At 46.7% G+C, this 115,343-nt stretch carries 93 protein-coding genes, 2 tRNA genes and 1 riboswitch (1 of these 96 running past the window's edge); of the genes, 80 read left to right on the plus strand and 15 right to left on the minus strand.

The features are described from left to right. Positions 1-87 precede the first annotated feature (87 nt). From ACL9RM_RS20930 to yajC, 10 genes are all read left to right on the plus strand, one after another. Positions 88-167, plus strand: a tRNA-Leu gene (locus ACL9RM_RS20930). Positions 168-174: 7 nt separating this feature from the next. Continuing rightward, positions 175-248: transfer RNA gene (locus tag ACL9RM_RS20935), tRNA-Pro, on the plus strand. A gap of 113 nt (positions 249-361) precedes the next feature. Then, on the plus strand, positions 362-1,066 hold the full coding sequence (locus tag ACL9RM_RS20940; RefSeq protein ID WP_069290205.1) for a BofC C-terminal domain-containing protein: 705 nt from the start codon (positions 362-364) through the stop codon (positions 1,064-1,066). A 228-nt stretch (positions 1,067-1,294) separates the two neighbouring features. Continuing rightward, a complete protein-coding gene (ruvC, locus tag ACL9RM_RS20945) occupies positions 1,295-1,798 on the plus strand; it encodes a crossover junction endodeoxyribonuclease RuvC (RefSeq protein ID WP_013311580.1) in 504 nt (167 codons plus the stop codon). Continuing rightward, complete coding sequence (gene ruvA, locus ACL9RM_RS20950) at positions 1,795-2,409, plus strand: Holliday junction branch migration protein RuvA (protein WP_061829382.1); 615 nt, start codon at positions 1,795-1,797, stop codon at positions 2,407-2,409. The genes ruvC and ruvA overlap by 4 nt, the downstream gene beginning before the upstream one ends. Positions 2,410-2,459: 50 nt before the next feature. Next, positions 2,460-3,467, plus strand: a complete 1,008-nt coding sequence (gene ruvB / locus ACL9RM_RS20955; RefSeq protein WP_069290204.1) for a Holliday junction branch migration DNA helicase RuvB — start codon at positions 2,460-2,462, stop codon at positions 3,465-3,467. A 226-nt stretch (positions 3,468-3,693) separates the two neighbouring features. Further along, the gene (locus ACL9RM_RS20960; RefSeq protein WP_414126542.1) at positions 3,694-5,787 is read left to right on the plus strand and encodes a SpoIID/LytB domain-containing protein; all 2,094 of its coding nucleotides are present in this window, start codon (positions 3,694-3,696) and stop codon (positions 5,785-5,787) included. Positions 5,788-5,794: 7 nt separating this feature from the next. Further along, positions 5,795-6,823, plus strand: coding sequence for a tRNA preQ1(34) S-adenosylmethionine ribosyltransferase-isomerase QueA (queA, locus tag ACL9RM_RS20965; protein ID WP_250266500.1), 1,029 nt, complete (start codon positions 5,795-5,797; stop codon positions 6,821-6,823). A gap of 20 nt (positions 6,824-6,843) precedes the next feature. Next, positions 6,844-7,983: a tRNA guanosine(34) transglycosylase Tgt gene (tgt, locus tag ACL9RM_RS20970; protein WP_039275028.1), complete on the plus strand. Its 1,140-nt coding sequence runs from the start codon at positions 6,844-6,846 to the stop codon at positions 7,981-7,983. A gap of 34 nt (positions 7,984-8,017) precedes the next feature. Beyond that, positions 8,018-8,353, plus strand: a complete 336-nt coding sequence (gene yajC, locus ACL9RM_RS20975; protein ID WP_061829379.1) for a preprotein translocase subunit YajC — start codon at positions 8,018-8,020, stop codon at positions 8,351-8,353. Between the two features lie 88 nt (positions 8,354-8,441). Here yajC and ACL9RM_RS20980 read toward each other — a convergent pair whose 3' ends face one another. Further along, positions 8,442-8,831 (minus strand): TIGR04086 family membrane protein, encoded by a 390-nt coding sequence (locus ACL9RM_RS20980; RefSeq protein WP_061829378.1) that lies wholly within the window; start codon positions 8,829-8,831, stop codon positions 8,442-8,444. A 206-nt stretch (positions 8,832-9,037) separates the two neighbouring features. On the opposite strand from ACL9RM_RS20980, the gene ACL9RM_RS20985 reads away from it, so the two are divergent. Continuing rightward, positions 9,038-9,814 carry a DUF421 domain-containing protein gene (locus tag ACL9RM_RS20985; RefSeq protein WP_061829377.1) on the plus strand — a complete coding sequence of 259 codons (777 nt, stop codon included), beginning with the start codon at positions 9,038-9,040 and terminating at the stop codon, positions 9,812-9,814. Between the two features lie 5 nt (positions 9,815-9,819). Here the strand turns inward: ACL9RM_RS20985 and spoVB are convergent, their stop codons facing one another. Next, on the minus strand, positions 9,820-11,394 hold the full coding sequence (gene spoVB / locus ACL9RM_RS20990; RefSeq protein WP_061829376.1) for a stage V sporulation protein B: 1,575 nt from the start codon (positions 11,392-11,394) through the stop codon (positions 9,820-9,822). 307 nt (positions 11,395-11,701) lie between these two features. Here spoVB and ACL9RM_RS20995 point away from each other — a divergent pair, with 307 nt between their 5' ends. From ACL9RM_RS20995 to ACL9RM_RS21020, 6 genes are all read left to right on the plus strand, one after another. Then, a complete protein-coding gene (locus ACL9RM_RS20995) occupies positions 11,702-11,959 on the plus strand; it encodes a post-transcriptional regulator (RefSeq protein ID WP_013311570.1) in 258 nt (85 codons plus the stop codon). A 91-nt stretch (positions 11,960-12,050) separates the two neighbouring features. Next, positions 12,051-13,307: a protein translocase subunit SecD gene (secD, locus tag ACL9RM_RS21000; RefSeq protein WP_069290197.1), complete on the plus strand. Its 1,257-nt coding sequence runs from the start codon at positions 12,051-12,053 to the stop codon at positions 13,305-13,307. Further along, positions 13,297-14,214 carry a protein translocase subunit SecF gene (gene secF, locus ACL9RM_RS21005; protein ID WP_081330683.1) on the plus strand — a complete coding sequence of 306 codons (918 nt, stop codon included), beginning with the start codon at positions 13,297-13,299 and terminating at the stop codon, positions 14,212-14,214. The genes secD and secF overlap by 11 nt, the downstream gene beginning before the upstream one ends. A gap of 201 nt (positions 14,215-14,415) precedes the next feature. Further along, entirely contained in the window at positions 14,416-15,372 is a 957-nt protein-coding gene (locus ACL9RM_RS21010) for a cation diffusion facilitator family transporter (RefSeq protein ID WP_250266499.1), read from the plus strand. Positions 15,373-15,405: 33 nt separating this feature from the next. Next, positions 15,406-17,802, plus strand: a complete 2,397-nt coding sequence (recJ, locus tag ACL9RM_RS21015; protein WP_250266498.1) for a single-stranded-DNA-specific exonuclease RecJ — start codon at positions 15,406-15,408, stop codon at positions 17,800-17,802. A gap of 68 nt (positions 17,803-17,870) precedes the next feature. Next, positions 17,871-18,383: an adenine phosphoribosyltransferase gene (locus ACL9RM_RS21020; RefSeq protein WP_029514814.1), complete on the plus strand. Its 513-nt coding sequence runs from the start codon at positions 17,871-17,873 to the stop codon at positions 18,381-18,383. A gap of 528 nt (positions 18,384-18,911) precedes the next feature. On the opposite strand, the gene uraA is transcribed toward ACL9RM_RS21020, so the two are convergent. Further along, positions 18,912-20,222, minus strand: coding sequence for a uracil permease (gene uraA / locus ACL9RM_RS21025; RefSeq protein ID WP_061829372.1), 1,311 nt, complete (start codon positions 20,220-20,222; stop codon positions 18,912-18,914). A gap of 268 nt (positions 20,223-20,490) precedes the next feature. Here uraA and ACL9RM_RS21030 point away from each other — a divergent pair, with 268 nt between their 5' ends. The 14 genes from ACL9RM_RS21030 to crcB (ACL9RM_RS21095) all read left to right on the plus strand — a co-directional run bounded on the left by ACL9RM_RS21030 (position 20,491) and on the right by crcB (ACL9RM_RS21095) (position 37,846). Beyond that, the gene (locus ACL9RM_RS21030) at positions 20,491-22,668 is read left to right on the plus strand and encodes a RelA/SpoT family protein (RefSeq protein ID WP_025720225.1); all 2,178 of its coding nucleotides are present in this window, start codon (positions 20,491-20,493) and stop codon (positions 22,666-22,668) included. Between the two features lie 137 nt (positions 22,669-22,805). Next, positions 22,806-23,252: a D-aminoacyl-tRNA deacylase gene (gene dtd, locus ACL9RM_RS21035; protein ID WP_023989923.1), complete on the plus strand. Its 447-nt coding sequence runs from the start codon at positions 22,806-22,808 to the stop codon at positions 23,250-23,252. Between the two features lie 118 nt (positions 23,253-23,370). Next, a complete protein-coding gene (locus tag ACL9RM_RS21040) occupies positions 23,371-23,532 on the plus strand; it encodes a hypothetical protein (RefSeq protein WP_172828268.1) in 162 nt (53 codons plus the stop codon). A 233-nt stretch (positions 23,533-23,765) separates the two neighbouring features. Continuing rightward, on the plus strand, positions 23,766-24,272 hold the full coding sequence (locus ACL9RM_RS21045) for a type 1 glutamine amidotransferase domain-containing protein (RefSeq protein WP_250266497.1): 507 nt from the start codon (positions 23,766-23,768) through the stop codon (positions 24,270-24,272). 62 nt (positions 24,273-24,334) lie between these two features. Next, on the plus strand, positions 24,335-24,805 hold the full coding sequence (locus ACL9RM_RS21050; RefSeq protein WP_134903561.1) for a hypothetical protein: 471 nt from the start codon (positions 24,335-24,337) through the stop codon (positions 24,803-24,805). A gap of 688 nt (positions 24,806-25,493) precedes the next feature. Beyond that, the gene (gene hisS / locus ACL9RM_RS21055) at positions 25,494-26,738 is read left to right on the plus strand and encodes a histidine--tRNA ligase (protein WP_023989920.1); all 1,245 of its coding nucleotides are present in this window, start codon (positions 25,494-25,496) and stop codon (positions 26,736-26,738) included. A gap of 86 nt (positions 26,739-26,824) precedes the next feature. Beyond that, a complete protein-coding gene (gene aspS, locus ACL9RM_RS21060) occupies positions 26,825-28,603 on the plus strand; it encodes an aspartate--tRNA ligase (protein ID WP_061829369.1) in 1,779 nt (592 codons plus the stop codon). A gap of 152 nt (positions 28,604-28,755) precedes the next feature. Next, positions 28,756-29,505, plus strand: a complete 750-nt coding sequence (locus tag ACL9RM_RS21065; protein ID WP_013311554.1) for a tRNA threonylcarbamoyladenosine dehydratase — start codon at positions 28,756-28,758, stop codon at positions 29,503-29,505. A 174-nt stretch (positions 29,506-29,679) separates the two neighbouring features. Continuing rightward, positions 29,680-30,978: an NCS2 family permease gene (locus ACL9RM_RS21070; RefSeq protein WP_061829368.1), complete on the plus strand. Its 1,299-nt coding sequence runs from the start codon at positions 29,680-29,682 to the stop codon at positions 30,976-30,978. A gap of 97 nt (positions 30,979-31,075) precedes the next feature. After that, complete coding sequence (locus ACL9RM_RS21075; protein WP_250260598.1) at positions 31,076-32,893, plus strand: ABC transporter ATP-binding protein; 1,818 nt, start codon at positions 31,076-31,078, stop codon at positions 32,891-32,893. 303 nt (positions 32,894-33,196) lie between these two features. Continuing rightward, positions 33,197-35,338 carry a HelD family protein gene (locus ACL9RM_RS21080; RefSeq protein WP_250266495.1) on the plus strand — a complete coding sequence of 714 codons (2,142 nt, stop codon included), beginning with the start codon at positions 33,197-33,199 and terminating at the stop codon, positions 35,336-35,338. Between the two features lie 357 nt (positions 35,339-35,695). Then, on the plus strand, positions 35,696-37,006 hold the full coding sequence (locus ACL9RM_RS21085; RefSeq protein WP_023989915.1) for a replication-associated recombination protein A: 1,311 nt from the start codon (positions 35,696-35,698) through the stop codon (positions 37,004-37,006). A gap of 85 nt (positions 37,007-37,091) precedes the next feature. Continuing rightward, positions 37,092-37,493: a fluoride efflux transporter CrcB gene (gene crcB, locus ACL9RM_RS21090; protein ID WP_023989914.1), complete on the plus strand. Its 402-nt coding sequence runs from the start codon at positions 37,092-37,094 to the stop codon at positions 37,491-37,493. Further along, positions 37,490-37,846: a fluoride efflux transporter CrcB gene (crcB, locus tag ACL9RM_RS21095; protein ID WP_235308656.1), complete on the plus strand. Its 357-nt coding sequence runs from the start codon at positions 37,490-37,492 to the stop codon at positions 37,844-37,846. The genes crcB (ACL9RM_RS21090) and crcB (ACL9RM_RS21095) overlap by 4 nt, the downstream gene beginning before the upstream one ends. Before the next feature lie 114 nt (positions 37,847-37,960). On the opposite strand, the gene ACL9RM_RS21100 is transcribed toward crcB (ACL9RM_RS21095), so the two are convergent. Next, positions 37,961-38,791 carry a PPK2 family polyphosphate kinase gene (locus ACL9RM_RS21100; protein WP_250266494.1) on the minus strand — a complete coding sequence of 277 codons (831 nt, stop codon included), beginning with the start codon at positions 38,789-38,791 and terminating at the stop codon, positions 37,961-37,963. Positions 38,792-39,199: 408 nt separating this feature from the next. After that, positions 39,200-40,321: a tRNA 2-thiouridine(34) synthase MnmA gene (gene mnmA, locus ACL9RM_RS21105; protein ID WP_250268950.1), complete on the minus strand. Its 1,122-nt coding sequence runs from the start codon at positions 40,319-40,321 to the stop codon at positions 39,200-39,202. Between the two features lie 304 nt (positions 40,322-40,625). Between mnmA and cymR the strand changes: the two genes are divergently transcribed. From cymR to ACL9RM_RS21125, 4 genes are all read left to right on the plus strand, one after another. Further along, a complete protein-coding gene (cymR, locus tag ACL9RM_RS21110) occupies positions 40,626-41,045 on the plus strand; it encodes a cysteine metabolism transcriptional regulator CymR (RefSeq protein WP_013311532.1) in 420 nt (139 codons plus the stop codon). An 11-nt stretch (positions 41,046-41,056) separates the two neighbouring features. Next, entirely contained in the window at positions 41,057-42,208 is a 1,152-nt protein-coding gene (locus ACL9RM_RS21115; protein ID WP_250266493.1) for a cysteine desulfurase family protein, read from the plus strand. 136 nt (positions 42,209-42,344) lie between these two features. Further along, on the plus strand, positions 42,345-42,866 hold the full coding sequence (locus tag ACL9RM_RS21120; protein WP_013311530.1) for a PRC-barrel domain-containing protein: 522 nt from the start codon (positions 42,345-42,347) through the stop codon (positions 42,864-42,866). A 10-nt stretch (positions 42,867-42,876) separates the two neighbouring features. Continuing rightward, complete coding sequence (locus ACL9RM_RS21125; protein ID WP_013311529.1) at positions 42,877-43,089, plus strand: hypothetical protein; 213 nt, start codon at positions 42,877-42,879, stop codon at positions 43,087-43,089. A 166-nt stretch (positions 43,090-43,255) separates the two neighbouring features. Here ACL9RM_RS21125 and ACL9RM_RS21130 read toward each other — a convergent pair whose 3' ends face one another. Beyond that, positions 43,256-45,229 carry a methyl-accepting chemotaxis protein gene (locus ACL9RM_RS21130; RefSeq protein ID WP_250266492.1) on the minus strand — a complete coding sequence of 658 codons (1,974 nt, stop codon included), beginning with the start codon at positions 45,227-45,229 and terminating at the stop codon, positions 43,256-43,258. Positions 45,230-45,440: 211 nt separating this feature from the next. Here ACL9RM_RS21130 and ACL9RM_RS21135 point away from each other — a divergent pair, with 211 nt between their 5' ends. The 11 genes from ACL9RM_RS21135 to ACL9RM_RS21185 all read left to right on the plus strand — a co-directional run bounded on the left by ACL9RM_RS21135 (position 45,441) and on the right by ACL9RM_RS21185 (position 58,960). Beyond that, positions 45,441-46,508: an AI-2E family transporter gene (locus ACL9RM_RS21135; RefSeq protein ID WP_069290190.1), complete on the plus strand. Its 1,068-nt coding sequence runs from the start codon at positions 45,441-45,443 to the stop codon at positions 46,506-46,508. Positions 46,509-46,859: 351 nt separating this feature from the next. Continuing rightward, entirely contained in the window at positions 46,860-49,493 is a 2,634-nt protein-coding gene (gene alaS / locus ACL9RM_RS21140) for an alanine--tRNA ligase (protein ID WP_250266491.1), read from the plus strand. A 136-nt stretch (positions 49,494-49,629) separates the two neighbouring features. Next, the gene (locus tag ACL9RM_RS21145; RefSeq protein WP_007431624.1) at positions 49,630-49,890 is read left to right on the plus strand and encodes an IreB family regulatory phosphoprotein; all 261 of its coding nucleotides are present in this window, start codon (positions 49,630-49,632) and stop codon (positions 49,888-49,890) included. A gap of 9 nt (positions 49,891-49,899) precedes the next feature. After that, the gene (gene ruvX / locus ACL9RM_RS21150) at positions 49,900-50,316 is read left to right on the plus strand and encodes a Holliday junction resolvase RuvX (RefSeq protein WP_250266490.1); all 417 of its coding nucleotides are present in this window, start codon (positions 49,900-49,902) and stop codon (positions 50,314-50,316) included. A 13-nt stretch (positions 50,317-50,329) separates the two neighbouring features. Beyond that, complete coding sequence (locus tag ACL9RM_RS21155) at positions 50,330-50,632, plus strand: DUF1292 domain-containing protein (protein ID WP_013311523.1); 303 nt, start codon at positions 50,330-50,332, stop codon at positions 50,630-50,632. After that, positions 50,629-50,934 carry a DUF1292 domain-containing protein gene (locus tag ACL9RM_RS21160; protein WP_013311522.1) on the plus strand — a complete coding sequence of 102 codons (306 nt, stop codon included), beginning with the start codon at positions 50,629-50,631 and terminating at the stop codon, positions 50,932-50,934. The genes ACL9RM_RS21155 and ACL9RM_RS21160 overlap by 4 nt, the downstream gene beginning before the upstream one ends. A gap of 94 nt (positions 50,935-51,028) precedes the next feature. Continuing rightward, a complete protein-coding gene (gene mltG, locus ACL9RM_RS21165) occupies positions 51,029-52,057 on the plus strand; it encodes an endolytic transglycosylase MltG (RefSeq protein WP_250268949.1) in 1,029 nt (342 codons plus the stop codon). An 11-nt stretch (positions 52,058-52,068) separates the two neighbouring features. Then, positions 52,069-52,998, plus strand: coding sequence for a peptidase U32 family protein (locus ACL9RM_RS21170; RefSeq protein WP_250266489.1), 930 nt, complete (start codon positions 52,069-52,071; stop codon positions 52,996-52,998). A 37-nt stretch (positions 52,999-53,035) separates the two neighbouring features. After that, on the plus strand, positions 53,036-54,367 hold the full coding sequence (locus tag ACL9RM_RS21175; RefSeq protein WP_039272863.1) for a peptidase U32 family protein: 1,332 nt from the start codon (positions 53,036-53,038) through the stop codon (positions 54,365-54,367). A 224-nt stretch (positions 54,368-54,591) separates the two neighbouring features. Continuing rightward, positions 54,592-56,841 (plus strand): methyl-accepting chemotaxis protein, encoded by a 2,250-nt coding sequence (locus tag ACL9RM_RS21180; RefSeq protein WP_414126541.1) that lies wholly within the window; start codon positions 54,592-54,594, stop codon positions 56,839-56,841. A 310-nt stretch (positions 56,842-57,151) separates the two neighbouring features. After that, positions 57,152-58,960 carry a peptidoglycan D,D-transpeptidase FtsI family protein gene (locus ACL9RM_RS21185; RefSeq protein WP_250266487.1) on the plus strand — a complete coding sequence of 603 codons (1,809 nt, stop codon included), beginning with the start codon at positions 57,152-57,154 and terminating at the stop codon, positions 58,958-58,960. On the opposite strand, the gene ACL9RM_RS21190 is transcribed toward ACL9RM_RS21185, so the two are convergent. Then, positions 58,915-60,069, minus strand: a complete 1,155-nt coding sequence (locus ACL9RM_RS21190) for an AI-2E family transporter (RefSeq protein WP_250266486.1) — start codon at positions 60,067-60,069, stop codon at positions 58,915-58,917. The genes ACL9RM_RS21185 and ACL9RM_RS21190 overlap by 46 nt on opposite strands. 179 nt (positions 60,070-60,248) lie before the next feature. Between ACL9RM_RS21190 and ACL9RM_RS21195 the strand changes: the two genes are divergently transcribed. After that, a complete protein-coding gene (locus ACL9RM_RS21195; protein WP_250266485.1) occupies positions 60,249-61,634 on the plus strand; it encodes a polysaccharide deacetylase family protein in 1,386 nt (461 codons plus the stop codon). Between the two features lie 97 nt (positions 61,635-61,731). On the opposite strand, the gene ilvD is transcribed toward ACL9RM_RS21195, so the two are convergent. The 3 genes from ilvD to ACL9RM_RS21210 all read right to left on the minus strand — a co-directional run bounded on the left by ilvD (position 61,732) and on the right by ACL9RM_RS21210 (position 65,225). Continuing rightward, a complete protein-coding gene (gene ilvD / locus ACL9RM_RS21200; protein ID WP_023989895.1) occupies positions 61,732-63,420 on the minus strand; it encodes a dihydroxy-acid dehydratase in 1,689 nt (562 codons plus the stop codon). Between the two features lie 345 nt (positions 63,421-63,765). Next, positions 63,766-64,014, minus strand: coding sequence for a KGG domain-containing protein (locus ACL9RM_RS21205; protein WP_023989894.1), 249 nt, complete (start codon positions 64,012-64,014; stop codon positions 63,766-63,768). A 176-nt stretch (positions 64,015-64,190) separates the two neighbouring features. After that, positions 64,191-65,225, minus strand: coding sequence for an acyltransferase family protein (locus ACL9RM_RS21210; RefSeq protein WP_250266484.1), 1,035 nt, complete (start codon positions 65,223-65,225; stop codon positions 64,191-64,193). 314 nt (positions 65,226-65,539) lie between these two features. Between ACL9RM_RS21210 and ACL9RM_RS21215 the strand changes: the two genes are divergently transcribed. From ACL9RM_RS21215 to mgrA, 4 genes are all read left to right on the plus strand, one after another. Continuing rightward, the gene (locus ACL9RM_RS21215; protein ID WP_061829271.1) at positions 65,540-66,346 is read left to right on the plus strand and encodes an alpha/beta fold hydrolase; all 807 of its coding nucleotides are present in this window, start codon (positions 65,540-65,542) and stop codon (positions 66,344-66,346) included. A 14-nt stretch (positions 66,347-66,360) separates the two neighbouring features. Continuing rightward, positions 66,361-67,131, plus strand: a complete 771-nt coding sequence (locus ACL9RM_RS21220; RefSeq protein WP_250266483.1) for an HAD family hydrolase — start codon at positions 66,361-66,363, stop codon at positions 67,129-67,131. After that, positions 67,128-67,868 (plus strand): NAD-dependent protein deacylase, encoded by a 741-nt coding sequence (locus ACL9RM_RS21225; RefSeq protein WP_103049331.1) that lies wholly within the window; start codon positions 67,128-67,130, stop codon positions 67,866-67,868. Before ACL9RM_RS21220 ends, ACL9RM_RS21225 begins: the two co-directional genes overlap by 4 nt. A gap of 84 nt (positions 67,869-67,952) precedes the next feature. Beyond that, positions 67,953-68,951: an L-glyceraldehyde 3-phosphate reductase gene (gene mgrA / locus ACL9RM_RS21230; protein WP_061829268.1), complete on the plus strand. Its 999-nt coding sequence runs from the start codon at positions 67,953-67,955 to the stop codon at positions 68,949-68,951. A 124-nt stretch (positions 68,952-69,075) separates the two neighbouring features. On the opposite strand, the gene ACL9RM_RS21235 is transcribed toward mgrA, so the two are convergent. Continuing rightward, positions 69,076-69,942: an AraC family transcriptional regulator gene (locus ACL9RM_RS21235; RefSeq protein ID WP_061829267.1), complete on the minus strand. Its 867-nt coding sequence runs from the start codon at positions 69,940-69,942 to the stop codon at positions 69,076-69,078. Positions 69,943-70,162: 220 nt separating this feature from the next. Between ACL9RM_RS21235 and ACL9RM_RS21240 the strand changes: the two genes are divergently transcribed. The 10 genes from ACL9RM_RS21240 (at position 70,163) to ptsP (ending at position 83,057) form a co-directional block, all read left to right on the plus strand. Further along, complete coding sequence (locus ACL9RM_RS21240) at positions 70,163-71,341, plus strand: galactokinase (protein WP_069290182.1); 1,179 nt, start codon at positions 70,163-70,165, stop codon at positions 71,339-71,341. A gap of 1 nt (position 71,342) precedes the next feature. Then, positions 71,343-72,332, plus strand: coding sequence for a UDP-glucose 4-epimerase GalE (gene galE / locus ACL9RM_RS21245; RefSeq protein WP_023989887.1), 990 nt, complete (start codon positions 71,343-71,345; stop codon positions 72,330-72,332). A 17-nt stretch (positions 72,333-72,349) separates the two neighbouring features. Next, a complete protein-coding gene (locus ACL9RM_RS21250) occupies positions 72,350-73,993 on the plus strand; it encodes a UDP-glucose--hexose-1-phosphate uridylyltransferase (protein WP_250266482.1) in 1,644 nt (547 codons plus the stop codon). A 183-nt stretch (positions 73,994-74,176) separates the two neighbouring features. Beyond that, on the plus strand, positions 74,177-75,340 hold the full coding sequence (locus ACL9RM_RS21255) for an iron-containing alcohol dehydrogenase (protein WP_028542451.1): 1,164 nt from the start codon (positions 74,177-74,179) through the stop codon (positions 75,338-75,340). Between the two features lie 174 nt (positions 75,341-75,514). After that, the gene (locus ACL9RM_RS21260; protein WP_061829262.1) at positions 75,515-76,033 is read left to right on the plus strand and encodes a protease; all 519 of its coding nucleotides are present in this window, start codon (positions 75,515-75,517) and stop codon (positions 76,031-76,033) included. A gap of 48 nt (positions 76,034-76,081) precedes the next feature. After that, the gene (locus ACL9RM_RS21265) at positions 76,082-77,617 is read left to right on the plus strand and encodes a flotillin family protein (RefSeq protein ID WP_061829261.1); all 1,536 of its coding nucleotides are present in this window, start codon (positions 76,082-76,084) and stop codon (positions 77,615-77,617) included. Positions 77,618-77,807: 190 nt separating this feature from the next. Next, the gene (gene glcT, locus ACL9RM_RS21270; RefSeq protein ID WP_250266481.1) at positions 77,808-78,668 is read left to right on the plus strand and encodes a glucose PTS transporter transcription antiterminator GlcT; all 861 of its coding nucleotides are present in this window, start codon (positions 77,808-77,810) and stop codon (positions 78,666-78,668) included. A gap of 252 nt (positions 78,669-78,920) precedes the next feature. Continuing rightward, the gene (ptsG, locus tag ACL9RM_RS21275; RefSeq protein WP_061829260.1) at positions 78,921-80,966 is read left to right on the plus strand and encodes a glucose-specific PTS transporter subunit IIBC; all 2,046 of its coding nucleotides are present in this window, start codon (positions 78,921-78,923) and stop codon (positions 80,964-80,966) included. 110 nt (positions 80,967-81,076) lie between these two features. After that, positions 81,077-81,352 (plus strand): HPr family phosphocarrier protein, encoded by a 276-nt coding sequence (locus ACL9RM_RS21280; protein WP_013372579.1) that lies wholly within the window; start codon positions 81,077-81,079, stop codon positions 81,350-81,352. After that, on the plus strand, positions 81,345-83,057 hold the full coding sequence (gene ptsP, locus ACL9RM_RS21285) for a phosphoenolpyruvate--protein phosphotransferase (protein WP_103049341.1): 1,713 nt from the start codon (positions 81,345-81,347) through the stop codon (positions 83,055-83,057). Before ACL9RM_RS21280 ends, ptsP begins: the two co-directional genes overlap by 8 nt. Before the next feature lie 119 nt (positions 83,058-83,176). Here the strand turns inward: ptsP and gcvPB are convergent, their stop codons facing one another. The 3 genes from gcvPB to gcvT form a co-directional block, all read right to left on the minus strand. Beyond that, a complete protein-coding gene (gene gcvPB / locus ACL9RM_RS21290) occupies positions 83,177-84,673 on the minus strand; it encodes an aminomethyl-transferring glycine dehydrogenase subunit GcvPB (RefSeq protein WP_323873114.1) in 1,497 nt (498 codons plus the stop codon). Continuing rightward, positions 84,670-86,025, minus strand: a complete 1,356-nt coding sequence (gene gcvPA / locus ACL9RM_RS21295; protein WP_069290176.1) for an aminomethyl-transferring glycine dehydrogenase subunit GcvPA — start codon at positions 86,023-86,025, stop codon at positions 84,670-84,672. The genes gcvPB and gcvPA overlap by 4 nt, the downstream gene beginning before the upstream one ends. Positions 86,026-86,151: 126 nt before the next feature. Further along, the gene (gcvT, locus tag ACL9RM_RS21300; protein ID WP_250266480.1) at positions 86,152-87,252 is read right to left on the minus strand and encodes a glycine cleavage system aminomethyltransferase GcvT; all 1,101 of its coding nucleotides are present in this window, start codon (positions 87,250-87,252) and stop codon (positions 86,152-86,154) included. A gap of 176 nt (positions 87,253-87,428) precedes the next feature. Continuing rightward, positions 87,429-87,620, minus strand: a riboswitch (glycine riboswitch). Between the two features lie 301 nt (positions 87,621-87,921). Here gcvT and gcvH point away from each other — a divergent pair. The 15 genes from gcvH to ACL9RM_RS21375 all read left to right on the plus strand — a co-directional run bounded on the left by gcvH (position 87,922) and on the right by ACL9RM_RS21375 (position 108,815). Next, the gene (gcvH, locus tag ACL9RM_RS21305; RefSeq protein ID WP_250266479.1) at positions 87,922-88,320 is read left to right on the plus strand and encodes a glycine cleavage system protein GcvH; all 399 of its coding nucleotides are present in this window, start codon (positions 87,922-87,924) and stop codon (positions 88,318-88,320) included. A 378-nt stretch (positions 88,321-88,698) separates the two neighbouring features. Then, a complete protein-coding gene (locus tag ACL9RM_RS21310; RefSeq protein ID WP_250266478.1) occupies positions 88,699-90,177 on the plus strand; it encodes a PTS mannitol transporter subunit IICB in 1,479 nt (492 codons plus the stop codon). Between the two features lie 81 nt (positions 90,178-90,258). Next, positions 90,259-92,337 (plus strand): BglG family transcription antiterminator, encoded by a 2,079-nt coding sequence (locus tag ACL9RM_RS21315; protein ID WP_250266477.1) that lies wholly within the window; start codon positions 90,259-90,261, stop codon positions 92,335-92,337. After that, complete coding sequence (locus ACL9RM_RS21320) at positions 92,334-92,768, plus strand: PTS sugar transporter subunit IIA (RefSeq protein ID WP_235308869.1); 435 nt, start codon at positions 92,334-92,336, stop codon at positions 92,766-92,768. The genes ACL9RM_RS21315 and ACL9RM_RS21320 overlap by 4 nt, the downstream gene beginning before the upstream one ends. Then, the gene (locus tag ACL9RM_RS21325; RefSeq protein WP_250266476.1) at positions 92,765-93,910 is read left to right on the plus strand and encodes a mannitol-1-phosphate 5-dehydrogenase; all 1,146 of its coding nucleotides are present in this window, start codon (positions 92,765-92,767) and stop codon (positions 93,908-93,910) included. The genes ACL9RM_RS21320 and ACL9RM_RS21325 overlap by 4 nt, the downstream gene beginning before the upstream one ends. 214 nt (positions 93,911-94,124) lie before the next feature. Beyond that, positions 94,125-96,290: a DUF454 family protein gene (locus tag ACL9RM_RS21330; protein WP_250266475.1), complete on the plus strand. Its 2,166-nt coding sequence runs from the start codon at positions 94,125-94,127 to the stop codon at positions 96,288-96,290. Beyond that, positions 96,283-97,938, plus strand: a complete 1,656-nt coding sequence (locus ACL9RM_RS21335) for an amino acid ABC transporter ATP-binding/permease protein (RefSeq protein WP_250266474.1) — start codon at positions 96,283-96,285, stop codon at positions 97,936-97,938. Before ACL9RM_RS21330 ends, ACL9RM_RS21335 begins: the two co-directional genes overlap by 8 nt. 255 nt (positions 97,939-98,193) lie before the next feature. Next, positions 98,194-100,728, plus strand: a complete 2,535-nt coding sequence (gene pulA / locus ACL9RM_RS21340; protein WP_250266473.1) for a type I pullulanase — start codon at positions 98,194-98,196, stop codon at positions 100,726-100,728. A 231-nt stretch (positions 100,729-100,959) separates the two neighbouring features. Beyond that, positions 100,960-101,601 carry a 50S ribosomal protein L25 gene (locus ACL9RM_RS21345; RefSeq protein WP_061828704.1) on the plus strand — a complete coding sequence of 214 codons (642 nt, stop codon included), beginning with the start codon at positions 100,960-100,962 and terminating at the stop codon, positions 101,599-101,601. A gap of 284 nt (positions 101,602-101,885) precedes the next feature. Beyond that, entirely contained in the window at positions 101,886-103,382 is a 1,497-nt protein-coding gene (locus tag ACL9RM_RS21350; RefSeq protein WP_250266472.1) for a methyl-accepting chemotaxis protein, read from the plus strand. Between the two features lie 183 nt (positions 103,383-103,565). Beyond that, positions 103,566-103,814, plus strand: coding sequence for a hypothetical protein (locus ACL9RM_RS21355; RefSeq protein ID WP_039272912.1), 249 nt, complete (start codon positions 103,566-103,568; stop codon positions 103,812-103,814). A gap of 45 nt (positions 103,815-103,859) precedes the next feature. Further along, on the plus strand, positions 103,860-105,521 hold the full coding sequence (locus ACL9RM_RS21360; protein ID WP_172828267.1) for a sensor histidine kinase: 1,662 nt from the start codon (positions 103,860-103,862) through the stop codon (positions 105,519-105,521). Next, positions 105,518-106,282 (plus strand): LytR/AlgR family response regulator transcription factor, encoded by a 765-nt coding sequence (locus ACL9RM_RS21365; RefSeq protein WP_235308886.1) that lies wholly within the window; start codon positions 105,518-105,520, stop codon positions 106,280-106,282. Before ACL9RM_RS21360 ends, ACL9RM_RS21365 begins: the two co-directional genes overlap by 4 nt. Before the next feature lie 190 nt (positions 106,283-106,472). After that, a complete protein-coding gene (locus ACL9RM_RS21370; protein ID WP_250266471.1) occupies positions 106,473-107,726 on the plus strand; it encodes an L-lactate MFS transporter in 1,254 nt (417 codons plus the stop codon). A gap of 177 nt (positions 107,727-107,903) precedes the next feature. Beyond that, a complete protein-coding gene (locus ACL9RM_RS21375) occupies positions 107,904-108,815 on the plus strand; it encodes a serine/threonine protein kinase (protein ID WP_250266470.1) in 912 nt (303 codons plus the stop codon). 43 nt (positions 108,816-108,858) lie between these two features. Here ACL9RM_RS21375 and ACL9RM_RS21380 read toward each other — a convergent pair whose 3' ends face one another. Beyond that, a complete protein-coding gene (locus tag ACL9RM_RS21380) occupies positions 108,859-110,946 on the minus strand; it encodes a vWA domain-containing protein (RefSeq protein WP_250266469.1) in 2,088 nt (695 codons plus the stop codon). A gap of 638 nt (positions 110,947-111,584) precedes the next feature. Between ACL9RM_RS21380 and ACL9RM_RS21385 the strand changes: the two genes are divergently transcribed. The 4 genes from ACL9RM_RS21385 to ACL9RM_RS21400 all read left to right on the plus strand — a co-directional run. Then, positions 111,585-113,753 (plus strand): hypothetical protein, encoded by a 2,169-nt coding sequence (locus ACL9RM_RS21385; protein WP_023989860.1) that lies wholly within the window; start codon positions 111,585-111,587, stop codon positions 113,751-113,753. A 119-nt stretch (positions 113,754-113,872) separates the two neighbouring features. Next, positions 113,873-114,298 carry a hypothetical protein gene (locus ACL9RM_RS21390; RefSeq protein WP_025685506.1) on the plus strand — a complete coding sequence of 142 codons (426 nt, stop codon included), beginning with the start codon at positions 113,873-113,875 and terminating at the stop codon, positions 114,296-114,298. A 130-nt stretch (positions 114,299-114,428) separates the two neighbouring features. Further along, positions 114,429-114,878, plus strand: a complete 450-nt coding sequence (locus tag ACL9RM_RS21395) for a J domain-containing protein (RefSeq protein WP_250266468.1) — start codon at positions 114,429-114,431, stop codon at positions 114,876-114,878. A gap of 32 nt (positions 114,879-114,910) precedes the next feature. After that, positions 114,911-115,343, plus strand: the 5' portion of a protein-coding gene (locus ACL9RM_RS21400) for an FHA domain-containing protein (RefSeq protein WP_250266467.1). The gene runs 116 nt beyond the window's last position; the window shows 433 of its 549 coding nt (coding positions 1-433); its start codon is at positions 114,911-114,913; the stop codon falls past the right edge of the window.

The following is a 115,343-nucleotide window of genomic DNA, read 5'->3' on the forward strand; positions in this document are numbered from 1 at the left end:
GCCCTTAGCTCAGCTGGATAGAGCGTTTGACTACGAATCAAAAGGCCGGGAGTTCGAATCTCTCAGGGCGCGCCATTAACTTCATAAGCCGGTGTGGCGGAATTGGCAGACGCGCGCGACTCAAAATCGTGAGGGAAACCGTGGAGGTTCGAGTCCTCTCACCGGCATCTATTTCGGGATGTAGCTCAGCTTGGTAGAGCACCTGGTTTGGGACCAGGGGGTCGCATGTTCAAATCGTGTCATCCCGATTCAAAAGGAAAGTCGCTGGAAGCAGCGGCTTTTTTTTATATTCATATCTTTTTGTATAAATCAGTAATCCTCAGGTCACACTAACACAAAAAGTGGGACGGAAGGGATTACTGTGAAGCGATTAAGTTGGAAAAAACAGATGAAACGGCGCTGGAAACAGTGGAGAAGAACAGTGTGGGCATGCAGCATTTTTGGTGCGGCTTGTTTGCTGGCAGGGTTGGGTATTCTGTTTTCGAATTATTTGCAGGCTATGTTGTCACAGCCACTCGCTACTACCGTCATGGCAGAGGAGAGCATGGAGGAGGCTTTACATCTGAGTCCAACTGAAGATCACTCCTCACAGATGCAACTATTGCAAAGTATTCGTGCTTCCGGTATAAGCAGGAAGACCCGTCTGTTAACCACCTACGTGTGTGGTACGGAAACACTTTCCTTGGGAACGCTAAGTTCACAGCAGCTAGAGACCTTACTGAAGCAACATCCCGATTGGAAGGGACGACTTAATACCAAAGGAGAGGTGTGGCTGGAGCGCAGGGTGGAAGACTTGTCAGAGTCATGCAAAGAGCATGGATACATGGGGTTAAGCACTGACGGGCAGCTTACACTGTATGAAGGGCTACCTAAAAAGGAAAAAGTTATCCGCACTTTTTTTCAATTGGATGTGGGTTCCATGGAGACGGCCTTGCCAGAAGGGGTATATAAACAACTTCAGCAGGGAATACGTGTACAGGATATAAATGAGTATAACAGTGTAATCTCCACTTTTAGTGACTTTGCCCTGGAGCGAACACAAAGGGTATTAAAGCAGCACTATTGATTACAACTACGAGACGTTAGGCATTGCCCATGTGGTGAGGCTTGAAGCGTCTCTTTTTATGTTTTTACTCACGTTTAAATTTTTTCCTCTATTAGATACAAAGTTTTGTTATAATGAAAAGAACGACACATATGTTCGCTTTATATGGTATTTGGCCATGATTATATTCAGGATAACGCTGGCTTTTGGTTAGGTACGCCATGTTTGAGCGATAGGGGAGAGATTTTTTTGCGTTTTTTAGGAATTGATCCGGGTATTGCCATTGTGGGCTTCGGGTTTGTAGACAAGATTGGCAGTAAAGTAGTTCCTGTGCAGTATGGCTGTATCCAGACTGAGGCTCATACACCGGAAGAAGAAAGGCTGCTTCATGTGTATGAAGGCATGTTGCAATTAATAGATAAATATAAGCCTGATGCGGTAGCACTGGAAAAGCTCTTTTTTAATCGCAACGTTACAACCGCTATGTCTGTAAGTCAGGCACGTGGGGTGCTGGTACTAGCTGCAAAACAACGTAATTTGCCTATAGGTGAATACACACCGATGCAGGTAAAGCAGGCTATTGTAGGGTATGGTAAGGCTGAGAAGAAACAGGTACAAGAAATGGTTAGAATGTTCCTAAAGCTTCAAGTTGTGCCCAAACCGGACGATGTAGCGGATGCTTTGGCGGTGGCTATTTGTCATGCGCACTCCTATGGACTAAATTCAAAATTAAATGAGGTATTGCGAAAATGATAGATTTCTTGCGTGGTTCTGTGGCCCATTTGGAAAATGAATATGTTGTTTTAGATGTGCAGGGTGTAGGGTATAGGGTATTTTGTCCGAATCCTTACGCGTTCGCCAAAACTGAAGGTCCAGTGGTTATTTACATTCACCATCATGTAAGGGAAGATGCTATTTTACTGTTCGGTTTTGCGACCCGTGAGGAGCAGCAGCTTTTCCGTAAACTGATTGATGTATCTGGTATTGGACCGCGTGTTGCGCTTGGTATTTTAGGAGGCGGTACGCCTGCTCATGTGGTAACGGCGATTTATCAGGAGAATATCACATTTCTCACCAAGTTACCGGGGATCGGTAAAAAGACGGCACAACGTATGATTCTGGATTTGAAAGACAAGCTGGACGGTATTGGCTCGTTGGGGATGGCAACCGGATTGTTTGCTGAGCCTGTCGTAGAAGAAGGCGAAGGTTCATATTGGGGCGAGGCCCGTGAGGCGCTCAAGGCGCTCGGTTACACGGATGCTGAGTTGGATAAGGTATGGAGCAGAATGAAGAAAGATGCGAAACCTGATGAATCTGCCGATATTTTGATGAAGCGGGCTTTGCAACTGTTGTTTGCCGGATAGGACGATGATGTCCGCTAACAAATGTCTGGTGAAAAGAGGAGCGATGGAACATGGATGACCGGATTATTTCCGCCAATTTGATGATGGAAGACCAGACGGCGGAGCTAAGCCTTCGCCCCCGTTATCTAAATGAATATATCGGGCAAAATCAGGTTAAGGAAAATCTGAAAGTATATATCGAAGCGGCCAAAATGCGTAAAGAAGCGTTGGACCATGTACTGTTGTACGGACCGCCTGGGTTGGGTAAAACAACTCTTGCTAACATTATCGCCAATGAGTTGGGGGTTAATTTGCGTACGACTTCAGGTCCTGCAATTGAAAGACCGGGAGATTTGGCAGCATTGCTGACCAATCTTCAAGAGGGTGATGTTTTGTTCATTGATGAGATTCATCGCCTTCATCGTACGGTGGAAGAAGTCATGTATCCGGCGATGGAGGATTTTGCGCTGGACATTATGATTGGCAAAGGCCCGAGTGCACGTTCGGTCCGTCTGGATTTGCCACCCTTTACCCTTATAGGGGCCACTACGCGCGCTGGGCTGCTCTCTGCGCCATTGCGTGACCGGTTTGGTGTTATTAGTCGATTAGAGTTTTATACGACAGACGAGCTGGCTTACATCGTGTCTAGGAATGCGGATATTATGGAGATTGAGATTGTTGGGGATGCGGCGGAGGAAATCGCATTGCGTTCACGGGGGACCCCGCGTATTGCTAACCGACTGTTAAAAAGGGTGCGTGATTTTGCCCAGGTTGCTGGAGACGGTATTATTCATTCTGAGTTGGCTGCAGAGGCGCTAAAGAGACTTCAAATAGATCCACTCGGGCTGGATGAAATTGATCATAAAATGCTTAAGGCCATGATTCATTCATTCCGGGGCGGGCCTGTAGGATTGGACACCATTGCTGCAACTATTGGTGAGGAGAGTCAGACAATTGAGGATGTGTACGAGCCCTATTTGTTACAAATTGGCCTTTTACAAAGAACACCTCGGGGACGAACAGTGACTCCGGCGGCATATGGCCACCTTGGAATCCCACTGCCAACGGATCCACGGTGAGTAGGAAACATGATGCTTTTCAAAAAATCATTGCATGATTACACGCAATTATGGTGAATACGATATTGGCTGACGGATGATTGAGGGAAGTGAGAGTGTAAGTAAGATTCGAGCGGGTTCATATTTTGGTTTATTCCGCCGATGTATTTAAAGGGATAGACAAGGGTCGAGATCCCGATAAATTACGCAATATAAGTGCTAGACAGCTAGATTGGGGGAGCCAGAAATGAGTGGAGAAGCATTTAACCGAAAAAGTATTTTCGGTGCATGGATGGGCCGGGCCAAACGAGCAGCAGCGATTATGGTATTAGCTACAGTGTGCATACCTTGGTCTTCGGGCGTTCACGCTGCTGCCGCCCAAGAGGATATTCGTGTAGTGATTTTTGCGGATCTAGGTAGCAAATATAAAGCGACAGTCCCCGCTGTAACCTTGAAATCATCAGGAGGTCTGAGTGTTGGACAGAACAGTGGGGGCAGTTTTCAAACTTGGATGGGACTGCCAGACAGTACGGCTCGTTTTAGTGTAGACAGCTATCGGGTGAAGGTACTTGAAGGAAATGAAGCAGCGGCGATAAAAGCGGCCCAAGCCCTGCAAAAGACTAATGATAAACCTACGGTTTTTATCGGTTCAAAAAATGGTAGCTCAGTGTATCAAGTGTACGCGGGAATATATGCTAGTGAGCAGTCTGCGCAGGCTGCTGTACAGCGGATTTCCTCCGCAACCGGAGCGCAGGCCGAGGTTAAGGGAAACAAGCATTGGTCCACAGGAAGCTACGGAAGCGAGCAGGAAGCTAATCTCGTTCGAACGACAATTGCTGCGGCAGGCTTTGATGCTTTTACTGTAATTCAATCAAGAGGCCAGTATGCTGTATGGGTTGGAGAAGAAAGTAATGACAGCAAGCTGTCGGCTTTGAAAACAGAGCTGGAGAGCAAGCAGCCGAGACTCACGCTGTCTAAAGTTAATGCTACTCAAACCGGCCTCATTATAAGACAGGAAGCAGGAGTCACGACTGGCTCGCAGGTGATGTCTCATTACATGCTAAGTGGTTCTGATCATAGCAAGGTAATTGTCAACGGCGGTAATGATGGAATACAAGTGATGGAGAGATCACAGCGTACATATCGCGGCGAGATGGAGATTGCCATGACGTCAGGCCAGCTGGCGCTTGTGAATGAAGTTCCTCTGGAGCAGTATTTGTATTCCGTGGTAGGAGCAGAGGTCTATTCCTCATGGCCAGATGAAGCGCTCAAGGCTCAAGCGGTAGCGGCTCGTAGCTACGCGCTTGCCCAAGGCAATCGGTTTCAGATCGGCAATGTAGTAGATGGCACGTTAAGCCAGGCTTACAACGGTAAGAGCTCGGAACATGCCAATGTCAATGAGGCTGTAGATGCAACAGCTGGTGAAGTCATTAAAAGTGGCGGCAAAGTGGTCGAAGCTGTATTTTCATCTAATGCGGGCGGTGTGACAGCAGATGCCTCAGAGGTGTGGAACAGTGGTGGCGAAGCCTTTGCCAGCGTAGACAGCTCGGGAGATACTTCAGCGCAAAAAGGAGCACAGGAGTGGTATCATGTACTTCTCTCCAGTGGCAAGACAGGGTATATTAGTGAGGATAATGCTAAGGAACTGGAGGGTGTCACAGAAGCGGGGTTAGACAAAATCACCGTCACTGCGGAAAATACAAATGTGCGTCCTATTCCCCAAATTCAATCGACGGTTACCCCAATAGCCAAGGCGCAGCCGGGCGAAGAGATCATTGTATTAGAAAAGGTGCCTCAGTCCGGAGACTATGCATGGGTGCGGGGGCCCTTTACGTCAGCTCAGCTTGCTAAATCCCTGCAAGGGAAAGTAACGGGCACAGTGCCTTCCTCTATTAATCACCTCGATGTCACCAAACGTGGTCCATCAGGGCGAGTGTTGGAGGTTGAAGCGAACGGAACCCCTTTGAAAGTGAAATATCCGGATATGTTTCGCTCAGCAATGGGCGGACTCCCGAGCACACTGTTTGATATTGCGAGTACCGGAAGTTATACTGTATTAGGCGCTGATGGGGCTACTTCTCATGTAAGTGGTACACAAGGCACTCAAATCCTGTCCGCATCTGGCAGCAGTACTTCAAGTGGTAACGGGGTGATCGTCATGAATGAAGATCGTCATGCACGAGTCATTGACAAAACACAAAGCTTTATTTTTACAGGTAAAGGAAATGGTCATGGTTTGGGCTTATCCCAATGGGGTGCCAACGGTTTGGCCGAGCAGGGGTATGATTACAAGAAAATTTTGCAACACTATTACAAAAATGTGGATATAGTTAAGGACTGACCAATATATGAATGTAAACGACTACGATTTTGAACTGCCTGAAACATTAATTGCACAGACACCTTTGCTTGATCGGAGCGCTTCCAGATTACTGACGTTAAACAAAAATAACGGTGAAGTGGGTCATCATACGTTTTCGGATATTGTGCAGTATCTCCAGCCAGGGGATACGCTGGTATTAAACGATACGAGAGTGATTCCTGCACGCTTGTTTGGCATCAAGGAAGACACGGGAGCTAAGGCTGAGGTTTTGTTGCTTAAGCAACTGCAAGGGGACCGATGGGAAGCATTGGTGAAACCCGGTAAAAAGCTAAAAAAGGGTGCTGTTATTGTTTTCGGTGATGAGCTGAAAGCAGTAATTGAGGAAGAAGGAGATATGGGCGGAAGGGTGCTTTCATTTTCATATGACGGTATTTTTCAGGAGATCTTGGACCGTCTGGGGCAGATGCCGCTTCCGCCGTATATCAAGGAACAACTGGATGACCGCGAGCGTTATCAGACCGTTTATGCTCGACATGAAGGTTCGGCTGCGGCTCCAACGGCAGGGCTGCATTTTACAGAAGAATTGCTGGACCAGATTAAAAAGAAGGGCGTTACCGTTGCCTTTATCACACTTCATGTTGGCTTAGGGACGTTCAGACCGATGTCTGTGGATACGATTGAAGAGCATGTCATGCACGAAGAGTATTATTCATTATCACAGGAAACGGCAGATGTACTTAATGCAACCAAGGTGCGCGGTGGGAGAATCGTGGCAGTGGGAACAACCAGTTGTCGAACGCTGGAGACGGTGGGCAATACATTCGCAGATGGAGTGCTGCAGGCCAGCAGTGGCTGGACACAGATTTTTATTTATCCAGGCTACGAATTCCGTGTGGTGGATGCGATGATTACGAATTTCCATTTGCCTAAATCCACCTTGGTTATGCTGGTCAGCGCACTGGCAGGCAGGGAGAATATTATGCATGCTTACCAGGAGGCGATTGACCGACAATATCGGTTCTTCAGCTTCGGGGACGCAATGTTCATTTATTAATTAAGGATGGTAGAGAAAATATGGCACCAGCAATAAGATACGAACATATTAAAACCTGCAAGCAATCGGGAGCTCGTCTCGGGCGTGTACACACACCTCACGGAGTTATTGAGACACCAACCTTTATGCCGGTGGGAACTCAAGCGACTGTTAAAACGATGAGTCCTGAGGAACTGAAAGCGATGGATGCTCAAATTATTTTGAGTAACACGTACCATTTGTTTCTTCGTCCCGGACACGATATTATTCGTGAAGCGGGTGGACTGCACAAGTTTATGAATTGGGATCGCCCTATTTTAACAGACAGCGGCGGATTCCAGGTGTTTTCTTTAAGTGAAATGCGTAAAATTTCAGAGGAGGGTGTTCATTTTCGCTCTCATTTAAATGGAGATAAGAAGTTTCTTTCACCAGAAGTGGCGATGGAAATTCAAAACTCGCTTGGCTCAGATATTATGATGGCCTTCGATGAATGCCCGCCGTTTCCGGCTGAATATGAGTATGTGAAAAAGTCACTGGAACGCACCAGCCGTTGGGCTGAGCGTTGTCTAGAGGCACACGCGCGCCCTCATGATCAAGGTCTGTTTGCCATTGTTCAGGGAGGCATGCATGAAGATCTGCGCAAGCAAAGCGCTGCGGATTTGACTTCCATGGATTTCCCGGGGTATGCTATTGGTGGACTGAGCGTAGGTGAACCGAAACATTTGATGTATGAAGTGCTCGATTATACGGTTCCTCTGCTTCCCACCAACAAGCCACGTTATTTGATGGGCGTGGGTTCGCCTGATGCTTTGATTGAAGGCTCTATCCGTGGTGTGGATATGTTCGATTGTGTACTTCCAACCCGAATTGCTCGCAACGGGACAACGATGACCAGCCAAGGTCGTCTTGTCGTTCGCAATGCCCAATATGCAAGTGATTTTGGCCCGCTCGATCCCGCTTGTGATTGTTATACCTGTCGCAATTATTCACGTGCTTACTTGCGACATTTGATTAAAGCGGATGAAACCTTCGGGCTCCGACTGACAACGTATCATAACTTGCATTTCTTAATACAATTGATGCGTAATGTCAGACAAGCGATTATGGATGACAGGCTGCTTGATTTCCGAGATGAATTTTTTGAGCAGTACGGTCTTCATGATAATGATAAAGGCTTTTAAGTTTTAGGGAGAGTATACGAAAGGGGGATTTAACATGTTTCATTTTGCTACAGCCGCTGCTGCACCCGGTGGAACTGGCGGACTTTTCCAAATGATCTGGCCACTGGCTCTGATGTTTGTAATCTTCTATTTCTTGCTGATTCGCCCGAATCAGAAAAAACAAAAGCAGCGTCAAACGATGCTTCAAGCTTTGAAAAAGGGAGATAAAGTAATTACAATCGGAGGTCTTCACGGTACAATTATGGAGATTACGGATGATGTAGTAGTTTTGCGTGTGAATGATGTCACGAAGCTGACCTTTGACCGCAGTGCAATCAGCAACGCGATTGCAAAAGACACGGCATCTGAGGAAGTTGTTTCCAAATCGTAAAATGCTGGTGACCGTTATGCAAAAACCGAGCCTTTAAGGAGGCTCGGTTTTTTTGTGTTGTTTTATTACATGGATACAAACAATTTGATTACTTGTTGAGATTAATGCCAAACATCCCACCACCTGCGCCTATGACAAACGCGAAACCTAAGTGTAACAGGTCCTTGCCGTTCATGCCCGCATCCAATGCCAGAAAACCGACCAGAAGAACGATTAGCCCATACAGGATGCCTGTAATACCGCCTTGATACCAGCCTTTGTTTGTGGATCTTTTACCGGCGACGAAGCCGCCAGATAGCATGGCGAATGCATGGACGATGTACGTATACAATGATAAGTCCTGTTCCTGCATCTGTGTCAGCCACAAGAGTAATGAAAGAATCAATGCGCCAAGCAGCATCCATGCAAAAGCATAAAATAAACCGGATAAAATGGGATGGGCCAGACGAAACGAACACCAGCGGCGAATGAGCTCCATTGATAATTCCTCCTGTACCAAGGTTTGAACTATTATCATTCTATGGCCAAGCCTCCCGGCTTAGTACCAAGTCGCAAGCAGTCTTTCTCTTTATTTCAATAATTTAGCCTTTTGTTTTTTGTATGAGCCAAGTGAGGAACGGTCAGAATACGTGTACAATGAACGACTCATGTCTTATTGCAAGTACAGGGGAGGAGGCGAACATATTGAGTCACGATATTTTTGCTCATATTTTTCGGACGCTGCTCATGTATTTTATTGTATATCTGGTGATGCGCTTGATGGGTAAAAGGGAGATCGGCAAATTGTCTGTTTTCGATCTCGTCATATCCATTATGATTGCAGAAATTGCTGTATTCAGCTTGGAGGATATAAAACGTCCACTTTATGAAGGGTTGATTCCTTTAGGAGTGCTGTTAATTTTGCAAATAGGTATTTCATTTTTCAGTCTGAAAAGTCGGCGACTGCGCTTACTATTTGATGGTAGGCCCAGTGTATTGTACTCTAATGGACAATTAAACAAGGATGAAATGGTAAAACAACGTTATAATTTAGATGACTTGCTGTTACAACTTCGCGAACAAAATATAGAAAGTCTGGACGAAGTTGAATATGTTATTTTGGAAACGACAGGTAAGCTAACGGTTATAGGTAAGGATGATAATGATGGAGTGGAACACGTAAAAATGAAGCAGGAATTAAACGGAACAGATTTGACAAACAAAGAGCAACAGGTGAATAAAGTCCATCCTTCTCCACAAATCGGTGGAAAGTTTAGATATGAGGGACTGCCTATTCCATTAATCATGGATGGCAAAGTGCTGGATAGAAATTTGGAACGGATGGATATGAACCGTTTTTGGCTTAAGAATCAAATTCAAGCGAAGGGACACAAAGATTTTAAGGATGTTTTTTTATGCTCAGTTAACCATAGAGGTGATGTGTACATTACACCACCGGCCTATGGAAAATCTTCAGATTAGGTTTCTTATGCTTTAAACCATCTTCTCAGGATTGGAATGCGTGTAAGGTTGTCCCAATCAATCATTTTGATCAAGGTCATTAGGAAAAGGTACAGTATAATTCCCGATCCTGCGGCAAAAATAAACTGAAGCCACATTTGGTTGAACATCGTTAGATGTCTGTAGGTATATAATACTGCTGCTGCCATGATGATCATGCCTATCCCGGTCTTCCAGAAATCGAGCAAACGTACGCGGAAGCGAAGCAGTCTGCTGACACTGAAGCCGTGAAGGAGAGTAACAATGGCACTATTAATACAAATGGCGATGACAGCTCCATAGATACCATACTGAGGTTGGGAAGCAAGCCAGACGATCAGTACAATTTTGATAACGGCTCCGATAAAGGTATTTAATAAGGCACTTCCAGGACGGTCTAATGCCTGAAGTGCTGCCTGAAGCGGGGCCTGAATGTACATAAAAAGAGCAAAAGGTGCCATGAGCTTAAGCATGCCTGCAATATCGCCATTATTGTAGAGTAGCAGACACAGAGGTTCTGCCAATACATACATGATAACGGCAAATGGGGCTCCTGCAACCAAAGCGAGCCGAAGCGATTGATGTAGACGTTTGTGAATGGCTGTAATATGCCCCTTAGCTGCTGCTTCGGATAACGAAGGAACGAGTGAAACTGCTAGCGAACTGGTTAGAACCCCAGGTAGTAATAACACAGGAATGACCATGCCCTGCATGGCTCCATACTGTGCGGTTGCCACGCCAGTTGCGATGCCTGCTACGGCAAGGCTGCGCATGCACAAGATAGATTCGAGCAAATAGGATAAGGAACCGACAAGCCTTCCAGCAGTAACGGGAACGGATATAGACATAAGACGTGACAAAACGGATGATTGCTCGGGATGAACTTCAGAAGAGGGGACAGGCGACTTTGGCTGAAGGATGCGATCTTTTCGCTGGTTACACACGTATTGCCATAGCAGTACAATCATGCCAATGAATTCGCCCGCCAGAGCACCGAGCATGGCACCTGCAGCAGCGTAGTCTACCCCATGGGGAAGTAACAAGTAAGCAAACCAAATGACGCAAAAAATGCGTATAACGGTCTCCGCAATGGAGGAGCTGGCGGAAGGGATCATATTTTGCTTTCCCTGAAAATAGCCCCTATAAGCTGAAGAAACAGCTACAATGACAATCATTGGGCTCATGCTCACAAATGTATAATACACGCGACTGTCGGTCAGGAGATGGCTTGTGATCCAAGGCGCGAACACAAGACAGAGCACCATGGCGATCAGACTGAGTGTAATGGTGAAGCGCAGGCTGGTGTGCAAAATACGCCGCGACATTTCGGGCTGTCCAGCCGTTTCAGCTTCGGCTACAAGCTTGGCTACCGCAAGAGGGATCCCTCCTGTAATAAGCGTCACCAGAACGATAAAAAAGGGATACCCCTGTTGGTACAAGCCAACTCCTTCGGGGCCGATGATACGCGGGAGTGCGATTCGGGGAATAAAACCAAGTATCCGGTTAATAATTCCCGCTGCCAATAAAATGATTGCTCCATGGATGAAAGTCTGCTTTTTCAATCGCAACTCCCTCTTCCCCAAAATGTAATTCTGCGTCTATGCATTACTTTAGAAGATATGCTGGACCTGTCCATGTTCATGACAAGCTTTTCCGTTCAGAAACAAAGTGATTTAGACAACAAGAGGGCGAGTGGTGAATTCTGCTATTGACGAGCGAAATGAATGCATATATTGTTGATTTAAGGCTATTTTCAACGAAAAGAAGGGTTTTCCAGGATCAGGACAGAAATGTTCTACAAAGCAGTCAATAACCCCGCTAATTGCTGATCTGCGGAACCGGTAGTCGCTGGGAGGAGGAACGGCCATCGTGGGTATGGAAGAGCTGGATGAGCAGGATTGGGATGACGCAATTGAGATGCTCTGTCAAAGTAAGGCGGACGAGTTGATTCTCGTAGGCTATGAGCATGTCACAAGTAAGGACGTGTGGAATTGCGTCAGCCATAAATATGAAAAGGAGGGTATTCCTCCGCTGCACAAGCTCGTTAATGATATACTTTCCCTTAAAGCGACGAGCTTTATGAACTATTTGACGATGTCCGCATTACGGGGCTCCACTTTCGAATAGAAGGGGGGTCTTTTTTTGCGTTCAAATTGACTGCTTTTTGAGGGGTAGCTATAATAGGAATATTGAGAATGAAAGGGGAACATGGGACGGAATGAAGAGAATTCTAAGTTTCATCGTGGTCGTGCTCATAACTACTGGTGTTATGATCGGGACAAGCCCGGGCCTACTGAACAGTTTAAAATTAGGCCTCGATTTAAAGGGAGGCTTTGAAATTTTATATGAAGCCCAGCCTTTGGAAGCCGGGCAGAGTGTAACCAGCCAGTCTCTTATACAAACAGCTCAAAGTCTGGAGAGACGGATAAACGCGCTTGGTACAACTGAGCCGGAAGTAACAACAGAGGGTACCAACCGTATTCGTGTGCGGCTTGCTGGTGTCTCTAATGAAGCAGAAGTGCGCTCTATGCTGAAAAAGCCTGCCGAGTTGACCTTCCGCAGTGCAACGGCAGCGGATGCTAAAAAGCCAGGCCAATACAGCAAAATTGAGCTCCGCGGTAATGATTTTGTGGAGAATGGCGCTGTTGTCGGCTATGATCAGCTGAACCAACCTGAGATTAGTATCAAAGTGAAGGACAAAGCTAAATTTGCAGAAATCACAAAGCGACTTCTGAATAAAGAATTGGCTATTTTCCTGGATCAGGAATTGCTGTCTGCACCTACAGTACGTGGGGAATTAACGGACGGTAGCGCGTCAATCACAGGTAGCTACACTCGTGATGAAGCGAATAAACTGGCGGATACAATTAATCTGGGTGCCCTTCCGCTCAAACTGACGGAAAAATATTCTCAGAGTGTAGGTGCTACGCTGGGCCAATTGTCACTAGATCAGACGATTCGTGCTGGGTTGATCGGCTCGATCATTATTCTGGTATTTATGATTGCGATGTTCCGTGTACCGGGATTAGTCGCTAGTTTCTGTCTCATCGTTCATACCTGGGTGGTGCTTGCCATCTTTTATTTGGGTGGATTCGTGCTTACGCTTCCGGGTATTGCAGCCTTCGTGCTCGGGATCGGGATGGCGGTAGATGCCAATATCATTACGTATGAACGGATTAAAGAAGAAATCAAGTCAGGCAAAACGATTCGTTCTTCTGTCATTGCAGGTAGTAAGGCTTCGTTCCGTACCGTTATGGATGCCAATGTTACGACAATTATAGCGGCAGCGGTTATGTTTGGTCTGGGAACAGGCTCCGTTCGAGGATTCGCTTTGGTGCTCATCGTTGATATTGTCACCAGTATTTTGACGAATATCTTCTTCTCCCGCTTCTTACTCAATCTGCTGGTTAAAGCGGATGTTGTGAAGAAGGCCAAGTATTTTGGTGTGAAGGAGAGTGATATCAGTGCGCTTTAATTGGAACTTGAAATATATTAAGATGAGCAAGTGGTTTTACACGTTCTCGATTATTATCACACTGCTTGGTATTCTGAGCTTATCGATATTTGGTCTGAATTACGGGGTGGATTTCCGTTCCGGTTCCAATGTGGATGTCAATCTGACTAAAGTAGTTACACAAGAACAGATCCAGACTTTGCTGAACAAGCAGGAGATCGGCAAAGAGGTCGATTATACGCAGGGTAAAGAACGCTTCGGTATTCGCTTCTCGCAGGTTTTGACGGATCAGCAAGTGAATAACTTTAAGACTTCTTTTAATAAAGAGCTGGATCCGAAGGCCTCCTTTGAGGTCAATACAGTGGATACGGAAATGGCGCAAGAACTAGAACGAAATGCGTTATGGGCGATTTTATTGGCTTCTGTGGCTATCGCTATTTATATCTCAATCCGTTTTGAATGGCGGTTTGCCGTTGCAGCAATTGTTTCGTTGTTGCATGATGCCTTCCTCGTCATCAGTATTTTCTCGATTTTCCGGCTTGAGGTGGATTTGACCTTTATTACGGCAATTCTGACGATTGTCGGTTTCTCCATTAATGACACTGTCGTTATTTTTGACCGTATACGGGAAAATCTACGATTTGCGAAGAAGAAGTCTAGGGACGACTTAGAGCAGGTAGTTGATCACAGTATTGCCCAGACAATGACTCGTTCACTTGCAACCGTGTTTACGGTATTTATTGCCTCCTTATGTTTGTTCATATTTGGCGGCGAATCGATCCGTATGTTCTCACTTGCGATGGTCATTGGTTTGTTGTTTGGTGCTTATTCCTCCATTTTCATTGCCAGTCCGCTGTGGGTAGCTTTGAAAGGAAAACAAAAATCTCCGACAGCCGGCGGGGGCGCGGCCAAAACTGCAAAGTCTTAAGTTACGTAAATACCAGTAGTATAAATTAAAGAGAAAGCCGCGTCTGCCTGGGCGCGGTTTTCTAAGGTTTTGAGATTTACCTTGAGTAAGGCACAATAGTGGACACTTAAATGAGAATGGTTTTTTGTTTTGAGAAATTCGGTTATTTTAGAATGGAGCTTTATTAGGAAAGGGTTAGTTCAGGATTGAGGGGGAAACGTTGTGAATAGCGAACGCAGCCGATCATTGGAAACTGCGGCGTTGAGCGGGATTGTAGGCAATTTCGCGCTGGCTGTTCTAAAGGGAACCGTCGGTTATGCGGCAAACAGCAAGGCGTTGTTGGGGGATGCACTGCACACGGCTGCGGATAGTGCTTCCCGTTTGCAGGAGCTTCTGTTTTCCAAGGGTGCTACAGGGCACGGAATGCTGGCACGGTTGCGGAACGGTGAAAAAGTTAGGACGATCATATCTGTAGTGCTGGCTATTTTAGTGCTGATGAGTGGTCTTCAGCTAGCTATCTCGGCGGTTCGTTCATTAAGCAGTTCGGAACCGCAGGCTCCTAGTCTGTATGCATTAACTACCGTATTTATTGCGTTGGTGTTGAGAGAGGCGTTATTTCAGTTTCAATATCGCTATTCGATTAAACATGGTCATAAAGCGGAAGCAGATCGGTACGCTAACCATGAACGTTACTCGCTGTATGCATCGTTGATTGCATTGATCGGCATGATCGGTGCAATGACTGGCGAAGCAATGGAATGGCCTGCATTATTATATCTTGATCCAACCGCAGCTTTGCTGGTAGCCTGTCTGGTGCTGCGCAAAGGATATTTGATGGTAATGAATACCGCTTACCAGGTTCCTGCACAGCCCTTGCAGGAGGAAGACTCCCGACGCTTTATGGAGACGATTCAACGGGTGTATGGTATTGTAACGGTTGAGCACTTACATGCCCAGGAAACAGGCCATTTCATAACAGTGGATGTAACGATAAGTGTGAACCCGCGGATTACGGTACAGGAAGCGCAGGAAATCGCCGATCGAGCCAAAAATCTACTGTTAGCCCGTTTTCCACAGGTGACCCATGTACAAATGCAGTTCATTTCTTATCAAGCCGGGTATCCTTACAAATCCAATCATGAACTGCCAGATAATGATGTGTCGTCGTTGCTTCAATAGAGTAGGACGACTATGAAAGAAAGGTGAACAGGATTGCTTCATTCGCAGTACAGATGGAAGACCCCAGAGGCTAACCTGGAAGCGGCTCAGCTGTTGACAGAAGAGTTGGGGATTTCACCATTGTTGTCCCGGCTTTTAGTGAACCGGGGCGTCACTACCGCCGGGGAAGCAAACCGCTTTTTGTACGGAAGTGTGGACGATGTACACGACCCTTTTTTGCTTCTTGGTATGAAAGAGGCCGTACCGAGAATTCGCCAGGCTCTGGAACGTGGTGAGCATATATTAATCTATGGCGATTATGATGCGGACGGCGTGTCCAGTACATCATTGATGATTCAGCTCATGCGTTTTCTCAAGGCTTCTTATGATATTTATATTCCCCATCGTTCTAATGAGGGATATGGTCTGCATAACCATGCCCTTGATTGGGCTCATCAGCAGGGAGTTACGCTGGTCATTACGGTAGATACGGGAATTAGTGCAGTCGAGCAAATTGCTTATGCAACTTCCTTGGGGATAGATGTTATTGTGACGGATCATCATGAGCCGCCTGCTGTACTTCCCGAGGCATATACTTTGATTAATCCAAAGCTACCCGGTTGCCCATACCCATTTAAAGGTCTTGCAGGTGTTGGTGTTGCCCTGAAGCTCGCTCAGGCGCTGTTGGGTGAGGTGCCAGAGGAATGGTTTGAAATCGCTGCTATCGGCACGGTAGCCGATCTGATGCCACTACATGGTGAAAATCGGACGTTGGTACGCAGAGGGATTCAATCCATGAGAAACTCTGCATTTCCGGGTATCCGTGCGTTGCTCCATGTAGCGGGCGTGGATATATCTACAGTGACTTCAGTCAACATCGCATTTGCATTGGCTCCGCGGATTAATGCCAGCGGGCGCCTGGATCATGCGGGACGAGCAGTTTCTCTGCTGACGACAGAAAAAGAGGAAGAAGCAGACCAACTTGCGCATGCGCTGGACCTGCTCAATCGTGAGCGTCAACAGGTGGTCGAACGTATTGTGGAGCAAGCCGAGCAACAATTAGCATCCAAACTGAATGGAGGCAAGCTACCGTCAGTTATTGTGTTGGCTGGTGAAGGCTGGAATGTCGGCGTTGTCGGAATTGTGGCATCCAAGCTATTGGATCGCTATTATCGACCGACCATTATTCTTGGTATAGATGCTGAGACAGGCACGTGCAAAGGTTCTGCCCGGTCTATTCCTGCATTGGATATTTACAGTGCTCTTACGGACGCCCATGAGCTTATGGAGCATTTTGGTGGTCATCCTTCGGCTGCGGGTATGACGCTTTCCCGTGACAATCTGAAGTTGTTTGAAGAGCAGCTGAACCGCTATGCGGGTTCCATTCTGACACCAGAAGATCTCATTCCTGTAGCTGAAGCTGATATGGTCTGTCGTTTGGACGAGGTATCTTTGCAAGTGGTTGAAGAACTGGAATTGCTTCAGCCTTTTGGTATGGGGAATCCTTCTCCACGATTCGTATTACAGGGTCTGCAATTGCGCGAGGCTCGTAAAATGGGACGTGAGAAAAATCATGTGAAGCTCCTGCTGGAGCAGAACGGTATATCGCTGGACGCGATTGCCTTCCGTCGTGGCGATTTGGCTGATTTTTTACAGCAACAAACGGAGATAGATCTGCTGGGTGAATTGTCAATTAACGAATGGAACGGTAGACGGTCTCTTCAGCTAATGATGCAGGACATTCGAGTGCAGGCGCCACAAATTTTTGATTATCGTGGAGCGTCGGACCCTTTTGCCGAATTAGAGCGGGGACTGAAGATTTTTCATCCACGTATTGAGGAAAGAAAGAAAGACGTTGCGGTGTTGATTCATCCGTCATCCAGGCTTCGTCCATCGAGCTCCGTGGACGCTGAATCCTTATGGTTATACGATAAAGATGGCAGCGTTATTCCCAGTGATGGTCAAAGAGATGCACAGCACTCTGTAAAGTCGCTGTTCGTACTGGAGCCGCCGGATACACCGGATCAGTTTCAGGCATTATGGTCTACCTTTGAGAATGTAGAGAACGTATTTCTCCTTCATTCGGTCAGTGAGCGTGGCGGTCGACTCGTAAGCCCCGACAGAGAGCTGTTCAAGCGCATTTACGTTGTGCTTTCCCGAATGGGAACACAGCCTATTGATGAAAAGGCAATGCTGCCTGCTCTTAGCCGACAGTGTTCCTGTTCAGTACGCATGTTATCCAAAGTATTGGACATCTTCGAAGAGCTTGAGTTTATGACGCGTACAGATGGTCAATTCCGTTTTGTATCCAATCCGCCTAAGCGGGATTTAACCGCTTCTCCACGCTATCAGGAATTGTATAATATGGCTGAAATGGAGAAGTATTTGCTGGATGCGGACACTACCCAGATGACGAGCTGGATTATGTCGCTTATGAAGGGTGCGTCTTGAGATACTATTTCGCAATTTATGTTGTAAAATGTATATACTAATTTGAAGTTACAGTAGGAGGAACTAAGTTGGACTACAAAGAATATATTCGGGTGATTTCCGATTTTCCACAACCAGGGATTAGTTTTAAGGACATTACGACCCTGATGAAAAATGGTGAACTGTACCGCAAGGCTATCAACGATATGAAGGAACTGGTATCGGATTTGAAAATTGATTTGATTGCAGGGCCAGAGGCACGTGGGTTCGTTATTGGTGCTCCTTTGGCTTATGCGCTTGGTGTTGGTTTTATTCCCATCCGTAAAAGTGGCAAGCTCCCTGGGGAAACCATTGAGGAAGCATACGGTTTGGAGTATGGTAAAGATACACTGGCGATGCATAAGGATGCTATAGAGCCAGGCCAAAATGTTCTGATTGCTGATGACCTGCTGGCTACAGGTGGAACCATCGCTACATCCGTGAACTTGGTACGCCAGCTTGGTGGCAATGTAGCAGGGGCTGCTTTTCTTATTGAGCTATCTGATCTAAACGGTCGGGCGAAACTGCCTGATGTAGATGTATTCACTCTGATTACGTATTAAGTATTTCGAAACCTGGGTTTCCCGGGAAATAATTATGAACGGATCGCCTAAATAGTCCGATGGAACATCTCTTTATCTAAAGAGTTGCTCCATCGGACTATTTTGTTTAGCAGTGTTTTAAGTTTGGGCTTTGTTTAATTGGTTCAAACTACCAGCCACTTTGTTGGAGATATTTAATAATTTTTTTAAAAATTGTCGATGAAGAAAAAGAGTAGAGGTGGCCATAAGGAGCATAGAGGTCATGCTGATTTCAATCAGTTTTTTGTCCTTATTTTTTTGCTAAGCAGAAGCTAGATAAGGAAATAAGTCAAAAATGCTGCTCGTTGCATATCGAGGGTTAAAAAGGATATTGCAACTAACGTGGAGGGGGCGCTCTGGAGAAGGATGAAGGATTATCTATTAAAAAAAGGCCGTGCATAAAAAAAACGCCGCTCCATGAGATATGGATCTTTACACGCTTGTCTATACAGCCTAAGCGTATTGATCCGTGACCTCATGGAGCGGCGTTCTAAAGTTTAAGAACAGATATCAATCTGGTGTTTTCTCGGTTAAAGGTTCCTGCGATTTATCGTTGGACCAGCCGAGCACGTCAATCAGCTTGAAGAATAAGCTGAGGATGATGCCGATGATTGTAGCCAATGCCATACCTTTCAAGGTTACAGCGCCCCAAGTGAGCGTAGTACCGCTGATTCCGACAACAAGCACGATGGTCGCAAGCAGCATGTTGGTTGGCTTGGCGAAATCAACCTTTTGCTCAACGAAGATTCTTAGACCGGAGGCAGCGATGACACCGAATAATAGTAAGGATACGCCACCCATAACTGGAGCTGGAATATTAGAAACAATCGCTGAGAACGTGCCTGAGAAGGACAATAGGATGGCAATGACAGCCGCTCCGCCAATGACCCACACAGAGTACACTTTTGTTAATGCCATGACACCAATATTTTCACCATAAGTCGTGTTAGGTGTAGAACCCACAAAACCGGAAATGACGGTGGAGATACCGTTACCTAGCAGAGAGCGATGGAGACCAGGATCTTTGGACAGCTCGCGCCCGACAATGTTGCTAGTCACAAGCAAGTGACCAATATGCTCTACGATGACGACCAGAGCAACAGGAAGAATCGTCAGCATAGCAGAGGTATTAAAAACGGGAGTGGTAATTGCAGGATGTCCGAAAAAAGGAGCGTCTGCTATGGCTTGTGTATTGACCATGCCCATAAAATAAGCAAGCACATAGCCCACTACGATACCAATCAGAATGTGAATGATTTTGGCAAAGCCGCGAAACAATACCGCACCCAGAACAGTGACCCCGAGTGTAACGAGCGAAAGAGTAATCGTTTTGGGATCTGGAGTCCAGGCCTTAGTAGGATCGGCATTGATAATGCCTGCCATACCTGCTGCAACCGGAACCAGTTCCAGACCGATTAAGGCTACGATGGAGCCCATAACAGCTGGAGGAAAAACGACGTCCAGCCAACGGGTTCCGGCATATTTGATCACCAGTGCGACGAGGCAGAAAATAATACCTGTAACGATGAAAGCACCGAGGGCCATAGCATAGCCGTTGCCGCCGGGATTGTTTTTAAGCACAAGACTGACGGGAGCGATAAAAGCGAAGCTGGAGCCGAGATAGGCGGGAATTTTGCCGCGGCAGATCCATATGTACAACAATGTGCCGATACCGTTCATTAGCAAAATCATGCCGGGATCGACGCCGAAAATATTCGGCACCAGCACAGTGCTACCAAACATGGCAAACAAATGCTGTACGCTGAGCAGGAACCCAGGTCCTGCCGGTAGCTTTTCATTAACTTGAATTTCGCGTTGCAACGCAGTTCACTCCTTAGTTCTTTCAATTATTCTTATATACATTAATTACTTTTCGTAATTTTTTCAATATAATTCGTTTCATTTCGTCAACAATCCTGATTTTACTTACCATGTGTGACAGAATAATGCGACAATGCCAAACCTGTAATAGTTGACGTGTGACGTGCTAACCGTCATAATTGTAGGAAATCACTTTTAAAAGGGAACCTTTGCGCGACATTGATCGGCGGGTTCCATTTTGCATAGAAAGGACACGGAATAGAGCAGAATGGGGATAGAGCAATTACTTAAAAAGGCCGGGGCCTATACCAGAGAAGCAGATCTTATCCGCATCAGGGACGCCTATGATTTTGCCGAGCAGGCCCATTCCGGCCAGACTCGTAAGTCCGGTGAACCTTATATTCTGCATCCGCTTGCGGTTGCTGATATCGTCGTTAATATGCAGATGGATACCATCTCCATTATCGCCGCTCTTTTACATGACGTTGTGGAGGATACAACGGTGTCTTTGGCGCAGATTCGCGAGCATTTTGGCGATACATGTGCGATGCTTGTCGATGGTCTGACGAAGCTGGAGCGTATTCAGTTCCGTTCCAAGGAAGAACAACAGAACGAAAATTATCGAAAAATGTTTATTGCTATGGCGCAGGACATTCGTGTCATCGTCATTAAGTTAGCAGATCGTCTGCATAACATGCGTACTTTGAAATATCAGTCAGAGGAAAGCCAGCGTCGGATTGCTTATGAAACGTTAGAGATTTTCTGTCCGGTTGCAAACCGACTGGGTATTTCAGCCATTAAATGGGAAATGGAAGATATTGCTTTACGCTATCTGAATCCTCAGCAGTATTATCGCATCGCTAATTTGATGCATAAAAAGCGGGCAGAGCGGGAGCAGTTTATTGATAATGTCATACAGCGTATCAGAGAAAAGCTGGAAGAGATGGGTATTCAGGCTGACCTGTCTGGACGCCCTAAACATATTTACAGTGTGTTTAAAAAAATGACGACGAAGAACAAGCAATTCAATGAAATATATGATTTGCTGGCGATTCGAATTATTGTGGATAACATTAAAGACTGTTACGCCACACTGGGGATTATCCATACGTTGTGGAAGCCGATGCCGGGGCGGTTTAAGGATTATATCGCTATGCCTAAGGCCAATATGTATCAGTCCCTTCATACGACAGTAGTAGGTCCCAACGGGGAGCCTACCGAGGTACAAATTCGCACAGTGGATATGCACCGTACCGCTGAATTCGGGATTGCGGCCCATTGGGCCTATAAAGAAGGCAACGGAGCAAATAACACTAACTTTGAGGATAAAATCACCTTTTTTCGAGAAATTCTGGAGCTGCAAAATGAAGCGAAGGATGCGTCGGAATTTGTGGAATCGCTCAAAATGGACTTTTTCTCAGACCTTGTGTTTGTGTTTACTCCTAAGGGAGAGGTCATTGAGTTGCCGGCCGGATCCGTTCCGCTGGACTTTGCTTTCCGTATTCATACCGAAGTTGGCAATCGAACGATTGGCTCTAAGGTAAATGGAAGAATCGTACCTTTGGATTATCGGCTTAAAACCGGTGATATTGTCGAAATTATGACGTCCAAGCATTCTTATGGACCTAGTCAGGACTGGCTCAAAATTGCTCAGTCCTCTCACGCGCGCAGTAAAATCAAACAATGGTTCAAGAAAGAAAAGCGTGAGGAGAATGTTGAAAAAGGCCGCGAAAATCTGGAACGTGAACTGAGAAAACGTGATATCGAGCCATCGGTGTGGATGAGCGACGACAAGCTTCAGGAAGTGGCACAGAAGTTCTCTTTTAACGATTCCGAAGATATGCTGTCTGCGATTGGCTTTGGTGGTATAACCGCAGCGCAGGTCTGTACACGTTTGACAGAGAAGCTGCGTAAGGAACAAGAAGAGGCACGGTTGATCGAACTGACGACCGAGGTCAAGGAGTACAAGCCGCAGGGCGAACGGAAAAAAACACCGACCAACGGTGTCAGCGTCAGAGGCGTCGATAATTTACTCGTTCGTTTTGCACGATGTTGTAATCCCGTACCGGGAGATGACATCATTGGCTATGTAACACGTGGACGCGGCGTATCCGTTCACCGGACGGATTGCCCCAATATTCCTTCGGGTACGGGCGAAGACCAGGCACGTGTGATTGAAGTAGAGTGGGAAGAAGCAGCGGAAGTCAACTACAGTGTCGATATTGAGATTACGGGGCATGATCGCAACGGTTTGCTGAATGAAGTGCTTCAGGCCATTTCTGAGAACAAAACTAGCTTCTCGGCCGTTACAGGTCGTACAGATAAAAATAAAATGGCGATGATTCACATCACGATTCTCATTCGCAACACGGATCATTTGCATTCTGTTGTCGAACGGATCAAACGGGTGAAGGATGTATACACTGTGCATCGGATTATGCAATAACCTTATTAAGCGTACAGATAGGTTTATAGCCTTCGTAACACATCTTGGGTAGAAAGACCCATGGGTTGCTAAAAGAGCCATAATACGGCTGTGAGCACCTTTTAAAAGGGAAGGTTAAAGGAGATATCGGATAGGCGATGAAGATCATTATTCAGCGCTGTAAAGACGCTCAGGTAACGGTGAATCAAAAGGTGGTCGGCAAGATTGGAACCGGATTAATGCTGCTGGTTGGTATTGGTCAGGGAGATACTGCAGCCGATGCCGTTTATTTGGCGGATAAAACAGCGGGATTACGTATATTTGAGGATGCTGAAGGTAAAATGAATGACAGCGTTCTGGATGTCGGTGGAGCCATTTTGTCTGTCTCTCAATTTACGTTGTATGGTGACTGCCGTAAAGGGAGAAGGCCTAACTTTATGGGGGCGGCCAAACCTGAGGAAGCGGAAAAGCTGTATGATTTCTTCAACAGTCAGCTTCGAGCCAAGGGCCTGGAGGTAGAAACGGGAATTTTTGGGGCTATGATGGATGTTTCATTGACGAACTGGGGCCCAGTGACACTGATTTTGGATACCGAACGTTCGTAACTATACATTCACGGCGTGGTCTGAGTAGAATAAAATAGCTGTTTAGAGGGACCATAATGTCATCCCGATTGGTGATTAGCTAGGCGGATAGCCTAAGGGTGACAGGAGAGACGAAGCTATGCGTCAAACCCCGAAAATGGACGGGCATCGAAGCACTATGCTGCTTTTTCCCGGTAGCATGCAGGAGGCAATCAGCCTTACTCGTAATGCTGATACGTTATTACAGCATGTTGCAGCAGCCATCGACAAGCCGGGACGCGGTGCTTTGCCACGCAGGTAACATCGGGTTAAATGTAGCGTTACGTTATGAGGTGCTACCCGGAAGTAGCATAAAGAGGTCAAAAATAAAATATGTAGCATTGAATTAGTGCAGGAGCCGAAAGGCTCCTTTTTCTTTTCCGCCGCTGCGATTGTTATAAAAACAGATCAAGCGGGTAATAACAAATCGTGGTAGACAAACAAACTTAATTTTAACTTGTTTCGAGGATAACCGGAAAGGAGATCTGAACATTAATGAGTAAAATTGCATTTTTATTAGCTGACCAATTTGAAGATTCTGAAATGAAGGTACCTTATGATGAATTAAAAAAGGCTGGACATGAGGCAGATATTGTTGGGCTGAAGCAAGGTGAGAAAGTGAGCGGTAAGCAAGGTAAAGTAAGCTACACTATTGAAAAAGCCATTGCAGATGTGAAATCAAGTGACTATGATGCAGTTGTTATTCCCGGCGGATCCTCCCCGGAAAATCTGCGATTGGATGCACATGTTCTGAAATTTGTGACTGAAATTAACGAGGCCAAAAAAACGATTGGCGCTATCTGTCACGGGCCACAAATTTTGGCGAGTGCCGATTTGTTACAAGGCCGGACGATTACTGCTTATCCTCCGTTGAAAGATGACTTGATTAATGCGGGTGCTCATTTTGAGGATCGCGAGGCGGTTGTGGACGGTAACTTTATTACGTCTCGGACCCCTAAGGATGAGCCTGCCTTTGTGCGTGAGTTATTAAAAGCGTTGTAATTTGGACGTGAATATTTCCTTAGATTAATGCCAGTACAATTCCCAAACGAGGAGGATTTGATATGGCAAAACAGATTCAGGCTTATTTTCGCACAGAAGATGAAGCTGAGGGTGCCAGAGCCTCGCTTCAAGCTTATAGAACTGAACATTTGGAAGTAGGTGCTTTGGATGATGCGCTCGGTCGGGAGACGAGAGTTTTAATTCCGCTGGTCCCCTATAACAATACAGGTTCTGTGAGCACAGGAGGCTCTGCAGGTGCGGCAATCCCTGCGGCGGGTGCTTATGGCGAGAATATTCTACCAGATGCGAAGGATGACCAGATTAACTCTGGCTCAGCCCAAAGGGATCTGAATGAAGATCGGGGTGGAACAACGAATCATGACGGAGGGTTGCTTCGTGCGACAGATGTGTATATTAACGGTGATCAAGATGAATTACGGTATGTATTATCAGCAAAGGTGAATGATGCCGATTATGATGAGGTCATTTATAAGCTACGTTCCAATCGTGGATATGTATCGCAGTTGGATTAAAGCTGAGAGCGCGACACAAGAGATTGTCGATACTGGAGAAATTCAGCTACAAAAGAGTGACTGTAATACAATTGTAATATTCGAAACATCATTCCTTAATATTCGTTGTTTATAATAACAGCATGACCCCCTTTTGATATATCTTTTTGAACCTGCGGACCGTTTCCGCAGGTTTTTTCTTTTTATAAGCCTTATTTGTCCGATTATAGGGAGAATGTCTTGACTTTGTCGAAGCGGTTCATTAAAATCATAAAATAATGAAAAATGATTTGATGACGGGACCAAGTACTCCGAACCCACAAGCGCAGAGAGGAATTTCCAGGCTGTAAAAATTCCCTTGATGAGCGGATGAATGACCTCCCCGAGAACAGGCGGCGAACAATTGAGGAAACCCTACTGAAAGTACATTGCAACTGTGCCGACAGTGGATGGTCCTGCATAATAGCCGTACTGCGCGTTACGGGCGTTATACGTATGAGCGGAGTCAGTATAATGCTGACGGGCAATGAGTGATTCTTATGCTGGTTGTCTGGGTAAACTCCGGAATGTGGGTGGTACCACGGGTGATTTGTAAACGACAATCCCTCGTCCCTGTTAATGTTAACAGGACGAGGGATTTTTTGTTTTATTTGAAAGTGGAGCAATAAGAAGTGCACAATACGAAATACAACGATGGGGGGATACGTTAATGGCCTTTCAAAAACCGACGGGAACACAGGATTTGCTGCCGGGCAGTGTAGAAAAATGGCAAGTTGTCGAGGAAAAAGCCCGTGAGATTAGCCGCCGCTTTAATTACCGAGAGATTCGTACACCCATGTTCGAACAAACGAATTTGTTCGTTCGAGGTGTGGGTGAAACGACGGATGTGGTGGAAAAAGAAATGTATACTTTTGAGGATAAAGGAAAGCGCAGCATGACTTTGCGTCCGGAAGGAACAGCAGGGGTTGTCCGCTCCTATGTGGAGAACAAACTATACGGGGAGCCGGATGTAACTAAGCTGTATTATATCGGCCCGATGTTCCGGTATGAGCGTCCACAGGCTGGGCGTCAGCGCCAGTTTCACCAATTTGGAATTGAAGCATTTGGTGCGGTCGATCCGGCGTTGGATGCAGAAGTTATTGCTTTCGGGTATCAATTCTGCCGTGAACTGGGCTTGAAAGGAGTACAGGTGGAGATTAACTCCGTCGGTAATGCAGCCAGCCGGGCAGCTTATCGTCAGCATCTGGTAGACTTCTTGATGCCAATTAAGGATACGTTGACCAAGGAGAGCCAAGCACGCATTGAGCGTAATCCGCTACGAGTGCTGGATAGCAAAGATGACCAGGACAAATTTGGAGGTGCACCTTCGATTTTGGATAGCTTGGACGAGGAATCCCGCACACACTTTGAGAAAGTGAAGCAAAATTTGGATGCCATGGGCGTGGAATATACAGTTAACCCTCGCTTGGTACGGGGGCTGGATTATTATACGTTGACAGCGTTCGAATTCAAAGCCGAAGGAATTGGTGCCATAGACACGATCGGTGGAGGCGGTCGCTACAACGGATTGGTTGGGGATCTGGGCGGACCGGATCAGCCGGGCATTGGTTTTGGCATTGGACTGGAGCGAATTCAGCTGATCTTGGAGCATCAAGGTGTCAAACTGAACGAAGCCAAGCCGTTAGATATCTATATGGTAGCGTTGGGAGAAGCAGCAGAAACGGAAGTAACTAAACAACTATTCAAGTTACGTCAAGCCGGATTTTCCGCAGAACGAGATTATCTGGGGCGTAAAATGAAGGCGCAGATGAAATCAGCCGATCGCTTTAAAGCAAGGTATACTGCGATTCTGGGTGAGGATGAGCTGGTTCAGGGTGAAATTGCACTGAAAAACATGGAAACCGGCGAGCAGCGTACCGTTAAGCTGGATCAGCTGGTGGAAGAATTAGGATAAACAAAATAATGTAACATCAGTCAGGGGAAGTTTCCCTCTGGCTGTCATATAGCATTAACTACTAAACATAAACAGGAGTGTGTATTATGAAAAGGAGTCATCAATGCGGCGCATTGACTCATGCGCATATCGGAGAAACAGTTACATTGAACGGTTGGGTACAAACTCGTCGTGATTTGGGGGGCGTACTTTTTATAGACCTACGTGACCGTAGCGGAATTGTACAAATCGTGTTTAATCCGGCATATTCCGGTGACGCACTGCAAATTGCGGATCGTGTCCGTAGTGAATACGTGCTTGAGGTTACCGGTACTATTGTTAAGCGTGATGCAGAAACGATTAACCCGAACCTGCCTACAGGTGAAATTGAGGTACGCGTCACTGAAATCGAAGTATTGAATGCATCTAAAACACCTCCGTTCTTCATTGAAAATGGTGTAGAAGTGGACGAGTCTCTGCGTTTAAAATACCGTTATTTGGACCTGCGTCGTCCGGAAATGTACCAGACCTTGAAACTGCGCTCTAAAGCAGCAAAAATATTCCGTGACTTCCTGGACGGAGAAGAGTTCGTCGAGGTGGAAACACCAATTTTGACGAAAAGCTCCCCAGAGGGCGCACGTGATTATCTGGTACCTAGCCGGGTGCATGAGGGTGAGTTTTTCGCCTTGCCGCAATCGCCACAACTGTACAAGCAATTGCTGATGGTGGGTGGCCTGGAGCGCTACTACCAAATTGCACGTTGTTTCCGTGATGAAGACTTGCGTGCTGACCGCCAGCCTGAATTTACGCAGGTCGATATTGAGACCTCCTTTATGCAACAGGATGACTTGCTGCCAATGATGGAGCGTCTTATGGTGAAATTGTTCAAAGAAACAGTTGGAGTAGAACTGGAAACACCGTTCCAACGGATTACACATGCAGAGGCAATGGACAAGTATGGTTCTGACAAGCCTGACCTGCGTTTTGGTCTTGAGCTGATAAATGTTAATGATATCGTGGCAACCAGTGGTGTGAAAGTATTTGCTTCCGTAATTGAAAAGGGTGGCGAAGTTAAAGTCCTTAATGCCAAAGGATGTGGCACGTGGAGCCGTAAGGACATTGATGACCTAGGTCCTTTTGCAGCGCGTTATGGAGCAAAGGGCTTGGCTTGGATTCAAGTGAAAGAAGGCGAATTCAAGGGGCCTATCGTTAAATTCTTCACACCGGAAGAAATCGAAGCCTTGAAAGAGCGTACGGGAGCCGAAGAAGGCGATCTGTTGCTGTTCTCTGCGGATAATAAAAAAGTAGTTGCTGATGTTTTGGGCGCGCTTCGTCTGAAAATTGGCCGTCATTTGGGGCTCATCGACGATAACAAATTCAAATTTGCCTGGGTTGTAGACTTCCCGCTTCTGGGCTATGACGAAGAACAAAAACGTTATGTAGCGGAGCACCATCCGTTCACTCGTCCGAAGGAAGAAGACCTGGCCCTCTTGGACACCGATCCAGGTCAAGTTCGTGCTCAGGCCTATGATATCGTGCTGAACGGCTACGAAGTGGGTGGTGGCTCGATGCGGATTTTCAAACGTGAAGTTCAGGAAAAAATGTTCAAAGCGCTCAACCTGCCGCCTGAAGAAGTGAAGGATAAATTCGGTTACCTGCTGGATGCATTTGAATATGGTACGCCTCCACATGGTGGTATTGCCTTCGGTTTTGACCGTCTTGTCATGCTGCTTGCAGGTCGTACAAATCTGCGTGAAACTATTGCATTCCCGAAAACAGCCAGCGCGACAGACCTGCTTATGGATGCACCAGCCGAAGTGGATCAAGCTCAATTGGATCAGCTTCATATTCGTCTTGCTCCGAAGCCTGTTGCGCCTAAAGCTTAAGACGAACATTTGGCTTAGCAAGTGCCATCCATTGGCATGAGATAGCTTATAGAATGCCATGAACCCGTTACCCTCATATGGATAATGGGTTCGTGGTTTGTATGCTGGAGTTCAGGCATAGAGTTTAAATCAGTGAGGGAGGATATACCATATTGTTGCATCAATTTTCACGCACGGAACTGGCCATCGGGACGGAAGGTCTGGAGGTTATGAAAAATAGCACGGTGGCCGTGCTGGGTATTGGCGGTGTCGGTTCGATTGCAGTGGAAGCACTGGCGCGTACGGGTGTTGGACGCATCATTTTGATTGATAAAGATGTTGTAGATATCACCAATATTAATCGCCAGATTCATGCGTTGACAACGACGGTAGGTCAAAAAAAGGCTGATCTGATGGTAGAGCGTGTGAAGCTGATTAATCCTGAATGTGAAGCGATTGCACTGAACATGTTTTATACAGAAGAAACATATGAGGAACTGTTCAAGTACGAATTGGATTATGTGCTGGATGCTTCGGATACGATTATATATAAAATTCATTTGATTAAGGAATGCCTGAAACGGGGGATTCCGATGATCTCCAGTATGGGCGCTGCGAATAAAATGGATCCAAGTCGTTTTCAAGTTGCGGATATTTCCCAGACGAGAATGGACCCGATTGCCCGTGTCATCCGTACCAAGTTGCGCAAGGAAGGCATTACCAAAGGCGTCAAAGTTGTGTTCTCCGATGAGGAACCGATGAAGCCACGTGAAGAAATTACAAAAAAAATTGTACCTGCAAACGCGCCTGAAATTCGGAAGGCGAAGCAGCCGCCTGCAAGCAATGCATTTGTACCTCCTGTAGCAGGACTGATCATGGTTAGTGTAGCCGTGAAGGATTTGTTAGAACACGCTGGTGTGTAAGTTGCAAAAATAGCATGGCAGTGCATTCGTAGATTTACATCAGTATGTATTCACTTTAAGACCTGTAGTTCTGTGCATCACATCCTTTGTGTCACAGTTGCTACAGCTCTTTTTTGTTTTGAAAAAGCGCAGCTTACTGCAATCAGATTGAACAACTTGCTGGAGGGTTTTGGTATGAAGGATGGACTATGGTCCAGAAGTCTCGGTTTCAAGCCCGAGCATCATTGGAAAAAGGAATTAGCCGCTGGGGCCATTTCTTATTTTTCCGTTGTATACATTGTTATGGTTAATGCAACTATTTTGGCAGATGCCGGGATTCCCCTCCAAGGAGCGATGCTCGGGACGCTGCTGACATCGATGATCGGCTGCCTGCTTATGGCTTTTGGTGGGAAATCTCCAATGGTCGTTGTACCCGGGATGGGAATTAATGCTTTTTTCACATATACGCTCGTACATTCTATGAAGCTGAGCTGGCAGGAAGCGCTGATGGTGGTTGCCGTCACAGGGATTTTATTCGCCATTGTGGCTTTTACATCATTGTACAAGCTGATTAGCCAAGCGATTCCCCATAATTTGCAGCACGGAATTACGGTGGGCATTGGGTTGTTTTTAACCTTTATCGGATTGCAAAAAAGCGGCATCGTGATTGCTCATCAGACGACTTTTGTGGCTATTGGCCATTTTAATGATCCCAAGGTAATTACGGCTTGTGTAACGTTGCTGCTCGCTATTGTATTGTTTGTGCGTAACGTTCAGGGAGGTTTACTAATTAGCATTTTGGCGGGAACTGGCCTTGCTTATATACTAGGAGCTGTAGAGCCTACAAGCACGGTACGAACCTCTGAAACGGTGCGACAGTATGGGCAATTGTTTGGAGAGCTTTCCTTTTCAGGCATTGTCTCGGTAGCTTTCTGGATTGCTGTCTTTTTGCTCCTACTCATTGTGCTATTCGAGAATATTGGTATGATTACTGCACAAACCAACATGATTGGAAGACCGGATTTATTTAAAAACAGCTTGCGTGTGTTGGCTGTAACCAATATCTTTGCCGGTATTTTGGGTAGCAGTCCGGCGGTAGCCGCTGCGGAATCGACGGCTGGCATTGCAGCAGGGGGACGCTCGGGAATGACACCGCTGGTAACTGCTATTTTATTCGGAGCGACGTTTTTCTTTATTCCTCTGTTGGCTTATATTCCTGACAGTGCCATTGCGCCCGTGTTGATCATCATTGGGGGGCTAATGGTGCAAAATGTGCGAGAGATGGATTTCAGTGATTTTACTGAAGCGTTTCCTGCATTTCTGATCATGGTGATGATGCCCTTTACTTACAGTATTGTAGACGGGATGGCCTTTGGTTTTATTGCATACCCCGTAGCCAAGCTGGCAGCAGGACGGGGCAAGGAAGTGCCTGTTGCATTATATATCATTTCTGTACTGTTTGTGGCTAACTTTGTGCTTCATTCTCTGGTGTAGTAAACTCGAAGATAGATTGTACTGTTCATACCCGCGCAGAGCGCGGGTGTTGTTGTTTGAACAAGAATGGTCAGACAGGAAGCGAGGTTGATGGCATATGGAAAAAGAACATCATACACACCAAGATGAGCAGGAGGACCAGATGAAGGAAAAACCGGGTAAAAGACCGGATAAGGCTGGCATGGGGCGGTTTATCAAATTGATTGCGAGTGCGCATCCGCCCAAGGCAATTCTGATCATCGCCCTGATTCTGACGCTGATTCAGACCATTGCTGGTTTAATCGTACCCATGATGACCAAAGGGTTGATTGATGGCTTGACCTTTTCTTCACTAAACCGTATGGTCATTGTTGGTCTGCTTGGCGCTTTTGTGCTTCAAGCGGTGGCTTCGGCGGTTTCTATCTATATGTTGAACTATGCCGGGCATAAGATTGTGGCTAATTTGCGCAAACGTTTATGGCATAAAATCTTATCTCTACCTATCCCTTACTTTGATCGGAATCGGTCAGGAGATACGATGAGTCGCGTCACCAATGACACAAGCCTGATTATGAACTTAATTACGGAGTATCTAGTCAATCTGATTTCTAATGTGATCGCAATTATTGGTGGTATTGCATTGTTATTTTATCTGGATTGGGTGATGACGCTCATTATTATGGCCATTGTTCCGCTAACAGCCCTGATTTTATTTCCGGTAGGCAGAAAAATGTACCGCATCTCCAAAAAACAGCAGGATGAGATGGCAGATCTGACCTCAGTGTTGAGTCAGGTTATCGGCGAAATCAGACTGGTGAAGGCCTACGGAACCGAAAGCAGAGAGGCTCAGGCCGGTGAGGATCGTATTTACCGGATGTTCCGCTTCGGTTTGCAAGAGTCACGTATCCTGGCCCTTGTAGGTCCCATTTCTACCTTCTTGCTGACTGCAGTGCTGGTCATTATATTGGGTGTTGGTGGTGTTCGTGTCGCATCGGGTGTGCTGACCGCTGGGGATTTGGTGGCTTTTATTTTGCTGCTGTTTCAGGTGATCACACCGATGGCACAATTCACGACCCTGTATTCACGTCTGCAAAAGGTGGTTGGGGCTACTGAACGGATTCAGACGATTTTAGATCATGAAGAGGAACCGCTCGAGTTAAAGCAGGAAGCGGCAAAAGAGAGCAGAGATATTATACTTCGTGATGTTGCCTTTTCTTATACCGAAGGGGAAGAGGTCCTTCATAATGCGAACTTGGTCATTCCGGCTAACCGGACGACAGCATTCGTGGGACCGAGTGGAAGTGGGAAGTCCACCTTGTTTTCATTGTTGGAACGCTTTTATGTGCCAGACACAGGTGAAATTCGTTATGGAGACGAACCGATATCGTCATATACACTTTCCTCCTGGCGCTCCAAAATTGGTTATGTATCGCAGGAAAGCTCAATGATGACCGGAACGGTCAGAGATAACATTACATATGGCTTGGGGCGCGAAGCTGACTTGGAAGAAGTGAGACGAGCAGCCACGATGGCGTATGCGGATACATTTATTATGGATCTACCTCAAGGCTACAATACTGAGGTGGGAGAACGGGGAATGAAACTGTCCGGAGGGCAGCGTCAACGGATCGCTATTGCGCGTGCGCTTCTTCGTAGCCCTGACATTCTCATGCTGGATGAGGCTACATCTAGTTTGGACAGCTCATCTGAGCATGAGGTACAGAAGGCCCTAGCGAACTTGATGGAAGGACGCACGACAATTGTCATTGCTCATCGTTTGTCTACAGTGGTTCACTCCGATCAGATTATCGTGTTGGACAAGGGGAAGGTGACCGGTGCAGGAACTCATACTGAGTTATTAGAGTCCCATCAGGTGTACCGTGAGCTGGCTCAAAAGCAGTTTGTGGAGATGGGGGAGAGGAGTATGGAGCATTAGAGGCCGCTGCGCGTGTGATTTGATCCTCCGATCGCTGTTGCCTCTGAATTCCTCTCATTGTAATGAGGACAGGGGGGAATTCAGAGGCAAAGGCGAACGCTCCGCTTCTTCGGATTCAAATCACCCGCTCCACTGGTGCCGCAAAGCTTCATACTTTTGTGAAAGAGTAGGGGAATAGGCGTATTAGGAAATAAGGTTGGATTTTTATGGTTAAATGTGTTACGCTTACTTTCCTTTTTTTGTGTCGGAGCAAGTGAATGCGATGCAGAAATCGAGACTTGATATTCTTAGGAGGTAACTGAAATGGAGAATGAGTTTCAAAGTGCCTATCAAGAAGAACAGCACAGGCTGTCGCTTGCTATGGAGGAAATTGATCGGAGATTGGAACGGCTTCGCAATACGCCGGTGTACACCGGGCATGATTTTACGGAGCAAGTGCTAGAATCGGCACGGGAGGAAAAACGTCAGGCTTTGGCCAAAAGCTCGCAGGAGCCTTATTTTGGTCGTATGGATTTTGACGAACGTGGCAGAGGGCAACGGAAGCCACTTTATATCGGTAAAATTGGAGTGGAGCGTGAAGAAACGTCAACGTATCCGCTGGTGATTGATTGGCGCGCACCGATTGCCAGCTTGTTTTATTCATTTACAGGTGGTGAAGAAACTGCGTCCTATGAGGCCCCCGAGGGAACCATTGAGGGCTTGGTCTATCTGAAGCGCAACGTTGTCATTCGGAAAAGAATCCTGGAACGGGTAGCGGATACATACAACCGTGAAAGTGACGAGCCTGCCGTTTCCGATGAGTTTCTCGTTTATCGTTTGGGAGAAAACAAGGATAACCGTTTACGGGATATCGTATCTACCATTCAGGCGGAGCAGGATCAGATCATCCGTGCGGCTAAAAATACAGCCCTCGTTATTCAGGGGGTGGCGGGTAGTGGCAAGACGACGGTAGCGCTGCATCGGCTCGCATTTTTGCTGTATCAATACAAGGATCAGGTATCGGCCGACAAAATGGTAATTTTCGCACCAAACCATATGTTCCTTGACTATATTTCAGATGTACTTCCAGAGCTGGGGGTCGGGAATATTCAGCAAAGTACATTTGCAGACTGGGCGCTGGATTTGTTGGGTTTGGATTTACCTTTGGCTGATCCTGCCGAAACATTATCTTATTGGTTTGAGAGTGGCAGTCTGAGAAAGGAATCCATGGATGAGGCGCCGGGAAGATTCAAGGGTTCGGTTCATTTTATGGAGCTGCTTCAAGCTTTTGTTGAACGACTGGAGCCCATTTCCGTGCCAGAGGATGATTTTTCACCATGGGATGGGGCGGTGCTACCGCGAGCTGAGATTTTGAATTGGTTCAATGAGGAATATAAGCCTTATCCGCTCGCGAAGCGGAAGGAGCGTGTGCTGGCAAGAGTGCACCGCTGGATTGAAATGGAGCTGAAAAAGTCGCCTTCGGCGGCAGCGCTCAAGGAACGCAAAAAAAAGGCAGGGGCACGTGAAAAGGCATATGCTAAAAAATGGCCACAATATGACGCACTGACGCTCTACAAGCAGCTTTTTCAGGCAGCTAAAGGGTTACCCGCAGATACGGCTGCGGAGATGAAGGCTTCTCTGCCGCCTGCTATTTTTAAGACCACACAGTCGGATCTGCGAAAACAGATTATCCGTGAAGAAGATCTGACTGCGTTAGTGTATCTTCACGTGCTGATTCATGAGGTAGAATCATCCCAACGTTTTGACCATGTGGTCATTGATGAAGCGCAGGATTTTTCACCTTTTCATATCGCATTGCTGGATTTGTTCGTGAAAGGGCATTCCTTTACGATACTGGGCGATTTATCGCAGGGCATTCATGAATACCGTGGCGTGCATGCGTGGGAGGAAATGAGTTCTCTTTTTGCGCCGGAACATACAGGGTATTTTGCACTTACGCGGAGCTACAGATCAACCTTGGAAATTATAGAATTTGCAAATACGATTTTGGAGCAGGGAGTTCGCGGCGGTATTACGGCAGTTCCGGTATTTCGTAGTGGCGATCCGGTGCGCACGATGTCTTACGACTCATCCGTGCGTGAGCAGAGTTTGCTCACCGCTCTAAAAGAGCTGTCCTCCAAGGAGTATCGTACTGTTTCTGTGCTGACCCGCACCTTAAAAGAGGCCGTGGAGCTACATGAGGTTTTCATAAGCGCGGGGTTGGATGTGAATTTGATTGACGGTGGTAAAAAGCAATATGAAGGCGGTTTGTCGGTACTGCCTGTGTACCTATCCAAAGGTCTGGAGTTCGATGCAGTTATTGTGGCGGATGCCGACCATGAGCATTATGGAGAACGGGCATGGGATGCCAAACTGCTGTATGTAGGATGTACCCGTGCGCTGCATGAGCTGTGGCTATTGCATGATGGCTCACTTCCTAGTTACGTACAGGTACAGACGGAGTAAGCAGAAAAAGCGTTGTAAAGCATCGCCTGAGTTGTTGTATTCCTTTTTGTTACTGTTTATCTTAGTGATGGAAATATGAAGTTATGCCAGTCGAAGAACAGCCACGAAATTCATCTTTCGTCTAAGGCTGTTCTTTCTTTTTGTGGGCGACTGACTTGTAGATCTACAGCCGTGCCGTGACCATGCTATCTGCAACTTGTTAACGGATATGGTAGAATAAGAGGCGGTTTATACCGTATCAGGATTATAGATGACTTGAATTTTCATGATTTTCAACCGTATGAGCGAACATAGTATAGTATGTTTTCAAAGAAAAAGAGAAAGTGTTCGTTCATAAACCATAAGGAAGTGAATGAAATGGACTTATTTTCATATTCCCAAGAGTCAACGCCAAGCAATCGGTTGCTTGCGGATCGCTTGCGTCCGACTTCGCTGGATGAATATATTGGACAGGAGCATGTTGTGGGTCCAGGTAAGCTGCTGAGAAGAGCTATAGAGGCAGATCAGGTCTCTTCTATTTTGTTGTACGGACCACCGGGGTGCGGCAAAACAACACTGGCACATATCATCTCGCAACACACGCAAGGCGATTTTGTACGTCTGAATGCTGTAGAAGCATCTGTGAAAGACGTAAGAGAAGTCATTGACCGGGCACAGACGAATAAATCGATGTATGGCAAAAAAACCATTTTGTTTCTCGACGAGGTACATCGTTTTAACAGTTCACGTCAGGATGCACTGCTGCCTGCGGTGGAAAAGGGCACGATCGTGTTTATTGGCGCCACCACTGAAAATCCCTTTCACTACGTTAACGGCGCTTTAATGAGCCGTTCTACGTTGTTCCAGCTTGAAGCGCTAACGCAGGAGCATTCGCTGGCTGCTATGCGCCGTGCCTTGAGCGATGCGGACAAAGGGCTCGGCTACATGCAGCTTCAGGTAGATGAAGCTGCACTGGCTCACATCGCGTCCATGGCGAATGGTGATATCCGCCGCGCCTTGAACGCGCTGGAACTGGCGGCGCTCACGACGCCTCCGCTGGCAGACGGCACGATTCACGTGACACTGGAAGTCGCAGAGGAATCCATCCGTCGCCCGATTGTCAAAGCAGATGAATCCACGCAGTATGACGTGCTGTCGGCCTTTCACAAAAGCATTCGCGGCTCCAGCGACGCCGCGCTGTTCTGGTTCCTGTACGCCGTAGAAAAGCTCGGCATGGACCCGATGACCTTTATCCGCCGCCTCATCGCGGCGAGCAGTGAGGACATTGGCCTGGCGAACCCGCAGGCAATGGTGCAGGCGGTGAGTGCGCTTGAAGCCTATCGCAATAATGGCTGGCCCGAGGCCAAACTGAACATTGCACAGGCCATTTTGTTTGCTGTGGAAAGCCCCAAATCGAATGCCGTATATACGGCAATTTCACGGGCCATGTCGGCTATGGACGATATCAAATCGGCCGAGGTGCCACTCCATTTGCGTGACGCACACTACAAAGGCTCGGAAAAGCTTGGTCATGTTGGCTATCAATATCCACATAATTATCCGAATCATTATGTGAAGCAGCAATATTTGCCCGATTCGATAGCAGACCAAACCTTCTATCAGGCTACTGAGCAGGGGAATGAGTCCAAAATCAGGCAAAACCAGCGCTGGCGGGATTCACAGTCTTAATGTATGTTCGACTTCATATACAGAGTGTGTACGATATCGTCACGTTACACCATGATTGTGCAAGAGCGAAGAAGGGGATAAGAAGATGAAAGACGTGCTATTCGTTGCCGCGGGCGGAGCGCTTGGAACCTCTACCCGTTATGGCCTGCAATCGCTGCTGCCTGCGGCGGGTGCGGATTTTCCACTTGGTGTGCTGCTAATCAATTGGATCGGCTGCCTGTTTCTTGGTTGGTTCTTTACGGTAACCTTGCGATCGTGGCGGATCAAGCCGCGATTGCGACTTGCCATCGGAACAGGCTTTACAGGGGGCTTTACCACCTTTTCCACTTTTGCAGTAGATGCTGTACGCCTCACGGTTCATGATCGTATGCTGACGGCTGTGTTGTACCTGCTGCTTAGCGTAGGCGGAGGGCTGTTTTTGACATGGACAGGTATCCGCCTAGGGACAAAAATGACGCAGGCTGCTCCTAAGGAGGAACGCTTATGATCTGGTGGGCGGCGGCAGGCGGGATTATGGGTACACTGGCGAGATACGGGCTTGGCATGTGGGCCGGAAAGAGGTTCGGTACCGTATTCCCGTGGGGGACGTGGATCATTAACGTCAGCGGTTCATTGCTGCTAGGCTGGCTCTATGGTCAGTTTACGCAAAACCATTTGTCTCCTGCACTCTGGATGCTGCTAGGAACAGGTTTTTGTGGCGGCTACACCACCTTTTCCACATTCGGCTATGAATCTCTTCAACTGATGGAGCGTAAAGAGTACCGACGCATGGCTATGTATGTACTGTCCTCCGTCGTGGTAGGAGTTGTAGCTGCGGCTATCGGATACAGAGTAAGTTAAACTCTATACATTTTCCAAATAACACGTAAAAATGCAATAAAAAGCTTCCAATCTCGACTCAAGGCATTCTCAGCCGTGATACGGTTTTGGAAGCTTAGTGCTGTACCTATACAGCTAATTTTTATCTCGTTCTTTATACAATTCAGGTAAAAGGGATTCAAGTTCAGGTCTTGGTTCAGGATCAGACAACTTCATTTCCTCCAGCGTTTGGATGGCAATCCGTAGCACAGTGTAATCCCTATACCAACGGTTGTCTGAAGGAACGACATACCAAGGAGCTTGTTTGGTTGCACTTAGCTCTAATACATCCTCATAATACTGGGTATATTGCTTCCAAAATTTTCGTTCCTGCAAATCACTTGGATCGAGCTTCCAGTTTTTGTGAGGCTTTTCAATTCGATCGATCAGCTTTTCTAACTGAAATTGCTTTGAAATATGTAAAAAGATTTTAACCACCTTTACACCATTATCCAGCAACAACTGTTCAAAATGTTTGATATGCTTAATATTCCGTTTGGCCTGCTTATCGGATATCTGTCCGTGAACACGTGTAATCAGCACATCCTCATAATAAGAACGGTTAAATGCTGCAATATACCCACGTCCTGGGGTAACGGTATGAGCACGCCACAAGAAATCATGACTTAATTCCTCAGCCGTAGGTGATTTAAAGCTGTGGACAGTCACCCCCGCAGGGTTAAGGTTGGAAAATACCTGTTTGATGACGCCATCTTTGCCGCTGCAATCCATACCCTGAAATACAAACAAAACGGATTGTTTTTTCTCTGTAAATAATTTGCTTTGTAATTCCATGAAGCGTTCCTTCAATTGATCTGTTTCCTGTCGGATTTCTTCTTTATTTTTGATATTCTTCGTATCCTTGGGGTCCCATTCTTTCAAAGAAACTTTTTTACCCGGTGTCAACATTCCTAATGAATCAGACATAAAGGCACGCTCCTTTTCAATTGAAGTATGATCTTGTCTACATCATATACCCAAATGAGGATGTTATCAAAAGTTCCTTATGTATTAATGATCTTTCAAGTTAATTCCAAAAGGATTAAATAGGGAATAAGTTAGAGGTCCATTGTAGCGCTCTTATTTAAATATGACGATTCCTATTTAAAATGGGAAGTATATAATTGATTATAAGAGACGTGTATACACCACACCATGGGAAATTTTTTTGCAAGGAATGTTTGCTTAGCATGACAGACATCATAAAGAGCAGATTATGAACTCTTTTTCAATCATTAAATAAAAACATCTTTCATAAAAAAAGTCGCCCCTTCCAAATCTGGAGAGACGACTTTTTTTTAATTCCTACTATATCAATGAAAAATGGTCATTCATTTAAACTGTTTCAGGCTGAAGTTTTTCAACCTTATCAATGGTTCCTCCACCCAGACAGCGTTCCCCATCATAAAATACAACAGCTTGTCCAGGCGTAATGGCCTTTTGATGTGCATCGAATATGACATGCACGGTTCCATCGGCAAGCCATTGTAAAGTTACTTGCTGATCAGGTTGGCGATAACGGAACTTGGCTGTGCAACGGAATTCGCCGGACGGACGAGTATCTGCACCTTCAATCCAGTTCACATCTGTTGCAATCAGGCTGGTAGAATACAGGCTGTGATGACGATCACCTTGTACCACATACAGAATATTCTTCTCCAGATCCTTATCCGCTACAAACCACGGTTCACCTGAACCTGAGCCGCCAATGCCCAAGCCTTGTCGTTGACCCAGTGTATAGTACATCAGACCATCGTGGCGTCCTTTGACTTCACCAGTAGCGATATCCACCATGTCTCCACCTTTTGCAGGTAGATATCCACTCAGAAACTCCTTGAAATTACGCTCGCCGATAAAGCATACGCCTGTGCTGTCTTTCTTCTTGGCCGTATACAGTCCCGCAGCTTCCGCAATTTTACGTACTTCTGGTTTCGGCAGATGACCGATGGGAAACATCGCTCGGGACAACTGTGTTTGGCTTAATGCATTTAGGAAATAAGTCTGATCCTTGTTGCTATCCACACCTCGCAGCAAAGTAAAGTGGCCGTCTTCTTCCACAACCCGTGCATAATGTCCAGTAGCAACATAATCTGCTCCCAAATCCAGCGCTTTATTTAGAAACTCGCCGAATTTAATTTCACGGTTACACATGACATCCGGGTTGGGTGTGCGTCCAGCTTTATATTCATCAAGAAAATAGGAGAATACTTTATCGAAGTATTCTTTCTCAAAATTGACGGTATAGTAAGGAATGTCGATCTGTTCACAGACACGGCGCACATCCTCCGCATCCTCCTCAGCCGTACAACGGCCAAATTCATCCGTGTCATCCCAGTTTTTCATGAAGATGCCGATTACGTCATAGCCCTGCTCCTTCAGCAGCAGCGCGGTAACGGATGAGTCGACGCCACCGGACATCCCGACGACGACACGGGTTTCATGATTGGCTTTAGCCATGGTCATCACCCAATTCTTTCAATATTGTTGTAGAACCCACCTATTGTAACATAAACGATAATAAGATACGATGTTTGGACGATCCAACGACACGGCGAACGATGGAAGAAAGCTATATAAAATGGGCTAAAGCTGTTCCAAATCGCCCGAAAGCAACTTTTTTTAAGATTGTTACTGTAATGTTTCCCTTTACCTGCCCTAATATGTTAACATAAGCTGAGGGTTAGGATCGGAATAGAGAGGTTTACAACACCAGTTATTCCGCGTGTTTAACGGAATTGTTACTATAAGTGAGGTGGCACAATTGAAAATATCAACGAAGGGCCGTTATGGCCTGACCATTATGATGGAACTTGCAGCCAGGTTTGGCGAAGGTCCAACTTCTTTGAAAAGTATTGCCGAAAAAAATCAGCTGTCAGAGCATTATCTGGAACAGCTCATCGCGCCTTTGCGTAATGCAGGTTTGGTAAAAAGTATCCGTGGTGCTTACGGCGGTTATATTTTGGCGAATGAACCGGCAGGAGTAACAGCGGGAGACATCATTCGTGTACTGGAAGGTCCGATTTCTCCGGTCGATTTCACGGAAGAAGACGATCCTGCAAAACGTCAGCTGTGGCTGCGAATTCGTGACAGCATCGCTGAAGTGTTGGATTCTACTACACTTAAGGACTTGATCACATACCAAGAACATGATGAATTGGACAATTATATGTTCTACATTTGAGGTGGATTAACATGAACAGAATTTATCTGGATCATGCCGCATCGACTCCTATGCATCCTGAGGTTGCGCAGACTATGATGGACATCATGATCGGCCAATTTGGCAACGCTTCGAGCGTTCATGCCTTTGGTCGCGATGCCAAGCGCACCGTCAGCGCTGCTCGGGATGCCGTTGCGGCCTCTTTGGGCTGCAAGCCTGAAGAAATTATATTTACGAGCGGAGGGACAGAAAGCGATAATCTGGCCCTGTTTGGGACGGCTACGGCAGACGGCCGTACTTCCGGGCATATGATTACAACCGCAGTTGAACATCACGCAGTGCTTCATGCTTGTGATGAGCTGGAAAAAGCGGGGTATGAGGTGACTTATGTCCCGGTCAACGGTTTTGGACGCGTGAACCCTGCGGATATCGAGGCTGCCATTCGACCGGACACTTTTTTGATCAGTATGATGTATGCCAACAATGAGGTGGGCGTCATTCAGCCGATCTCAGAAGTAGGGCAGATTGCGAGAGAACATGGCATTGTATTTCATGTAGATGCGGTTCAAGCTTTCGGTCACATACCCATCGACTGCGGCAATCTCCCGATTGACTTACTGAGTGTGTCGGGTCATAAGATTAACGGACCACAAGGGGTGGGTGCATTATATATCCGTCAGGGTACACGCATTCAGCCGCTAATGCATGGGGGTCTTCAGGAGAAGAAACGGCGTGCCGGAACAGAAAACATCGCTGGTATTGCGGGTCTGGCTAAAGCCGCAACTCTTGCTAATAGTTCCATTGAGGAGCGTGAGGCGCACAATACGGTTCTTCGTCAGACATTGCTTAAAGGGTTGGAAGACACTCTGGGTAACCAAAATTTTGTGATTAACGGTGACCCTGAACATTCTTTACCTAATGTCCTCAATGTTAGCTTTCCGGCCATTGGTACAGAGACCATGTTGATGAACCTTGACATGGAAGGAATCGCAGCAGCAAGCGGATCAGCCTGTACTTCCGGATCTCTAGAGCTATCGCATGTATTGCAGGCGATGGATCTTCCTGAAGATGTTTTACATTCAGCGATTCGGTTTAGCTTCGGATTGGGTAATACTACGGAAGAAATGGAATACACGGCCAAGAAAATTGAAACCATATGGAAGCGGCTACGTACTAGGTACTAGGGATTTCTCCGCATTTTAATAAGAAGGGAGGGGCGGTTTTCCATTTCATTGCATGAACGGAAGCAAGGTCTGACAGGCATGTAGGAAAATGACCGCACCTTCGTTCGGATTGCAGAATGAGGAGGTACCCTATAATATGAAGCTTCAAGATATGATCGGACTTGCCGTTTTCGATGTGGAGGACGGGAAGCAGATTGGCAAAATACATGACTTTATGGTGACAGCTGATTGGCGAATCACAGGGATCGAGTTGGAAGGAAAAGGGCTTTTTTCTTCTCACGTGAAAATGGTTGCTTGGGATGACATCGTTGCTTACGGTGAGGATGCGATCATGATTCGCAATCAGCAGGCTGTCCGTAAAACGGAGGCCCATGATATACAACATACGTACTTGCTTGGACCCGGTAAACTGAAGGATCTATCCGTGCTAACAGAGGAAGGGCTTATGCTCGGGCACATCTCGGATGTTTATTTTGACCAGGAAATGGGCAATAACATAATAGGCTTGGAAATCAGCGATGGTTTTGTATCGGATATTATAGAAGGGCGGAAATGGCTGCCCTGCACCGAAGATATGTCCATCGGGGAAAATGCCGTTATGGTTCCCCCGTTAAGCGAGCAGCGTCTGGAAAAAGCCATATATTCTGTTAATGGATAGGGTGAGTTTATTGAGATGTCCGAATTGTAATTCCAAAGATATCGGCAAAATCGGCTCCCATCAATTTTATTGCTGGGGATGCTTTATCGAACTTCAGGTGAATGGTGAAAAAATGTCTGTCTACCAAGTGGAAGAGGATGGAACGCTCAGTTCGCTGGACGACCTATTCTTTGGAGACGAGATGGCACAACAGGACTTGCCGCAAATTCATGCTTCTTCCTAAGCTTGACACCGGAAGTGGACAGGCTGCTACTAAGAGGTGTGATCTACATACGGCTTAGTAGGTTGGATAACGCTTGATAAAAAACAACGAAGAGGGTGCCCCGAACAGCCATATGGCCGTTTGGGGCACCCTCTTTTGTATACCATATTTATGAAGATGGTTAGTTTTACAATTTAAAGCGTTTGACCTCTTCCAATAGAAGATCAGCGTGAGAATCGAGTTTGGCAGAAAGGTCGGCAATATTGTTCATGGCATGACCTTGTTCTTGTACAGAAGAAGCCACTTCCTCTGTAGATGCTGCACTTTGTTCAGAAACAGCGACAACGCTGGAAATGACATCGGAAATATGTCCAGCATTCACACGGAGATGATCTGCAGCGGCGGTAACGTCCTCAATTTGGGCAAGCATATGCTGAGAAGCCCCACGAATGGATTCAAACGCCTGTCTCGTTGCAATGGCAGCATGCTCCTGTTCTACAGTTACAGCAAGTGCTTTCTTCATTTCCTCTGCGCTTTGAACTCCTGCAATTTTAATTTCTTCCAGCTTCCTCATGATACTGTCACTGGAACTGCCCGCTTGCTCAGCCAGCTTTCTCACTTCTCCCGCGACGACAGCAAAACCTCGTCCGTGTTCCCCGGCCCGTGCTGCTTCGATAGTTGCATTGAGGGCCAGCAGGTTTGTTTGTGCGGCGATATCGTGGATGGCCCCGGCCAGCCGCTCAATATCCTGAGTTTTCAGCGCGAGCGAATCTACGGCTTCTCCTGCCGCAGTCGTCGTTTGTCTGGACTCGGCGGCCAGTTTCGCTTGGCGTTCTGCTGTTTCATACCCTGCAAGCACGGCAGAATCTGTTTCAAATACGGCAGTTTGGGTCCGTTTGACACTTTCGCCAATCTGGTCGATGGAGCCTGTCATGTGAGTCAGCTTCTCAGAGCCGGAATATACAGCCTCAGCTTGATCGCTCGCTCCATGGGCAAGCTCCTGAACTGCACTGGAGATTTGTGACGCGATGGTTCCAGTATCTTTGGCGTGTTGATGCATATCATGGGAGGCTGAGCTGACATCACCAGCAGTATCTGATACCTTGCGCAACAGGTGAGAGAGATTATCAGACATGATATTAAAATCTGTTCCCAGGCTGGCAATTTCATCTTTACCCTTAACATCTACGCGAGCGGTCATATCACCTTCAGCTATACGTTTGACATTCGCTTGGAGTCTGCGAATCGGCTTAATAAAGTTGTTTGCCGCCCAGATTGCCAGCAGCATAGCGACGACCAAGATGATAGCAACCGTAATAATCAACGTATTACGAGTGGAGTAATACTCCTGAAAAGCAATTTCTTTGGAAATAGACAACCCTACAATCCAGCCTGTGCTAGGCATCTTTTTAAAATAAAGCTGACGGTCACTTCCATTGTAGCTATAGTCTGTTCTTCCCGAAGCTGCGCTCAGCAGGTCCGCGGTTGATGAACCCAACTCGGGGGTATCTTTGAGGTTTTTGCCAGCCAGCTTGTTGTCTGGGTGCGCGATCACGGCTCCATTTTGGTCAATCAGAAATGCGTAGCCCAATCCGTTCAGGTTTATGCTTTGAATCATTTTTGTCATATCGTTGAGCATAATGTCTTCGCTGACTACCCCGGTGATAGAATCGTTGGAATCCTTGAGAGGCTTAGCAATGGAAATGGTGAAGTCCTTGCTGCCTGCATCAATGTATGGGGACGAGTAATACATTTCTCCCTTGGTTTTGGCATCCTTGTACCACGGTCGAGCGCGAGGATCATAACCTGCTTCAAACCAGCCAGATCCATCCCAGTAGGACCCATCTTCAAAGCCTGCGTAAATATTGGAAATATTTTGATCTTTATAGTTTTGAAAAGCTGCTTTCAGAGATACGGCTTTGGCATCTGATGAAATATCGCTGGATTCCAGACCTGCAGCCAATGTTTCAATAATTTTGGCGTTGCCACCTATCCATCCGTCGAGCTGATTGACGGTTTCGGAGGCTTTGCTGTTCATAAGCTCTTGGATATCATGGTTGGCCTGATTTTTAACGCTTGTCATGCTAATGATCGACAATGGCCCAGCTGCAACGATAACAATACAAGTAAAAAGGAGAATAAGCTTGATTTTTAAGTTCATGTAACGACCCCCGATGTTTCAGAAATGTGAAAGCTTAAAGTAGTGCTTTGTACTTATATCGTCAGATGGAATGACTTTGTTAATTGTTTTCATCCGTTTTCATCATTTTTTTACAATAGTAATCTATAGGGCAATCCAGACTTGCGGGAAGGATTAAAGTGGAGGTACAGGCATATACTTAAAGGAGGCTAGTCCGGTAAGGGGGCACGAAATGGAGCAATTAACGAAAAGTAGACTGTTCCGGTACGGAATATGGACGCTGCTGGGACTTGTCATTCTATATTTTATCTGGCTGCTGCGACCTTTGTTTTTGCATTTGTATGAATTTCTGAAAACAATCATTGCTCCGTTTGCGGTAGCGATGATCATCTCCTATGTACTTAATCCCGTTGTTAGTATGCTGGGCGGTCGCAAGGTGCCTCGAAGCGTAGCTGTGCTGCTCATCTATGCTGTGTTTTTAGCCAGTCTCGTTGTGATTCTGATGAACCTGATTCCAATGTTCATTGAACAACTGGATGAGCTGAATGAGCATCTGCCTGAGCTGACCATACATGCACAGGGATTAATGACGAGTATGGATAGCGGCATTTTGCCCCAAGGGGTGCGAACGGGTATGAATCAATGGTTTTTCCAATTAGAGAATCGGATGGCAACAGGGATTTCTACCTTTATGGATAACATCGGCGGGATGATCAACATGCTGTTCAATGTGTTCATTGTACCGTTCCTCATTTTTTATATTTTGAAGGATTTTGATGTGTTCGAGCGGACGATTGTGTCTTACCTCCCGCGTTCTCGTCGCAAGGCGATTGTAACGGTACTTAAGGAAATTGATCAGGCGCTTGGCAACTATGTTAGGGGACAATTACTGGTATGCGTCATTATTGGAGTGATGGCTTATCTCGGCTATATGCTCATTGGCATGCCTTATGCGCTGTTGCTGGCAGGAGTGGTTGCGGTTTTTAACATCGTTCCGTATTTGGGCCCCTTTTTGGGAGCCGCTCCGGCAGTAGTCATGGCTTCTACGGTCTCCTTAAAAATGGTGCTTTTGGTCGTGGTCGTTAACACCTGTATTCAAGTGTTGGAGAGCAATGTCATCTCTCCCCAAGTGGTGGGACGAACGTTGCATCTGCATCCGATAGCCATTATTTTCGCTCTGCTAGTGGGTGGGGAAATTGCGGGAATTACCGGCTTGATTTTAGCGGTTCCCGTGATGGCGGTTTTAAAGGTAGGACTTCAGCATTTTTTTGCTTACTATGTGAAGCGGAAAACAATCTGATTTTGTCCATACACCGTATGTATCTTGTCTGAAATCGCGTTGACACGGCTAAATGACACGGATATACTGAATTGAGTATGTTTAAATGTGTTTATCCAGTAGGGAAAGCTCATTTCGAAGTGCGGGCTGAACCCGCCGGGATGCTCCCGTTACCAGTGAAAACAAGGCGATCGATCGTCCGTTAAGCAAATGTTGGTGTGCAGCCTGCGCATGGGCATTTCGTACAGAGGGGACGGCGTTAACCAGGGTGGTACCGCGATACAATCGTCCCTGATCCGTTCAGGGGCGTTTTTCTGTTTTTTTATGGCCTGTGCCAGGAACCAGTGACACCATAATTAGGAGGCTACTTATATGAAAGCTAGTGAAATCCGCTCCAAATGGCTGGAGTTTTTTGAAAGCAAGGGACATGTGATTGAACCAAGCGCACCGCTTGTTCCACATAAAGATCCTTCCCTGCTGTGGATTAATGCGGGTATGGCGCCGCTTAAGCCTTATTTTGACGGACGTGTGAAGCCGGAGAATCCACGTATTGCTAATTCGCAAAAATGTATCCGGACGAACGACATTGAGAATGTCGGTAAAACGCGCCGTCATCATACTTTTTTCGAAATGCTCGGCAACTTTTCCATTGGTGACTATTTTAAGGAAGAAGTCATTACATGGGCATGGGAGTTTCTGACGGACCCGAAATGGATTGGTTTTGATCCGGAACGTCTGGCTGTAACTGTATATCCTGAGGATGAGGAAGCGTACAAGCTGTGGAACGAAAAAGTTGGACTTCCTGCCGAACGTATCATCAAACTGGAAGATAACTTCTGGGATATCGGTGAAGGCCCTTGTGGACCTTGTACGGAAATCTTTTATGATCGTGGCGAAGCCTACGGCAGCGACATGACGGACCCTGAAATGTATCCAGGGGGAGAAAATGAGCGTTATCTGGAAGTGTGGAACCTCGTATTCTCACAATTCAACCATAACAAAGACGGCAGCTATACGCCGCTTCCAAACAAAAATATTGATACAGGGGCTGGATTAGAGCGTTTTGCATCCATTTTGCAAAATGTGGATTCCAACTTTGATACGGATATCTTCCAGCCACTCATCCAAAAAACAGCGGCGATGGCAGGAGTCAAATATAACGAAAATGTGGACAGTGACGTGGCTCTTAAGGTTATTGCTGACCATGTCCGCACCGTAGCTTTTGCAATTGGTGACGGTGTGCTGCCTTCTAATGAAGGACGGGGTTACGTGATCCGCCGTTTGCTGCGCCGGGCTGTGCGCTATGGAAAAATGCTCGGCATGAACCGTCCATTTATGTTTGAGCTGGTGGAAACCGTTGGGGATGTCATGGGTGTGTATTACCCTGAGGTAGTGGACAAGCGTGATTTCATCATCAAAGTGATCAAAACGGAAGAGGAACGCTTCCATGAAACACTGACAGATGGATTGGCCATTTTGTCCGATATCAGTGCTCAGGCGAAGGCCGAAGGTCGCAATGTCATTAGCGGAGCAGATGCCTTCAAACTGTATGATACGTACGGGTTCCCGTTCGATCTTACAGAGGATTATGCGGACGAGCAAGGCTTGAAAGTAGACCGAGAAGGTTTTGATGAAGCGATGCAGGAGCAACGCAAACGTGCCCGTGATGCTCATCAGGATAGCGCCAGCATGAAGATTCAGGGCGGAGCTTTGTCCGATCTGGCGGTTAAAAGTGAATTTGTTGGATATAATGACCTCATAACTGAGTCTAAAATTGTGGCGATTGTATATGAAGATGCACTGGTGGACAGTGTTAGTGAAGGGCAGTCTTGTCAGGTCGTGCTGGATGTGACCCCTTTCTATGCCGAAAGCGGAGGACAAGTCAGTGATCAAGGCTTGCTGCGTGGAGGTACGGTAACCGCGAAGGTCGAAGGGCTGTTTAAGGCGCCACAAGGTCAGCATGTGCATCAGGTTGTTGTAGAAGCCGGCGAGCTAAACGTTGGCGATACGGTGAAAGCAGAAGTAGATCAAGCTTCACGTGGAGAAATTGAGAAAAACCATACGGCTACGCATTTGCTTCACAAAGCGCTTAAAGAAGTGCTGGGTGACCATGTCAATCAGGCGGGTTCTTTGGTAGAGCCTGGGCGTCTGCGTTTTGACTTCTCCCATTTTGGAAGCATTACACCAGAAGAGCTGGCGGATATTGAACTGCGTGTAAACCGTGCCATCTGGAGCCAACTGGACGTTAATATTGAACTGAAACCGATTGATGAAGCTAAGGCTCTCGGAGCAATGGCGCTTTTCGGTGAAAAGTATGGAGATATCGTACGGGTCGTTAAGGTAGGCGATTATAGCATTGAACTATGCGGTGGCTGTCATGTCAGCAATACTTCGCAAATTGGCTTGTTCAAGCTTGTCAGCGAGAGCGGCATTGGATCAGGTGTACGTCGTATTGAAGCGGTGACCGGACGTTTTGGCTTTGAATATATGGAAGGTCAATTAGAGCTGTTGAAGGTGTCGGCTGGGCTTGTAAAATCCAAGCTGTCTGAGGTACCAAAGCGTATCGAATCTTTGCAGCAACAAATTAAAGACCTCAGTCGTGAAAATGAATCGCTGCAAAGCAAGCTGAGCGTTATTGAGGCAGGCCAGCTGACCGATCAGGTCGTGCAAGCAGGCGAGGTGCAGCTGTTGGCTGCACGCGTGCAGGCTTCCAGCATGGATGCGTTGCGTGCGATTGCTGATGAACTGAAAGGGAAGCTTCCGGCTGCTGTGCTGGTGCTCGGCGCTGCAATGGACGACAAAGTTAATTTTGTCGTAGCAGTTCCGGCAGAGCATACCAAGGCTGGACTTCATGCAGGCAAGCTCGTGAAAGAAATTGCTGCCGTATGCGGTGGCGGTGGTGGCGGACGACCTGACATGGCGCAAGCCGGTGGTAAGGATGCCAGCAAGCTGGACGAAGCACTTCAACGTGCGCATGAACTGGTGTCGGCAGCCTCACAAGGATAAAGTTCGATAATTTTTGCGGATTTTTGGGAAAAAACGGGCTTAGATATTTCCTTGTAGGGCTTTGCTTATGGTATGATGTAAAAGAATAAGCTGGCATAAACATGTACACATGTTTTGTGGAAGCGAGGTGTCAACAATGGATTCCATGGACAAAACGGTCAAATTTAATGTCAAGGCAGATGAGAAGGAAGCTTCTGCTCAGGAGATTTTGTTGACCGTATATGATGCGCTGGTGGAAAAAGAATACAATCCGATCAATCAAATCGTCGGCTATTTGCTATCCGGTGATCCGGCTTATGTGCCACGGCATAATAATGCCAGAAGCCTGGTACGTAAAAAAGAGCGCGATGAGTTGATTGAAGAATTGGTTCGTTTCTATCTCGCCAAGCACCGTTAGGAGACAGGCATGAAAGTAATGGGATTGGATTACGGGGATCGCCGAATTGGGGTCGCCGTAAGTGATGCCTTCGGCTGGACCGCCCAAGGATTGGAAGTCATAGAACGACGCGGTGACGACAGCGAGTTCGGTAAAATTGCAAATTTGGTTCGTGACAATGAGGTCAGCGAGGTTGTTGTAGGCTTGCCGAAAAACATGAACGGAACCGTGGGTCCACGCGGTGAGATTTGCATCGAGTTTGCGAACCGACTCAAGGAGTTACTGGGTTTACCCGTTCACCTTTGGGATGAACGGCTGACGACGCGTTCGGCGGAGCGTGCGCTTCTGGAGGCCGACGTCAGCCGAAAAAAACGCAAGCAGGTGGTAGATAAACTGGCCGCAAGCCTGATCTTGCAAAACTATTTGGACGCACACAGTACAAGGTGAGGGGGATTTCGTAATGGCTGAAAATCAAGTGGGTATGGAAGAAGAGCCGGAAATTATTTATATTGCCGATGACGAGGGCAACGAGGAAGAGTTCGAGGTCATTATGAAGTTTGAGGTAGATGGTTCCGAAGCGAAGTACATGATGGTTGCGCCAGTGGACCCTGAAGCTGATGAGTCCGATGTGTACGCCTTCCGTTACGAGGAAGAAGGCGATGATATTAAATTGTTTGTGATCCAAGACGATGCCGAATGGGAAATCGTCGAAGAGACCTTTAATACATTTGTAGAAGAAGAGGAAGAGGAAGACGGGAAATGACGAGCTATTCACGTGAAGACCTGAGTTGGACCTCTGATTTGAAGGAAACGTTCGACGGCGATGTAGAGTTACAGGATGAACAGGGCCATGCAATTCGCATGGAATTGGAAGCAGAGTTCAAGGTAGGTGAACAACGGTACGCTGTATTGCGTAGACCTGGGGCTGCTGTTGGCGAACATGAACTATACCATGTAAGCTCATCCACAGACGGCGAAATCTCCATCACCACCATTGAAGATGATGATGAGTGGGAAGATATTTCCGAACTGTACGATGAATGTACGTTGCCGGAAGAACTGTAAGTCTGGATAGCGATGAGATCAAACCTGAAAGGGCGGACCAGTCCGCCCTTTTTGGCTGTGAAGGAGTTGGGTGGATGTGAAGCGAAGGACGAGGATGTTTACGTTGTTTCTACTGCTTATCATTATAGCAGGAGGGGCAACCCTCTATATTTGGAATGCCATGCAGCCTGTTCAGCCCCAAACACAACCCGTTGCTTTTACGGTGGTGCAGGGAACAGGAACATCGGCAATTGCAGATACGCTGGAGCAGAAGGGACTTATACGTAATGCGTTCGTGTTTAAGGCTTATGTGAAATTCAAACAGCAAGGAAGCGCATTTCAGGCCGGAAAATATGAAGCGCAGCCTGGCGCAACCTTTGATCAGTTGATTACTAAGTTATCGGTCGGAGATGTTGTCAAAGAGGAAATGATTCGGTTTACAATTCCAGAAGGTTTTACGATTAGACAGATGGCTGATAAGCTGCAAAAGGAAGGATTGGCAGATCGGCAGCAATTTTTGCAGCTGGCCAACGATCCGTCCGCTTTTGACGTCGCGCTAGTGCGGGACATTCCAAAGCAGGCGGGGCTTCGCTATGCGCTGGAGGGCTATCTTTTCCCGGAAACCTATGAGCTGAAAAAGGGCAGTACGGCCAAAGATATTATACAGGTGATGCTAGAACAGACACAAAAGCGGTTAGAAACTGTTTCCGATTTGGATGCCAAGCTGAAACAGAGGGATGAAACGCTGCATCAACTGCTGACAGTTGCTTCTCTCGTAGAGCGCGAAGTGGTTGTGGAAGATGAGCGGTCTGTAGTAGCTGGCGTCATTTATAACCGGCTCAAACAGGGTAAGAAGTTGGAAATTGATGCTACGGTTCAATATATGCTGGACAAGCAAAAAGAACGGCTGTATTACAAGGATTTGGCTGTGGAAAGCCCTTATAATACGTATTTGCATCTGGGACTTCCGCCAGGGCCGATTGCAAGTCCCAGTCTAAACTCAGTGATAGCGGCTTTACAGCCAAAAGCTACAGATTATTTATTTTATGTGACCAAAAAAGATGGGACACATGAACATTTGTTTGCCAAAACGTATAAAGAACATTTGCATAACATTCAGGTAAGTAACCGTAAGACAAATTAGGAGGTGAGCCTATGGCTTACAAACCCGAACTACTGGCAACTGCCAGCTCTCCGGAGGATGCCCTCCATATGCTGGAGGCTGGAGCTACTGCATTACTTATTGGAGATGACCGCTTTGGAATGCGGCTGCCGGGACATTTTACCCCTGACCAAATCCGTGAAGTGGTGGAAGAGGCACGCAAGCATACGGCACAGGTATATGTATCCATGACGAATTTGATGACGAACGAGCTATTGCCGCTCCTTCCCGAATATGTGCAGACCCTAGCTGGATGCGGCATTGATGCCATTGAGTTTAATGATCCCGCAGTGCTCATGGCCGTGAAGGAGTATGCTCCGCATCTTAAGCTGTTCTGGAACGGTGAGATGATCTCCACCAACTTCGCAACCGCCAACTATTGGGGTGAAAAAGGGGCTTCCCGGGTCATTTTGGCTCGTGAGCTCAGTATGGATGAAATTACCGAAATGATACCAAAGTTGAACATAGAAGCACAGGTTCAGGTACATGGTATGACCAATATTTATCATTCCAAGCGTAAGCTTGTTCAAAGTTATATGCTGCACCAGGGACGTAATGTAGAGGGCGATTTGGGCAGAGGGCGCGGCTTGTTTCTGATTGAAGCAGAGCGGAAGGAAGAAAAGTTCCCCATCTACGAGGATATTAATGGGACACATATTATGAGTTCAGATGATTTTTGCATCATGGAGGACCTGCATATTCTAATGGAGGCGGGCGTGCATAGCTTTAAGATCGAGGGCTTATTGAAACCTACGGCTTACAATGAGGCGGTTGTTCGTGCTTATCGTAAAGCAATAGATACTTATACAGCTGATCCGGATGCTTATGCTTATGATGAAAGCTGGCTGGATGAAGTTCGCCGTCTTCAAGATCCAGAACGGGAACTTTCCTTCGGATTTTTCTATAAAGAGCAGGTTTATTAATTTTAAAATGAATTGAATTCACAGAGGGGGGAACGTCATGGGGACGATAACCAAAACGAGAAAATATATAGGTAAACGGAATCGTCTGGATAAGCCGGAGCTGTTGGCTCCTGCCGGAAATCTGGAAAAGCTGAAGTTTGCCGTTCACTATGGCGCGGATGCTGTATATATTGGTGGACAAAAATATGGTCTGCGTTCTAACGCCGATAATTTCAGTTTTGAAGAAATGCGAGAAGGTGTAGAATTTGCCAACAAGTACGGTGCTAAGGTGCTTGTGGCTACCAATATCTATGCCCACAATGAAGATATTGCCGGAATCGAGGAATACTTGCGCAATCTGTACGAGGCAGGAATTCATGCCGTTATTGTCGCTGACCCGGCTATTGTATCCGTGGCATTGCGTGCTGTTCCTGGATTAGAAGTGCATTTGAGTACACAGCAGTCCACGCTGAACTGGCAGGCGGTAAAGTTTTGGAAAAACGAGGGGCTACCGCGTGTAGTACTGGGTCGTGAGACCAGTCTGGAGGAAATCGAAGAAATCAAAAAGCATGTGGACATCGAAATCGAAGCTTTTGTCCATGGTGCGATGTGCTCTTCATTTTCCGGCCGCTGCGTGTTGTCCAATCACTTTACAGACCGTGATTCCAATCGTGGGGGATGTTGTCAGTCTTGCCGCTGGAAATACGATTTATTTGAGGATGCCCGCCCAGGTGAGGTTTGGATATCTGAGGAAGAGGCACAGGACAGCAATGCACTGAAACAGTTCCAGCTCGGTGTTAACCAGCTTCCACTGTTTGAAGAAAGCGATAATGCTTTTTCTATGGGTTCCAAGGATCTGTGTATGATTGAAAATGTCCCTGATCTGATTGATGTAGGTGTAGACAGTTTTAAAGTAGAGGGACGTATGAAGTCTATCCACTATGTGGCTACGGTCGTGAATGTCTATCGTCAAGCGATTGATTCCTATATGGCTGATCCTGAAAATTATGTGCTCAAACCAGAATGGATTGAAGAAATTAACAAGGCAGCCAATCGCCCGCTGAATACAGGATTTTTCTACGATACACCGGATCATGAGGATCATATTTATGAGCCGGAAGAAAAAGCAGTCCCTTATGATTTTGCTGGACTGGTCATGGACTACGATGCCGCGAGTGGCATCGCAACTATTCAACAACGGAACCATTTTAAACCCGGTCATGAAATTGAATTTTTCGGCCCGAACGGAACATTCTTTAAACAAACGGTCGGAACGATCTGGGATGAAGAAGGCAACGAATTGGATGCTGCTCGTCACCCGCTTCAACGAATTAGAATGAAGGTAGATCAACCCGTATCCTATTTTGATATGATGCGTAAAAAGAAGTAAATAAGCCTTAAGTCACAGGTTAAAAGATTCAAAAGCCTCTCCTATCGGTTGGAGAGGCTTTTTTTTGAATAGTTTTCTAGGAAAAAAGTTTCACAAAATTTAGTTGATACTCAAAGGAAAGCTACATTCCTTGTCGAATAGTTCCGATAGAAGTTATATAGATAATAGATACATAATGGATGACGTGGAATTAGAAACTAATTATATGGTGGCAGGTGAGAGGAATGGGTTTACGGAAAAAAGAGGGGAATACAGTAAAAAGGCAACCCAAGAAAACGGATCAAATGCAGGGTTTGAAAGGCAGTAAAGTGACCACGGAAAAAGGGGAACAAACGGGTGCGGTGTCTTCGAAGGTTGCCCCCTGGGTAGCTAAAGCGACTCGTAAAGGTACACACAATTTAAAGCGTTTACTTAAGCCGGAAAGGTACAGTAAAGATTTCATGCATTTGGTCAAAAACTATAATCCGATACGTTCGGTTGGAATGAAGTTGTTTCTGATCTTTTTTGCGGCAATTATGTTATTTGTGGTCAGCTTGGGGATGCTCTCATATTACAAGGCTAAAAGTACGATTGAGCAAAATGCAGCTACGGCTTATCAGCAGACCGTTCAGCAAACTTCAGAAAAGCTTGATATTATTCTAGAGCGCTTTCAAGATACATCGACACAGGTATTTTTCGATACTGAATTAAGTGATCAGTTGCAAAAGGCTGTAAAGCAAGATAAAAATCCCTTTGCATCTTTTGTTGCTATGGGCGAAGTGAATAAGAAGCTAACGAATCTTGCTTTTACGAATAAAGCGATTGATTCAATGTACTTGTACCCGGAAGAAACCAATTTAGCTGCTATGGGCACCGGAACACAAAAGGATGTACGGCAGGAAGCGTGGTTTAAGGATATTTTGAAAAACAAGGGAATGGTTTGGCTACCTACGCAGGTGAATGACAATGGTAGCAAGACCTTTCGTCTGGCACGCTCCATGAACAGCATGTCCGGGTTGGGAGGGACTTATGTTCTGGTTATGGATTTAAAGTCCAGTGCGGTGGAGGACGAGTTAAAAGGTATTAATTTGGGCTCAGGCAGTATGATTAGCCTTGTGACAGACAAGGGTGAGTTTGTAGGCTCTAACAATGAGAGCTTGACAGGAGGGAAGACAAAGCTGGATTACGTTTCCAAGCTTGAAGGAATCGAAGGAAATCAAATTATGGAGCAGGAAGCAGACGGTAAAAAGCAAAGTGTGCTTGCGGTTCATAATACGCTGGGAACTTCCAAGTGGATTCTCGTGGGTGTAGTACCTGTATCTGAGCTGGTGAGAGACGCTAAGGGGATTCTAACCACAACCTGGATATTTGCTGCAGTGGCTGCACTCATTGCATTGTTCATTGGCCTGTGGATCGTGCGCCTCGTGGCTCGTCCATTGACACATCTGAAAGATTTAATGGTCGAAGGCGCTAAAGGCAACTTGCAAATTCGAACGAGCTATAAGGCTCAGGATGAAATTGGGCAGTTGTCAGAAAGCTTTGATATGATGATGGAGCAAATTACATTGCTGGTACAACAGACGAATGCCTCAGCTCAGGAAGTTCTGAATACAGCGACAGAACTAGGTGATGCCTCGAAGAAGACAGCCATTTCAGCCAAAGAAATTGCAGCAGCAACGGAAGAGATTGCTCATGGCGCCGCCAGTTTGGCAACAGAGGCTGAACGTGGCAGCGGACTAACCGGGAATATATCTCAGCAAATGGATACGGTGATGGCTTCCAATTATGAAATGAGTCTGGTCGCACAAGAAGTTGAACAATCCAGTGAAAAAGGGACCATTCAGCTGAAAAATCTATTGGGCAAGACTCGGGTTACGGAAGAAACTACACATGCTCTGGTGGGCAAAGTAGATGAACTGAAGCAGACAACTTCGGATGTATTTAAGGTGCTGGACGTACTACAGGATATTGCGAAACAAACGAATATTCTATCACTGAATGCGACGATTGAAGCGGCACGAGCGGGGACGGCGGGGCGTGGTTTTATGGTGGTAGCTAATGAAGTTCGGCAGTTGGCTGAACAATCACGTCAAGCTATTCGTACGGCTACAGGCATTACTAACAACATCGTCAATGAAATGAATGAAACGGTACAGGCATTATCTGAGGTGTACCCGCTGTTCCGGGAACAGATGGGAGCCGTGCAGGAAACAACGGACATTTTCCAATCGGTGCAGCAGCAAATGGGAGAGTTCGCGCTACGATTGGGAACGGTCACTGCCTCCATTCATCATCTGAGTGAATCCCAGACCACTTTGTCCGAGGCAATGACCAATGTAAGTGCGGTGGCCGAGCAATCCTCGGCTACTTCGCAGGAAGTCGCTTCGCTCAGCACTGAGCAGGCCAATATTGGTAATCAACTGGTAGGTTTGTCGGATAAGCTGGAAGGAGTATCGGTGAATTTGAAGGAACAGCTTTCGCGGTTTACGGTGTAGATATAACAAGACCATGGGAATCAGGATTGTCACTGATCTCCGTGGTTTTGTACTTTTTATTAGTGGATGTGCTTAAAAATCCCTCAAGAAGGAAAGCAAAAGATGAATACAAACACAAAGGTAGCTTGGGTTGTGCTGGCCATTACTATTTTTATTACGTTTTTTTATTCATTAGACGAGATTTTAGATTGGAGTCCAGAAGCAGACATCACAAGATACAAATAAATTCGGAAACCCATTCACGTTAAAAGTTGAGTGGGTTTTCTTTTTCAACTACAGGACATACTACTGGAAAAATGATGAAAGAAGGATGGGTGTGCCGAGGCGTGGTAGCAGTTTCATACGAAAACGTCGAATTGCATATATGGCCTTGGGGGTGATGGCGCTACTGCTGATTTTATTATTCCGACTGGCTTGGATTCAGGGGACAGCGGGCATTCATATGTCTGTTTATGGAGGGCATTCGCTTAAGGAAATGTCAGCACGTCAGCGACAGGAGGGCATTTCTATCGACTCTGGACGTGGACAGTTTACGGACCGGCATGGGCAACCCTTGACTGGCGGAGTCGTATGGGCGCCAGTGCTTTTTCCCGATGTAGATGGCAAAGCGGCTATACATGGCGAAGAACTGGCTAAGCTACTGCGTACGAACAAGAATCAACTAACGACACGATGGAAAGGACTGCAATCCCCGCTCATATGGCGTGATGGGGGCGGAGAGCCCGTACAAATCAATCCGCATGAAGCAGGCAAGCTGCTGAAGCTAGCCCCTTCGCTTATCGAGCTTGTACCTTATGCGAAACGTTACAGGGATTTGCCCAATGGCAGGCAATGGCTTGGCTTTCTGTATAATCGTGCCGACCGAGCGAGTGAACTGCCAATGGGGGCAGCCGGGCTGGAAAGAACGTTGGAGCCGCTGCTGAGCGGCGTCGGTGAAACGTTCGTCTCCCGATTTGTAGATGCGCAGCGTCGTCCATTGACTCATGTACCGCTGCGTGTCAGTGCTCCATCCAATGGTCACTATCCATTACAGGTACAGACTACAATTGATCTACCTATACAGGAACAGATTGAAAAGCTGACGGAATCTAGTCATTTGGCAGAAGGGGCCGTGGTAGTGCTCGATGCAGGCAACGCGGATGTACTGGCGATGGTGTCTCGCCCTTTTTATAATCCTGGTCATGTTGATCCCCAGAAAAAAACAGACTGGTCTAATCGTGCACTTAAGGCGATAACGCCTGGTTCCATTTTTAAGTTGGTTACGGCTGCTGCTGCACTTGAATCAGGTGTTGTCCAACCGCAGGAACAATTCCATTGTCATGGAACTTATGGCAAGTACGGTTTGGCTTGCTGGAAAAAAGAAGGACACGGTACCCTGAACCTGGAGGAAGGGCTTGCCGTATCCTGTAATAGTGTGTTCGCTCATCTCGGTGAACGGCTCAATCCTGAGCAAATTCAGGCCACAGCCTCTGCATTGGGATTGGGCCGAACTGTGGGCTGGCAGGAGCGGAATCTTGCAGGGCTACCTCAATTCAGACCGCTGGATCACGAAGAAAAGGGAGCCGTATTCGGCTCCCATACGAACGCGTCTGATCCGGGCGTACGTGTACAGACAGCTATCGGTCAGCGCGATGTGCTGGTAACGCCTCTCCAAGCTGCTAATCTCATCGTCACCTTGCTGCACGATGGTCAAGTACGTGCACCACGCATTGTCAAACGCATTAGCTACGCAGACGGAAACACCTTACTGGAACTACCTACTCATGCTGTACCTTCATCCGAGGGTAGCCGCTCGATTCACACATCGACGGCTCGCATGCTTCGTGAAGCAATGGAAAAGGTTGTGACACAGGGGACTGGTGCCTCCTTGCGTAATAAATCATGGAATCTGGCCGGCAAATCGGGTACCGCCCAAGCTTTGAAGAACGGTCACCCTATCAATCACCAGTGGTTTATAGGGTATGGTCCGATAGAGCGGCCTCGTTATGCTGTCGCCGTCCTTGTGCAAAATGCTTCAACACATTCTACAAATCAAGCTACAGCACTGTTCGGTCAAGTAATGGATCTACTAGCTCAATCTTCCTCAGTTCCACGAGTAGCTACACGATCTTCCTCCTGAATTTTGACGATAAAAGGAGGCTCATCAAATTCCTCTGTCGGAAACCGAATCCATTGTTGCAGATAACCTTGCTGCCACAATTCCTTGAGCAAAATGATCAGAATGGGGGACAGGATTAATCCGGCCAATCCGAAGATGGATAACGATATAATGGCAAAGGAAAGCATCAGATAGGCAGATGAAACACCGATGGAGTTACCAGTAATTTTAGGCTCTGCCAGCTGGCGGACGATAACCGTGACAGCCATGACAATAAGCAACCCTACAGCCAGGCCGGTATTGCCTGTGATGAACAGATACACTGCCCACGGAATAAAAATAACAGGCACACCCAACAAGGGCAGGATATCAAACAAAGCTGCCACGAGCGCCAACGATAGGGCATTATCCACTTGCAAAATGAGTAAACCTATAAATACGAGAACAAAGGTAATCCCTACCAATAGAGCTTGAGCTTTGAGAAAGGCGGAGATAGCTTTTAGTACGTGATTTTTCAGAAAAAGGTAAGCCGTTTTTAGTGTCTTGGGTGTTTTACTACGGGCAATTCCCTTCCAAAGATTAATTTCCATACTTAAAAAGAACGCTAAAATGATCGCAACCGCAAAGTTGCCCATAAAAACAGTGAAAGAGCTGAGGAATTGTATGAAAAAGGATAACCCTAGCTGTGCCCATTTCGTAGCAATGGTGGTGGCAGTCGCAAAATAATCATTTACACGTTCGGTAACACCCGGAGGTAAAGCAGCAATTTTATCTTGAGAAAGATGAAGATACCGCGTGAATTCCGTTTGGATAATCTGCGTATAATGTGGGAGGTTTTGCGCGACTTTCGTAAATTGCGTAACCAGAATCAGGCCCAATCCGAAAAAAATAGCAAGTAAAAGGATGATAAACAGCAATACGGAGAGCGCAGAGGCGAAGGGCTTCTTCATTCCCTTGCGATGAAAATAACGAGCGGCAGGTTCAATGCACCAGAACACGACAAACGAAAGGAACACAGGTGCGGCAAGTTGATAGAGTTTGCTGGATACGAACATAATTAAATACACGGTTAATACGATCAGACCGATATCAAAAACGGTACGCCAATATTTTTTGTACAATGGAAGCATATGTATACAACGACTCCTTTTAGATTTTTATTTATTGTACACTAAATTGGACCTCAATGCTGACCATATGCAATAGCGAAATCTCGGCATGTTTACGTCATTGTGATAACATATAAGTAAGTGAGTTTTCCTCAGGAAGCCTGCTTGGGGAGTTCAGAATAGAAAAGTGGGGATAAAACGTGCAGACTCTGCTGTTATGGATGTTTTACATTTCAACTTTTTATGCTTTTATTCCGGCGCTGGTTAGTCGTATATTTGGTTTCCGGGTGTTCAGGCGCGGCAAAAGTGAGCAAGAATATGCACTCACCTTTGATGATGGTCCTGATCCAGTGTATACATCACAGCTGCTTGATTTACTGAAGCGTTTTGATGCCAAGGCTACTTTTTTTGTTGTTGGGATGAATGCAGAAAAATACCCTGAACTTCTGAAACGCATGCATGATGAAGGTCATCTAATCGGTATTCATAATTATGTGCACAAATCGAATTGGCTTATGCGGCCTGTTACGGTCAGAAGACAAATTGCCCAGACAGAGTCAGTCATTCGTCGAGTAACTGGCGAGGGAACGACCTTTTATCGCCCACCTTGGGGGATAGTGAACTTTTTTGATATTTCCAACACCCATGGTCGTCGAATCGTATTATGGTCCTCCATGTTCGGAGATTGGAAGGCAAGCATTGGAGCGAAACAATTGGCGGAGAGAATGCTCAAAAAGCTAAGGGGTGGCGAGGTGATGCTGCTCCATGACTGTGGTACGACATTGGGGGCAGACGCGGAAGCGCCCCAGAATATGCTAATCGCACTGGAGAAGCTGCTGAGGGTCGCCCAAGAACGACAATTGCGCAGCGTACGGGTGGATACATTGTTTTGCCGTCAGTCTGTCAATCAACCTACTGCCTCCGAGATGTTCAGTACGAGCTGGTCAAAAAGAACGCTGGTATGTGGATGGCTCCAGTATGAGCGGCTATTCCATGTTTTGTTTCGTCTTCGTCCCGTAAGTCAGGAGGATACGATCTTTTATTATCGTCGCCGTATCTATCATGGGCCAAATGTAAATTTGGAGAACGGCAGGTGGCTAGAAAAAGGGGACCCGGTAATCGAGCTTCATTTTGATAATAAAATGTTGTTTCAATTGGGTTCGACGGCAAAGTCTATGGTGCATCTAGCTATTCAATTGATTCGGATTGTGAAAAAACAACTTCCTGATCTTGCCCAACGGATTGTACATGATTCTGGAATGAAGGGTGTAAAGGCGATCTATGCAGTAAGTATGATTCATCGGGGACCAGAGAAGTTGGGATTTCAAGTTCGAGAGCTTCCCCAAGGACTGTTCAAGCATGTGTCCACTGTATATCTAAAGCTGTTATTTCGTGTCATCCATCCTTTGGGTTCAGAACAGTTGAGTGAAAAAAAAGATGTAATGGTACCGAAACTGATTGTGATGCCAATGGATACCTTGTTTGACCGTTTTCATCAGGGAGACTCACACTGCTCAGACGAAGCTCTTGAGCAAACAGCTCAGAGAGATGATGTCCATATACTCAACAGCGAAATGACTGAATAGCTAACCTAATGACCTAATAAAAAAGCCTCTCGATCCATTGTTAGGGATCGAGAGGCTTTTTAGCCGTTCATAAAGTAATCCTATCTTGGCAAAGCATTTAGATTTTCATAATTCCGCCGTTACTTGCGTTCGTCACCAGCTTGGAATAACGTGCCAGGTAACCCGTTTTCACCTTCGGCTCAAAGCCTTTCCAGTTGGCGCGACGACGTTCGAATTCTTCGTCCGTAATGTGGAGCTCAATCTTACGATTGTTCAAGTCCAGCTCAATGATATCGCCGTCCTCAACAAAAGCGATAGGTCCCCCTTCTGCGGCTTCGGGGGAAATATGACCGATGGAGATACCACGGGAAGCACCTGAGAAGCGTCCGTCTGTAATCAGACCCACCTTGGCACCAAGCCCCATGCCCACGATTTGTGAAGTTGGAGCGAGCATTTCAGGCATACCAGGTCCGCCCTTTGGACCTTCATAACGGATAACAACAACGTGTCCTTCATTAATTTTACCGTTGGCGATACCTGCCAGTGCATCTTCCTGTGAATCAAAGCAGATAGCAGGACCTTTGTGATAACCACCAACCGAAGGATCAACTGCACCGACTTTAATGATGGAGCCTTGCGGTGCCAGATTACCGAATAATACAGCCAGACCGCCACGTTCGGAATACGGGTTGTCCAGTTTATGGATAACGTTAGTGTCCAGAATTTCCTGACCCTCTACGTTTTCACGAATGGTTTTTCCGGTTACTGTAATACAGTCACCATGCAGTGCGCCCGGTTTCTTCAACAATTCATTCAGGACTGCGCTTACGCCGCCTGCATTATGAACATCCTCGATATGATAGTCGGAAGCAGGTGCCAATTTGGACAAATGAGGTACGCGGTTTGCGACTTCATTAATACGTTCGATAGGGTAGTCTACTTCTGCTTCATGGGCAAGTGCCAATGTATGCAATACGGTATTCGTGGAACCGCCCATTGCCATATCCAATGCAAATGCATTATCAATAGCTTCTTTAGTCACGATATCACGTGGTTTAAGATCCAGCTTAATCAATTCCATTAATTGGCGTGCAGATTGTTTAACGAATTCTTTACGTTCTTCTGCTACAGCAAGAATGGTGCCGTTACCCGGCATAGCCAGACCCATCGCTTCTGCGAGACAGTTCATGGAATTCGCTGTGAACATCCCTGAACAGGAGCCACATGTCGGACAGCCATATTGTTCTAATTCAAGCAAGCTTTGATCGTCGATTTTACCAGCCTGATATGCACCTACGCCTTCAAAGACGGAGGTCAGGGAAATAGAGCGTCCGTTCTTGTCTTTACCAGCTTTCATAGGACCGCCGCTGACGAAAATAGTTGGAATGTTAACGCGCAATGCGCCCATCATCATGCCAGGGGTAATTTTATCACAGTTAGGAATACAAACCATGCCGTCAAACCAGTGAGCGGAAACGACAGTTTCCAGAGAGTCAGCTATAATTTCACGGCTCGGCAGAGAATAACGCATACCGATGTGCCCCATGGCAATGCCGTCATCTACACCGATGGTGTTAAACTCGAAAGGTACACCACCTGCCTCACGAATGGCTTGCTTGACAATTTTGCCAAATTCCTGCAAATGGACGTGGCCCGGTACGATATCAATATACGAGTTGCATACCGCAATAAACGGTTTGTCAAAATCTTCTTCCTTGACACCCGCTGCGCGCAGCAAGCTGCGGTGAGGAGCGCGGTCAAAGCCTTTTTTAATCATATCGGAACGCATTTTCGTCTTAGCTGTCATGATGCTGGTTTCCCCCCAAAGTATAAAAATAGTATGGCGTTCAATGGACGCCGTAATAGCGCAGATGTTTTCTAAAGAGTCTATCATAGATGTGAGCTTTTTTCTACATATATGAAGATTTTGAAAAAGTACAAGAAGTGTTCTGTAATCAACAATATATAGATATGACCAGTTTTATTTGTCTATATATTGCATTTAGAAGAGGTTAGAATGTGATTCTATTAGAAATATGTATACTGATAGGTTTGCGTATCAGGTAAAATATGAAAGAGCCCATTCCTCAATAAAGCGGATGGGCTCAGGCTTGTTTTTATGTTAAAGGAGGGCGGAATATGACACTACACCTTAATTTCTGCCGCCTTTACGACCGATGTCTCTGTAGAAATTTTTGTCATGCGACTCAGCTGTAGCATCGCCGCCCTTTTTGCCGATTTCCTGATAAAATTCTTTATCATGAGAGTTTGCGGTTGCTTCCCCGCCTTTTTTACCAATCTCCTGATAAAATTCCTTATTGTGCTTCTTGGAAGTAGCTTCTCCACCCATACGACCTGCTTCTTCGCGACTCATTTTCCCCTGATTTTGATTACGTGCCATTACAAATCACTCCTTAATAAAAAAGTTGTTTTTTGTTGCGCGCATCCTTTACTTACCACATCACGCCTGTATGAAACAGGCTCTAAGTGGAGTAAAGAGAGGGTAGACTCGCTTACATGTTCGTCTGTGAGTGGGTTGTCGCGTGTTCAATGTTAAATAAAAAAGGGATAAAAAGATTACGCGGACCGTCTAAAAGGATAAGGAGCTGGCTTTAGCATCCACTCTACCTGTGGCTCAATCAGAGGTCTTGTTGCAGTTCGAACCCAAGGCATGGTCAACATACAGCACAGACCTGCAGCACACACTACAATCAACATGACTTCCACTGGAGTATCTATATATTCGTAGACTCCCTTTGCAACGACGGTACGGACGATCAAGCCATGGAGTAAAAAGACATATAGTGTCCGCCTTCCCATCTCGGTTATACGTCCTGTCACGGCCGGAACAAAGCTTAGAAACGCCATCGATGCTATCCATTGAACTCCATAAATGCCGATGCGGTAAATTCCTGCGTACCATTCGGTATGGCCCAATTCACCATAAGTCATATTGCCATACAGCCAGCCTGCCGGGATGCCGAAATACGACGTTCCCGCCAGTACCATAAGCAGAAGAGATACAATGCCAGCGATTATGCGGACTGGTGTTGTGAAGAACCGTCGAACGTCCGCATAATTCAAATGATAACCTGCTACAAAGTAAGGCAAATAAACAAAGGTTCTGCATACGCTCAGCCATATACCATCCACAGGGAGATACCCGACAAGGATACCCAGCAGCACGGATATACCCAATTGGAGGACAGGTGGTATTTTCTGAAAAGTCAGCATCAGCAGTCTCCAACAGATATGACTGGCAAGGAACCAGAGGAGCAGATAAGGAGCAAAGAACGAATGATGGATATGGGGAACGTGGAAGAGTGCAACATCCAAGATCGAATAAAGAGATTGAAAAATAAGATATTGCATACCGATCTGAAGCAGAACTTTTTGGCCTGCGGGTCCGGTCAAAGTTGATTTGGCAAAGTAGCCTGTAACGAGTACAAACAACGGCATATGGAACATGAATATCCAGCTGAACCATTGTTGGGCAATATGAAGTAAACCGACTAGAGGCTCCAGAGCATTTCCTGCAAATACGCATATGATCAACAGAAATCGCAAATTGAGAAAGAAGCTTTCCCCTTGTACATCATGGCTTGTCGTCATGTGTTTCCCTCCGAACGGCTTCTGCCGACTAAACTATTTAAAAAATAATTCTTTACAAGGAACAAGGTACGATACTCTGGACCTTATCATTGTGATTTTTTTCACAACGGTAAGCGCTACCATGTCCTTATTATGTGGCGAAAGCTTGAACACGGGACAAAGATGGGCTAATACCTGGAAATGTATGCTGATTTGACCCTGTATGTACAACGATGTTACCCTAACAAGGCTATAGTTACGCTGATGAATACAGCGACACATTTTATATTCAAATTACGAATTTCGAGGTACAAAAGGCGAAAGGAACTTTTACAATGAGAAGAAGAACAAGAAGATCATACAATTCATATGGGACACGTGGTCCTCGGAAAATATGGAAAATTCTCTTAGGCATCCTGATTGTCATTGTACTGATCGCAGGGTGGGGGGCATGGAAGGTATTTACGCCTTATCAGCCTGATGAGACGGCTGCTGCTGCATTAGCCGAAGTAGCGGATGCTGTGAAAGTAAATGAACAAGAACATTGGGTTGGTTTTGAGCCTGTAAAAAGAAGCGGAACTGGTGTCATTTTGTATCCAGGGGCGTTGGTGAAGCCCGAAAGTTATGCGCCCTTGGCACGCCGTCTGGCGGAAAAGGGTCATCATGTGATCATTGCAAAAATGCCACTGAACCTTGCTTTGATCTCCCCGGATTTAGCGAATGAAGTGCTAAAGGCATATCCGAAAGAAGCGTTTGTTATTGGAGGCCATTCGTTAGGCGGTGTGATGGCGGCCCGATATGCAGCTGCACATCCTGATCAGGTCAAAGGTGTATTTTTCCTCGCCTCCTACCCGGATAACAAGGGTAATTTAAAGGATAAAAATCTGCCCGTTATTTCTCTACTGGGAAGTGATGATGGAGTCGTCCAGATGGAAAATGTTCAAAGTGGAAGAACTTATTTACCAGCCAACACGCTGTATTTTACAGTTGAAGGGGGGAATCATGCCCAATTCGGCAGTTATGGTGTCCAAAAAGGGGATAATCCTGCAAAAATTAGCGCTGCCGAGCAATGGAATCAGACGGTAACGGCTTTACAGGACTGGATGAAAGAGAGTGTGGATGTGGCTGCTAAGAATCAGTAAAGGAGGTGTGCTGCATGTCTGAGCTGATCGTGCAGGGGGAGCGGTACCCATGCCGTGGTATTTTATTAGATAAAGATGGAACGTTGCTGGATTTTATTCAGTTGTGGGGCCCCTGGGCTCGTTCTATACTGGATATGATGGAGCAGCATCTTATCGTGGCAGGTGCCGGTTTTACGGTGGAAAAAGGTACCGTTCTAGGTACTGTTCACGATCAGGAGGGACGTGTGATCGGTTACGACCCTTCTGGCCCGCTGGCCATGGGGACGGTGGACGAAAGTACGGGGGTATTGGCTTGGCAGCTTTATAATGCTGGTGTACCGTGGAATGAAGCTGTACGGCTTGTCCGCGACTTTAATAAAACGGCGATGGCTGATATTCGGCGACATCGGGCAGCGAAGGTGTTTCCAGGGTTGCGGACATTGCTGGAGCAAAGCCGCCATGCCGGGCTGAAGCTAGCGGTTGTGACCTCTGACAGTACAGAGGCTGCACAGGAGCATTTGGAGTGGATGGGGCTGACATCCTATTTTGATGAGATTATCGGACATGATAGGGTTACATATGGTAAGCCTGACCCGGAAATGGCTGAAAAAGCCTGCGCATTACTAGGATTGTCGCCGGCGGACGTGGTAGTCATCGGAGACAGCAATGGGGACATGCAGATGGGCAAACGTGCCGGAGTGCGGCTCGCTATTGGATTTGCGCCAGAAGCAGAACGTTCTGGTCATTTGCTGGATGCGGATAAGGTTGTTCGTGGATATGAAGAGCTGGAGGTGCGTAGGGTATGAAAGTTAATACGTTGGCGGAATGGATACAGCAATCGCAGAATATTGTTTTTTTCGGCGGTGCAGGCACATCGACGGAAAGTGGTATTCCGGATTTTCGTTCGGCAGCAGGCCTGTATCAAAGTGAGGAGAAATTGCCTTATTCCCCTGAGGTTATGCTGAGCCGTTCATTTTTTGTGAAGCATCCTGAAGTGTTCTTCGACTTCTATCGCAGCAAAATGCTGCATCCCGATGCGGAGCCGAACGGTTGTCATCATTTCCTCGCGTCATTGGAAAAGCAAGGCCGTCTAAAAGCGGTTGTGACCCAAAATATTGACGGCTTACATCAGGCTGCCGGCAGTGTGAATGTACTAGAACTTCATGGCTCGGTGCATCGGAACCACTGTATGGAATGCGGACGTTTTTACAGCCTAGATGAAGTGATGAACAGCTCTGAGGTTGTACCCAAATGTCCAATAGATGGAGGAATTATCAAACCGGATGTCGTTTTATATGAGGAGGAGCTGAATCAGGATACCATTATTCAATCCGTTCAGGCTATTTCGCAGGCTGATCTGCTGTTAATTGGAGGAACGTCGCTGACAGTACATCCCGCTGCGGGCTTGATTACTTATTTTCGTGGTAAACATACAGTGCTGCTGAATACAGATCCCACCTCGTATGATCATAAGGCGGATCTTTTGATCACCGATCCAATCGGTAAAGTTATGGAAAAACTTGCTCATCAATTAGGTCTGTAATCGTTTTCTTGTCAACGCCTGGATAAAAGCGCTATGATGATGTTGTGATGGACATTACAATGTTTCGAGAGAGGCTGGGATAGCATGGTTTATTTAGCTGGCGAAGATCGTTATGAAACTATGAAATATAACCGTACAGGGAGATCAGGTCTAAAACTGCCCGCTATTTCGCTGGGCTTGTGGCACAATTTCGGCGGGATTAACAACGCGGAGAATGGCCGTAGCATGATTACTCGCTCCTTTGATCTGGGAATTACGCATTTTGATTTAGCTAATAACTATGGCCCTCCTGCGGGATCAGCTGAGGAATTTTTTGGACAAGTATTAGCCAGTGATATGAAACCGTATCGAGATGAGTTGGTCATCTCCACCAAAGCGGGCTACAATATGTGGGCAGGGCCTTATGGTGACTGGGGATCTCGCAAGTATATGATATCTAGTCTGGATCAGAGCCTGAAGCGGATGGGGCTGGACTATGTCGACATATTCTACTCTCACCGATTTGATCCTGATACGCCGCTGGAAGAAACGATGGGAGCACTGGATCATATCGTACGATCCGGCAAAGCGCTGTATGTGGGTGTGTCCAATTATAGTGCGGAGCAAACAGCAGAAGCAGCTCGCATTCTGAAGGAGCTGGGAACACCGCTTCTGATTCATCAGCCGAAATACTCCTTGCTCGACCGCTGGATTGAAAACGGATTACAAGATGTACTGGACGAAAACGGGGTAGGCAGCATTGCCTTTTGCCCGCTGGCGCAGGGATTGCTGACCAATAAATATTTGAACGGAATTCCCGAGGATTCACGTGCAGCGAGTACTTCGGTTTTCCTGAATGAGAACCATGTGACGCCAGAGACACTTCGCAAGGTACGCGCCCTGAATCAGATGGCTGCTGCACGCGGACAAAGTTTGGCTCAATTTTCGCTGGCCTGGGCTCTGCGCGGCGAACGTCTGACCTCTGTCTTGATTGGGGCAAGCCGTGTAAGCCAAATTGAAGAAAATGTTGCTACCTTATCCAATCTGGACTTTTCTCAGGAGGAATTGGATCGGATTGATTCGATTCTGAATGCCGGGAACTGACAGGACGGCGGCACAGCCTAATGGCGAAATAATTTGTAGTCATCGGCCTAATTTCGTGTTCTCTTATACAATATAAATTAACAGCCCGTATCCGTTTGAAGGATGCGGGCTGTTTAAGTCTGTTTTACGACTGTGGATACTGCTTAACCTTGCTTCGGTACTCGGTTGGAGACTGACCACAGAAGCGTTTGAATTGACGTGAGAAATATAAGGCATCGGTTAGTCCGACCGAAGCGGCCACTTGCTCTACCGATAGTTCCGGACGCTCACGCAGCAGTTGACGTGATTTGTCGATTCTTAGCTTAAGCAGATAGGTGACGGGGGAGATCCCCGTTTCCTTTTTAAATATCCGTGACAAATACGCACGATTATAACCAAGTCCTTCAGACATTTGCTCAATGGAAACGGGGTGTGCGTACTGAGTGGACATATATTGAACCATCTGCTTGACTGTACGTTGAATTTGCGAATCCGCCCCGGACGGATCAGTCCAGTCACTCAGGTAATTGCCTGCTTCCCCCATAATCAGATACAAATAGCCCAAGGCTGATAGATGAGAACTAGATTTTCTGCTATAAAAGGCCAGTTGCATTTGCTCCAAATAACCGGGGATGGGACTTTGATCGGAAGCATGAAAGACAGGCTGGTGAACACGTAACCCGGCCTCTTGCACCACCTGCTCAGTATGGTGTCCGGTAAACGCAGACCAACGATAACGCCACGGTTCCTCATCATCAGAGGTATAGCTCACCAGCTGACCGGGATGAATAAGGAAAAAATCGTTTTCTTCAAGCTGATATGTGTGCTGTTCCGTTCGGAAGATACCTCTGCCCGATTCTACAAAGTGTAGCAGATAGTAATCATAGATTTTCGGCCCCACGGCATGACCGGATTTGGTCTGGCTCTCTCCTGCAAAAAGCACATGCAGCGGGCTATTTTCATAAAACACCGGATTAGAGGCGACGGCATAACTATATGAATACGCTTGCAAAATAGGGTCATCCTTCCTGCATTTGTGAATGGTTTAGCGGATGCGGTATACTTACATTGTACATATCCAAGTCACATTTATCCATAGCTTAAACACATGGATGCATTACATTGTGTGACGCTTTCATTTATACTGAAATCATAAGAGATGTCAACCTGATTAAGATGTTACAGGGAAATCAGGAGGGCCTTTACTAACGGTATATGAGGTGGATGCGGATATGAACTCTACTGAATTAAAGAAACATTTTATTGAAAAATATGGTGAAAGCAGCAATGAACTGCGGATATTTCATGCACCTGGACGTGTCAATCTGATTGGAGAGCATATCGACTATAACGGTGGTTATGTACTCCCGGCTGCGCTGGAATTCGGAACGACGCTAATCCTTCGTGCGCGCAATGATGATGAAATTCATTTTGCTTCGACAAACCTGTCGTATGAAGTGTCTATCCCCCGTGGAGAAATAGGTAAAAACAAAACGGATGAGTGGGTGGACTATCCGGTGGGTGTGCTGGTGGAGTTGGCTGAAAAGGGAGTTCATCCGTCTAACGGATATGACCTGCTCTATCATGGAGAAATACCGAATGGTGCTGGATTATCCTCCTCAGCCTCCATTGAGGTTGTTACAGGATACGCGTTCCTCACGATCGAAAAACAGGAAACAGATACGGTCGAAATCGCTTTGTTGTCCCAGCGGGCAGAAAACAATTACGTTGGTGTCAATTGCGGTATTATGGACCAGTTCGCTGTAGCGAACGGAGCAGCTGATCATGCAATTCTGCTGATGTGCGATACGTTAGAGTACCGTAAAGTGCCATTCCGCACGGGGGCTTATAAGCTCGTGATCGGCAATACAAACAAGCGTCGCGGTTTGGTGGACTCAGCCTATAACGAGCGTCGTAGCCAGTGTGCCGAAGCACTGTCCATTTTACAGCAGCAGGAGCCATCACTGGAATACCTCGCTCAGCTGGATGAGGCACGTTTCGGAGAGCTTCAGCATCACATCGCGGACCAAACAGTGCGTCGGCGGGCACAGCATGTGGTGGAGGAAAACGCTCGTGTGTTGGCCTCTGTCGATGCTCTCGCAGCGAATGAACTTGCAGCTTTTGGTCAGTTAATGAATGCTTCTCATGATTCATTGCGCGATTTGTATGAGGTCAGCTGCACGGAGCTGGACGTCATGGTTGAAGAAGCACGACGCATTCCTGGCACGCTGGGTGCTCGTATGACAGGAGCCGGATTTGGAGGTTGTACGGTTTCATTGGTTCATGAGGACGATGTGGAACGTTTTGTGAAGGAAGTCGGCGAAGCTTATCAGACCCGCACAGGGCTGGAAGCCAGCTTTTATGTATGCAAGGCAGGAGACGGAGTAAAAGAACTGAAGGAGGACGAATAACATGGCCATTTTAGTCACAGGTGGAGCTGGATATATCGGTTCACATACCGTAGCAGAACTGTTGGATCTGGGAGAAGAAGTTGTGGTGCTGGACAATTTGCAAACCGGGCACAAAGCAGCATTGCTTGGAGGCAAGTTGTATGAAGGGGATTTGAGGGATAAAGAACTACTGTCCAAACTGTTCTCTGAAAATAGTATCGATGCAGTTATCCATTTTGCAGCCAATTCGCTGGTTGGAGAAAGCATGCAAAATCCTGGTAAATATTACGACAACAATGTATTTGGCACGCTGAGCTTGCTGGAGGCGATGAAGGATGCTGGAGTGCGCCGAATCGTGTTTTCCTCTACTGCGGCTACCTACGGCGAACCGGAAAAGGTGCCGATTGAAGAGGGAGACCGTACAGAGCCAACCAACGTGTATGGTGAAACAAAGCTGATGATGGAGCGCATGATGTCGTGGTTTGATAAAGTTTTAGGCATCAAATATGTGTCTTTACGGTATTTTAATGCGGCTGGTGCACATGAGAGCGGCAAGATCGGTGAAGATCACCGACCAGAAAGCCATCTGATCCCATTAGTGCTCCAGACAGCCTTGAAGCAACGTCCACACATCGCTGTGTTTGGTGAGGATTATGCGACACCTGACGGCACGTGTGTTCGGGATTACATTCACGTGAGTGACCTGGCGGATGCTCATGTGCGTGCAGTAAATTACTTGCGCGAAGGCAATGACAGCAACGTATTCAACTTGGGCAATGGACAGGGCTTCTCTGTGAAAGAAGTTATTGAGACGGCACGCAAGGTCACTGGACTCGACATTCCAGTTGTTACAGAGCCACGCCGCGCAGGCGATCCAGCGATATTGGTTGCATCTTCTGACAAGGCTCGTTCGGTGTTGGGCTGGAGTCCAGCACGTACCCAATTGGAGGATATTATTAGCGGAGCATGGGGATGGCATCAGTCGCACCCTCACGGCTACGGCGACGAATAGACGGGAGACGATGACATATGAGCGAGCGCCAATCCGCAGATAAAGGCCAAGGCCGGGAACTTTCCCGGCATCTGGCCCATGACATCGACGAAACTGTGCAGCAATCGGCTCTATATGCGGTGGAGCAACTGGTTGCATTCGCACAAAACAAGGGCTTGATCGGTCCGCAAGATACAGATTACAGCCGTAATCTGCTGTTGGAGCAGTTTGGGTTTTCGGAGCCTTATTCAGGTGGGGAGGCAGGGGGCGTTATGGCCCCCGATGCTCTCCAGCCTGTGCTTAATGTATTGATAGATTATGGTTTTGCCATAGGACTTATCCCTGAAAACACAGATACGTATCGCGATTTGTTGGATTCCAAAATCATGGGACTGCTGATGGCGAGACCGTCTGAAGTCATCCGTGACTTTCATCAAACGGAGGATGAACGTGGTATAGAGGCGGCGACAGATGCTTTTTATCAATTATCCATCGATTCGAACTACATTCGAATGGATCGGGTTTCCAGCAATGTGTACTGGAATCAGTCGACATCTTACGGAGATATGGAAATCACGATTAATTTGTCCAAGCCAGAAAAAAGTCCTAAGGAAATTGCGATGGCGAAGCTTTTGCCGCCGCCAGTTTATCCCAAGTGTCAATTATGCCGTGAAAACGTCGGATATGCAGGAAGAGTAAATCATCCGTCCCGTCAAAATCTGCGTATCATTCCGGTGGAATTGAATGGGGAGCCGTGGTTTTTTCAATACTCACCCTATGTGTATTATAACGAGCATTGCATCGTGTTCCATCATGATCATGTACCGATGAAGCTTACGAAGGATACACTGCGGCGTTTGCTGGCCTTTACGAAAGCGTTTCCGCATTATTTTATTGGCTCCAATGCGGATCTGCCGATTGTCGGCGGATCGATCCTGACCCATGATCATTTTCAGGGTGGTCGTCATACATTCCCAATTGAAAAAGCGGGTGTGGACGGTGTATACCATAATGAAGCGTTCCCGCAGGTTACAGCAGGGATTGTAAAATGGCCGATGTCGGTCATCCGTTTTACGTCAACAGATGCCGAGGCGCTGTTGGAGGCGGGAAATGCTGCTTTTGAAGCCTGGAAAGTTTATAGTGATCCTGTAGCTGATGTCCTCTCTCATACAGAGCAGGAGGGGGAAACGATTCCACATAATACTGTGACGCCGATTGTGCGCCGAGATTCCGAAGGCAGGTATCAGATGGATCTCGTACTGCGTAACAATCGAACGAGTGAAGAGTATCCGGAAGGTATTTTCCATCCTCATCGCGAGATGCATCACATCAAGAAGGAAAATATCGGTCTGATCGAAGTTATGGGACTTGCCATATTACCGGGGCGGCTCAAGGATGAACTGGATGGGATTGCAGATATTTTGTGTGGGGATGACAAACTGGCTGTGGCTATGCAGCAGGAAGGACACCCACTGTTTAAGCATGCAGACTGGATTTATCAGTTAAACACTCGGTTCGGTCGTTTGCCTGACAAGGAAACGGCTGTTCGTACCGTACAAAATGAAGTTGGACTGAAATTCAGTGAAATTTTAGAGCATGCAGGAGTGTATAAACGGAATGAGACCGGGCAGCAGGCGTTTGGTCGTTTTATGAAACAATTGGGATATACTTTGGGAGAATAAAATCGCTGGTGCAGCACATAATACACTACGAGAACCCTCCCAAGATATGACATGGAACCATACTCCTCAAGGAGTGTGGTTTTTTTCTGAAAATAAAGCAATTTGTTTCCTGTAACCGAAAAGGTTATAATAGAGTAGTTTCTTAACATTAAACTTTAGAACTATTGGAGGCGAGCGTTTGCGATGAAAGCATTCGAATTTTATAATCCTACACAATTGATCTTCGGTAAAGGACAATTGGAGGCTCTCAAGCGTGAAGTTCCTAAATATGGTAAACGTGTACTGCTTGTATATGGCGGCGGCAGCATTAAGCGCAGCGGTTTGTACGATAATGTAATAAGTTTGCTTGGTGAAATTGGTGCAGAGGTAACGGAACTGGCTGGTGTAGAGCCGAATCCTCGCTTATCTACAGTACATAAAGGCGTGGAATTGTGTAAAACACATCAAATCGACCTCGTTCTGGCTGTAGGCGGTGGTAGTGTGCTGGATTGTTCCAAAGCCATTGCTGTTGGTGCAAAATATGATGGCGACATGTGGGATTTTGCAGAGCGTAAAGCGGCACCACAGGCAGCATTGCCATTAGGTACAGTTTTGACCATGGCAGCTACCGGTTCTGAAATGAATGCGGGTTCTGTTATTACAAATGAAAAAACACAGGAAAAATTGGGATGGGGTAGCGTATTTGCGTTCCCTGCGTTTTCTATTCTTGACCCTGTAAACACATACTCACTGCCACAAAATCAAACCGTTTACGGAATCGTAGATATGATGTCACATACGCTGGAGCATTATTTCCATTTGGAATCCAATACTCCGGTCCAACTTGGCTGGTGCGAAACGATTTTGCGTACGGTCATGGATGCGGCTCCAGGTCTGGTCAACGATCTGGAAAACTACGAGCTGCGTGAAACGATTATGTATTGTGGTACGATGGCGCTGAACGGCTTCCTGAACATGGGGCTGACAGGTGACTGGGCTACTCACAATATCGAACATGCGGTGTCTGCTGTTTATGATATTCCACATGGTGGAGGACTGGCTATTCTGTTCCCGAACTGGATGAAACACAATCTGCATGTGAAGCCTGAACGCTTCAAACAACTGGCCGTCAATGTGTTCCATGTAAACCCAGAAGGCAAGAGTGATGAAGAAGTGGCGCTGGAAGGTATTCAGGCGTTGCGTGATTTCTGGAACTCGATTGGTGCACCAAGCCGTCTGGCTGATTACGATATTGATGCGTCCCAGATCGATGTTATGGCTGATAAAGCTGTGAAATTCGGATCTTTTGGTGGTTTTAATAAGCTCAATCGCGAAGATGTAGTCGAAATTTACAAAGCATCTCTGTAAACTGATACTTGTATCATTTTAAGCACGTTTGTGCGTCATTCGACGTACGAACGTGCTTTTTTGGGTTCAACGTGGGATTTTGGAGGAAAATTTTGAAACTTTTTAAGGTTGAATACGTAAACATAGTTATAGACTGGAAACCAGACTGAAAAGGTACATGGAAGGAGGAGTCGCATGGAAACCATATTTTGGTGGTTATTGGCAGGGGGCGCTATCTTTACCGTAGTCAGTGTGCTGATTGGAGATGTACTCGGTGGTTGGCTGGATGGTGCATTGGAGCTACCGAGCCTCGATTGGTTCAGACCTGTCGTTTTACTTGGAGCCATGACCGCTTTTGGCGGAGCTGGAGTTCTGCTGACAAAGTATACTGGGCTGAGCATGGGGTGGGTCGTCGTGCTTGCTTTAGGGATTGCGTTTGTCATCGGAATACTCGTGTTCTTTGCGTTTATCAAGCCCATGGCGAATTCGGAAGTATCCAGCGGTTTCTCCATGCGTGAGCTGACTGGCCGGATCGGTGAGGTCACCATTCCTGTACCTGAGGTTGGTTACGGGGAGGTTATGATCCGCTTGGGTGCAGGCAACACCATACATACAGCATCGAGCTTCGATCACAAACCGCTTGCTGCGGGAACCCGTATCGTCGTGGTTGAGGTCGCAGAGGGCGTCGTCCGCGTAGCGTACCTGGACACATAGACGGCGCATTCGCTTAACTTGAAGGGAGCGTGATCGGGAGTGTCAAATTTGCAAGATATTGTGTTGGTCCCTGGGATTGTTGTCATCGTTATCGTTATATTAGGGATCGCTTTTTGGGCCCGTTACAAAACGGTAGGACCGGATGAAGGGATGATCGTGACGGGCTCTTTTCTGGGAAATAAAAATATTTCCGAGGATGACTCTGGACGCAAAATTAAAATTGTACGCGGCGGGGGGGCCTTCATTTGGCCAATTTTCCAGCAGTCCGAATTCATCTCTCTGTTGTCCCATAAACTGGACGTAACCACACCGGAAGTGTATACGGAGCAAGGAGTTCCCGTGATTGCGGATGGTGTGGCGATTATCAAGGTCGGCAGTTCTATTGAGGATGTGGCTACAGCAGCCGAGCAGTTCATCGGGAAGCCACTGGAGGCTCTTAGAGGAGAGGCTCAGGAAGTGCTGGAGGGACATTTGCGCGCAATCCTCGGTTCGATGACAGTGGAAGAAGTTTATCGTAATCGGGATCGGTTTGCGCAGGAAGTACAGGGCGTGGCTGCTCGTGATCTGAAAAAGATGGGCTTGCAAATCGTTTCATTCACCATCAAAGATGTGCGTGATAAGCACGGATATCTGGATGCGCTTGGTAAGCCGAGAATTGCCGCTGTGAAACGGGATGCTGAGATTGCAGAAGCCGAGGCTGTGCGGGATGCACGGATTCAGAAGGCGCGTGCGGAACAGGAAGGCCAGAAGGCCGAACTGCTGCGGGATACCAACATTGCGGAGGCAGCCAAGGAGAAGGAACTGAAAGTGGCTTCGTTTAAGAAAGAACAGGATACAGCGAAGGCAGAAGCCGATCAGGCTTATCACATTCAGGAGGCCCGTGCCAAGCAGACTGCTGTCGAAGAGCAGATGAAGGTCGAGCTGGTGCGCAAAGAACGGGAAATTGATCTTCAATCCAAGGAAATACAGGTACGTGAAAAGCAATATGATGCGGAAGTGAAAAAGAAGGCAGAAGCCGATCGGTATGCGGTCGAGCAAGCGGCGGAAGCAGATAAATCGCGTAAAATGCGTGAGGCTGAATCGCTGCAATACTCGATTGAGACACAGGCTAAAGCGTCAGCTGAACAAAAACGTCTCAACGGGCAAGCAGAAGCGGATGCCGAACGCGCCAAAGGTACGGCAGACGCAGATGTCATCCGTTTGCGTGGACTTGCAGAAGCGGAGGCCAAGGAAAAACTGGCGGAGGCGTTCCAAAAGTTTGGAGAGGCTGCCGTGCTCGATATTATCGTGAAAATGTTGCCTGATCTGGCTGGACGTATTGCCGAACCGATTGCGTCCATTGATAAACTCACCGTAGTTGATACGGGAAAAGGAGAAGGAGCAGCGCGTGTCAGCAATTATGTCACCGAACTGATGGCTACGGCACCCGAGATGCTGAAGAGTGTATCCGGTATTGATGTGGAGCAGTTAATCAAGGGGTTGACCACGGGGAAAAAAGGCCTTCATTCCGTGCCGCCTTCCGGTGAAGCGAATAAGCAGCCTCTTCCAGCCTCGGTGGAGGTAGCGCTAACAGATAAAGAATAACGATAAGTCTTTGGGGAGCATTTATCCCTAACCAAAAGACCGCTTTTCATCACAGCATTTCCCGGCAATGTGATGAAAAGCGTTTTCTTTTTATTGACCTTTAGCCGAATATTTGGTACTTTAACGTGGATTCCTCTGAGCTTCATGCTATAATTCTTAGGATCAAGGTTCTGATAAAAGAGGTGCGGATGTGAGCAACCTAAAAGTGGCCAAAGCGCTGAATAACAATGTGATTATAGGGATGCATCCCGAGCATGATGAGGTTGTCGTGATTGGAAAAGGAATCGGTTTCAATCGCAGACCCGGCGATCTTATGCCGTTGGATTCAGTTGAAAAATTATTTATATTAAAAAGCCATGAAGAACAGGAGCAATACAAACGGTTGCTTCCTGAGCTGGATGAAAAGCTCATTGAGGTCATCGGTGAGGTGCTTCATCTTGTTCAGCTTCAAGCTAAGAAGCCTCTAAATGAGCACATACTGATTGCTTTAACTGACCATATCGCGTTTTCCATCAACCGTCATAAACAGGGAATTACGATTCATAATCCGTTTTTGTATGAGACTAGGGAAATATATCCTCAGGAATACAAGATGGCTGAGCAGGCTGTTGCTTTAATCAGGGATAAGATGGATGTAGATCTGGGAGAAGATGAAATCGGATTCGTGGCCCTGCATATTTATAGCGCCATGACAAACCAGCATATCTCCGAGGTTAGGAAGGATTCTCGTCTGATTGCTGATATGGTTCAGGTTGTCGAGACGACACTGGATTATCGTATTCCTCTTCAATCCCTTGATTATTCTCGACTGCTGACTCATCTGAGGTTTGCGATTGAACGTGTGCGCCGGGGGGAAATTGTGCAGGAGATTTATCGATTGGACAAGCTTTTGAATGAGGAGTATCCAGAAATGTATATGCTGGCCTGGAAGCTCACGAAAATTATGGAGAAAAGACTCCGTAAATCTGTGTACCCGGCTGAGGTTAGTTATTTGACAATGCATCTGCAACGGTTGTCCCAACGCAAAGAGCAGGGGGAGCAACAAAAGTGATAAAACCGGAATAAAAAAGTATTGCCTCGCATTTAGCGGGGTGCTATAATCAATTCTGCAATGAGGAAGACAACAACTGAACATTTAACGTGTTACTGATTCGATCAGGCATGAGTTGTTTTAAGTTATGATTGTTTACAGCCTACTGGGGCAAGCTATACCCCAAGGTTGTTTTCAAACATACTTAAATCGGCTCATGCCTTTTTTGTTGTTTTGCCTCTGTTCTAAATTTCAGAGAAGGATGTGGAAGGTATGTTTAAAAAGCTTTTCGGCGTTTTACAGCGTGTCGGTAAAGCATTAATGCTTCCTGTAGCGATTTTGCCAGCTGCGGGGCTTTTATTGGGTATCGGTAACATGCTGGTCAATCCTGATTTTCTCCAGTACATTCCGGCATTAAATGCGGGCTGGGTTCAATCGGTAGCGACGATCATGATGAATGCCGGACAAATCGTTTTTGATAATCTGGCCCTGTTGTTCGCAGTCGGCGTAGCCGTCGGTCTGGCGGGCGGTGAAGGTGTAGCAGGTTTGGCTGCCATCATCGGTTACCTCGTTATGAACATTACTTTGGGTACAGCCGTGGGTGTCACACCTGGTCTGATTGCTCAAAAAATACCGGGTTATGCGAACGTGTTGGGTATTCCAACGCTTCAAACCGGGGTGTTCGGCGGGATAATCATCGGTATACTGGCCGCGGCCATGTACAACCGCTTTTTCAAAATTGAGCTTCCTTCGTATCTGGGCTTTTTCGCGGGTAAGCGTTTCGTTCCAATTGCAACGGCGGTGTCCTCACTGATTGTCGGACTTGCGCTGGTTCTGATCTGGCCTCCAGTTCAACAAGGACTTAACGCAGTATCTCACTTTATGGTGTATTCCAACCCGACTTTGTCGGCGTTCCTGTTTGGGGTTATCGAACGCGCGCTTATTCCATTTGGTTTGCATCACATCTGGTATTCACCGTTCTGGTTTGAATTTGGTGAATATGTTAACAAAGCAGGTCAAACCGTTCACGGTGACCAGCAGATCTTCTTCAGCCAGCTTCGTGATGGAGTGGCGTTGACAGCAAGTACGTTCCAAGTGGGTAAATTCCCATTCATGATGTTCGGTTTGCCAGCAGCAGCGCTTGCGATGTACCATGAAGCAAGACCAGAACACAAAAAATATGTAGCAGGTATCATGGGTTCAGCAGCATTGACTTCGTTCTTGACAGGTATTACGGAGCCACTGGAATTTTCCTTCCTGTTCGTAGCTCCACTGCTGTTTGCAGTACACTGTATATTCGCAGGTCTGTCATTTATGACCATGCAAATTTTACATGTCAAAATCGGTATGACCTTCTCAGGCGGATTCATTGACTTCCTGATTTTCGGGATTATTCCAACCCGTACGCCTTGGTGGTATGTAATCATCGTCGGTCTGATTTTGGCAGTGATTTACTACTTCGGATTCCGGTTCATCATACGGAAGTTCAACTTGAAAACACCAGGACGTGAAGAAGCTACAGAAAATGTGGATGGTGCAGCAGCCGGTAGTAGTGATGAGCTCCCGCACAACATTTTGGCAGCTTTCGGTGGTTCATCAAATATCAAGCACCTGGATGCTTGTATCACACGTCTTCGGATCGAGGTTAATGAGAAATCGAACGTTGACAAAGCTCGTCTGAAACAACTTGGCGCATCGGGTGTCCTTGAAGTCGGCAACAACGTACAGGCAATTTTCGGTACACGTTCAGACACCATTAAAACTCAAATGGCTGATATCATGGCTGGACGTACACCTGCACCAGCTCCGGCGCAACCTGCTCCACAAGAGGAGAAGGAAGCTGGGGAAGAACAACAAACCATTATTGTAGAAGATATTGTAATGCCTGTTAACGGCGAATTGGTTGATATCTCGACGGTTCCCGATCCGGTATTTGCAGAACGTATGACAGGTGACGGCTTTGCGGTCGTGCCAAATGATGGAACGATTGTGTCCCCTGTTTATGGTAAAGTATTCAATGTATTCCCGAGCAAGCATGCGATTGGTATTCAATCCGATGGCGGTAAAGAAGTGCTTGTTCATATCGGGGTGAATACCGTGAAGCTTAAAGGGCAAGGATTTGACGTTTTGGTGAACGAAGGCGATCTTGTGTCTGCCGGCCAGCCTATTATGAAAGTAGACCTGGAATACGTGAAGGCAAACGCCAAATCCATCATCTCACCTGTCATTTTTACCAACCTTCCAGAAGGTTCTTCGGTAACTTTAAACAAAACTGGAGTATTGAAGGCTGGCGAAGATGGTATAATTACGATAAAATAAATTCTATGTGTTTCGGATTAGTTGATTAGGCGGCTTAGGCCGTCTGATCAATGATCTGGTATACTGCGTGTAAACAAATATTATCTTTAGGAAAGTGGGAGGAACAAATTATGCAAACAACTTTTAGAATTACGGATGAAGACGGTATCCATGCACGTCCTGCAACTGCACTGGTAAATACAGCTAACAAATTCAGCGGTGCTGAATCTTTTGCCGAAGCTAACGGTAAAAAAGTAACTTTGAAATCCATTCTGGGTGTATTGTCTCTGGGTCTGGAACAAGGTGATACTATTAACATTATCTGCGAAGGCGCTGAAGCTGCCGAAGCACTGAAAGCTCTTGAAAATGTAATCGTTAACGAAGGGCTGGGCGAAGTTCATGCTTAAAATTTCCGGGATTGCCGCTTCGGCAGGCATAGCCATTGCCCGGGCGTTTATCTTGGAGCATCCGAATTACGCTGTAGAGAGACGCGCGGTTGGTGATGTTGAGGCTGAAATCGCGAGATTGGATGCGGCTTTGGTACAATCTCAAACCGAATTGGAATCGATTAAGGAGAAAACGCTTCAGGAGCTGGGAGAGAAAAAAGCAGAAATTTTTGCATCTCACCTGCTCATCCTGAATGATCCTGAATTGATCGATCCGGTTAAAGCTAAAATCAGAGACGAGCAGCTTAATGCTGACTATGCTTTGAATGAAGTAGCTACACAGTTCATTTCCATGTTTGAAAACATGAAAAGTGCCTATTTGCAAGAACGCGCATCGGACATGCGTGATGTAACCAAGCGGATCCTGAATCACCTGCTTGGTGTTCATTTTGTTAGTCCTGCAGAAATTGCCGAAGAAACGATTGTGCTTGCAGAAGATTTGACACCTTCCGACACAGCTCAGCTGAACCGTGAATTTGTTAAAGGTTTTGCAACGAACATCGGCGGACGTACTTCGCATTCGGCTATTATGGCTCGCTCACTTGAAATTCCTGCAGTTGTGGGAACGAAAAATATATTGTCTCAAGCTAAAAGCGGCGATTTGATTATCGTTGATGGTTTGGATGGTCACGTATTCGTGAACCCTACCGAAGAGATTGTTGCGGAATACCGTGCTAAACAGGTGGCATACGACAAGCAACGCGAAGAGTGGCGCAAGCTGCGCGGCGAAGCTACAGTTTCTGTCGATGGTGTCCATGTCGAACTGGCAGCCAATATTGGTACGCCTAATGATGTAGCTGGTGTTCTGGACAACGGTGGTGAAGGCGTTGGCTTGTACCGTACGGAGTTCTTGTACATGGGACGCGATAAGCTTCCATCCGAAGAAGTACAGTATACGGCGTACAAAACCGTTCTGGAAAGAATGGAAGGTAAGCCGGTTGTAGTCCGTACTTTGGATATCGGTGGCGACAAAGAACTTCCTTATCTGGACCTGCCGAAAGAAATGAATCCGTTCCTCGGATTCCGTGCTATTCGTCTGTGTCTGGATCGCCAGGATATTTTCCGCACTCAATTGCGTGCTTTGTTGCGTGCGAGTGTGCATGGTAACCTGCGCATCATGTTCCCGATGATTGCTACGCTGAACGAATTCCGTGAAGCTAAAGCTGTTTTGTTGGAAGAAAAGGAAAAGTTGGTAGCCGAGGGTGTATCCGTATCTGAAGAAATTCAGTTGGGCATCATGGTAGAAATTCCTTCTACAGCGGTATTGGCTGACCAATTCGCAAAAGAAGTGGATTTCTTCAGTATCGGTACAAACGATCTGATTCAATACACAATGGCAGCGGATCGCATGAACGAGCGAGTTTCTTACCTGTATCAACCATACAATCCATCCATTCTGCGTCTGGTGAAAATGGTTATTGATGCCGCTCACCGTGAAGGACGTTGGGTTGGTATGTGTGGTGAAATGGCAGGAGATACAACAGCAATTCCGTTGCTGCTGGGTCTTGGACTTGATGAGTTCAGTATGAGCGCAACTTCCATTCTGCCAGCACGTAGTCAAATCTCCAAGTTGTCCCGTGCGGACATGGAAAAACTGGCTACAAAAGCTCTGGACATGCAAACAGCAGAACAGGTTGTTGAATTGGTTCAAAGCATCGAAGGCTAAGGAAGGGTATTACATTTCAAAGGTTATATCTTTTTCCAACAAAAAATTGCTGTGTACATACAGCAGCCGGTATCTATTTAGATACCGGCTTTTTTGCATCCTTTAAGTAGAATTTGTTTTTAACTGCATGAGCAATTCAGTACAGGTTTGCGGGCTGCGGTAGTTTCGTCCAATCGTGTGACTGGAGTAGTATATGGTGCATTGAGCACAAGCTCAGGGTTCTCTTCTGCTTCCCGCGCAATATGAATCATAGTGTCGACAAAAGCATCAAGTGTTTCCTTACTTTCCGTCTCCGTGGGCTCGATCATGATGCACTCCTCTACATTCAGCGGGAAGTAAATTGTAGGCGGATGGTAGCCGAAATCAAGCAGCCGTTTGGCTACATCAAGCGTGCGCACTCCAAATTTTTTCAAGCCTCGCCCCGACATTACGAATTCGTGTTTGCAATGTCCAGGGTAGGGCAGGTCAAAATGTGGAGCGAGCCGATGCATCATGTAATTGGCATTGAGCACAGCGCATTCCGATACACGCTTTAAGCCATCAGGACCGTAGCTACGGATATAGGCGTAGGCACGAACGAGAATACCGAAGTTGCCGTAAAAGGCTTTAACCCGTCCAATAGAATCTCCCTGTTCCCGGTCCCAGTGGTACACCCCCTGCGGATCACGTACGACAAGCGGCTTGGGCAAATAAGGGATGAGCCGTTGCTTTACGCCGACAGGCCCAGCGCCGGGGCCGCCGCCTCCGTGAGGGGTACTCATCGTTTTGTGCAAATTGAGATGCACTACATCGAAGCCCATATCCCCGGGGCGGGTAATTCCCATGATGGCGTTGGAGTTCGCCCCGTCATAATAGAGCAGACCACCCGCGTCATGCACGATGGCAGCAATGTCAGTGATTTGCTTCTCGAACAGCCCAAGCGTGTTCGGGTTGGTCAGCATGAGCGCAGCGGTGTCGTTGCCTACGGCTTGACGCAGCGCATCCAGATCCACCAGCCCCTCAGGGGTGGAGGGAAGGGTGACTGTTTCGAAGCCCGCGACGGTTGCGCTGGCGGGGTTCGTTCCGTGCGAGGAATCCGGCACGAGCACCTTGGTACGTCGCTCACCACGTGCTTCGTGGTATGAGCGAATCATCATCAGCCCGGTCCATTCGCCATGGGCGCCCGCGGCGGGTTGAAGCGTGACGGCATCCATGCCGGTTAATGCAGCCAAATCATTTTGGAGCGTATGCAGTAGCTCCATAGCACCCTGGATGCTCTCCTCGGGCTGATATGGATGGATTGTGGCGAAGCCTGTATATCGGGCGACATCCTCATTCACTTTCGGATTGTATTTCATCGTACAGGAGCCGAGCGGATAAAATCCGTTGTCCACGCCGAAATTGCGCCGGGACAAGGCGGTATAATGCCGAATAACGTCTACTTCGTATACCTCGGGTAATGCCGCAGGTTCGCTGCGCAGTGCATAATCTGGCAAAAGCTCTGCCACCGGGCGACGGGGAACGTCGCACTCGGGAAGGGAATAGGCGATGCGACCCGGACGGCTCAATTCAAAAATGAGCGCTTGATCGTGTTCCTTCAACAGCCCTTGTTTCTGATCCTGTCCGGTGTGTGTCATAGCAATCCCCCCAAGGTGTGTACAAATTGGTCAATCTCTTCTTTGGTTCTTTGCTCCGTCACGGCAATCAACATGTGACCAGCAAGTTCCTCATAGTCCCGGCCCAAATCGTAGCCAGCGATAAATCCAGCAGCTAGCAGCTCGGTCTGGAGTTTGCTCATATCTGTACCCTCAGGCAGTTTAAGGGCAAATTCGTTAAAGGTCGGTGCGTTAAACGAGGCTGTTACGCCCTTCAAGCTCAGCAATTGCTCTAAAGCATAACGGCTTTTATGCAAATTTAGCTCGGCTACTTCCTTGATCCCCTGTCTACCCATGACAGACAAGTATACAGATGCAGATAAAGCTAGCAACGCTTGATTGGAGCAAATGTTAGACGTGGCCTTTTCGCGGCGGATATGCTGTTCCCGCGCTTGCAAGGTCAGCACGAAGCCGCGTTTACCGTTACGGTCTGTGGTCTGACCCACAATACGGCCGGGGATACGGCGCATATGTGCCTGAGAAACGGCAAAGTATCCACAGGTCGGACCGCCGAGAGAAGAGGAGATGCCAAGTGGCTGCGCATCTCCTACCACAATATCCGCGCCCTGTTTGGCGGGTGTCTCCAGCAAGCCAAGTGCCAGTGGGTTGGCACTGACGACCAAAAGACCTTTGTGCGCATGGATGAGATCAGCCATCGGCTTCAGGTTTTCCACGGCTCCGAAAAAGTTGGGGCTTTGGACCAATACAGCCGCGGTCTGTTCCGATACGGCCGCCGCTAACGCATCAGCATCCGTTACGCCGTCCGAACAGCCGATTTCCACGATGTCCAAATCCAATCCACGTGCATAGGCTGCCAATACCTGACGTGCCTCCGGATGGACAGACCTTGATACGATAAGCTGTTTACGGCGGGTAGCCGCAGCGGACAGTGAGCCCGCTTCCGCCAGTGCAGTCGCTCCGTCGTACATGCTGGCATTAGCTACAGCCATGCCCGTCAATTCGCAAATATACGACTGAAATTCGAAAATGGCTTGTAGCTCGCCTTGGCTTACTTCCGGCTGATAGGGGGTGTAGGCTGTATAGAATTCCGAGCGTGAAGTGATGTGCTGGATGACAGACGGAATATGATGATCATAAATTCCTGCGCCAAGAAAGCTGGCATGTGTGTCTGTATTGGCGTTGTGTCCGGCCAGCTCGGCCAAATGTCGGGTCAAGGCTCTCTCGTCGAGCCGAGAAGAAAGAGGGAGCTCCCCTTGATATCGAATGGCCTCAGGAATGTCACTGAATAAATCATCGATGGATGAAACGCCGACCACACGCAGCATTTCGGTTTGATCCTGTTCAGTCATAGGGAGATAACGATGCTGCTTCATAGGTTCTGGCTCCTTTCGAAAAGCAAAATTTTAAATCGTAAATTAGCTAATAAAAAAGTGTGAGATGGAAAACCCAGAAGTTCATATCTGACATGTTTGCTTTATTGAAATGAAGAGAGTTTAAGATCAGCGCGGGCGTTTATAAAAGGGTGCTGCCACCACCTCGGCACGCAGGCGTTTGCCACGAATCTCAACCTCCAGCGGTGTGGAGAGGGCGCTAAAACGACTGTCTACCAAGGCGAGGCCGAGATTACGCTTCAAGGTGGGCGACTGAGTCCCCGTTGTGACCTCACCGATGCGTTGTCCTTCTGCGAATACCGGGTAATGGGCGCGAGGGATACCGCGATCCATCATTTCCAGCCCGATCAATTTGCGAGGAATCCCTTGTTCTTTCTGACGTTGCAGTGCTTCTCTACCGATAAAATCTCCTTTATTCAGCTTGACGAAGAAACCTAGACCGGCTTCGAGCGGTGAAATCGTGGCAGATAACTCCTGTCCGTACAGCGGCAACCGTGCCTCAAAGCGTAGGGTATCCCGAGCACCAAGTCCAGCGGGAATCAGCCCATACGACTCACCGGAACGAAGCAAACCCTCCCATACGGCTGGTGCTTCCGCGGCAGGTACGTAAAATTCAAAACCGTCTTCACCCGTATATCCGGTTCGTGAGACGAGTGCTTTTGCTCCGAACAATGGCACATTCTCATGGAAGCGAAAAGATGCCAGATTCGTAATGTCCGTATCTGCCACGGCTGCGGCAATACGTGCTGCTTCCGGTCCTTGCAACGCCAGCAATGCTATCGCATCAGACACATTCTCCATGTGAACGGATGCAGGCATATGGCGAATTAGCCAATCCCAATCCTTATCGATGTTAGAGGCGTTCACAACGAGCATGTAGCGCTCCGGTCCTTTGCAGTAAACAAGCAGGTCGTCTACTACCCCTCCATCGGGGTAACACAGGAGTGAATATTGTGCCTGACCTAGTTCCAACTGGCTGACATCATTCGTGGTCACCCTTTGCAGAAAAGCTTCGGCCTCTTTGCCTTCAACCAAAAATTCGCCCATATGCGATACATCGAATAAACCCGCACGTTGCCGGACGGCCTCATGCTCCTTTTGAATGCCGCTAAACTGAACGGGGAGCTCCCAGCCGCCAAAGTCAATACAACGAACCCCAGACTGCGTCCCGTAGGACGAATATAGCGGTGTTTTTCGCAAATTAGTCATTTTTCCACTCCTATCCGGTGTGATCGGCTAAACAAAAAAGACAGGCCGAAAAAAACGTATAGACGGCAGTCTACACTCTTTTTTCAGCTCTGTCCTTGATACCAGAAAGTTACCCCGGTATGTACCGGGTTTCCCCTTGGGTGATCCGCTCCAATAGCGAATGCTCTCCAGAGATGCGTCCGGCAGAGGTCCTTTTGCCTGAGAGATTCACCTACAATGCAGGCTTACTCCTTCGGCGCTACCTTCGGGATCAACAGTATATTACCTGGCTTTGCAGATAACAACTTGATCCGATTCGCGTGCACTTATGTCTCATAAGCGGCAACAGCTATGCGAATCTTTTTGGCAGTCTCTCCCTCCGCGTTCATCCGCGTTTGCAGTTGTCGGGGTGTTTTCCAAAGCATTTGCTATAACCCATTAATACGCAAATTCATTCAAAATGTCAATAAAAATGTCATCAAAAACAATAGAAAAAACATTTAATATATAAATAAGGATATGTAAGCGTTTGTTATAAGTTATCATATTTTTATATAGTACGCCATATGAGGTCATATGAAGTATTTTTGTTAGTATTATTGACATGAGTGTTCCTGTTGTCATAATCTTAACCTGTCTAATACAGGTGAGCAAAAGCGATTTTATTCATATGGAAGTGAGGGGAACAGGATGGGTGAAGTAAAGCAGCAACTTTGGTATACAGACGAACATGAGTGGGTTCAGCGCACAGAGAATGGAACGTTGCGGATTGGTATTACAGACTTTGCACAGCATCAACTGGGTGATATTGTTTTTGTAGAATTACCTGAGGTGGGAGTAACGATTGAGCAGGGAGCGGAGATCGGTACGATTGAATCGGTGAAGACGGTATCCGACCTTTTTGCTCCGGTGACGGGAACCGTATTAAAAGTGAATGAAGCGCTGGAAAGTACGCCTGAGCTAGTGAATGAATCTCCCTATGAAAAAGGTTGGATGATCGAAGTAGAGATGGGTAAAGATGTGGAGGAAGCATTGGGCAAGCTACTGTCTGCGGATCAATACGAGCAGTTGATTTCCGATGAGCAGTAATGGAGCAATGTAGTATGGAATAAGAGTGTTATTTGTCTGCTCGATTTTTGTATACAACAGTCGCTATGATTTGACATAGCGGCTATTTTTTTGTCTTTTTTCAGACGTAATTACGTGTTTTATTCTGATGTAGAGGGTTGTCCCTATAGTAAGAATCATACATAATCCAGTACGGTTTTTCGACTAATTTCTATAGCTACAGGTCATATTAAGAAGAATTATGCAGGTATAATACCTTCTCGGATAATTTAAATTTAAATGTTGTCATCAACGTTCATGACGAAAGTACGTTTTCATTTCGTTGATGAAGATAGCGCTGTCATTTAGTATGAATTTTAAGAAAAGGTAGTGATGCTTACCTACAAGGAGGATTTGAATATGAGTACATTGGACGCAAAGCCAAGTTCAAAAGGAGGCACTCGTGTCGCCGTACAGCGTTTTGGCCGTTTTCTCAGCGGTATGGTTATGCCCAACATGGGAGCCTTTATCGCGTGGGGATTGATTACGGCACTCTTTATTCCGACCGGGTGGTTCCCGAACGAAGGTTTTGCACAACTGGTTGATCCGATGAAAAATTATTTGCTGCCGCTGCTGATTGGTTACACGGGAGGCACGATGATTCACGGACAACGTGGAGGTGTGATTGGTGCCATTATGACGATGGGTGTCATAGTGGGAGCCGATATCCCGATGTTCCTGGGCGCGATGGTCGCTGGTCCGCTGGCTGCGTGGATATTGAAGAAGTTCGACAAGGCCATTGAAGGCAAAGTCAGATCAGGCTTTGAAATGCTGGTCAATAATTTTTCGGCCGGTATTATCGGTGCCATTCTAGCACTGCTTGCCCATGTGGCGATCGGCCCGGTTGTACAAATGATCAGTCAAGTATTGTCGGCAGGGGTACAGTTCCTCGTGAACGCAGGGCTACTGCCGCTTGTCAACCTCATTATTGAGCCCGGAAAAGTATTATTTTTAAACAACGCGCTGAATCACGGAGTATTAAGTCCGATTGCGTTGGAGGAAGCTGCAAGAACAGGGAAATCCGTACTGTTCATGCTGGAATCCAACCCTGGGCCGGGGCTCGGTATTTTGCTGGCCTACTGCCTGTTCGGTAAAGGCTCTGCGAAGTCGTCGGCTCCTGGGGCAGTCATCATTCATTTTTTCGGCGGGATTCATGAAATTTATTTCCCTTATATTTTGATGAAGCCGATTTTGATTCTTGCTGCTATAGCTGGGGGCGTTGTGGGAACCTTCTGTTTCATGTTGACAGGTGCCGGACTGGTTGCTGCTCCTTCGCCGGGCAGCATCATCGCCTATTTTCTAATGACGCCAAAAGGCGGATATTTGCCAATGCTAAGCGGGGTGATCGCTGCTGCGGTTGTATCTTTTGCTGTTGCCGCAGTGTTACTCAAGACTGGTAAGAAACAAGAAGAGGGGCTGGAGGAAGCTGCATCCCGCCTGAAAGATATGAAAAATCAAAGCAAGAGTGCAAGTGCTAACGCCACTGTAATGGAAGATAACCACGAATCTGATCGTGCTGCAGAAATTGCTGCAGATCGAACGCTCAAGGATAAATCCGAAGTGAACAAAATCGTCTTTTCCTGTGATGCAGGTATGGGTTCAAGCGCTATGGGTGCCTCGATTTTACGCAAAAAAATGAAGCAGGCGGGTGTGGGCGTAACAGTTACGAATACGGCAATCAGTGAAATTCCACAGGATGCGGATATTGTCATTACGCAAAAAACGTTGACAGATCGGGCTAAAACAGTAGCTCCGAAAGCTGAGCACATTTCCATTGACAATTTTCTGAAGAGCCCTGAATACGAAGCGCTGGTTGAACGTCTGAAATCCGATTCTTAATCCCCATCGAAGTCAGGCGGACTGTATGCAATGTACGTCTCCTGCTGGAGGGATGAGCTTGGGAAGGAACGGTATGCGCTTATGAATATTACGAAACGACAACGTGACATCGTGGAATATCTTCTGGAGCAGTCCAAAGAGGTTACAGCCGGGGAAATTGCTACGAAGATCAATGTCAGCACAAGGACGGTTCATCGGGAACTGGGTGCAGTCGAGCATTGGCTGGCAGCTCATGAGGTGAAGCTGGAGAAAAAGTCAGGGATCGGTATCTGTATAGATGCTGATCCAGCTCAGCTTGTATGCCTGCGAAACCAATTGCTGCATACGAAGTCAGACGAATATTCGGCTGAGGAGAGAAAGATCGTGGTACTCTGCATGCTGCTGGATACACGGGAGCCGATCAAGCTGTTGGCGCTGGCTTCAGATCTGAAAGTCACGGTAACTACGGTCAGTCATGATCTAGACGAATTGCAAGACTGGATTGAGGAACGTGGACTCATGCTTGTGCGCAGACGGGGGTACGGGGTCGAGATTACAGGGCGGGAGACAGACAAAAGACGGGCGATTTCCGAGCTGGCTCTCGAATATTTGGATGAATCCGATCTGTTTTCAGCCCGGGAAGAACTTCGTCCTGTAACCCGTGTTGCCGACAAGCTGCTGGAGATGATTGGCAGAGATAACCTGCTAATCGTGGAAAAGGCCCTCTGGCAGCCCCATGAAAAATGGTTGGAAAACATGGTGGAAAGCAAATACATGGAGCTGCTGATTCAAATTTGCGTTTCGCTGGTACGTCTGCGACTCGGGTATGTTATAGATCCTCTTCTCTCGTATTTAAAAACAGATTCGGATGAAAATATCATGCTTCGCACAGCTATGGTGGAACGCATATGCACGGAGTTGTCAGAGGCGCTGGATATTGAATTTCCAGAGCCGGAACGATCTTATCTCAGGCTGCTATTTCGTGATGCCGAAGATCACTCTACCCGACTACTGCCGTTGGATGATCTCGTACTGTTGGAGTCGGTTCATGAGTTGATTCGTCGTGTGGAGGAAGAGACAGGCACGCCATTGAAAGAGGACCGTGTTCTGCGTGAAGGACTGATTGCCCATATGGCTCCGGTATTCAAACGTTTGAAGGAAGGCAGGTCGATTCGTAACCCTCTCCTTCAGCAAATCCGCAAGGATTACAGCAGCTTATTCGAATCAGTGAAAAAGGCTGCGGCGAGCATGACAGAAATGAAAGTGCCTGATGAAGAGATCGGATTTCTCGTCATGCATTTCGGCGCTTCGCTGGAGCGGCTGCGACAATTGCGTCGGGAGGTGCGGGCCATTGTAGTCTGCACGAGCGGCATTGGATCATCCAGACTTCTGGCAACAAGGCTCGCCAAAGAGCTCCCACAGATCAAAATTGTGGATAGGGCCTCATGGTACGAGGCGGCGCGGATTCCCAAGGAGGATTATGATCTGATCATTTCGACAGTAGAGCTACCGCTTGAACCAGATCGGTATCTTAAGATCAGTCCGCTGCTAACGCAGGAGGAGAGTGACCGTCTACGTCATTTCATCCAGCATATTACACTCCATCATCTCAATGATCATCAGCAGGAACAGGCCGTTCAGCCTGGTCAGGATATGGAGTGGCTTACCGGTCTGCGGAAAAGTCTCGAGGAAATTGTACACATTGTACAGCAATTTCAAGTGTATCCGCTGGAAAATCAAGGGATGGATATGGCGGCGACCGTAGAGGCGATATGCATGCTGGAGGCGGGGCGGGGGAATGTTACAGAGCCTTCTGCGGTTGCTGCACAACTCATGGAAAGAGAGCGCCAAGGTAGTCAGGTGATCTCTGATACCTCCATTGCTTTAGTTCATACGCGCAGCCACTATATTCGCAAGCCTTCGCTTACCTTGTATAAGCTGGCAGAGCCGCTGTTGGCGGATACAGGTGAACAGGTAGAATGCGTGCTGCTCATGTTGGGGCCTCGTGAGCTGCCAAGAGAAAGCTTGGAGGTATTGAGCGAGATTAGTGCATTACTCTTGCAGGAAGACATGGTTACGCTACTGGAACACGGTAGCAGGGATCATATTGTCAATTATATATCGAGTGAGCTGGCTGAATTTTTCCACAGTAAATTAGGGACAGGGAGGAACCTACCGTGAGTATTATGACGATAGACAAAGTAAAAATGAACGCAACCGCCAAAGACAAATATGAGGCGATTCGTATGGCTGGACAAATCCTGCTGGATGCGGGACATATTTCAAGTGAGTACATTGACAAGATGCTGGAACGCGAGGAGATCGTGTCTACCTACATCGGGAACGGGCTGGCTATTCCACATGGCACCAAGGAATCCAAGACGCTTATTCAATCCACAGGCATCTCCATCGTTCAGTTCCCGCAAGGCGTAGATTTTGGGGAAGAGAAAGCATATATGGTGATCGGCATTGCAGCACAAGGCGGCGATCATATGGAGATTTTGACGAGTATCGCTGTGGTGTGTGCGGAGGAAGAAAATATGGATAAACTTCGCAACGCGGTGACCCCACAGGAAATTATAGATCTGTTCGAAAGTGAGCTGGAGCTATGAGAGCCGTCCACTTTGGAGCAGGAAATATCGGTCGCGGCTTTATCGGATTAATTCTGTCGCGTGCAGGCTATGAGGTTGTCTTTTCAGATGTCAACGACACCCTTGTATCCGAGTTACGCCGTCGTAAACAATATACCGTAGAGTTAGCCAATGATACAAAGGATACGGAGCTGGTCACGAATGTAACGGCGATTGACGGCAAGGATGCAGCGGCTGTAGCTGATGCGGTAGACCACGCTGATCTGGTAACGACCGCAGTAGGTGTCGGCATCCTCAAGCACATTGCAGCAGGTATTGCCGAGGGAATAGCGCGGCGGGTGGAGCGAGGGGCAGGCCCGCTGCATGTGATTGCTTGCGAAAATGCAATCGGAGGCAGCGCCCAACTGAAAGAGCATGTTTTTGCGCTACTGGATGAGGCGACTGGTGCCAAGGCAGAGGCTTCGGTATATTTCCCCAATGCTGCTGTAGACCGGATTGTGCCGATCCAACACCACGAGGACCCGTTACATGTGCAGGTAGAGCCTTTTTACGAGTGGGTGGTGGATCGTTCACAAATGGCACCTGAGCATGAAGAAATCGAAGGCATTCTGTACGTGCAGGATCTAGAGCCTTACATTGAACGAAAGCTGTTCACGGTGAATACGGGGCATTGCGTGGCAGCCTATCTTGGCTATACCGCAGGTTATGCTACCATCCAGGAGGCCATGAAGGATAGCAAGGTGGTGGATTCGATACAAGGGTCACTGGAGGAGACAGGAGCAGTGCTTGTGAAGCGCTTCGGTTTGGATCAAGGGGAGCATAAGAAGTACATCTCTAAAATTTTGGATCGCTTCCGCAATCCTAATCTGACAGATGATGTTACTCGGGTCGGACGTTCACCGTTGCGCAAGCTGTCTCCCAATGATCGTCTTGTACGTCCCGCGCTCCAAGCGCAGGAGTATGGCATCCCTACGGATCATCTGGCGTTAGGAATGGCTGCTGCCTGTAAATTTGATATTACGGAAGACCCCGAGGCAGTCGAACTTCAGCAGGTGATTCGTAGCGAAGGACTGGGTGCGGCGCTGACGCGTTATACTTCCATAACCGCAGACCACCCGTTACATCGGCAGGTATTGGAGCAATATGATATTATAAATTCATAAAACAACGAATTATCAACATCTACTTTCCGTAATCCTCTTGAAGACAAAGCATCCACATCAACACTAACGTGTTCTGTAGGGATGTGCTTCAAGAGGATTTTTATATGCGTGATTTACATCACATAACAACCTGCTTAAATTGTTTATATTGATAATGATTATCATTATCTATAAAATGAAATCATTACTATTATAACTATTAGGGAGGATTATAGTGAAACCGATCTATATTACCTTAGGGTTTTTATTTTTGGCGCTTGGAGTTATTGGTGTAGTGCTACCGTTGCTACCGACTACACCGTTTCTACTGCTAGCGACCTTTTTCTTTATGCGGGGGTCCGAAAGGATTCACCAGTGGTTTTCGAATACCTCTCTATACCAAAAGCATCTAGAGAGTTTTGTCCAAACAAGGTCGTTGAAGCTGTCTACGAAAATCACGACATTGGGCTTAGCGTCAGCGATGCTGATTACAGGCTTTATTTTCACGCCTAATGTGTGGGGGAAAGCGCTCATCGTCTTGGTCATCCTTTTTAAATATTATTACTTTATATTCCGCATCGGAACAATAAGAAATGCTGCAGCAGAAATAACGCCTTCATGTTCATCTGAACCTATACCTACACCTACTCCAAAAAAAAGGTCTAAAATGGTCGACAGCCGTCTGCTCGGTCTAGTGGAACATTCTCGGAAATATATCGTCTTGGGTGTGCTTATGCAGTGGATCGGTCTTTTGGGGAGTATAGCCGCTGTGTTATCTATGGCTTTTGTTATGCAGCAGGCATGGGAAGGACAAGTGACTCGCAAGCTGATTCTATCTATGACGGTCATTGTTATTGCTGCTATTGCAGTTCGCTGCCTGAGCAATTATGCAGCCAGTATGTTATCCTATCGTGCTTCGGTAAATGCTAAAAAAACACTGCGCTCGCAAATTTACGGCAAGTTGCTGAAGATGGGACCCGCATATACAGATCATACCTCCACCTCGGGGGTTATTCAGTTTGCTGTAGAAGGGGTAGAGCAGCTTGAAACCTATTTCGGTAGATATATGCCCCAGCTATTTTACAGTCTGCTTGCCCCCGTCACGTTATTCATCACCCTCTCTTTTGTCAGCTTCAAAGCAGCCATTATACTATTGATCTGCGTTCCCTTAATTCCAGTGTCGATCATTGTCATTATGAGGATGGCTAAAAAGCTGTTTCGGAAATATTGGGGCAGTTACGTCAATCTGGGCCACAGCTTTTTGGAGAATGTACAAGGTCTGACTACGCTCAAAATGTACGGAACAGACCAGGATAAACATCAGGAAATGAACACAGCAGCTGAGGACTTTCGCAAAATGACGATGAAAGTGCTGACTATGCAGCTTAACTCCGTGGCCATTATGGATCTTATCGCATTTGGTGGTGCTGCTGCGGGTGTACTGGTCGCGATAAGTGAATATTCTTCAGGTCATATTGGCTTGGCAGGAGCGATCATCATTGTTTTGCTGTCAGCAGAATTTTTCATTCCGCTGCGTTTGCTGGGTTCTTACTTCCATATCGCCATGAACGGAATGGCAGCAAGCGACAAAATATTTCAAATGTTGAGTACAGAGGATCTTATACAAGGACAAGAAAGCATAGAAAACACAGATATTCGACTGAAACAGGTGAGTTTCGCCTACGACGAAAGAGATACCTTACGAAATATATCCATGGATATTCCCCAGGGCAGCTTGGTTTCAATTGTTGGGGAATCAGGCTCTGGTAAAAGTACGGTAGCCGGATTGATCGTTGGGCATCACGAGGGGTATCGAGGAAGTCTGACGATTGGAGGAACCGAGCTTACCGATATTTCGGAAGAAAGCCGCATGCGTCACATGACCTGGATTGGTTTTAACAGCTATATTTTTAAAGGCACAGTGGAAGCAAATTTAAAAATGGGCAATGAGCACGCGGATGAGCAACAAATGCTGGAAGCTTTGCGACAAGTGAAGCTGTATGATTTTATCCTTTCAGAAGGAGGACTGGAAGCAGAACTGGAGGAGCAGGGGGCAAATCTGTCAGGAGGACAGCGCCAACGGCTAGCACTGGCCAGAGCATTGCTGCATGATAGTCGTGTGTACATTTTTGACGAAGCCACCTCTAACATTGACAGTGAGAGTGAGGAAGGCATTATGGAGGTAATACATGCGCTGGCAGGTCAAAAAACAGTGATTCTTATCTCGCATAGACTGGAAAATGTAGTTCAATCCGACTGTATCTATGTGCTGCAAAACGGATTGGTGGCAGAATCCGGAACGCATCATGAACTGTTGAGCCAGCAGGGACATTATGCGGATATGTATCTCAGTCAACACCGGGTAGAGCAGTTTGCAAAAGGAGGTGCTGTATATGCGTAGACACGGATTACGGATCATGGGCCAATTATTGGTATTGGCGGGACCTCTTTTACCTGCACTGCTCATCACGATTGTGACAGGAGTGCTTGGTTTTATTTGTGCTATTGGCATTATAGTGTATGGAGCCCTTGCTCTGCTTACAGCAACGGGCATCACGACAGGCTACACCATGTCGTTTTTGCTGACGGCGATCGTGGTTTGTGCCGTACTGCGCGGCGTATTCCGTTATGGCGAGCAAATGAGTGGTCATTATCTCGCTTTCAAGCTACTGGCTGTACTGCGTGACAAGGTGCTTCAAGCCCTGCGCAGACTCGCTCCAGCCAAATTGGAAGGCAAGGACAAGGGGAATCTGATATCACTCATTACGAGTGATATTGAGCTGCTGGAAGTATTTTATGCGCATACGATAGCGCCTGTAATGATCGGCATCATCACTTCACTGCTCATGGTATTTTTTATCGGTTCTTATGAGCCTCTATTAGGCTGGCTCGCTGCGCTTGCTTACCTAACTGTCGGTTTATTTATTCCCTTACTCACGTCACGTATGGGCAAACGTCAGGGGATGGAATACCGAAGCAGCTTTGGCAAGCTGAGCAGTTACTTTTTGGACAGCTTACGGGGTATGAAGGAAATTGTGCAATATGGACAAGGAGAACAACGTTTGAATGAGATTAACCGTCGTACGGATCAATTGGATGCCAAGCAGAAGGACTTGAAGCATCATGAAGGCATCACAAGAGCGATCACAGATGCGGCTGTAGTTGGATTCTCATTCTTGATGCTGCTGGCTGGATTGTACGGTATGTCTAATGGTCAGGTTGAATTTACAGGTATGCTAATTTCTGTCATTGCACTGTTTAGTTCATTTGGTCCGGTCGTCGCACTGAGCAACTTGTCCAACAATTTGCTTCAAACGCTGGCGAGCGGGGAACGAGTGTTGAGTCTATTGGAGGAAACCCCGGAGGTTGAGGAAAATATCGAAGGGATGAGTGTTGCCTTTACTGGGGCACGAGTAGACAAGGTGACTTTTGCATACGATGGTCAAACGGTGCTGAATGATGTAAGTCTCACGATACCGCATAAGCGGATTTTAGGCATTCAGGGTAAAAGCGGCTCTGGCAAGTCTACACTGCTAAAGTTGCTGATGCGATTTAGGGACCCGCAGCAAGGTGAAATTTTGCTATCCGGACACGATTTGAAGGAAATTGGGACCCGACATTTGAGAGGCTTACAGAGCTATGTAGATCAGCATACGTTCCTGTTTGATGATTCAATTGCAGCTAATATCAAAATCGGAAAGCCTGATGCTACACATGAGCAGGTGGTGGAAGCAGCACGTAAGGCATCCGTGCACGATTTTATTATGACCTTGCCTCGAGGGTATGACAGCCGAGTTGGAGAATTGGGGGACAGGCTGTCCGGTGGAGAACGCCAACGCTTGGGGCTGGCCAGAGCCTTTGTCCATAATGCGCCTCTCTTACTGCTCGACGAGCCTACCAGCAATTTGGACAGCCTGAACGAGGCAATTATTTTAAAATCGTTAAAGGAACAGCAGCAAGATAAAACGATTGTCCTTGTTTCGCACCGAAGTTCTACCATGCGGATTGCAGACGATATTTTTGAAATGGATAACCGTAGATTGTCCTGACTTTTCTAACTATTGTTATACCTTAAGGGCAAAAGCTGTAGCCTGTTCATAGTTTTGTCATAAAATGGAGTGTGCGTTGAAATGGAAGCGTCATCCTTATTTAAATCATCCAGCTTTTCAAACTTGTCTTATTTTGATAGCCTATTAGGTGAAGATTTTACAAAATCCTGAGGTATATTGACAAGTCATAAACATCATAAATGATGGATGAACAGAGGCTGTAAGCCGATGTACAGAAATGGGTGGTGAACAGGAATGTCAGATTTCAATCAGCTCAATGAGCTTGAGCACACAACATATCCCATATATGAAGGCTATGATTTGGGTCTTACTTATACGCCTGCGGGCAGCAAGTTCAAGGTATGGGCACCGACTGCGCAGCAGGTCCATATAGCGTTGTATAACGATGCGGGGGTGTACGATCAGGAGGGGAACGTTCAGGAGCACAGCGGTGGTCAGGAATTTCTCATGAGCCGTGGTGATCAAGGTGTATGGTCTATAGAGCTGGAAGGGGACTGGAACAAATATTATTACATGTACAGGCTGGAGTGGGCGGACAACACCATTCATTATGCTGCCGATCCATATGCCACAGGGGTATCAGCCAACGGGCAGCGTACAGCGATCATTGATTTGGCTCAAACCAACCCGGACGGATGGGAATTGGATGCGAGTCCTACCCTTAAGCGGCCGACAGATGCCATTCTCTATGAGCTTCATGTGCGTGATTTTTCGATGGATACCCATTTTAATACGGGGAAAAAAGACTTATCTGCTGCTCAGGGACGGTTTGAGGCCTTTACGTATACGGGATTGAAGGATACTGAGGGGAACAGCATCGGGCTGGATCATCTGCTGGAGCTGGGCATTACACATGTTCATTTGCTTCCAGTAGCTGATTTTCATACGGTGAATGACTTTGCAGAATTAGAAACTGAATATAACTGGGGCTATGATCCGCAGCATTATAATGTGCCGGAGGGGTCTTATTCTTCCAATCCGGCTGATCCGGAGACACGCATACGAGAGCTGAAACTGCTGGTACAGTCTTTGCATACTGCCGGCATCGGTGTCATTATGGACGTCGTGTACAACCATACTTATTCGGTGGAAAAGGGGCCATTTGAGCCTGTTGTACCTGGATATTATTACCGCACGGATGAGCAAGGGCAGCTCACCAATGGATCAGGTGTAGGGAATGAGGTGGCAACCGAACGTCCGATGGTGCGCAAGTATATTAAGGATTCACTACGCTATTGGGCAGAGGAATATCATATAGACGGCTTTCGATTTGATCTGATGGGGCTGATTGATACACCGACCGTAGAGCAGCTTACCCAGGAGCTTCGCTCTGAAGTGCGTCCCGATCTGCTGATCTATGGTGAGCCTTGGACGGGAGGAGAATCTCCGCAACCCTTGCTTACGCTAAAAGGAACGCAACGCGACAAAGGCTTTGCCGTTTTTAACGACAACTACCGTTCTGCTATTAAGGGAGATAGCGACAGTACTGGGAGCGGGTTTGCCACGGGGGCAGAACATCAGGAGGAGCAGGTGCTCAAAGGTGCTTTTGGGGCTATTCATGATTTCACAGCTCAGCCATCGGAGACCGTCAATTATGTAACTGCCCACGATAATCTCAATCTGTGGGATAAAATTTTGACGGTAAGACAATTGCGGGAGCACTGTCGTTTTCCACAATGGGAGCAGGGGAAGCCACAGGATGGGAGGACACCTGAACAAGCTGTTGCCGAAGCAGACCCGTATTGGGAACTGGATGAAGATAACTTGCTAGAGAACGAAACCGTACGCAAGTCCCTGTTGGCTAACGGTATGGTACTCACATCCCAAGGCATTCCTTTTATTCATGCAGGGGATGAACTGCTGCGCTCCAAATATGGAGACCATAATAGCTACCGAAGCCCAGATGTGGTGAATGCCATCCATTGGCATAACAAGGCGAGGTTTCGCCCAGTGTTTGATTACTACCAAGGTTTAATTGCTTTGCGGCGCAACCACCCGGCATTCCGAATGGACCATCGTGAGCTAGTGGAGCAGCATATGGAAGTGCTGCAAAGCAGTGGGCATGTGGTGGCTTTTGCTTTGAGGCACCATGCTAACGGCGATGCCTGGAATCATATTGTGGTGATTTATAACGGCTCGGATACAGAGCAAACGATATTATTGCCTGCGGAATCGGATCGTTGGCGTGTGGTCGTGGACGCACACGGGGCTGGTAATGAGACCCGGTATGAAGTGGTAGGCCATCGTGTGACTGTATCGCGCTGGTCGATGATGGTGTTATATGATCAGGAAGAACCTGCACGAGTCTCCTTTTTGACTGAACAAGATCAGGTTAATCGTCAGGCGGAGAACGAATTGGAAGACTCGGATGAGGGAACAGATCAAGAAATTGCAGGTACAGCCATAGCGTTGACAGATGTGCAGCTTGGAAACGATAGGGAAGTCGCTCCATTTCGCACGATTGAACTGATATACGAGCGTGCAGATCGGCAATACACTGGCTGGAACGTATGGGTATGGGGAACTGGGCACCGCGACGGACATGTTGAATTTCGTGATTTGGATGACGGTCGTGCAATAGCGCGTATTCAGGTGTCTCCTGATATACAGCGAATTGGCTACATTGTCCGGCTTAATCACTGGGATGCCAAGGATGTTGAGACAGATCGCTATATTGATATAGACCTAAACCAGTCTGTGATGCAGGTATTGATTCATAGTGGCAGAGAAGAATATTTGCTACTGGTAAATGATAATCGGGCCGGATAGACTTATATGCTTGGTCGCTATATATACGAAAGTAGCATTTTTCGATTATTTCGAGAAATGCTATTTTTTTATGTAAACGTGTGTCAGTTTCAGAAAAAAGGGGTAAAATAGAATTATGGACTTGTTTAGTTTTTCCAGCTTGCTGGCTTATATCCTGTAGTACGACTGGTAAACAGGCAAGATTCTTGGAGGAAAATCATTTGTAAGGTAACCTGAAGGAGGTTGTATATCATGAGTTCTAATGGAGGAAGTATTCAACTGACCGCCCAGCCGAGAACAGAGAAGAAGGGTTCGGCTATTCGTGAATTGAGGTTAAAAGGACGGATTCCAGCTGTGGTTTACGGCTCTGAGCTTGAAGGAACCCCTGTACATGTCGATGCCAAGGAATTTAATAAAGTAGTCAAAACCGGACGTTCAGAGGTGTTCAACCTCACTGTAGAGGGTGGAGAAACCATTCCGGTTATTATTAAAGATTATCAACAGCGTGACAACCAATGGTTGCATGCTGATTTTTTGAAAATTGCCAAAAACAAACCGCTTCGCGTGCGTGTTTCTATTGATTATCAGGGTACACCTGTAGGTACAAAAACAGGCGGTATTCTGCAAGTTCAGGAAACGGAAGTTGAAGTCGAAGGCCTTCCTGCTGATTTACCATCTACCATTGAAGTGGATGTATCCGCACTGGATGTTGGCGACAAGCTGAGCGCTAGCGACTTGAAGCTCCCTAAAGGAGTAACACTGCACGTCCCTGAAGAAGAACTGCTTGCTTCTATTATCGTTCCGCGTGCAGTTGAAGTAGAAAATGCTGCTGTGGAAGGTGATGCAGCGGCAACTGAAGGCACTGAAGAGGCTTCCGAAAACAAGGAATCCTAATGTTTTCAGTTGGTTTATGAATCTTTTTCAATTGCAGAAGATCATCAAAAAGGTATTCAAAATCGCTCCCTGCTAGGGGGCGATTTTTTGCATTCATTTATTTACACTTACATACTCTTTCTCTTTAAAAAGTTGTCCTGTTGTGATTTGGTGTTTAAAAGGGAATGTGGTGTTCGTACGATTTTCATTCAATACGCGTTCTGATATGACGATATATATAGTATGGCATTTACATTTTTATTTTATAAATACCTAATATATATCTAAGGAGCGCGTACACAATCATGGACAGAACAAATGAATTGTTGTGGCAAAGAAACAAATTGGTGATCATTATTTTTTGGATTATGACCTTGAGCAGCACCATCCCGGCATTATCTAATCCATCGGTGTGGGTGTCTAGTGGTGTAGGATTTGTAGTCGCCGCAGTGTTGACGATTCTGAATATGAAAAAGAAAGGAATCCGCCTTATTCCTTGGATTATTACGTTATATAGCGTATTAATATGTATATTTGTGAACTTATCTAGCGTGGAGGCAGTGACTACGATCTTTATTTGCTCATTGTTGTTGCTCTACCCATCTTACCGATACTTTTTGATAACAATGGTCTTAAATCTGTGTAATATTTTTATACAAATTACCATCGGTACGCCAGCAACTCCCCCGGTTACCGGTCCTTTGCGTTATATACACGAGTTTATTATTGTTTTACTGATTGGTTTGCTATTGTTAGTGGTATCGGTGTTAAATCAAAAGCAGTTTAAGAAAACGGAAGAGCAAAATAAAGATATGGATGCCACAAGGCAACGTATTGAATTTTTGTTTGAACAAGTGAGACAGGCTGTAGCTGGATTGCATAGCTTCACAGAACGATTCAGGAATCAAGTGGATGCTACCGGCAGCGTGACGAATGAAGTCGCCATCGGGTTTCAGGAGGTTGCCAAAGGGGTAGAAATGCAAGCTTCGAATATCACTGAGGTAACGGATAACTTGGCTCAGTCTGACCAGCACGTGCGCGAGGTTGCCGATCATTCCCGAGAATTGAAGCAGCTCTCCGAAGATACGAAAAGTGCCGGGAGCAGAGGGAGCAATCAACTGCTTGCATTAACGTCTCAAATTAAGGATTTGGGTCTGGTTATGAGTCGTACCAAAGAAGAATTGGACGAGTTTAAAACACAAAGTGATAATATGTCTGCCATGCTCAAAGATATTACTCAAATCTCGAAACAAACTAATTTGCTGTCCTTGAATGCATCCATTGAGGCCGCCAGAGCGGGAGAGCATGGAAAAGGATTTGCCATCGTGGCTGGCGAAGTGCGTAATTTGGCTGAAATGGTAGGGAATACCTCGGTGGCAATGGAAGGTATTTTGACCCAACTGAGAACTCAGATGGATTCTGTCGTAAGCCAATTTGACTTGGGACAGCAAAGACTACAGCAGAGTATGGAATCGGCCCATTCGACCGAAATTGTACTGGAGGATATCCTGCAAAATGCCAATAAAGTGCTGCTGCAGGCCGTGGAGGTGGAAGCCAGTACGAATAGTATGCAGCAATTCTCATCTCAGGTCGTTCAAGAGATGGAGGAGTTTTCAAGCGTTACAGAACAAGCGAGTGCAGCGTCAGAGCAAATTTTGGCTGGAGTAGAGGAGCAACGGAATATAACCTCCAATATGGTGACCGGATTTAATGAGCTGGAGACGTTGATTATCCAGTTAAAAGAACTGGTACATGATCAGAAGGAGGACAACATTCCTACCGAAATCAGCAAAAGCAAATAACAGAAATGCTTCATTATCGGACTAGAGATCCGGGGATTATCGCTATCAAGCGGTACTCTCCGGTTTTTTACTGCGTTTGAAGGGAAATGAAGAGGGGATTTCTAGAAGCTATAATTAGATGGAAGTTGATGGTATAATTTGTGGCAGTTTAAATGCTTTGTAATTAAGGGGGAATAAATTCTTATGGAGCTTAAATATTTGTTGATCGGCGTGTTGAGCCTATTGGGTAGCGGAGTGATTTATACGATGGAGCGCTTTATATCGGTCATTCAATGGGCTGCGAATTCCGTACCTGTTAAATTAAATAGTTCGGGCATCTCTATGTCAGAACCTGATATGCCGAGTTTTGTTGACAATATATTTGTTATTATTTTATTCGTATGTGGCTTGATGATACTTGGGTATGGTGTGTATGAACGACGTACACGATAACACAACCTATGTAGGCATATCCGTTTTTATTTGGGAGGAACGCAGGTGAACGCCTTGTTGGAAATGCTGATGCAGCTATTTGAGCGCGCAGCGTTGTTACTAATTTGTTTATTTTTTATTACACGTATCCCACGATTTAAGGAAACCTTGCAAAAGAACAGTCATTCCCCGGCAGAGCTAACCTTACTAACGTTGATTTTTTGCATGTTTGCACTGTTCGGTACGTACACCGGGATTGAAGTCGAAGGTTCGCTGGTTAACGTTCGAATCATTGCAATTATGGCGGGCGGTATTTTGTTTGGACCCTGGGTTGGGATCGTTACAGGTATTGTATCAGGTATCCATCGTTATCTAATTGATATCGGGGGAGTGACCTCGATTCCGTGTCTGATTACAAGTATTCTGGCAGGTGTGGTGTCAGGATATATCGGCCGCCGGGTCAACCGTTCCAAGAGATGGCTGGTCGGTATCGCCGCAGGTATGGTCTGTGAAGCGTTGACGATGCTGCTCATTCTGGTGATGGCACAACCCCATGGCCTTGGTGTGGACATTGTTTCCAAGATCGGTCTACCCATGATTATCGGAGAAGTCAGTATCGGTTTAATCGTTCTGTTGATCCAGAGTGTGGAGGGGGAAAAGGAGAATATCGCGGCCAGACAGGCCAAGCTGGCACTGGATATTGCCAATAAGACGTTGCCTTATTTTCGCTCCATTAATGCGGAATCCTTGCATACCATTTGTTCGATCATAAAAGAAGATATCAAGGCAGACGCGGTAGCGATTACCGATACCAGAGATGTGCTGGCCTATGTCGGTTTTGGCGAAGAGCGTTATCACATCGGAGATGAGATTATTAGCGATGTGACTAAATCGACGATCCGTAGCGGTAAAATCACGATCCGCAACCATATTGCAGACGATAAAACACCCCAAATCCAGTCTCTGCTCATTATCCCGTTAGAGGAGCGGGGAGAGGTAACTGGCACCTTGAAGATTTATTACCGCAAAGCTTATAAAATCACGTATCCGTTGCAGACGATGGCGATTGGCTTGTCTCAAATCATTTCCACGTTAATGGAAGTGTCGCGTGTGGAGCAAATTAAGGAAGCGGCGAATAAAGCCGAGCTAAAGGCGCTCCAAACGAAAATTAATCCCCATTTTCTGTTTAACGCGCTGAACGCCATTGCCTCTACGACACGCACCAAGCCGGATAAGGCACGAGAGCTGATCATTAATTTATCGGGCTACCTGCGCTATAATTTGGAACTGAATGATGATTTGATCGAAATCCATAAAGAGCTTCAGCAGGTGTCTGATTATGTGGAAATTGAGAAAGCACGCTTCGGCAACCGGCTTCAGGTAGAGTATGTTATGGATGAGGTGTCTGTGCGTATTCCAAGTCTTATTATCCAGCCCCTGGTTGAGAATGCGATTAATCATGGAATCCTCAAGAAAAAGGGGTCAGGTACAGTAACTATTTCTGTAAAGGATCGTGGAGAAAAGGTGCGTATTTCTGTGGCAGATACCGGGGTAGGTATACGCGATGATGTTGTGGATAACCTCTATCATGATCGGGTTCCGGCTAAACAGATCGGCTTGTACAATGTGCACAGACGGCTCAAGCTTATGTACGGCGAAGGAGTTATTATTCTAAAGCATGAGCCGGGCACCGAAGTTTATTTTGACATACCAAAGGAGAAATCATGAAGGCCATAATTGTAGAAGACGAGCTTCCGGCACGTGAAGAGCTGGAGTATCTTATTCAGACTCATAGCAACATTGAGGTGACTGATAGTTTCGAGGATGGGCTAGATGTGTTTCGGTTTCTGCAAGATCAGGAGACGGACGCGATCTTTCTGGACATTAACATTCCTTCATTGGACGGGATGCTACTGGCACAGAACATTAGCAAATTTGCCAAAAAGCCCTATATTATTTTTACGACCGCCTATAAAGAACATGCGGCGCAGGCTTTTGAACTGGAGGCGTTCGACTACATCCTCAAACCATATGATGAAAAAAGGATCGCATCTATGCTGCGTAAGCTGGAAAATGCTTATGAGCAGCAGAACGTTCCAATACAGGAGCCTGTCCAGACGGCGCAACCCCGAGCTGCCGAAGCCAGTACCATTGCTGCGCCAGGTCGTATTAATCTGCTGAAAAATGACAAAATCATCGTAACGGATGCAAACGATATTTACTATGCGTGTGCGCAGGAAAAGGTGACCCGTGTCTTTACAAGGCACGAAGAATATACGATGCCGATGAGCATTTCGGAATTTCATGCCCGGCTGCCGCAGCAGGACTTTTTCCGCTGTCACCGATCGTACACGGTGAATTTGTCGCAGATCCGTGAAATTGTACCTTGGTTTAATCATACGTATCTCTTGCGTTTGCGTGGACTAGAAGCTGAAATTCCGGTAAGCCGTAGCAAGGCCAAGGAATTTCGGCAAATTATGCGACTTTAAAGGCATTTCATTCCGCTATATGTGCATTTCATTCCTCAAACGATTTCTGGCTTACATGCAGGGTTATAATAATCCATGTAGAGAGAATCCTTACAGACTTGCTCCTCCACAGGCGCAAAGCGTACTGGATTCCCGGTTATGATGATCACAAATTGACGCTGTAGAGCCGGAATGAAAAGAGGAGATTGAAATGAAAACAAACAGCGGAAATCGTTGGCTTGTCGTACTTGGAACAATAATTGTCCAGATGGGATTAGGAACCATTTACACATGGAGTTTATTTAATCAACCGTTGGTGGACCGCTTTGGCTGGAACCTCAGTTCGGTTGCCATTACATTTTCAATTACCAGTTTTGCACTGGCGTTTGCTACATTATTCGCAGGCAAACTACAGGATAAATGGGGATTACGTCGTCTGATTTTGTGTTCAGGTGTCGTGTTAGGAGCCGGTCTCATGCTCAGTTCGCAGGTAACATCGCTGTCCCTGCTATATATTTTGGCGGGTATTGTCGTAGGTTTTGCGGATGGAACGGCATATATTACATCACTGTCGAATCTGATTAAATGGTTTCCTGAGAAAAAAGGACTTATTTCCGGTATTTCGGTCGGGGCATATGGAACAGGCAGTCTTATATTCAAGTATATTAATGGTTCTTTGATTCAGTCCGTTGGCGTATCACAAGCGTTTTTATATTGGGGAATGATCGTGCTGATTATGATTGTGGGTGGTTCCTTCCTGGTAAGAGAAGCTGTAGTCGTGAACAAGCCTTCGGTACAAAATGGGATTGTACAGCGGGACTACACCGTTAAAGAAATGCTGCGCACCAAGCAGGCATACCTGCTGTTCGTAATGTTCTTTACCGCTTGTATGAGTGGTCTCTACCTGATTGGAGTCGTCAAAGATATCGGCGTACGGATGGCCGGCCTAGATGTAGCAACAGCTGCTAATGCGGTCGCTATGGTCGCAATTTTCAACACGGCGGGCCGGATCATACTGGGTGCGCTATCGGATAAAGTAGGTCGTCTGAAAGTAGTAGCGGGTGCATTGCTGACAACGGCGGTCGCAGTCACAGTGCTGAGTCTGGTACCGCTGAATTTTGGTTTATTCTTTGCCTGTGTAGCAGGAATTGCTTTTTGCTTCGGCGGCAACATTACAGTCTTTCCTGCCATTGTAGCTGATTTCTTCGGTCTGAAAAATCAAAGCAAAAACTATGGTATTGTATATCAAGGCTTTGGCCTCGGTGCGCTGGCGGGGTCATTTATCGCAGCGTTACTGGGTGGATTCATCCCGACCTTTACCACGATTGCTGTGCTGTGTGTCGTATCATTCCTAATTGCCCTCACCATTCGCACTCCAGAACAAGGCAAAGGCAAACTGCGCAGTGAACGGAAGAAAAATACGAACAGTGTGCGCAGCATGAAGCCTGGAACGAAACTGGGTTAAACGATTTGAGAACAAAGAACCAGATGAATGCCAAAAGACCTGTCATCATTTCTCTAAGGGAGATTATGGCAGGTTATTTGTTTTTCCAATAATCTATTTTACGGTATAATAAAAAGATGTGTAATAAGCCGATATATACAAAAGACATAAGCTAAGAACCTGACAGGAGGACGAGTCATGATCGTGGATACAAGCGGGAATCTGCTTGCCCGTAATACGAAGCTGCGAAATACATATCAAATTCGAAGCGCCTTGTCCCGCAGTGAGCTGGCCATCGTGTATACGGCAAGGCTGTTGGATAACCGAGAAAAGGTCATTGTGAAGGAATTTTTTCCGAATGCCCTGGCTTTGCGAGGGATGGATCGAAAAACGGTCACTTGCGGTGCTTCTATGCAATCCAAATACGTGGAGTTTATGCATTATTTTTTGCGTGAAGGGCAAATGTTGAAGGAGTTAAGTCATCCGGGAATTGTCGGTTATATAGATCACTTTGAGGAAAATGGAACTGCCTATCTGGTCATGGAATACTGTGCAGGCAAGACATTGGATCGAATGATGAAAGAAGAAGCTGTGCCAACATCTGATCCCACTTTTTTGTACCACACGGTGCTACCTTTAATTGATGCCATGGAGTACATTCACGACAAAGGAATTATTCACCGGGATATTAAGCCGGGCAACATTATGATTGGGGAAAATGGCAACATCAAGCTGATTGATTTTGGTTCGGCTGTGCATTTTGAAGGCAAAGAGCATCCGATCTTTACCACGGCGGGCTATTCTCCGCTGGAATTTTACTCTAATCGTTCGCAGCAGGGGCCTGTGTCGGATATCTATAGTTTGGCCGCCACGCTGTATTATTGCCGAAAAGGAGCACCTCCGCCAGATGTGCCGGGCCGATTGTTTGCAGATCATTCCGAGCGGATTCAGATTGAAAATGCAGGACTTTCTCTGCTGCCGTATGTCATTCGGCGTGGTCTGGAAGTACAGGCTAACAAGCGTTGCCGTTCACTTCGATGGTTTAAAGCCGCACTACGTGCGGAATATTGGATAAAAAAAGGGAAGCGCCCTACTCTTACGGTTCATTAATCGTAAGAGACGGCGCTTCTCTTTTTTTACGTTGTGACGGACATTATCCTGTCGGAGCTTGGATATGGTCGGTGTACACTGAAGTATTCGGTTTAATCGCTTTGTATCGCAGCTCGATTTCAGTGACACCATCCTCGAATGTAATGTACAGCTTGTCGCTGTACTCCATGACCGCTTTTTTGTTACGGGCTAATCTGATCTTTCCATGCTGTAAGGCGCAGCGTGTATCATGTTTTACGATTAGGCTCCCTTTTTTACCTGCGGAAAATACGATCCGTTCCGCTTCTGGCAACGGTTCGTGAACGTCAAGCGTACGGAACAATTCCTGCAAGCTGACCTTACGGCCCGGAAAGGAGGTGAGCGGCCAAGATTTTACCGGAATCTCCTGTCCACTTGCTGTAGCGAGAAAATATCCTTCAATTCTTCCGGCAAACTGCGGCTTTGGCCGCAAGAACCAATACAGAAGAGCGGCTACTACGACACTGATGGCTACTGTCCATTTAATGGCTGTATACCGGGATTGTACAGAAACGGTTAGTGTAGCGCTGCTGGATGCTCCTTCCGGATCGGTAGCTTTAATCTTCAGCTGAGAGTCACCTGTGTGGAGCTCGGATAGCAGCAGATCATTACCGTTAATCTCAGCATGGGCCGTACCCCCGGCGACTTCTGAATCCAGCTTATAGTTCAGCTTGTCATGATTGGGGTCAACAATAAAATCTGATAAACTTCGACGGGAATCGCCGTCTTCTTTTACCAGGTGAATCGTCAGGTCTTTTAAGACCTGTGGTGCTGCATTGGCCGCGTGAACCTTATGTACAATTCCCTTACGGTACCATTGCGGACTATCCAGAGATAGCTGCCATGTATAATCCCCGGTTTGAGGGAACGCATATTCGGTATGAAAGGCTCCTGACTTATAGGTCATAGGCACCTTTTTGGCTGTGCCCCCCTTGGGAGTAACTATAATATGGGCTTGGAGAGACGTATATACGGCTTCATCTGTAAGCTTTTGATTGTCCGGCAACAGAAGCTGAGCTTGAAACGGTGTCGCTTGACCTTTCAGCAACTGCACAGGCTTGTCGCCATGAGTTGCCGTTGCTTGCTTTGCTCCCATGGTAGCTTCGGCTTCCAGTCGATAGCTGCCAAGTAAATTGATTTTCACCAAATCTCCACGTATGCCCCGTAGCTTCAACTTCACTTTACCTGCCTGTGGATGCTCGATTTTTAAAATCGCATAGCGGCTCGACTTGTACCTGCGGACATTTTCTGAATTGGAATATAGCTGTGTTTCCAGAAGGGGATGCTCCGACAAAAGCACCAAATTGGCTTCCTCCATACTAGAATCAGGTAGAGTTACAGTTAATTCTTGCATCTCGCCAGTAGTCGTAATTGCAGCAATTGGGACGAGCTTGGAACGAATTTGACTGGCGAAAATACGGTTCAGAATTTCCGGCAGATCCTCGGCACTACTCGTAATAAAAGAAGCTCCACCCGTTTGAGAAGCGATCCGTTCGAGTTCTTGTCGGTTCACTGTGCCATCATGGTTCAGACCAATTGTGTACACCGGATATCCCTTGGTCTGTGCAGATTTGATGACAGAGGACACATCGTTATTGGAGTCCCCTTTGGATCGGGAACCAGAGGAGGCACCAAAATCAGTCTCTCCATCAGACAACAGAATCATAAAAGGCTGACGCCCTTGGGATGCTCCTGCCGCTAGCAGCTCTGAGCCTTTGCGCAGCCCAAGTCCCAAATCCGTATAACCGGAACGGTTTAGCGTTCTGATTTCCTGTTGGATCTGGGATTTTTGCGCTGCCACGGCAATCGAAGTCAGTGGTTTCGAGGCGACCACATGGTGATTGTAGGCAACGAATCCGACGCGCGTACGGTCTGCATCACTCAAATCCATAAACATATTGATGACTTCGGCCGCAATGCCTTCAGGATCGGTATCCCTCATGGAATAACTGGTATCCAGTACAAAAACGGCATCGTAACCCTCGATCGGGACAGCACCTAAAGATGCTGCATTAGCCTGATTTACAGTGCAAATGACCCCGTTTAGGCTCATTTGTAAAAATAGTACAAAAGTCATGAAAACGATAATCCCTAGTTTCCTTATTCTGAACATAAGCTCCTCCATCGCCGAGGCCAACGTGGGGGGATCAGCTCTCCTAATCCTTGGGATATAAGGGATAAAGGATCAAAATAGCTGATAACCCTCACATTAGCCATGAATTTGATTCTTTTACGCTTATCAGAAATATCCAATGGACTTCTATCGGTAATTGAGTTCCATTTGTGAATATTTCCCTGAAGAAACAGGTCTAACATATCATAAAAATTACGTATTCACGCATAAAATGAGTCAAAATGCCCTGTTTCAATCTGAGACTACAGAAATTGACAAAACTGAAGGGTGCTTTGTATGATAGCTCTCGTATCAACGGCAAAAATTGGGATTGAAGTTAGGAATACGAAATCATAAATTTAAAATTTCTGTGTTATCTGACTTTTGATTTTGGAAATACATCTCATTTGCATGCTTTGCCGTTAAAAGCCGAATAACGCTTCGGACCGATTTTCGAGGTTACATGCCTGTACCTTAAATGTGGTATAAGCTCAATCCTTTGACGAATTTAAATGTTAAGTAGGGGGGAGGAGGCAAAAGAACTAAAAATGAGTTTCGTCCGTTTCAAATTGGACATCCCATGTCCGTATATGGAGCAATGGACCTATAACTCATACTTTGTTCATTTGCCGACAGCGATGGAAATCATTTATCAAACCAACCGGACAATGCTTTTTGAAGAGATTAACCCGGAAAAGCTGGACCTGATCACCATTGTAGGTGATGTGAAGGGTATTGACAGCTTGAGCGATGAGAAGATCAAGGAAATTAATCAGCACCTTCTGGTGCGCAGCTTTGACGAATTTTTGGATAAGTTTTCACCGACCGTGTATTCGTTTTTTAACGCGGCCAATCAAAAAGTCGTCTACACCCTTAAAAAGCCAGAGGGAATTGATGAGGATAGCATTTCTGAAATTCGTGTAAATCAAAGTAATGATTTTCTGAAAATGTTGTTTACGCTCATTGATACCAAGCGCAGTCAAGGAATCACCAATGTAGATTTCAAATTTGAAAATCTGCTGGATATGATTTCACCGAAAAAGGTTATGGATGATATTCGTCAAGTCCGCAAAGAGATTCACTATATGTACGGTGAATACGACAAGCTGGATGATGGCGATCCGAAGAAACTCGACATGGGTGACAAGCTGAATGGAATGTTCGAGGAAGCGAGTCAGAACTATAACAACGTTATGGCTATGCTCCCACTGGCAATTGAGGACATCAAAACCCGCCTTCTGCTCGGTGGCGCCCAAGAGGAAAACTCCGGTGAGCTGATCCAGGTGGGTATGCTCTCCATTGGGGAAAGCGGCGAACTGAAAATTATTGAAGCGCCGAAGAGCGACAGCACTGAGCTGATGCTGTTGGATGAAAACAGTACTGGCGATCTCTCCCAAGTATTCGAAGAAGATTATAACTCCATCACAGATACGCCTTCTGACTATGTGAAGGATTTGGTGGTTCGCACATTTGTGCCACTGCCAGCTGTTCAGACCAAGGTGGATACAGCGGTTGAAGTTCAAAACTACAACACGTATCTGGAGTTCTATAAAAATGCCAAGGACGATTTCGTAAAGGCGGTTAAGCCGCTTGTGGAGAAAATCCTCGGTGTCAAAATGTTCTTCGATCAATATGCAACGAAGAGCAAAGGCATGCTGCCGACAATGCTGGTGGCGAACAACAAGCTGGACATGCTGGTGAAAAGCAGCAATATCCCGCGCCTGGAAACGTACCTGAACACTGTGAATGCTAAGAATGAATTCAGCGACACGATCTGGTTCGGTATCGTTCCATCTGTCGAGCTGGAGGCAGCCGGTAAGGTAAAGGTTTCACGTGAACGCTTCAAGGGCAACGAGAAGGTCGTTAAGCAGGGCGGAAATTCTATGGAATCGCTCTCGATGCTGCTGCAAGTCGTGAAGGATTACAAAATTCAAATGTTCTTTAATTTTGAATCCGGTGAAGAAACGACTTTCAACAGTATGGCGACAGCAGGCATCGACAAATATGTCGATAAATGCGCCAGTCTCGTTCGCAGAGAATATAGCGAATTTGCCATTCCTTGTGTACCGAACTTTACGATTATTCCGAAGGACAAATCGGGTGTCATAATCGACAGCAAAATGCTACAGACCGAAGACGGTGTACAGCTCTCTAAGGAGAAAGAGGATATTCTCAAGCTGTGGATCGAGGGTGTTTATGTGGGTGCAGCCTATGTTGCTGCTGGCTTGGTCGCTTCCTATCAGTGTCCTGAATACCTGCGTGAGACGTTTAAAACCGTCAATAAGAACTTCCCTGGCGTACGCTTCGACATCGAAGCAGGAGACAACAGCCTGCGCACGGTAACGACGATGGCCAAGGAAATCACCGGATTCACCAACACGATCAAGGATGCCATCAACCGTAAAAACTTCGGCTTTGTATTCTCGTCGGAGAATGCTCAGATCCAGGATAAGGATATCCGCCGGATTACCGTCTACAAGGCGAGAAGCATGGCGATGTCCGAGGACGGTTTTGACTCCATCTACAAGACGCTGGTCAGCACGTACATTGAACGTATTTTGCGCTACCAGACAGGGGACTTCAAACACGAAAATATCGTCCGCTTCTTCAGTAACAATCCGAGTAGCCAGAAGAGCAAGTGGCTGAGCAGCAGAGGATCTGTTAACTCGATCATTCAGGATGGAGACGATATGAGCTTCATTATTGATGAGAAAAGCAATATGTGCCATATCGATCTGGTCTTCAACGGTAATGTGAAGAACCTGGAAGTCATGATCACTAAGGGAACCAGCTCGGTCAAATCATGATCCGAGCACTACGAAAGATGTTAGAGGCGTTTCTATCCAGAACCGCCTTTATACATAAATCGCGGAGAAGCTTTGCATCTCCCGCCATCATATTACCTAATTTCAAGGAGGCAACACACATGGGATTCAGATTGAAAGTAGAAGGACAAGAAACAATCGAGCTGGGCTTGGATAACATCCAAACGGTTATTTATGACACCGATACACCGGACGATTCCAATGCACGCTCCACTGACGTAGGCTCCACGCTGCGCATCAGCGGTAAAATCATCACAGCAGTAGACGGTGACAGCGCGGATGACACGCTGAAACTGGCTTTGTGGTCTCTGGTTCCTGCTGAAAAAGCAGACAGCTACCGTAAAGTAACACTGGAAGTTATCGCAGCTGATCAAGTTGTGCGTAAAATCCACTTCCCGAATGCTTTCGTTGTAGACTACACCGAGCACTTCGGCGACACAGAAGGTGTAGGTGCATTTACACTCTACATCAAACAAAAGAAAGACAAAACCGAGCTGGCTACAATCGACGGCGGATATCCGGTTTAAGCTTAACGTCTTCACGTTAAGTGCAGCTTAAAAACACACTCACCCGGCACACAAGTGCAGGGTGGATAAATATTAAGAGGCCTACGGGTCTCTTAATATTTATTTTTTTCGGAGAGGGGAACATCACACAATGACCAACTACTATGAGCTGCTCGGTGTCAGCCGGGATGCTTCGGAGGCAGAGATTAAGCAGGCTTACCGTAAACTGGCCAAAAAGTATCATCCTGATACCAACCAGGGAAGCGAGGAAGCAACGCGCAAGTTCAAGCTGATTCACGAGGCTTACAATACCTTGCGTGACGAAGCATTGCGGCAGGCATACGATGCCGAGCTCATCCGAAAAACTGAGGGAGCTGGCGGGGAACAGCAAGAGAGAGGGAGAGGGGCTACGTCCTCCGGCGGTGCGCGTACGGCAGCCAAAGGATTCAATCCGGCTGATATAGGAACTGATTTTGAGCAATTTTTTGGTTTTCATCCGAAAACGAAGGAGGGCTCACCAGGGAAAAAAACGAAAAAAACCGGTGATCCGACGGATACCTCCGCGATGTTTAACCAATTTTTCGGTATTCGTAAAAAGTGATGATTTCAGGATAGAAATGGGGGAAGCAAGCAGTGAAAACGGCGCAGAACAGATGGGTTTTCATCATAGATGTTGCCATGTTCGGGCTGATGCTGGCGATCGCCTTTTATGTGTTTAATCGTACAGGCTACAGCGGTTTGAAAACCGTGGTCGCGATAGGTATTGGAATCGGCGTGCTTGTATACATATTGCGCAATCTGGTGTCCGTTGTACCCGTGGCCAAGCCAAAGGCGCAACGTCAGCGGATTGCCAAGCTGGTGTTGATTGATGAAGAGGGCGAGTCCATTAAAGAATGGTATATCGAAGCCGAAACGTCGCTCTTAATTGGTAAAACAACGTCACGTTCGGAGGCGGATATTGATTTGGTAGGTACAGATTATGCCTCCCTGGTAAGTGTGGAGCATGCGGTACTCAACCGGGTGAACAGCGACTGGTTTGTGGAGGATGTGGATTCCGGTAATGGTA

It is taken from the genome of Paenibacillus sp. S29, from assembly GCF_049319765.1.
Lineage (GTDB): Bacteria > Bacillota > Bacilli > Paenibacillales > Paenibacillaceae > Paenibacillus > Paenibacillus polymyxa_B.

Bases quoted from the DNA above. Each gene is read 5' to 3' on its own strand.
- ruvA (WP_061829382.1), top strand. From the start codon at position 1,795: ATGATAGATTTCTTGCGTGGTTCTGTGGCCCATTTGGAAAATGAATAT.
- ruvB (WP_069290204.1), top strand. From the start codon at position 2,460: ATGGATGACCGGATTATTTCCGCCAATTTGATGATGGAAGACCAGACG.
- ACL9RM_RS20960 (WP_414126542.1), top strand. From the start codon at position 3,694: ATGAGTGGAGAAGCATTTAACCGAAAAAGTATTTTCGGTGCATGGATG.
- queA (WP_250266500.1), top strand. From the start codon at position 5,795: ATGAATGTAAACGACTACGATTTTGAACTGCCTGAAACATTAATTGCA.
- tgt (WP_039275028.1), top strand. From the start codon at position 6,844: ATGGCACCAGCAATAAGATACGAACATATTAAAACCTGCAAGCAATCG.
- yajC (WP_061829379.1), top strand. From the start codon at position 8,018: ATGTTTCATTTTGCTACAGCCGCTGCTGCACCCGGTGGAACTGGCGGA.
- ACL9RM_RS20980 (WP_061829378.1), bottom strand. From the start codon at position 8,831: ATGGAGCTCATTCGCCGCTGGTGTTCGTTTCGTCTGGCCCATCCCATT.
- secD (WP_069290197.1), top strand. From the start codon at position 12,051: ATGAAGAGAATTCTAAGTTTCATCGTGGTCGTGCTCATAACTACTGGT.
- ACL9RM_RS21030 (WP_025720225.1), top strand. From the start codon at position 20,491: ATGGGGATAGAGCAATTACTTAAAAAGGCCGGGGCCTATACCAGAGAA.
- dtd (WP_023989923.1), top strand. From the start codon at position 22,806: ATGAAGATCATTATTCAGCGCTGTAAAGACGCTCAGGTAACGGTGAAT.
- ACL9RM_RS21040 (WP_172828268.1), top strand. From the start codon at position 23,371: ATGCGTCAAACCCCGAAAATGGACGGGCATCGAAGCACTATGCTGCTT.
- ACL9RM_RS21045 (WP_250266497.1), top strand. From the start codon at position 23,766: ATGAGTAAAATTGCATTTTTATTAGCTGACCAATTTGAAGATTCTGAA.
- ACL9RM_RS21050 (WP_134903561.1), top strand. From the start codon at position 24,335: ATGGCAAAACAGATTCAGGCTTATTTTCGCACAGAAGATGAAGCTGAG.
- hisS (WP_023989920.1), top strand. From the start codon at position 25,494: ATGGCCTTTCAAAAACCGACGGGAACACAGGATTTGCTGCCGGGCAGT.
- aspS (WP_061829369.1), top strand. From the start codon at position 26,825: ATGAAAAGGAGTCATCAATGCGGCGCATTGACTCATGCGCATATCGGA.
- ACL9RM_RS21070 (WP_061829368.1), top strand. From the start codon at position 29,680: ATGAAGGATGGACTATGGTCCAGAAGTCTCGGTTTCAAGCCCGAGCAT.
- ACL9RM_RS21075 (WP_250260598.1), top strand. From the start codon at position 31,076: ATGGAAAAAGAACATCATACACACCAAGATGAGCAGGAGGACCAGATG.
- ACL9RM_RS21080 (WP_250266495.1), top strand. From the start codon at position 33,197: ATGGAGAATGAGTTTCAAAGTGCCTATCAAGAAGAACAGCACAGGCTG.
- ACL9RM_RS21085 (WP_023989915.1), top strand. From the start codon at position 35,696: ATGGACTTATTTTCATATTCCCAAGAGTCAACGCCAAGCAATCGGTTG.
- crcB (WP_023989914.1), top strand. From the start codon at position 37,092: ATGAAAGACGTGCTATTCGTTGCCGCGGGCGGAGCGCTTGGAACCTCT.
- crcB (WP_235308656.1), top strand. From the start codon at position 37,490: ATGATCTGGTGGGCGGCGGCAGGCGGGATTATGGGTACACTGGCGAGA.
- ACL9RM_RS21100 (WP_250266494.1), bottom strand. From the start codon at position 38,791: ATGTCTGATTCATTAGGAATGTTGACACCGGGTAAAAAAGTTTCTTTG.
- mnmA (WP_250268950.1), bottom strand. From the start codon at position 40,321: ATGGCTAAAGCCAATCATGAAACCCGTGTCGTCGTCGGGATGTCCGGT.
- ACL9RM_RS21115 (WP_250266493.1), top strand. From the start codon at position 41,057: ATGAACAGAATTTATCTGGATCATGCCGCATCGACTCCTATGCATCCT.
- ACL9RM_RS21120 (WP_013311530.1), top strand. From the start codon at position 42,345: ATGAAGCTTCAAGATATGATCGGACTTGCCGTTTTCGATGTGGAGGAC.
- ACL9RM_RS21130 (WP_250266492.1), bottom strand. From the start codon at position 45,229: ATGAACTTAAAAATCAAGCTTATTCTCCTTTTTACTTGTATTGTTATC.
- ACL9RM_RS21135 (WP_069290190.1), top strand. From the start codon at position 45,441: ATGGAGCAATTAACGAAAAGTAGACTGTTCCGGTACGGAATATGGACG.
- alaS (WP_250266491.1), top strand. From the start codon at position 46,860: ATGAAAGCTAGTGAAATCCGCTCCAAATGGCTGGAGTTTTTTGAAAGC.
- ACL9RM_RS21145 (WP_007431624.1), top strand. From the start codon at position 49,630: ATGGATTCCATGGACAAAACGGTCAAATTTAATGTCAAGGCAGATGAG.
- ruvX (WP_250266490.1), top strand. From the start codon at position 49,900: ATGAAAGTAATGGGATTGGATTACGGGGATCGCCGAATTGGGGTCGCC.
- ACL9RM_RS21155 (WP_013311523.1), top strand. From the start codon at position 50,330: ATGGCTGAAAATCAAGTGGGTATGGAAGAAGAGCCGGAAATTATTTAT.
- ACL9RM_RS21160 (WP_013311522.1), top strand. From the start codon at position 50,629: ATGACGAGCTATTCACGTGAAGACCTGAGTTGGACCTCTGATTTGAAG.
- mltG (WP_250268949.1), top strand. From the start codon at position 51,029: ATGTTTACGTTGTTTCTACTGCTTATCATTATAGCAGGAGGGGCAACC.
- ACL9RM_RS21170 (WP_250266489.1), top strand. From the start codon at position 52,069: ATGGCTTACAAACCCGAACTACTGGCAACTGCCAGCTCTCCGGAGGAT.
- ACL9RM_RS21175 (WP_039272863.1), top strand. From the start codon at position 53,036: ATGGGGACGATAACCAAAACGAGAAAATATATAGGTAAACGGAATCGT.
- ACL9RM_RS21180 (WP_414126541.1), top strand. From the start codon at position 54,592: ATGGGTTTACGGAAAAAAGAGGGGAATACAGTAAAAAGGCAACCCAAG.
- ACL9RM_RS21185 (WP_250266487.1), top strand. From the start codon at position 57,152: ATGGGTGTGCCGAGGCGTGGTAGCAGTTTCATACGAAAACGTCGAATT.
- ACL9RM_RS21190 (WP_250266486.1), bottom strand. From the start codon at position 60,069: ATGCTTCCATTGTACAAAAAATATTGGCGTACCGTTTTTGATATCGGT.
- ilvD (WP_023989895.1), bottom strand. From the start codon at position 63,420: ATGACAGCTAAGACGAAAATGCGTTCCGATATGATTAAAAAAGGCTTT.
- ACL9RM_RS21205 (WP_023989894.1), bottom strand. From the start codon at position 64,014: ATGGCACGTAATCAAAATCAGGGGAAAATGAGTCGCGAAGAAGCAGGT.
- ACL9RM_RS21210 (WP_250266484.1), bottom strand. From the start codon at position 65,225: ATGACGACAAGCCATGATGTACAAGGGGAAAGCTTCTTTCTCAATTTG.
- ACL9RM_RS21215 (WP_061829271.1), top strand. From the start codon at position 65,540: ATGAGAAGAAGAACAAGAAGATCATACAATTCATATGGGACACGTGGT.
- ACL9RM_RS21220 (WP_250266483.1), top strand. From the start codon at position 66,361: ATGTCTGAGCTGATCGTGCAGGGGGAGCGGTACCCATGCCGTGGTATT.
- ACL9RM_RS21225 (WP_103049331.1), top strand. From the start codon at position 67,128: ATGAAAGTTAATACGTTGGCGGAATGGATACAGCAATCGCAGAATATT.
- mgrA (WP_061829268.1), top strand. From the start codon at position 67,953: ATGGTTTATTTAGCTGGCGAAGATCGTTATGAAACTATGAAATATAAC.
- ACL9RM_RS21240 (WP_069290182.1), top strand. From the start codon at position 70,163: ATGAACTCTACTGAATTAAAGAAACATTTTATTGAAAAATATGGTGAA.
- galE (WP_023989887.1), top strand. From the start codon at position 71,343: ATGGCCATTTTAGTCACAGGTGGAGCTGGATATATCGGTTCACATACC.
- ACL9RM_RS21250 (WP_250266482.1), top strand. From the start codon at position 72,350: ATGAGCGAGCGCCAATCCGCAGATAAAGGCCAAGGCCGGGAACTTTCC.
- ACL9RM_RS21255 (WP_028542451.1), top strand. From the start codon at position 74,177: ATGAAAGCATTCGAATTTTATAATCCTACACAATTGATCTTCGGTAAA.
- ACL9RM_RS21260 (WP_061829262.1), top strand. From the start codon at position 75,515: ATGGAAACCATATTTTGGTGGTTATTGGCAGGGGGCGCTATCTTTACC.
- ptsG (WP_061829260.1), top strand. From the start codon at position 78,921: ATGTTTAAAAAGCTTTTCGGCGTTTTACAGCGTGTCGGTAAAGCATTA.
- ACL9RM_RS21280 (WP_013372579.1), top strand. From the start codon at position 81,077: ATGCAAACAACTTTTAGAATTACGGATGAAGACGGTATCCATGCACGT.
- ptsP (WP_103049341.1), top strand. From the start codon at position 81,345: ATGCTTAAAATTTCCGGGATTGCCGCTTCGGCAGGCATAGCCATTGCC.
- gcvPB (WP_323873114.1), bottom strand. From the start codon at position 84,673: ATGACACACACCGGACAGGATCAGAAACAAGGGCTGTTGAAGGAACAC.
- gcvPA (WP_069290176.1), bottom strand. From the start codon at position 86,025: ATGAAGCAGCATCGTTATCTCCCTATGACTGAACAGGATCAAACCGAA.
- gcvT (WP_250266480.1), bottom strand. From the start codon at position 87,252: ATGACTAATTTGCGAAAAACACCGCTATATTCGTCCTACGGGACGCAG.
- gcvH (WP_250266479.1), top strand. From the start codon at position 87,922: ATGGGTGAAGTAAAGCAGCAACTTTGGTATACAGACGAACATGAGTGG.
- ACL9RM_RS21310 (WP_250266478.1), top strand. From the start codon at position 88,699: ATGAGTACATTGGACGCAAAGCCAAGTTCAAAAGGAGGCACTCGTGTC.
- ACL9RM_RS21315 (WP_250266477.1), top strand. From the start codon at position 90,259: ATGAATATTACGAAACGACAACGTGACATCGTGGAATATCTTCTGGAG.
- ACL9RM_RS21325 (WP_250266476.1), top strand. From the start codon at position 92,765: ATGAGAGCCGTCCACTTTGGAGCAGGAAATATCGGTCGCGGCTTTATC.
- ACL9RM_RS21335 (WP_250266474.1), top strand. From the start codon at position 96,283: ATGCGTAGACACGGATTACGGATCATGGGCCAATTATTGGTATTGGCG.
- pulA (WP_250266473.1), top strand. From the start codon at position 98,194: ATGTCAGATTTCAATCAGCTCAATGAGCTTGAGCACACAACATATCCC.
- ACL9RM_RS21345 (WP_061828704.1), top strand. From the start codon at position 100,960: ATGAGTTCTAATGGAGGAAGTATTCAACTGACCGCCCAGCCGAGAACA.
- ACL9RM_RS21350 (WP_250266472.1), top strand. From the start codon at position 101,886: ATGGACAGAACAAATGAATTGTTGTGGCAAAGAAACAAATTGGTGATC.
- ACL9RM_RS21355 (WP_039272912.1), top strand. From the start codon at position 103,566: ATGGAGCTTAAATATTTGTTGATCGGCGTGTTGAGCCTATTGGGTAGC.
- ACL9RM_RS21365 (WP_235308886.1), top strand. From the start codon at position 105,518: ATGAAGGCCATAATTGTAGAAGACGAGCTTCCGGCACGTGAAGAGCTG.
- ACL9RM_RS21370 (WP_250266471.1), top strand. From the start codon at position 106,473: ATGAAAACAAACAGCGGAAATCGTTGGCTTGTCGTACTTGGAACAATA.
- ACL9RM_RS21375 (WP_250266470.1), top strand. From the start codon at position 107,904: ATGATCGTGGATACAAGCGGGAATCTGCTTGCCCGTAATACGAAGCTG.
- ACL9RM_RS21380 (WP_250266469.1), bottom strand. From the start codon at position 110,946: ATGTTCAGAATAAGGAAACTAGGGATTATCGTTTTCATGACTTTTGTA.
- ACL9RM_RS21385 (WP_023989860.1), top strand. From the start codon at position 111,585: ATGGAAATCATTTATCAAACCAACCGGACAATGCTTTTTGAAGAGATT.
- ACL9RM_RS21390 (WP_025685506.1), top strand. From the start codon at position 113,873: ATGGGATTCAGATTGAAAGTAGAAGGACAAGAAACAATCGAGCTGGGC.
- ACL9RM_RS21395 (WP_250266468.1), top strand. From the start codon at position 114,429: ATGACCAACTACTATGAGCTGCTCGGTGTCAGCCGGGATGCTTCGGAG.